This window comes from Arcobacter sp. ISO1, from assembly GCF_058105185.1.
The window spans coordinates 2,595,088-2,710,430 of record NZ_CM176573.1 but is presented as its reverse complement, the minus strand read 5'-3'; the positions used below and the strand labels follow the sequence as shown (position 1 = coordinate 2,710,430).

The 115,343-nt window shown below is 28.8% G+C and carries 119 protein-coding genes and 1 tRNA gene (2 of these 120 only partly in view); 92 read left to right on the top strand and 28 right to left on the bottom strand.

Going from position 1 to position 115,343, the window contains the following annotated elements; genetic code table 11:
* On the bottom strand, positions 1-696 hold the 5' portion of the coding sequence (locus tag AC2TY9_RS13415; protein ID WP_489778027.1) for an RluA family pseudouridine synthase. Its footprint begins 291 nt before the window's first position; 696 of the gene's 987 nt are visible here — the first part of the coding sequence; the start codon lies at positions 694-696; its stop codon lies off the left edge, out of view.
* A 19-nt stretch (positions 697-715) separates the two neighbouring features.
* On the opposite strand from AC2TY9_RS13415, the gene AC2TY9_RS13410 reads away from it, so the two are divergent.
* Positions 716-1,825: an FtsW/RodA/SpoVE family cell cycle protein gene (locus tag AC2TY9_RS13410; protein WP_489778026.1), complete on the top strand. Its 1,110-nt coding sequence runs from the start codon at positions 716-718 to the stop codon at positions 1,823-1,825.
* 47 nt (positions 1,826-1,872) lie between these two features.
* Here the strand turns inward: AC2TY9_RS13410 and AC2TY9_RS13405 are convergent, their stop codons facing one another.
* Positions 1,873-3,144: a coproporphyrinogen III oxidase family protein gene (locus AC2TY9_RS13405; protein WP_489778025.1), complete on the bottom strand. Its 1,272-nt coding sequence runs from the start codon at positions 3,142-3,144 to the stop codon at positions 1,873-1,875.
* 199 nt (positions 3,145-3,343) lie between these two features.
* On the opposite strand from AC2TY9_RS13405, the gene phsA reads away from it, so the two are divergent.
* Genes phsA through AC2TY9_RS13375 form a run of 6 tightly spaced genes read left to right on the top strand, consistent with a single transcriptional unit; the run spans position 3,344 to position 9,884 of the window.
* Entirely contained in the window at positions 3,344-5,638 is a 2,295-nt protein-coding gene (phsA, locus tag AC2TY9_RS13400; RefSeq protein ID WP_489778024.1) for a thiosulfate reductase PhsA, read from the top strand.
* 10 nt (positions 5,639-5,648) lie between these two features.
* A complete protein-coding gene (locus tag AC2TY9_RS13395) occupies positions 5,649-6,218 on the top strand; it encodes a 4Fe-4S dicluster domain-containing protein (protein WP_489778023.1) in 570 nt (189 codons plus the stop codon).
* A complete protein-coding gene (nrfD, locus tag AC2TY9_RS13390; protein WP_489778022.1) occupies positions 6,211-7,200 on the top strand; it encodes an NrfD/PsrC family molybdoenzyme membrane anchor subunit in 990 nt (329 codons plus the stop codon). The genes AC2TY9_RS13395 and nrfD overlap by 8 nt, the downstream gene beginning before the upstream one ends.
* Positions 7,201-7,260: 60 nt before the next feature.
* The gene (locus AC2TY9_RS13385; protein ID WP_489778021.1) at positions 7,261-7,926 is read left to right on the top strand and encodes a response regulator transcription factor; all 666 of its coding nucleotides are present in this window, start codon (positions 7,261-7,263) and stop codon (positions 7,924-7,926) included.
* Positions 7,910-9,076 carry a sensor histidine kinase gene (locus AC2TY9_RS13380; protein WP_489778020.1) on the top strand — a complete coding sequence of 389 codons (1,167 nt, stop codon included), beginning with the start codon at positions 7,910-7,912 and terminating at the stop codon, positions 9,074-9,076. Before AC2TY9_RS13385 ends, AC2TY9_RS13380 begins: the two co-directional genes overlap by 17 nt.
* Positions 9,066-9,884 (top strand): cache domain-containing protein, encoded by an 819-nt coding sequence (locus tag AC2TY9_RS13375; protein WP_489778019.1) that lies wholly within the window; start codon positions 9,066-9,068, stop codon positions 9,882-9,884. The genes AC2TY9_RS13380 and AC2TY9_RS13375 overlap by 11 nt, the downstream gene beginning before the upstream one ends.
* Here AC2TY9_RS13375 and AC2TY9_RS13370 read toward each other — a convergent pair.
* A complete protein-coding gene (locus AC2TY9_RS13370; RefSeq protein ID WP_489778018.1) occupies positions 9,875-10,798 on the bottom strand; it encodes a methylenetetrahydrofolate reductase in 924 nt (307 codons plus the stop codon). The two genes, AC2TY9_RS13375 and AC2TY9_RS13370, sit on opposite strands and share 10 nt — an antisense overlap.
* Before the next feature lie 40 nt (positions 10,799-10,838).
* Positions 10,839-11,651, bottom strand: coding sequence for an energy transducer TonB (locus tag AC2TY9_RS13365; RefSeq protein WP_489778017.1), 813 nt, complete (start codon positions 11,649-11,651; stop codon positions 10,839-10,841).
* A gap of 53 nt (positions 11,652-11,704) precedes the next feature.
* On the opposite strand from AC2TY9_RS13365, the gene hemL reads away from it, so the two are divergent.
* From hemL to AC2TY9_RS13345, 4 genes are all read left to right on the top strand, one after another.
* Positions 11,705-12,988 carry a glutamate-1-semialdehyde 2,1-aminomutase gene (gene hemL / locus AC2TY9_RS13360; protein ID WP_489778016.1) on the top strand — a complete coding sequence of 428 codons (1,284 nt, stop codon included), beginning with the start codon at positions 11,705-11,707 and terminating at the stop codon, positions 12,986-12,988.
* Positions 12,989-13,163: 175 nt separating this feature from the next.
* Positions 13,164-13,484: a pyrimidine/purine nucleoside phosphorylase gene (ppnP, locus tag AC2TY9_RS13355; RefSeq protein WP_489778015.1), complete on the top strand. Its 321-nt coding sequence runs from the start codon at positions 13,164-13,166 to the stop codon at positions 13,482-13,484.
* A gap of 11 nt (positions 13,485-13,495) precedes the next feature.
* Complete coding sequence (locus AC2TY9_RS13350; RefSeq protein ID WP_489778014.1) at positions 13,496-13,804, top strand: AtpZ/AtpI family protein; 309 nt, start codon at positions 13,496-13,498, stop codon at positions 13,802-13,804.
* Positions 13,743-14,360: a hypothetical protein gene (locus tag AC2TY9_RS13345; RefSeq protein WP_489778013.1), complete on the top strand. Its 618-nt coding sequence runs from the start codon at positions 13,743-13,745 to the stop codon at positions 14,358-14,360. The genes AC2TY9_RS13350 and AC2TY9_RS13345 overlap by 62 nt, the downstream gene beginning before the upstream one ends.
* On the opposite strand, the gene AC2TY9_RS13340 is transcribed toward AC2TY9_RS13345, so the two are convergent.
* Positions 14,332-15,018 carry a hypothetical protein gene (locus AC2TY9_RS13340; RefSeq protein ID WP_489778012.1) on the bottom strand — a complete coding sequence of 229 codons (687 nt, stop codon included), beginning with the start codon at positions 15,016-15,018 and terminating at the stop codon, positions 14,332-14,334. The genes AC2TY9_RS13345 and AC2TY9_RS13340 overlap by 29 nt on opposite strands.
* Before the next feature lie 3 nt (positions 15,019-15,021).
* On the bottom strand, positions 15,022-16,875 hold the full coding sequence (rpoD, locus tag AC2TY9_RS13335) for an RNA polymerase sigma factor RpoD (RefSeq protein ID WP_489778011.1): 1,854 nt from the start codon (positions 16,873-16,875) through the stop codon (positions 15,022-15,024).
* Between the two features lie 217 nt (positions 16,876-17,092).
* Here rpoD and AC2TY9_RS13330 point away from each other — a divergent pair, with 217 nt between their 5' ends.
* The 3 genes from AC2TY9_RS13330 to AC2TY9_RS13320 all read left to right on the top strand — a co-directional run bounded on the left by AC2TY9_RS13330 (position 17,093) and on the right by AC2TY9_RS13320 (position 21,379).
* Positions 17,093-17,593 (top strand): 3-isopropylmalate dehydratase small subunit, encoded by a 501-nt coding sequence (locus AC2TY9_RS13330; RefSeq protein WP_489778010.1) that lies wholly within the window; start codon positions 17,093-17,095, stop codon positions 17,591-17,593.
* Positions 17,593-18,660, top strand: a complete 1,068-nt coding sequence (gene leuB / locus AC2TY9_RS13325; RefSeq protein WP_489778009.1) for a 3-isopropylmalate dehydrogenase — start codon at positions 17,593-17,595, stop codon at positions 18,658-18,660. Before AC2TY9_RS13330 ends, leuB begins: the two co-directional genes overlap by 1 nt.
* 109 nt (positions 18,661-18,769) lie before the next feature.
* Positions 18,770-21,379 carry an ATP-binding protein gene (locus AC2TY9_RS13320; protein ID WP_489778008.1) on the top strand — a complete coding sequence of 870 codons (2,610 nt, stop codon included), beginning with the start codon at positions 18,770-18,772 and terminating at the stop codon, positions 21,377-21,379.
* Between the two features lie 12 nt (positions 21,380-21,391).
* Here AC2TY9_RS13320 and AC2TY9_RS13315 read toward each other — a convergent pair whose 3' ends face one another.
* Positions 21,392-21,757 carry an HIT family protein gene (locus AC2TY9_RS13315; RefSeq protein WP_489778007.1) on the bottom strand — a complete coding sequence of 122 codons (366 nt, stop codon included), beginning with the start codon at positions 21,755-21,757 and terminating at the stop codon, positions 21,392-21,394.
* Positions 21,741-22,778 carry an HD-GYP domain-containing protein gene (locus AC2TY9_RS13310; protein ID WP_489778006.1) on the bottom strand — a complete coding sequence of 346 codons (1,038 nt, stop codon included), beginning with the start codon at positions 22,776-22,778 and terminating at the stop codon, positions 21,741-21,743. The genes AC2TY9_RS13315 and AC2TY9_RS13310 overlap by 17 nt, the downstream gene beginning before the upstream one ends.
* 391 nt (positions 22,779-23,169) lie before the next feature.
* On the opposite strand from AC2TY9_RS13310, the gene rpmJ reads away from it, so the two are divergent.
* The 8 genes from rpmJ to guaB all read left to right on the top strand — a co-directional run bounded on the left by rpmJ (position 23,170) and on the right by guaB (position 29,063).
* The gene (gene rpmJ, locus AC2TY9_RS13305; protein ID WP_114838802.1) at positions 23,170-23,283 is read left to right on the top strand and encodes a 50S ribosomal protein L36; all 114 of its coding nucleotides are present in this window, start codon (positions 23,170-23,172) and stop codon (positions 23,281-23,283) included.
* 2 nt (positions 23,284-23,285) lie between these two features.
* Complete coding sequence (rpsM, locus tag AC2TY9_RS13300; RefSeq protein WP_489778005.1) at positions 23,286-23,648, top strand: 30S ribosomal protein S13; 363 nt, start codon at positions 23,286-23,288, stop codon at positions 23,646-23,648.
* Between the two features lie 13 nt (positions 23,649-23,661).
* The gene (rpsK, locus tag AC2TY9_RS13295; RefSeq protein WP_489778004.1) at positions 23,662-24,054 is read left to right on the top strand and encodes a 30S ribosomal protein S11; all 393 of its coding nucleotides are present in this window, start codon (positions 23,662-23,664) and stop codon (positions 24,052-24,054) included.
* A gap of 10 nt (positions 24,055-24,064) precedes the next feature.
* Entirely contained in the window at positions 24,065-24,691 is a 627-nt protein-coding gene (gene rpsD, locus AC2TY9_RS13290; RefSeq protein ID WP_489778003.1) for a 30S ribosomal protein S4, read from the top strand.
* Between the two features lie 19 nt (positions 24,692-24,710).
* Positions 24,711-25,709: a DNA-directed RNA polymerase subunit alpha gene (locus AC2TY9_RS13285; protein ID WP_489778002.1), complete on the top strand. Its 999-nt coding sequence runs from the start codon at positions 24,711-24,713 to the stop codon at positions 25,707-25,709.
* 13 nt (positions 25,710-25,722) lie between these two features.
* Positions 25,723-26,073 carry a 50S ribosomal protein L17 gene (rplQ, locus tag AC2TY9_RS13280; protein WP_489778001.1) on the top strand — a complete coding sequence of 117 codons (351 nt, stop codon included), beginning with the start codon at positions 25,723-25,725 and terminating at the stop codon, positions 26,071-26,073.
* 161 nt (positions 26,074-26,234) lie between these two features.
* The gene (gene gatA / locus AC2TY9_RS13275; protein ID WP_489778000.1) at positions 26,235-27,593 is read left to right on the top strand and encodes an Asp-tRNA(Asn)/Glu-tRNA(Gln) amidotransferase subunit GatA; all 1,359 of its coding nucleotides are present in this window, start codon (positions 26,235-26,237) and stop codon (positions 27,591-27,593) included.
* A 24-nt stretch (positions 27,594-27,617) separates the two neighbouring features.
* Positions 27,618-29,063, top strand: a complete 1,446-nt coding sequence (gene guaB, locus AC2TY9_RS13270) for an IMP dehydrogenase (RefSeq protein WP_489777999.1) — start codon at positions 27,618-27,620, stop codon at positions 29,061-29,063.
* Between the two features lie 177 nt (positions 29,064-29,240).
* On the opposite strand, the gene AC2TY9_RS13265 is transcribed toward guaB, so the two are convergent.
* Positions 29,241-30,203, bottom strand: a complete 963-nt coding sequence (locus tag AC2TY9_RS13265) for an integron integrase (RefSeq protein ID WP_489777998.1) — start codon at positions 30,201-30,203, stop codon at positions 29,241-29,243.
* A 460-nt stretch (positions 30,204-30,663) separates the two neighbouring features.
* Between AC2TY9_RS13265 and AC2TY9_RS13260 the strand changes: the two genes are divergently transcribed.
* The 6 genes from AC2TY9_RS13260 to AC2TY9_RS13235 all read left to right on the top strand — a co-directional run bounded on the left by AC2TY9_RS13260 (position 30,664) and on the right by AC2TY9_RS13235 (position 38,401).
* Positions 30,664-31,284 carry a hypothetical protein gene (locus AC2TY9_RS13260; RefSeq protein WP_489777997.1) on the top strand — a complete coding sequence of 207 codons (621 nt, stop codon included), beginning with the start codon at positions 30,664-30,666 and terminating at the stop codon, positions 31,282-31,284.
* A gap of 286 nt (positions 31,285-31,570) precedes the next feature.
* Positions 31,571-34,267 (top strand): AAA family ATPase, encoded by a 2,697-nt coding sequence (locus tag AC2TY9_RS13255; RefSeq protein ID WP_489777996.1) that lies wholly within the window; start codon positions 31,571-31,573, stop codon positions 34,265-34,267.
* Positions 34,268-34,547: 280 nt separating this feature from the next.
* Positions 34,548-35,990, top strand: coding sequence for a serine hydrolase domain-containing protein (locus AC2TY9_RS13250; RefSeq protein WP_489777995.1), 1,443 nt, complete (start codon positions 34,548-34,550; stop codon positions 35,988-35,990).
* Between the two features lie 115 nt (positions 35,991-36,105).
* A complete protein-coding gene (locus tag AC2TY9_RS13245) occupies positions 36,106-37,893 on the top strand; it encodes an ATP-binding protein (protein ID WP_489777994.1) in 1,788 nt (595 codons plus the stop codon).
* A gap of 92 nt (positions 37,894-37,985) precedes the next feature.
* Positions 37,986-38,186 (top strand): hypothetical protein, encoded by a 201-nt coding sequence (locus AC2TY9_RS13240; protein ID WP_489777993.1) that lies wholly within the window; start codon positions 37,986-37,988, stop codon positions 38,184-38,186.
* A gap of 89 nt (positions 38,187-38,275) precedes the next feature.
* Positions 38,276-38,401 (top strand): hypothetical protein, encoded by a 126-nt coding sequence (locus AC2TY9_RS13235; protein ID WP_489777992.1) that lies wholly within the window; start codon positions 38,276-38,278, stop codon positions 38,399-38,401.
* Positions 38,402-38,487: 86 nt separating this feature from the next.
* Here the strand turns inward: AC2TY9_RS13235 and AC2TY9_RS13230 are convergent, their stop codons facing one another.
* Both AC2TY9_RS13230 and AC2TY9_RS13225 read right to left on the bottom strand, forming a co-directional pair.
* Entirely contained in the window at positions 38,488-38,655 is a 168-nt protein-coding gene (locus AC2TY9_RS13230) for a hypothetical protein (RefSeq protein ID WP_489777991.1), read from the bottom strand.
* A 143-nt stretch (positions 38,656-38,798) separates the two neighbouring features.
* Entirely contained in the window at positions 38,799-39,221 is a 423-nt protein-coding gene (locus AC2TY9_RS13225; protein WP_489777990.1) for a DUF2214 family protein, read from the bottom strand.
* 258 nt (positions 39,222-39,479) lie between these two features.
* Here AC2TY9_RS13225 and AC2TY9_RS13220 point away from each other — a divergent pair, with 258 nt between their 5' ends.
* Positions 39,480-39,908: a heme-binding domain-containing protein gene (locus AC2TY9_RS13220; RefSeq protein WP_489777989.1), complete on the top strand. Its 429-nt coding sequence runs from the start codon at positions 39,480-39,482 to the stop codon at positions 39,906-39,908.
* 163 nt (positions 39,909-40,071) lie between these two features.
* On the top strand, positions 40,072-40,692 hold the full coding sequence (locus AC2TY9_RS13215) for a DsbA family protein (RefSeq protein WP_489777988.1): 621 nt from the start codon (positions 40,072-40,074) through the stop codon (positions 40,690-40,692).
* A gap of 100 nt (positions 40,693-40,792) precedes the next feature.
* On the opposite strand, the gene yddG is transcribed toward AC2TY9_RS13215, so the two are convergent.
* A complete protein-coding gene (gene yddG / locus AC2TY9_RS13210; protein ID WP_489777987.1) occupies positions 40,793-41,683 on the bottom strand; it encodes an aromatic amino acid exporter YddG in 891 nt (296 codons plus the stop codon).
* Positions 41,684-41,811: 128 nt separating this feature from the next.
* Here yddG and AC2TY9_RS13205 point away from each other — a divergent pair, with 128 nt between their 5' ends.
* The 18 genes from AC2TY9_RS13205 to AC2TY9_RS13120 all read left to right on the top strand — a co-directional run bounded on the left by AC2TY9_RS13205 (position 41,812) and on the right by AC2TY9_RS13120 (position 53,243).
* Positions 41,812-42,174 carry an MmcQ/YjbR family DNA-binding protein gene (locus AC2TY9_RS13205; protein ID WP_489777986.1) on the top strand — a complete coding sequence of 121 codons (363 nt, stop codon included), beginning with the start codon at positions 41,812-41,814 and terminating at the stop codon, positions 42,172-42,174.
* Between the two features lie 110 nt (positions 42,175-42,284).
* A complete protein-coding gene (locus tag AC2TY9_RS13200; RefSeq protein ID WP_489777985.1) occupies positions 42,285-42,635 on the top strand; it encodes a rhodanese-like domain-containing protein in 351 nt (116 codons plus the stop codon).
* A 106-nt stretch (positions 42,636-42,741) separates the two neighbouring features.
* Positions 42,742-43,320 carry a pseudouridine synthase gene (locus AC2TY9_RS13195; protein ID WP_489777984.1) on the top strand — a complete coding sequence of 193 codons (579 nt, stop codon included), beginning with the start codon at positions 42,742-42,744 and terminating at the stop codon, positions 43,318-43,320.
* Between the two features lie 42 nt (positions 43,321-43,362).
* On the top strand, positions 43,363-43,791 hold the full coding sequence (locus AC2TY9_RS13190) for a hypothetical protein (protein ID WP_489777983.1): 429 nt from the start codon (positions 43,363-43,365) through the stop codon (positions 43,789-43,791).
* Positions 43,792-43,947: 156 nt separating this feature from the next.
* Positions 43,948-44,157, top strand: coding sequence for a hypothetical protein (locus AC2TY9_RS13185; protein WP_489777982.1), 210 nt, complete (start codon positions 43,948-43,950; stop codon positions 44,155-44,157).
* Between the two features lie 47 nt (positions 44,158-44,204).
* Positions 44,205-44,618 (top strand): hypothetical protein, encoded by a 414-nt coding sequence (locus AC2TY9_RS13180; RefSeq protein ID WP_489777981.1) that lies wholly within the window; start codon positions 44,205-44,207, stop codon positions 44,616-44,618.
* Between the two features lie 26 nt (positions 44,619-44,644).
* Entirely contained in the window at positions 44,645-44,986 is a 342-nt protein-coding gene (locus AC2TY9_RS13175) for a DUF2834 domain-containing protein (RefSeq protein ID WP_489777980.1), read from the top strand.
* A 12-nt stretch (positions 44,987-44,998) separates the two neighbouring features.
* Positions 44,999-45,655: a hypothetical protein gene (locus AC2TY9_RS13170; protein ID WP_489777979.1), complete on the top strand. Its 657-nt coding sequence runs from the start codon at positions 44,999-45,001 to the stop codon at positions 45,653-45,655.
* A 36-nt stretch (positions 45,656-45,691) separates the two neighbouring features.
* Positions 45,692-46,114, top strand: coding sequence for a DUF3995 domain-containing protein (locus tag AC2TY9_RS13165; RefSeq protein WP_489777978.1), 423 nt, complete (start codon positions 45,692-45,694; stop codon positions 46,112-46,114).
* Between the two features lie 157 nt (positions 46,115-46,271).
* Positions 46,272-47,759, top strand: a complete 1,488-nt coding sequence (locus AC2TY9_RS13160; protein ID WP_489777977.1) for an ATP-binding cassette domain-containing protein — start codon at positions 46,272-46,274, stop codon at positions 47,757-47,759.
* A 68-nt stretch (positions 47,760-47,827) separates the two neighbouring features.
* Complete coding sequence (locus AC2TY9_RS13155) at positions 47,828-48,445, top strand: LysE family translocator (RefSeq protein ID WP_489777976.1); 618 nt, start codon at positions 47,828-47,830, stop codon at positions 48,443-48,445.
* Between the two features lie 18 nt (positions 48,446-48,463).
* Complete coding sequence (locus AC2TY9_RS13150) at positions 48,464-48,946, top strand: GNAT family N-acetyltransferase (protein ID WP_489777975.1); 483 nt, start codon at positions 48,464-48,466, stop codon at positions 48,944-48,946.
* 80 nt (positions 48,947-49,026) lie between these two features.
* A complete protein-coding gene (locus AC2TY9_RS13145) occupies positions 49,027-49,740 on the top strand; it encodes an AraC family transcriptional regulator (protein WP_489777974.1) in 714 nt (237 codons plus the stop codon).
* A gap of 84 nt (positions 49,741-49,824) precedes the next feature.
* Positions 49,825-50,367 (top strand): cysteine hydrolase family protein, encoded by a 543-nt coding sequence (locus AC2TY9_RS13140; RefSeq protein WP_489777973.1) that lies wholly within the window; start codon positions 49,825-49,827, stop codon positions 50,365-50,367.
* A gap of 87 nt (positions 50,368-50,454) precedes the next feature.
* Positions 50,455-51,051: a flavin reductase family protein gene (locus AC2TY9_RS13135; protein WP_489777972.1), complete on the top strand. Its 597-nt coding sequence runs from the start codon at positions 50,455-50,457 to the stop codon at positions 51,049-51,051.
* 48 nt (positions 51,052-51,099) lie between these two features.
* The gene (locus AC2TY9_RS13130) at positions 51,100-51,948 is read left to right on the top strand and encodes an SDR family oxidoreductase (RefSeq protein WP_489777971.1); all 849 of its coding nucleotides are present in this window, start codon (positions 51,100-51,102) and stop codon (positions 51,946-51,948) included.
* Between the two features lie 174 nt (positions 51,949-52,122).
* On the top strand, positions 52,123-52,809 hold the full coding sequence (locus tag AC2TY9_RS13125) for a DUF4198 domain-containing protein (RefSeq protein WP_489777969.1): 687 nt from the start codon (positions 52,123-52,125) through the stop codon (positions 52,807-52,809).
* Entirely contained in the window at positions 52,809-53,243 is a 435-nt protein-coding gene (locus AC2TY9_RS13120) for a peptidase associated/transthyretin-like domain-containing protein (protein WP_489777968.1), read from the top strand. Before AC2TY9_RS13125 ends, AC2TY9_RS13120 begins: the two co-directional genes overlap by 1 nt.
* A gap of 75 nt (positions 53,244-53,318) precedes the next feature.
* On the opposite strand, the gene AC2TY9_RS13115 is transcribed toward AC2TY9_RS13120, so the two are convergent.
* Positions 53,319-53,942 carry a LysE family translocator gene (locus tag AC2TY9_RS13115; protein ID WP_489777967.1) on the bottom strand — a complete coding sequence of 208 codons (624 nt, stop codon included), beginning with the start codon at positions 53,940-53,942 and terminating at the stop codon, positions 53,319-53,321.
* Positions 53,943-54,097: 155 nt separating this feature from the next.
* Between AC2TY9_RS13115 and AC2TY9_RS13110 the strand changes: the two genes are divergently transcribed.
* Entirely contained in the window at positions 54,098-54,550 is a 453-nt protein-coding gene (locus AC2TY9_RS13110) for a cupin domain-containing protein (RefSeq protein ID WP_489777966.1), read from the top strand.
* A 34-nt stretch (positions 54,551-54,584) separates the two neighbouring features.
* Here the strand turns inward: AC2TY9_RS13110 and AC2TY9_RS13105 are convergent, their stop codons facing one another.
* The 3 genes from AC2TY9_RS13105 to AC2TY9_RS13095 form a co-directional block, all read right to left on the bottom strand.
* Positions 54,585-55,133, bottom strand: coding sequence for a YceI family protein (locus AC2TY9_RS13105; protein WP_489777965.1), 549 nt, complete (start codon positions 55,131-55,133; stop codon positions 54,585-54,587).
* Positions 55,134-55,239: 106 nt separating this feature from the next.
* Positions 55,240-55,530, bottom strand: coding sequence for a DUF3144 domain-containing protein (locus AC2TY9_RS13100; RefSeq protein ID WP_489777964.1), 291 nt, complete (start codon positions 55,528-55,530; stop codon positions 55,240-55,242).
* Between the two features lie 51 nt (positions 55,531-55,581).
* A complete protein-coding gene (locus AC2TY9_RS13095; RefSeq protein WP_489777963.1) occupies positions 55,582-56,001 on the bottom strand; it encodes an FKBP-type peptidyl-prolyl cis-trans isomerase in 420 nt (139 codons plus the stop codon).
* 183 nt (positions 56,002-56,184) lie between these two features.
* Here AC2TY9_RS13095 and AC2TY9_RS13090 point away from each other — a divergent pair, with 183 nt between their 5' ends.
* The 10 genes from AC2TY9_RS13090 to AC2TY9_RS13045 all read left to right on the top strand — a co-directional run bounded on the left by AC2TY9_RS13090 (position 56,185) and on the right by AC2TY9_RS13045 (position 63,387).
* Positions 56,185-56,949: a hypothetical protein gene (locus AC2TY9_RS13090; RefSeq protein ID WP_489777962.1), complete on the top strand. Its 765-nt coding sequence runs from the start codon at positions 56,185-56,187 to the stop codon at positions 56,947-56,949.
* A 184-nt stretch (positions 56,950-57,133) separates the two neighbouring features.
* Positions 57,134-58,078 carry a D-2-hydroxyacid dehydrogenase family protein gene (locus AC2TY9_RS13085; protein ID WP_489777961.1) on the top strand — a complete coding sequence of 315 codons (945 nt, stop codon included), beginning with the start codon at positions 57,134-57,136 and terminating at the stop codon, positions 58,076-58,078.
* Positions 58,075-58,422, top strand: coding sequence for a DCC1-like thiol-disulfide oxidoreductase family protein (locus tag AC2TY9_RS13080; protein WP_489777960.1), 348 nt, complete (start codon positions 58,075-58,077; stop codon positions 58,420-58,422). Before AC2TY9_RS13085 ends, AC2TY9_RS13080 begins: the two co-directional genes overlap by 4 nt.
* A 170-nt stretch (positions 58,423-58,592) precedes the next feature.
* Positions 58,593-58,721: a hypothetical protein gene (locus tag AC2TY9_RS13075; protein WP_489777959.1), complete on the top strand. Its 129-nt coding sequence runs from the start codon at positions 58,593-58,595 to the stop codon at positions 58,719-58,721.
* Positions 58,715-60,643 (top strand): methyl-accepting chemotaxis protein, encoded by a 1,929-nt coding sequence (locus AC2TY9_RS13070; protein WP_489777958.1) that lies wholly within the window; start codon positions 58,715-58,717, stop codon positions 60,641-60,643. The genes AC2TY9_RS13075 and AC2TY9_RS13070 overlap by 7 nt, the downstream gene beginning before the upstream one ends.
* A 229-nt stretch (positions 60,644-60,872) precedes the next feature.
* The gene (locus tag AC2TY9_RS13065) at positions 60,873-61,214 is read left to right on the top strand and encodes a metal-sulfur cluster assembly factor (RefSeq protein WP_489777957.1); all 342 of its coding nucleotides are present in this window, start codon (positions 60,873-60,875) and stop codon (positions 61,212-61,214) included.
* A 17-nt stretch (positions 61,215-61,231) separates the two neighbouring features.
* Positions 61,232-62,260, top strand: a complete 1,029-nt coding sequence (locus AC2TY9_RS13060) for a HupE/UreJ family protein (protein WP_489777956.1) — start codon at positions 61,232-61,234, stop codon at positions 62,258-62,260.
* Between the two features lie 43 nt (positions 62,261-62,303).
* On the top strand, positions 62,304-62,639 hold the full coding sequence (locus tag AC2TY9_RS13055; RefSeq protein WP_489777954.1) for a metal-sulfur cluster assembly factor: 336 nt from the start codon (positions 62,304-62,306) through the stop codon (positions 62,637-62,639).
* Positions 62,640-62,668: 29 nt separating this feature from the next.
* Positions 62,669-63,070 (top strand): DUF2391 family protein, encoded by a 402-nt coding sequence (locus tag AC2TY9_RS13050; protein WP_489777952.1) that lies wholly within the window; start codon positions 62,669-62,671, stop codon positions 63,068-63,070.
* A 2-nt stretch (positions 63,071-63,072) separates the two neighbouring features.
* The gene (locus tag AC2TY9_RS13045) at positions 63,073-63,387 is read left to right on the top strand and encodes a cupin domain-containing protein (protein WP_489777951.1); all 315 of its coding nucleotides are present in this window, start codon (positions 63,073-63,075) and stop codon (positions 63,385-63,387) included.
* 37 nt (positions 63,388-63,424) lie between these two features.
* On the opposite strand, the gene AC2TY9_RS13040 is transcribed toward AC2TY9_RS13045, so the two are convergent.
* Entirely contained in the window at positions 63,425-63,844 is a 420-nt protein-coding gene (locus tag AC2TY9_RS13040; RefSeq protein WP_489777950.1) for an FKBP-type peptidyl-prolyl cis-trans isomerase, read from the bottom strand.
* A gap of 196 nt (positions 63,845-64,040) precedes the next feature.
* Here AC2TY9_RS13040 and AC2TY9_RS13035 point away from each other — a divergent pair, with 196 nt between their 5' ends.
* Both AC2TY9_RS13035 and AC2TY9_RS13030 read left to right on the top strand, forming a co-directional pair.
* Positions 64,041-65,240 (top strand): NAD(P)/FAD-dependent oxidoreductase, encoded by a 1,200-nt coding sequence (locus tag AC2TY9_RS13035; protein WP_489777949.1) that lies wholly within the window; start codon positions 64,041-64,043, stop codon positions 65,238-65,240.
* Between the two features lie 119 nt (positions 65,241-65,359).
* Positions 65,360-66,226, top strand: a complete 867-nt coding sequence (locus AC2TY9_RS13030; RefSeq protein ID WP_489777948.1) for a coiled-coil domain-containing protein — start codon at positions 65,360-65,362, stop codon at positions 66,224-66,226.
* An 8-nt stretch (positions 66,227-66,234) separates the two neighbouring features.
* On the opposite strand, the gene AC2TY9_RS13025 is transcribed toward AC2TY9_RS13030, so the two are convergent.
* The 4 genes from AC2TY9_RS13025 to AC2TY9_RS13010 all read right to left on the bottom strand — a co-directional run bounded on the left by AC2TY9_RS13025 (position 66,235) and on the right by AC2TY9_RS13010 (position 70,128).
* The gene (locus AC2TY9_RS13025; RefSeq protein ID WP_489777947.1) at positions 66,235-67,308 is read right to left on the bottom strand and encodes a D-alanine--D-alanine ligase family protein; all 1,074 of its coding nucleotides are present in this window, start codon (positions 67,306-67,308) and stop codon (positions 66,235-66,237) included.
* Between the two features lie 543 nt (positions 67,309-67,851).
* Positions 67,852-68,931: a YeeE/YedE family protein gene (locus AC2TY9_RS13020; protein WP_489777946.1), complete on the bottom strand. Its 1,080-nt coding sequence runs from the start codon at positions 68,929-68,931 to the stop codon at positions 67,852-67,854.
* 133 nt (positions 68,932-69,064) lie between these two features.
* Positions 69,065-69,325: a hypothetical protein gene (locus AC2TY9_RS13015; protein WP_489777945.1), complete on the bottom strand. Its 261-nt coding sequence runs from the start codon at positions 69,323-69,325 to the stop codon at positions 69,065-69,067.
* 68 nt (positions 69,326-69,393) lie between these two features.
* Positions 69,394-70,128: a dienelactone hydrolase family protein gene (locus tag AC2TY9_RS13010; RefSeq protein ID WP_489777944.1), complete on the bottom strand. Its 735-nt coding sequence runs from the start codon at positions 70,126-70,128 to the stop codon at positions 69,394-69,396.
* 130 nt (positions 70,129-70,258) lie between these two features.
* On the opposite strand from AC2TY9_RS13010, the gene AC2TY9_RS13005 reads away from it, so the two are divergent.
* The 17 genes from AC2TY9_RS13005 (at position 70,259) to AC2TY9_RS12925 (ending at position 87,311) form a co-directional block, all read left to right on the top strand.
* A complete protein-coding gene (locus tag AC2TY9_RS13005; protein ID WP_489777943.1) occupies positions 70,259-71,281 on the top strand; it encodes an adenosine deaminase in 1,023 nt (340 codons plus the stop codon).
* The gene (locus tag AC2TY9_RS13000) at positions 71,247-71,699 is read left to right on the top strand and encodes a protein tyrosine phosphatase family protein (RefSeq protein ID WP_489777942.1); all 453 of its coding nucleotides are present in this window, start codon (positions 71,247-71,249) and stop codon (positions 71,697-71,699) included. Before AC2TY9_RS13005 ends, AC2TY9_RS13000 begins: the two co-directional genes overlap by 35 nt.
* A 76-nt stretch (positions 71,700-71,775) precedes the next feature.
* Positions 71,776-72,882, top strand: coding sequence for a homoserine O-acetyltransferase MetX (gene metX, locus AC2TY9_RS12995; RefSeq protein WP_489777941.1), 1,107 nt, complete (start codon positions 71,776-71,778; stop codon positions 72,880-72,882).
* The gene (gene xseB, locus AC2TY9_RS12990) at positions 72,882-73,097 is read left to right on the top strand and encodes an exodeoxyribonuclease VII small subunit (protein WP_489777940.1); all 216 of its coding nucleotides are present in this window, start codon (positions 72,882-72,884) and stop codon (positions 73,095-73,097) included. The genes metX and xseB overlap by 1 nt, the downstream gene beginning before the upstream one ends.
* A gap of 80 nt (positions 73,098-73,177) precedes the next feature.
* On the top strand, positions 73,178-73,840 hold the full coding sequence (gene radC / locus AC2TY9_RS12985) for a RadC family protein (protein WP_489777939.1): 663 nt from the start codon (positions 73,178-73,180) through the stop codon (positions 73,838-73,840).
* A complete protein-coding gene (locus AC2TY9_RS12980) occupies positions 73,837-74,229 on the top strand; it encodes a type II toxin-antitoxin system PemK/MazF family toxin (protein ID WP_489777937.1) in 393 nt (130 codons plus the stop codon). Before radC ends, AC2TY9_RS12980 begins: the two co-directional genes overlap by 4 nt.
* A 215-nt stretch (positions 74,230-74,444) precedes the next feature.
* Positions 74,445-75,899 (top strand): class I SAM-dependent DNA methyltransferase, encoded by a 1,455-nt coding sequence (locus tag AC2TY9_RS12975; RefSeq protein ID WP_489777936.1) that lies wholly within the window; start codon positions 74,445-74,447, stop codon positions 75,897-75,899.
* Positions 75,896-76,999, top strand: a complete 1,104-nt coding sequence (locus AC2TY9_RS12970) for a restriction endonuclease subunit S (RefSeq protein ID WP_489777935.1) — start codon at positions 75,896-75,898, stop codon at positions 76,997-76,999. Before AC2TY9_RS12975 ends, AC2TY9_RS12970 begins: the two co-directional genes overlap by 4 nt.
* A gap of 12 nt (positions 77,000-77,011) precedes the next feature.
* On the top strand, positions 77,012-77,329 hold the full coding sequence (locus tag AC2TY9_RS12965; RefSeq protein ID WP_489777934.1) for a hypothetical protein: 318 nt from the start codon (positions 77,012-77,014) through the stop codon (positions 77,327-77,329).
* Position 77,330: 1 nt separating this feature from the next.
* Positions 77,331-79,745: an EcoAI/FtnUII family type I restriction enzme subunit R gene (hsdR, locus tag AC2TY9_RS12960; protein ID WP_489777933.1), complete on the top strand. Its 2,415-nt coding sequence runs from the start codon at positions 77,331-77,333 to the stop codon at positions 79,743-79,745.
* Positions 79,746-79,906: 161 nt separating this feature from the next.
* Positions 79,907-80,059 (top strand): hypothetical protein, encoded by a 153-nt coding sequence (locus AC2TY9_RS12955; RefSeq protein ID WP_489777932.1) that lies wholly within the window; start codon positions 79,907-79,909, stop codon positions 80,057-80,059.
* Positions 80,044-80,202, top strand: a complete 159-nt coding sequence (locus tag AC2TY9_RS12950) for a hypothetical protein (RefSeq protein WP_489777931.1) — start codon at positions 80,044-80,046, stop codon at positions 80,200-80,202. Before AC2TY9_RS12955 ends, AC2TY9_RS12950 begins: the two co-directional genes overlap by 16 nt.
* Positions 80,199-81,197, top strand: a complete 999-nt coding sequence (locus tag AC2TY9_RS12945; protein WP_489777930.1) for a DUF3800 domain-containing protein — start codon at positions 80,199-80,201, stop codon at positions 81,195-81,197. The genes AC2TY9_RS12950 and AC2TY9_RS12945 overlap by 4 nt, the downstream gene beginning before the upstream one ends.
* A 417-nt stretch (positions 81,198-81,614) precedes the next feature.
* Positions 81,615-82,691: a Fic family protein gene (locus tag AC2TY9_RS12940; RefSeq protein WP_489777929.1), complete on the top strand. Its 1,077-nt coding sequence runs from the start codon at positions 81,615-81,617 to the stop codon at positions 82,689-82,691.
* 126 nt (positions 82,692-82,817) lie between these two features.
* Positions 82,818-83,498, top strand: coding sequence for a HesA/MoeB/ThiF family protein (locus AC2TY9_RS12935; RefSeq protein ID WP_489777928.1), 681 nt, complete (start codon positions 82,818-82,820; stop codon positions 83,496-83,498).
* Positions 83,499-83,629: 131 nt separating this feature from the next.
* Positions 83,630-86,869, top strand: coding sequence for a carbamoyl-phosphate synthase large subunit (carB, locus tag AC2TY9_RS12930; RefSeq protein ID WP_489777927.1), 3,240 nt, complete (start codon positions 83,630-83,632; stop codon positions 86,867-86,869).
* The gene (locus tag AC2TY9_RS12925; RefSeq protein ID WP_489777926.1) at positions 86,862-87,311 is read left to right on the top strand and encodes a Sua5 YciO YrdC YwlC family protein; all 450 of its coding nucleotides are present in this window, start codon (positions 86,862-86,864) and stop codon (positions 87,309-87,311) included. The genes carB and AC2TY9_RS12925 overlap by 8 nt, the downstream gene beginning before the upstream one ends.
* A gap of 1 nt (position 87,312) precedes the next feature.
* Here the strand turns inward: AC2TY9_RS12925 and AC2TY9_RS12920 are convergent, their stop codons facing one another.
* Together AC2TY9_RS12920 and AC2TY9_RS12915 are read right to left on the bottom strand one after the other, a co-directional pair.
* The gene (locus AC2TY9_RS12920) at positions 87,313-87,921 is read right to left on the bottom strand and encodes a response regulator transcription factor (protein ID WP_489777925.1); all 609 of its coding nucleotides are present in this window, start codon (positions 87,919-87,921) and stop codon (positions 87,313-87,315) included.
* Positions 87,918-89,654 (bottom strand): HlyD family type I secretion periplasmic adaptor subunit, encoded by a 1,737-nt coding sequence (locus AC2TY9_RS12915; RefSeq protein WP_489777924.1) that lies wholly within the window; start codon positions 89,652-89,654, stop codon positions 87,918-87,920. The genes AC2TY9_RS12920 and AC2TY9_RS12915 overlap by 4 nt, the downstream gene beginning before the upstream one ends.
* Before the next feature lie 120 nt (positions 89,655-89,774).
* On the opposite strand from AC2TY9_RS12915, the gene AC2TY9_RS12910 reads away from it, so the two are divergent.
* The 4 genes from AC2TY9_RS12910 to AC2TY9_RS12895 all read left to right on the top strand — a co-directional run bounded on the left by AC2TY9_RS12910 (position 89,775) and on the right by AC2TY9_RS12895 (position 103,877).
* Positions 89,775-92,051 carry a TolC family protein gene (locus AC2TY9_RS12910; protein ID WP_489777923.1) on the top strand — a complete coding sequence of 759 codons (2,277 nt, stop codon included), beginning with the start codon at positions 89,775-89,777 and terminating at the stop codon, positions 92,049-92,051.
* A gap of 5 nt (positions 92,052-92,056) precedes the next feature.
* Entirely contained in the window at positions 92,057-94,246 is a 2,190-nt protein-coding gene (locus AC2TY9_RS12905) for a type I secretion system permease/ATPase (RefSeq protein ID WP_489777922.1), read from the top strand.
* A gap of 143 nt (positions 94,247-94,389) precedes the next feature.
* Positions 94,390-103,728, top strand: a complete 9,339-nt coding sequence (locus tag AC2TY9_RS12900) for an Ig-like domain-containing protein (protein ID WP_489777921.1) — start codon at positions 94,390-94,392, stop codon at positions 103,726-103,728.
* A gap of 73 nt (positions 103,729-103,801) precedes the next feature.
* Positions 103,802-103,877 (top strand) — tRNA-Glu (locus tag AC2TY9_RS12895).
* 20 nt (positions 103,878-103,897) lie between these two features.
* Here AC2TY9_RS12895 and AC2TY9_RS12890 read toward each other — a convergent pair.
* The 4 genes from AC2TY9_RS12890 to AC2TY9_RS12875 form a co-directional block, all read right to left on the bottom strand.
* Positions 103,898-104,719, bottom strand: coding sequence for a DUF4198 domain-containing protein (locus tag AC2TY9_RS12890; RefSeq protein WP_489777920.1), 822 nt, complete (start codon positions 104,717-104,719; stop codon positions 103,898-103,900).
* Between the two features lie 164 nt (positions 104,720-104,883).
* The gene (locus AC2TY9_RS12885; RefSeq protein ID WP_489777919.1) at positions 104,884-105,183 is read right to left on the bottom strand and encodes a hypothetical protein; all 300 of its coding nucleotides are present in this window, start codon (positions 105,181-105,183) and stop codon (positions 104,884-104,886) included.
* A 15-nt stretch (positions 105,184-105,198) separates the two neighbouring features.
* A complete protein-coding gene (feoB, locus tag AC2TY9_RS12880; protein WP_489777918.1) occupies positions 105,199-107,700 on the bottom strand; it encodes a ferrous iron transport protein B in 2,502 nt (833 codons plus the stop codon).
* Positions 107,693-107,941 (bottom strand): FeoA family protein, encoded by a 249-nt coding sequence (locus tag AC2TY9_RS12875; RefSeq protein ID WP_489777917.1) that lies wholly within the window; start codon positions 107,939-107,941, stop codon positions 107,693-107,695. The genes feoB and AC2TY9_RS12875 overlap by 8 nt, the downstream gene beginning before the upstream one ends.
* A 442-nt stretch (positions 107,942-108,383) precedes the next feature.
* Here AC2TY9_RS12875 and AC2TY9_RS12870 point away from each other — a divergent pair, with 442 nt between their 5' ends.
* The 9 genes from AC2TY9_RS12870 (at position 108,384) to AC2TY9_RS12830 (ending at position 113,400) form a co-directional block, all read left to right on the top strand.
* On the top strand, positions 108,384-108,518 hold the full coding sequence (locus AC2TY9_RS12870) for a hypothetical protein (RefSeq protein ID WP_489777916.1): 135 nt from the start codon (positions 108,384-108,386) through the stop codon (positions 108,516-108,518).
* The gene (locus AC2TY9_RS12865) at positions 108,518-108,967 is read left to right on the top strand and encodes a Fur family transcriptional regulator (protein WP_489777915.1); all 450 of its coding nucleotides are present in this window, start codon (positions 108,518-108,520) and stop codon (positions 108,965-108,967) included. Before AC2TY9_RS12870 ends, AC2TY9_RS12865 begins: the two co-directional genes overlap by 1 nt.
* A 93-nt stretch (positions 108,968-109,060) precedes the next feature.
* Positions 109,061-109,375 carry a hypothetical protein gene (locus tag AC2TY9_RS12860; protein ID WP_489777914.1) on the top strand — a complete coding sequence of 105 codons (315 nt, stop codon included), beginning with the start codon at positions 109,061-109,063 and terminating at the stop codon, positions 109,373-109,375.
* Position 109,376: 1 nt separating this feature from the next.
* The gene (locus tag AC2TY9_RS12855; protein ID WP_489777913.1) at positions 109,377-110,063 is read left to right on the top strand and encodes a ferritin-like domain-containing protein; all 687 of its coding nucleotides are present in this window, start codon (positions 109,377-109,379) and stop codon (positions 110,061-110,063) included.
* 3 nt (positions 110,064-110,066) lie between these two features.
* Entirely contained in the window at positions 110,067-110,312 is a 246-nt protein-coding gene (locus tag AC2TY9_RS12850; RefSeq protein WP_489777912.1) for a hypothetical protein, read from the top strand.
* A 2-nt stretch (positions 110,313-110,314) separates the two neighbouring features.
* Positions 110,315-110,689: a magnetosome protein MamC family protein gene (locus AC2TY9_RS12845; protein ID WP_489777911.1), complete on the top strand. Its 375-nt coding sequence runs from the start codon at positions 110,315-110,317 to the stop codon at positions 110,687-110,689.
* Positions 110,682-111,050 (top strand): YtxH domain-containing protein, encoded by a 369-nt coding sequence (locus tag AC2TY9_RS12840; protein WP_489777909.1) that lies wholly within the window; start codon positions 110,682-110,684, stop codon positions 111,048-111,050. The genes AC2TY9_RS12845 and AC2TY9_RS12840 overlap by 8 nt, the downstream gene beginning before the upstream one ends.
* Positions 111,051-111,070: 20 nt before the next feature.
* Positions 111,071-113,182 carry a heavy metal translocating P-type ATPase gene (locus AC2TY9_RS12835; protein WP_489777907.1) on the top strand — a complete coding sequence of 704 codons (2,112 nt, stop codon included), beginning with the start codon at positions 111,071-111,073 and terminating at the stop codon, positions 113,180-113,182.
* Positions 113,182-113,400, top strand: coding sequence for a hypothetical protein (locus tag AC2TY9_RS12830; protein WP_489777906.1), 219 nt, complete (start codon positions 113,182-113,184; stop codon positions 113,398-113,400). Before AC2TY9_RS12835 ends, AC2TY9_RS12830 begins: the two co-directional genes overlap by 1 nt.
* Positions 113,401-113,684: 284 nt before the next feature.
* Here AC2TY9_RS12830 and AC2TY9_RS12825 read toward each other — a convergent pair whose 3' ends face one another.
* On the bottom strand, positions 113,685-114,077 hold the full coding sequence (locus AC2TY9_RS12825; protein WP_489777905.1) for a hypothetical protein: 393 nt from the start codon (positions 114,075-114,077) through the stop codon (positions 113,685-113,687).
* Positions 114,078-114,269: 192 nt separating this feature from the next.
* On the opposite strand from AC2TY9_RS12825, the gene AC2TY9_RS12820 reads away from it, so the two are divergent.
* Positions 114,270-115,343, top strand: the 5' portion of a protein-coding gene (locus AC2TY9_RS12820) for an exonuclease SbcCD subunit D C-terminal domain-containing protein (RefSeq protein ID WP_489777904.1). It continues 126 nt past the right edge of the window; the window shows 1,074 of its 1,200 coding nt (coding positions 1-1,074); its start codon is at positions 114,270-114,272; its stop codon lies beyond the right edge, outside the window.

The following is a 115,343-nucleotide window of genomic DNA, read 5'->3' as shown; positions in this document are numbered from 1 at the left end:
TTTAGCAGCTATTAAATCATTTTTTTCATTATTTGATGTAACAAGCTTACTAAAAGCAGATTTTGCATTTTTACCATTTTCTAAAATTGTCATTTTGAGTCTATTTGTTGGATTTCTTCCAATTGGTTTTTCAATAATCACATCTTCTTTTAGGGGTAAATCTATAATTGCAAGATAATATCTTCCCATGGTTTTATCTTCCAATTGCTTCGCAAGTCCCACATGGGCTTCATTGCTTTTTGCAACAACCATAACACCACTAGTTCCTTTATCTAGTCTGTGAACAATTCCATGCCTTTCTTCACCTGAAATTGTTGAGAGAGAGATATTTTTTAGTTTAAGCCAATCAACTAAAGTTGCATCTTTAACACTTGGTGCATCATGTATAGTAAGATTATAAGGTTTATTTAAAACCAATATATGTTCATCTTCATATATGATTCCAACCTCTTTATCTTTTAAAGATTCTTGTATAAATTTTTCATCTTTTATTGGGTTTATTTGTGCTTCAGGGAAAAATACTTCAATTTCTTGATTCTCTTTTAATTTTATTCCTGGTTTACTAACGGTTTTCCCATCTACTTTTACATACTCTTTTTTTATTAGTTGTTCAAGTTGGTTTCTTGAGGCCTCAATATTAAGACTTAGAAACTTATCTAACCTATTTGGCTCTTGGACAATAAAATTTTTATTCATATTTGGATACTCTTTCATTATGCGTTTATTTGACAAAAGAATTATATCTCATTTTGACTATTTATTAATAATATTCATTTTACCTTTGGTTTTGCTTTCTTATAACTTGATTAGCGAAACAAACACAGCCTTAGCCAATAAGCAATTGGTGTATTTTTCTATCTCTTTAATTGCTTTTTTTTTAGTTTTTATTTTACCTATTAGACGGCATATTAGATTAATTCCTCTTTTATATTGGCTAGGAATAATCCTTTTATTAGCTGTGGAGTTTTTCGGTGAAACAAGGCTTGGAGCAAAAAGGTGGCTTTCTTTACCAATTACAGGGATGACAATACAACCAAGTGAGCTTTTTAAACCTGTATTTATTTTAATGATGGGATACCTAATTCAAAATAGAGAACCTGAAAAAAGTGGTTACACCTTAAAAGATTTTGTTTACTTCTCTTTTTATATCCTTTTACCCTTTGTTTTAATAGCAAAAGAACCAGACTTAGGAACAGCCTTAGTTTTACTTTTAGTTGGTTATGGGATATTGTTTATTATTGGTGTAAACTGGAGGATATGGGCAGGTATTATTGTTACAATAGCTTTAGCTTCCCCTTTGATATACTCAAATTTAATAAAAGATTATCAGAAAAAAAGGATAAAGGACTTCTTATCTGAAAAGCCAAGTTATCAAGTTCAACAATCGATTATTGCAATTGGTAATGGTGGAGTTGTAGGGAAAGATACTGAAGAGGCAACACAAACACAATTGAAGTTTTTGCCAATTGCCACAAGTGATTTTATTTTTGCTTACTTTGTTGAAAGGTATGGCTTTTTAGGGGCTTTTGGACTAATCTTTGTTTATGGATTATTGATATTTCACCTATTGTCCTTAAATTACTATTTCCATGATGATTATATTATTCGAGCCTTTGCCTCCGGATTGGGGTTTTTAATATTTTTTAATATGAGTGTAAATATTTTAATGGTTATAGGCTATGCCCCTGTTGTAGGTTTACCTTTACCAATGTTTTCATATGGTGGAAGTTCCTTTATTAACTTTATTGTTTTATTTGCAATATTAGAAAATCTATTAGCCTTTAGGTTTATGGATTCCTATCATTTTGAAAGAAGATTAAAATAGTTGAATTAAGGTTTTAATAATCTTAATTCAATTATTAATACAACTGTTTAGTCAAATAAATAGCTTTTGTTTCTAAATAAAGCTCTAACCTTATCCATTTGTGAGTAAAAGTTTGACATCATTACAGTAAGAATATATCTTCCTTTTTTTGTTAAATTAATAACATCATTTTCAATATAAATAATTCCAAAGTTTTTAAGTATAAATAATTCTTTTCCTAAAATCTTTTCTAAACTTATATTGAATTTTTTATTATAAGCTTTTATATCAAAAGTTCCAGAAAATAAAGTACATAAAATATAGTATTGAATTACATTTTTTTCACTAAATTCACTTTTTGCTAAAATTGTGTCTTTTTTTGCTTTTAATAACTCTTCATATTTTTCTAAATCAAAGGCATTAATAAATAGTATTCCTTCTAAATAAGAAAAAGCACCACTTCCTAGACCTATATATTCGTTGTGAGTTGAAATGTATTCATCATTCATATTAACTTTATTTCTTGAAAATGACCACATATTATTAGCTTGGTAATCTTTTAATTCTTCATTTATAATATTATAAAAATGCTCTTTATTATTGTTGGGTTTAAATTTATTTGTAAATTTTGAATTAAGTGTTGAGCTCATAAGTGGATAGGTAACTACTTGTTCAACGCCCAGTGATTTAGCAATTTCTAAATCATCTCTTAACATCTGTTCTGTTTGATTTGGAAGGTTAAATATTAAGTCAATATTTGTCATAGGTAAGATATCTTGAATATCTTTAATTTTTTTTATTAGTGATTTAGAATCACCAAATTTATCAAGTCTGCCTAATTGTCTTAATAAAGTATCATTAAAACTTTGAACTCCAATTGATAATCTTTTCACATAACCTTTTAATTTTTTTATAGTTTCAACTTCAATATGATTTGGATCAGTCTCAATGGAAACATCTTCAACATCAAAACATTTTTTTAAAAGTTTTAATGTTTTTAACAACTCTACATCATTTATAAGAGGACTTCCTCCCCCTATGTAAATGGAGTCAATTTTTACATCATGTGATTTAAGTATTTTTATTTCTTCCCTTAAGTTTTGAAAATATTTTATTGAAGCTTTGTCTTCATATTTATATTTGTGAAAAGTGCAAAATGGACATAAATTGTCGCAAAATGGAATGTGTAAATATAAAAGGTATGAAATATCTTTCTTAGTATGATTGAATTTAGAATCATTTTTTTCTGTTTTTACAATCTTAACTGATGACTCAAAAGTTTTATTAACTATATTATTTACTATGTTATTAAAAAGTATGTTTTTCATATTATTAATCATTTTTTATCCTTTGTGAAATCTTATATCTACATAGTAAATTTAATGTAAATATATACCTATGATGAATTATACTCAACATAAGGGTGAAAATAAGGTTATATAATATTATATAACCTTAAAGTGAGATTTAATATGTGATTTACATTAAATTTACATACAAGTATTAAGATTCGGTTAACAATATTTAAAAGGATCAAAAATGAGTAGTACATTTAATAGAAGAGATTTTCTAAAAGCTACTTCTGCAACTGCTGCTATAGCGGGTACATCTTGTATGGCAGGTAAGTTAGGTTCTCTTGATAATCCAGTATTCTCAGGGGGAAACAAAACTGTTAACTCTTACTGCGAGATGTGCAGTAGTAGATGTCAGATTCAAGCTAAAGTTGAAAATGGAAAAGTGAAATTCATCCAAGGTAATAAACACTCAAAAGGAATGAAAACTTCTGTTTGTGCTAGAGGAGCTTCTGGTCACTCTCAACTTTATGATAATGAAAGATTAGTAAAACCTTTAATTAGAGTAGGGCAAAGAGGTGAAAACAAATGGATGGAAGTTTCAAACGAAGAAGCTTTAGACTTTATTGCAAAAAAATTAGCAAAAATTAAAGAAGAGCATGGAGCAAGATCTGTTGTATTCTCTGCAAAAACAGGTGATCATCACCACAATATGGCTACATTTGCAAGTGCATATGGAAGTCCAAATATTTTTTCACACTATAGTTCATGTCCAATCACTTATAAAGTTGCCTTCCCTCATACATATGGGACAAGTTTAGCTAGAGATTTTGGAAATGCTAAGTATATTCTTAACTTTGGACATAATTTATTTGAGGGTATTGCAGTTAGTAAAACTAAAAAACTAGCCCATGTGGCAAATTCTGATAAAACAAAACTTGTTGTATTAGACCCAAGATTTTCAATAGTGGCATCAAAAGCAGATGAGTGGCATACTGTGAAACCAGGTACAGATTTAGCTTTTGTTTTAGCTTTAACTCATGTTTGGTTAAGGGATGGAACTTATGATAAAGAGTTTGTTGATAAATATACTATTGGTATAGAAAAACTTGTTGAAAGTACAAAAGATACAACACCACAATGGCAAGAAAAAATTACAGGCATTAAAGCAGAAGTTGTTGAAAGAATTGCAAAAGAGATTTATAAAGCTGCTCCTAGCGTTATCATTGATTGGGGTCACAAAACAACAACCGGTCCATCTGAATACCAAAGAACAAGAGCAATTTTAGTGGCAAATGCGCTTATGGGTAATCTTGAAAAAGAGGGTGGTGTTTACATGAAGAAAAAAGCTAAAACTGTAAACAAACTTGCAAAAATGGATATTGCACCAACTATTGGAAAACCTGATAAAGGTATAAAAATCTTAAAAGAATTAAGAATCGACAAAGCTGGTGAAAAAGGTGAAGAGAATGTTTTTATTTCAAGAAAACATGGTGTTTTACAAGATATCCCTAAAGCTATATTAACAGGTATTCCTTATGGAATAAAAGGGTGGTTTTTAACAAGACATAATCCATTAATTACTGTTGCTGATTCTACTAAAATTAAACAAGCAATGAATAAACTTGATTTAATAGTTGTAAATGATATTTATATGTCTGAAACTGCATTGATGGCTGATGTGATTATACCTGAAGCTACATATTTAGAAAGGGATGAAGGTATAGTTGATAAAGCTTCTAAAGCTCCTGCATATATGATGAGAAATAAAGTTATTGATCCAATTAATAATACTTTATCAACAGCTCAAATATTTAGAAGTTTAGCAAATAAATTAAATATAGATGCTTTATATAAATGGGATAATATGACTCAATATAGAGTTCAACAAGCAAAAGGAAATACTGATCTTTTAGAAAAACTAGCAAAAGAGGGTTATGTATCATTTGGTATTCCTCCTTTATTAATGAGAGAAAAAACTTATGTTGATAATTTTGTAGCGAAATATCCAAGTGCAGTGGAGAATTTGGATGAAGATGGTTTATTTGCAGGGAAAATGAAATTTAAGACACCAAGTGGAAAAATTGAAATTTTCTCTGAAAAAGTCGAGTCAGAATTCCCTGGTTATGGAGTTCCCGGAGTTGATGATATGGATTTACAAAAAGGCTTTCCTTATATTATTACATCAGGTAAAACAGCAATCCATACAAATGGACATACACAAAATGTCCCTTATCTAAATAGTTTAATGAGTGATAATCCTGTTTGGATTAATACAGTTACTGCTAAAAAAGAGGGGATTAAAACTGGAGATAAAATATTTATTGAAAGTTATGTTGGAAAAGAAAAAGCAACAGCTTTTGTAACAGAAGGTATTAGACCTGATACTTTATTTGTTTATATGGGATTTGGTAGAGAATCTGAGAAATTAACAAGAACAAATGGAGTTGGAACTAGTCAATCAAAATTATTGTCTTTAAATAAAGGGACAGTTTGTTCAACAATGATTACAAATATTGGTGCAAGAATAATTAAGGCGTAAGGGGTAAGTTATGAAAAAGAATTATAGAATGATACATGATGAAAATCTATGTATTGGATGTCAAGCATGTAGTGTAGCTTGTAGAAGTGAAAATAATGTTCATGATGATGTATTTAGACTACAAGTTAGAATAAATACAGAAGGAACTTTCCCTAATCTTAAAATGGATATGAAAAGACAATCTTGTGCAATGTGTGAAGATGCACCTTGTGTTGATGTTTGTCCAACAGGTGCATCTTTCCAAACAAAAGATGGACTTGTTCAATTAGATCATCAACTTTGTGTTTCTTGTAAATATTGTGTAGTTGCTTGTCCTTATGATGCAAGATATACAGATCCAGTTACAAAAAATATTGATAAATGTACTTTTTGTTACTCAAATAGAGTTTCAAAAGGGCAAGATCCAGCATGTGTTACTGTGTGTCCAACTGATGCACTAGTATTTGGTGATATGAATGATAAAGAATCTGAAGTTTATAAAAAAGCTAATGAAAATATTTTAACATATCCAAAAGCACACTTAGGTACTAAAACTAAATTAGCATTTGTTCCAAATAAAAAAGGAGTAAGTTATGAATAATATGTGGGGAAGTATGGCTCAATATGAAGTCATTAATTGGCCTTGGCCAATTGCAGTATATCTGTTTTTAGCGGGTATAAGTGCAGGTTCGATAATAGTTGCATTATTAGTAAAATGGAATAGACATAATCATGAATCTGAAACCCCTTCTATTTGGGATGCAATGGTAAAAGCAGGAGCAATTATTTCTCCTGTGGCAATTATAATTGGTTTAGGATTATTGATATTAGATTTAGGTAAACCTTTATCATTTTATTGGTTGTTAATTAGTTATAATTTTACTTCTGTAATGACTCTTGGTGTTATAGCATTGTTTTTATATACTCCATTTGCAATTATATTTACAGGTATAATTTTTGAAGATACAATTAAAAAAATACCTGTTATAAAAATGTTTGCTCCTATCATAGCTTATATAAAAAAATATACAGAATATGCGAAAAAAGCAGAATATTTCTTATTCTTTTTAGCTTTAATTGTTGGGGCTTATACAGGTTTCCTTTTATCTGCAAATATGAGTATTCCTATGTGGAATTCTCCAATATTACCTGTACTGTTCCTAGCATCAGGAATCTCAGCTGGAATTGCAGGAAATATTTTAGTTGGAATGTTATTTTTCAAAAGTAGTGTTAATAAAGAGAGTATTAAATATCTTTTAATGCTAGATTTAAGAGTTATAATGGTTGAAATCCCACTTCTAATTTTGTTATTTGTTGGAATGTTATATTCAGGTGGGGAAGCAAAAGTTGCTGCTATTGACGCTTTAAGTACAGGTAGTTGGGCAGCAGTATTCTGGGTAGGTGTAATCTTATTAGGATTAATTTTACCTGTAATAATTGCTTTTACAGCTTTAAAAAATCATGCTTATAAAGTAAAATTTATTATGATTAACTCTATTGTGGTTTTAGTTGGTGTAGCACTACTAAGATTCTATGTTGTTTATGCAGGTCAGTTATTTACTGGTTCTTCTGCTATAGCTTAAATAAATAAAAGAATAAATATAATTAGAAAGATTTAATCTTTCTAATTATATACTTAAATTATGAAAATTTTACTTTTAGAAGACGATTACATTTACAATGAGAGTGTTACAGAATATTTAGAAGATATTGGATATGAAGTTGATAGTTTCTATGATGGAGAATCAGCTTTAGATGCCTTAGTTGAAAATAAATATTACTTAGCAATATTAGATATAAAAGTGCCTAAATTAAATGGTCACGAGGTTATTAGATATCTTAAAGATATAGGTAATGATACTCCTATTATTATAACAACATCACTGGTTGATATTGATAATATTACAATTGGTTATCAACTAGGTTGTAAAGATTATCTTAAAAAACCCTATGAATTAAAAGAGTTAGAACTAAGAATAAATAGTTTAATTACTACTAAATATAATACTTCAGAGAATTCTTTGTGTAATTTAATGAATGAATATACATTTAGTTTACAAAATAGAATATTGAAATTAAAAGATAAAGAGATAGATTTAACTTTAAAAGAAAAAGAGTTAGTTGAATTTTTAGTTAGTAATGCAAACTGTTTTTGTGATATGGAAACAATTAGAGAAAACGTATGGGAAGGAAAAGATATTCATTACGCTGATATTAGAATGTATATTAGAAAAATTAGAATTAAAACCCATAAAGATTTTATTATATCCTCAAGGGGATTAGGATACAAAATTGAAGCAACAAAATGATGAGAAAAAATATGCTTATATTTATACCTTGTTATTGATGGTATTGTTTACAATACCAGTTTATTTTGCTTTAACTTATGCCTATGAAAATGAATTGATTTTAAAAGAGATGTCATTGGAAAAATATTCCAATGAGTTAGAGAATAAAATCTACTCTGAACAGATTAATTTAACTAGAAGTGTCAAAATAAAATATGCATTTTTAAATAAAATGGGTGAGAAACAACTGTATGATTTATCAAAGGATTTAGAAAATTATGATTTTAAAACTTTTGTTGATTACCCATACTTTTATTATAAAAAACATGTTAATAATAATATTTATGGCATATCAACTATAATTTGTGAAACAAAAATTGATTATTCAAAGGTTATTTTGCTAGCAACAATTTTATTTTTCTCTGTTCTTATTAATATTATATTATTAAATAGAAGTATTATTAGAAATATATCAAAACCCTATGAGTTAGTTCAAAAATATACAAATATACTATTTAACGACACAATGCATGAACTAAAAACTCCCCTTGGAATAATAAATTTAAATTTAGACTTACTAGTTAGGAAAAATGGAGAGAATAAACATATAAATAGAATGAAAATTGCATTGAAGCAAATACAAATTAATTATGAATCCATTGAATATTATATTAAAAATCAAAAGGTTAAGTATTCAAAGGACAAAATAAATCTTTCTGAATATCTCTTAACAAGAGTTGATTTTTTTGAAGATATTGGAAAATCAAAATTTATGACAATAGAAACTAATATAGAAAATGAAGTATTTATCTATATGAATCTTTTAGAACTTCAAAGAATTATAGATAACACAATTATAAATGCAATTAAATATTCAAAACCACAAAGTAAGATTGAAGTTTCTCTTAAATCGGAGCTTGATACATGTTTTCTTACAATTAAAGATTATGGTTACGGAATAAAAGATACAAAAAGTGTTTTTCAAAGATTTACAAGAGAGGATCAAACTCAAGGCGGCTTTGGATTAGGTTTAAATATTATAAAAACTATTTGTGATAAAAATGGTATTGAAGTTAAGTTAGAATCACAAGAGGATGTTGGCTCAAGTTTCATCTATGAAATTGAAATATATAAAAGAAAATTTTTGGATAAATTAGAAAATGAACAATAAGAATTTTTTAAAAATCACACTATTTGTTGTATTTAGTTGTGTTACTTTAATTTGGGTTTTTGATAATTATTTAACAACTCAAAAACAAGAAAAAATTGAGATAAAAATAGACTCATATCTAAAGGAGTTAACAGATTTAGTAGATAAGAATAAAAATCTTGTAATGACAGCTTCTGTTTTACTTGCAAAAGATGAAAGTATAAAAAGATGTTTAAGAACAAAGGAACAATGTAATTGTTTGAAATATCTGAGTCGGTCAAAGGAATCATTACTAAATACATATCTTTTTGATGATTTTAAAATACATGTTCATGATAAAGATTTAAATAGTTTTTATAGACTTTGGGACCCAAATAGGGAAAATGATTCTTTAGACTCTTTTAGACACTCTTTAAAAATTGTAAAAAACCACAAAAGTCCTATCTCTTGTATTGAGATTGGAAGATTTTCAATGCTTATTAGAGGAATTTCACCAGTTATTGATGACGGCAAGTATTTAGGTTCAATTGAAGCAATAACTAATTTTAATTCTTTAATAGAGGAGTTTGAACAAAAAGGGGTTAAACTATATATTCTTATGAACAGGGAGTATCAATCTGTTGCCTCAAAAGTTGAGTTTTCAAAGGAACAAGAACTTAGAAACTTTGTACTTTTAAATAAAACAAATGAAGATATAAGTTTTTTAAATGATATTGATTTTAATGGAACACAATATCATAAAATGGGATATTATTATATAGTTAACACACCAATTTATGATATATCTAGACAGGTGATAGGTTATTATGTCCTAAAGGTTTATTTATGATTTTTGATAATCTTTTTAACTTCATTTAGAAGTTCAACTGAAGCATCAATTTCAGCTTTTCTAATTGCAACACTTTCAATATTACAACCAATAGGAATACCTCTTTTTAAACCAAACTTATATAACTCTTCAAATATTCTTTTTGATAGTTCTACTGAATCTTTTAAAATATTACCTGATTCTTTTAATTCTTCTTCTAAATAGTTGGGTACATTTATACCTAGCCATTTCATAAAATCTAAAGTTTTTGCACTTCCACAAGGTGTGAGTGTAAAAATTATAGGCACAAGTTCAAGTGAATTTTCTTTTGCATATTTTACATAGTCAGTTAAAAAAGTTTTTGCTGCGTGAACATCATAAACACATTGTGTAATAAAATATTCACAACCAGATTTTTGTTTAGATACAACTCTAGTGTGTTCATTATGTTTTGACATGTGTCTTTCTGGGATTGCAATTCCCCCAAGACAAAGATTATTATTAACTTCCCTTTTTAAAGAATATGCTTCTTTTAAAGTTAAAGGGTTTTTTTGCTCATGGGATGCAGCTCCTACAAACACAGAGTGAACTTGATTTTGTTTTGTAAACTCTAGCCATTTTGAAAATGTTTCAGTTGTGTAGTTACCCACAGCTCTATAAACAATTCTTGGTGTTTTTAGTTCTTGTAGATAATTATGTGAATATTCACAGGGGTCTAAGGTTTTAATAAAAGGGAAAGGTCTTTCTTCATCTGTTCTATCTGATTCATCTTGAATATCATATAATACCAATCCATCTACATCTAATTTAGAAATTCTATCAACATGCCTTGAAGCAATCTCTTTTATCTCTTCTTGAGTATGTTTTACCTTTGGAGGTGTGATTCCATAAAGAACTATACCACTTTGTTTATTTCTAATTTTTTCTGTTAACATTAAAAACCTTGAGCTATTTAATAATTTTTTTGTATTTTACTTAATACAACTTGTAATAAACATAAATTTTTACTTTTGTTTTTGTTTTAGGTCTAGGATAATCTTTATATGCAATCTCAATTGTTTCAATTGTATTTTTATCTAAACTGGTATAACCAGATGAGTTTGAAAGTTTCAAATCACTAATATCTCCATTTGGATGTAAGAAAAACTCAACTATATTCATCCCTTGTTGACCTGTTCTAATTGCAATTCTTGGATATTTTAAATATTTTTGAGTAATTCGACCAATGTTTTTTAAGTTTTTTTGTAAATAAACTTTTTGAACCTTGGTAAAAGAATTGTATTCTTTTCCATAAAGTCTTAAATAGCTTTTTGTTATATCATCCAACATATTTTTATCAAGGGGTACTGGTTCTGCTAATAAAAAGTTTTCTAGAGATTTTTTAGGAATAGTTTTTCTCTTTTCTTGGGGTTTTATTTCAACTTTTTTAGGAATCTGTTTTGTAGGTGTTGGTTTTACTTCAACTTTTTCAACTGGTTTTGGAATAATTTTTTTCGCTTTTTTTGTAATTGGTTTTTTCTTTTGAGGAACAATTTTTTTCTTATCAACTACTTTAAAATTTTTAGTTTTAGTTTTTTTAATTTCTGATTTTTTTATCTCTTCTTTGATTTGTTTTTTTGCTGGTTTTTGAACTTTTTTTGGCATTAATTTTACATAATTTATTGATGATTTATTTATTTTTTTTGATGTAGATGCACTTTGTTTAATATCTTCTTTTTTTTCTATTGAAGAAAAGAATAAAAAATGTAAAGAAAGTGATAAAATAAAGGCAAGTATAATAAGTTTCATACTCCTATTATAGTAGAATGTAGCTTTTAAAATATATAGATATAGGACCAATAATGTTTGAAAAATCAATCAATGCGTATGAAGAAGCAAAACAAGTTATACCTGGGGGCGTTGACTCTCCAGTAAGAGCATTTACAAGTGTAGGTGGAACACCTCCATTTATTGATAGAGGTGAGGGTGCATATTTAATTGATATAGATGGAAATAAATATTTAGATTTTGTACAAAGTTGGGGTCCATTAATTTTTGGACATTGTAATGAAGAGATTGAAGAAGCTGTAATTAAAACAGTAAAAAAAGGTTTATCTTTTGGTGCACCAAGTGTTTTAGAAACTGAACTTGCATCAGAAATTGTTGAAATGTATGATCATATTGATAAAGTTAGATTTGTAAGTTCTGGTACTGAAGCAACTATGTCAGCTATTAGATTAGCAAGGGGTGTAACTGGAAGAAATGACATTATAAAGTTTGTTGGAAATTATCATGGACATTCAGATTCTTTATTAGTTCAAGCTGGATCTGGACTAGCAACTTTTGGAACACCAAGTTCTCCAGGAGTTCCTGCAGATTTAACAAAACACACAATTGTATGTGAATATAACAATCTTGAAGACTTAAGAAAATGTTTTAAGCAATCATCTGATATTGCTTGTATTATAATGGAACCAATTGCTGGAAATATGGGATTAGTTCCTGCTTCATCAGAATTTTTAAAAGAGTGTAGGGAACTTTGTGATAAAAATGGTGCCTTATTGATTTTAGATGAAGTTATGACAGGATTTAGAACTTCTTTAACTGGTGCCCATGGATTAATTGATGTTAAAGGTGACATTATTACTTTTGGTAAAGTAATTGGTGCAGGTATGCCTGTTGGTGCTTTTGCCGCTTCAAAAGAGATTATGGGACATTTAAGTCCAGATGGAGCAGTTTATCAAGCAGGTACATTAAGTGGAAACCCAGTTGCTATGGCTGCAGGTTTAACAAGTCTTAGAAAGCTTAAAGCTAATCCTGAAATTTATGAAGAGTTAAATAAAAAAGCTGTTAGATTAACAAATGGACTTAAAAAAGTAGCAAGTGATAATGGTATTGGTTTACAAGTTGATACTAGAGGTTCTATGTTTGGTTTCTTTTTTGCAGACAAAATGCCTACAAACTTTAAAGAAGTAAGCGAATATTGCGATTTTGATAGATTCTGTAAATTCCACCATGAGATGATTAAAAAAGGTTTTTACTTTGCTTGTTCACAATATGAAGCAGGTTTTATGTGTACTGTTATTACTGATGAAATGATTGATGAGTGTATTGCAGCTGCAAATGAAGTAATGAAAGATTTATAAAAATCAGATAAGAAAAGAAACAACTCGTTGTTTCCTTTAGGATTTGCTTCTTTAAATATGGCTTTGCCATATTGTTAAAAGAAGTTAAATAATGATAAGGTCCCTTTCTTCATAGCGTAGTCTTGTGGCGAACAAAGTGAAGACAAAAAATGGGACATTTTTTAAGGATTATTTTATGGAACATTTAATTGAAAAAAACGTTGATTTACTAAAAAAAGCAAACATCTACTTTGATGGAAGAGTTACAAGTAGAAATTATACTGATAATGAAGGTGTAATTAAATCTTTAGGTGTAATGTTACCAGGTGAATATACCTTTGGAACAAAAGCAGCAGAAAAGATGGAAATTATTTCAGGCAAAGTAGAAGTTTTATTTGCAGGTATAGAAAGTAATTGGGAAAGATTCCAAGAGGGTGATACTTTTGAAGTTCCTGCTAATTCTTCTTTTGAAATAAAAGTTAATGAGATTACAGATTATTTATGTACTTACATGTAAGATAGGTAAAAATGGAAAATAAACAAGAAAAAAAAATACCAAAACATAGAGATAAGCTTGAAGCCTTAGATAACCTTTCTTTAGGGATTTCTATTGTCGCAGCAATAGCTATTGGTTTTGGAGTTGGATATGGTCTAAAAACATGGACAGGTTATACATGGACTTTATGGTTAGGAATATTTTGGGGTATTGCTGCAGCGGGTTTAAATATCTATAAGGCATATAAAAGAGCTCAAAAACAATTTGAGGGAATGGAAAATGACCCAAGATATGCCCATAGAGCAAAATATGGGGACAAGTCTTACGACGAAGATGAATAAAAAAGAGATTTTAAATTTTGCAAAGGTTTTCATTATTATTGACCTTTGCATTATTATATATGTATTACTAGCTTATGATAAGATTTGGGTTTTAAATACTCAAGTTGCTTTCTTAGGTTCTTTATTTGTAACTTTAGCTTCATATTTTTCATATCAAAGAAATATTAAAAATAGATTATCTAATTTTGATTCTTCAGATGAGAAAAAAATATTAGATGATAGGGACAAAGTCGATGAGATAGATGATCCTTTTGATTTATATTCTGAAGATGTAGAACCTATTGCTGAAGAAGATTTAACCCCAGAAAAGATTAAAGAGATTATAAAAGAAGAGAAATCAAAAGTAAAAAAGAATTCACTAAAAAATACATTGTTTTCTGCTGGTGGATTTATTTCTATTTATAGAATATTTGGTTATGGGTTTTTAATATTTGGATTTTTTGCTTTAAATAACAATAAAATATTTTTACCAATCCCATTTTTACTGGGATTAGCAATTGTTCCAATATCAGTTTTATTAGCTAAGTTTACTCTGAAATTAATGGAAGATCAATAGTTATTTTATCTTCATCTTTTGTAACTATAAATGATGCATTTTCATCTTTATAGTTAAAGTTTTCAGTAGAACATTTAGTGCTTGAAAATACTTCTACACTAATTATAGAGTGTTTTTTACCCTCTAGTCTAATATATTCCCCAATTTTAAGAATTACAGATGTTGTTAACATCTCTGATTCTTGAAAATTATCGTAAATGAGATTTAATGCTTTAATAAACTCACTAGCATTAATTTTAAATTCTGGAATTGAAGGGTCATAGTTTTTAATAAACTTTGCAGTAGATTTGATTTTTTTAGTTGAAATAGCTAAATCAACTAGAGTAAAAATATTTGTAATATTTGTGTTTTTTGTACTTAATTCTGAGTCTTTTTTAACCATTGCACTTTTGTAAAGCTTCATATGAATTTCATCTTCATTTTCATACTTTACTGTAATTGCATAAAAAGAATAGTTTTTTAAACTTAAATCAAAATATGTTGTTTCTATTCCAAAAGTTTTTGGAGCATGCTTTAGCGTTAAATCAAAAAGCTCTTTTTGCTTAATACGACTAAGCAAAAATTGAGCTTCTTGATTTGAATAAGTGATTTTACCATTTGATGAAAATGATATTATAGGATTTAAATCTATTTCGACCCAATCTTCATAAAAATTCATCTATTAACTTTCTACATAATTTTTTAAGTTTTTTCCAACTTTTGGATGCTTTAATTTTTTAATAGCACTTGATTCAATTTGTCTTACTCTTTCTCTTGTTACAGAAAGTTCTTTCCCAATCTCTTCTAGTGTTCTATCAGATGCATCATCCATAAGTCCAAATCTCATTCTAACAACAGCTTGTTCTCTTTCATTTAATTGTGCAAGAATTTGATCAATTTGTCCTTGTAAATCCTCTTTCATAATATTATCAACTGGTGTTGGAGCTTTTTCATCGGGAACAAAATCTCCAAATTTACCATCATCATCAGAACCAATTGGTGCTTCAAGTGATACAGGCTCTTTTGTGATTTTGATTACTTGTTTAACTTTATCAACAGGTAAAGCTACTTCTTTTGCAATCTCATCTACATCTGGCTCTTTACCATTTTCTTGAATACCTTTTCTAATGATTTTATTAATTCTATTAATAGTTTCAATCATGTGAATTGGAATTCTAATAGTTCTAGCTTGGTCTGCAATTGCTCTTGAAATTGCTTGTCTAATCCACCATGTTGCATAAGTAGAGAATTTATAACCTTTTTTATACTCAAATTTATCAACAGCTTTCATAAGACCAATGTTACCCTCTTGAATTAAATCTAGGAATGGTAAACCTCTGTTTGTATATCTTTTTGCAATAGATACAACAAGTCTAAGGTTTGATTTAGCCATTCTAGTTTTAGCTTCATCAGTAATTTTTTTACCTCTTTTAATTTGTTCTAAAACATCTTTTAATTCTTCTGGTTCTAAATCAAAGCCACCTTTAGATGCTTCTGCTGTTTGGAAAAGTTTTTTAATCTCCATATAAGTAGAAACCATAGTTGCCTCTGGAACCATTGAAGTAATTTGTACTTTAGATAAATTGATGATATTATCTAAAATCTTTTGGTGATTTTTTAATAAAATATCATTAAATAAAGGCAATTTATACTCTAGTTTTTTTAATTCAGTTTCAAAACCAGTATCTGATTTAAGTGCAGTTTCCATAGCTTTTACAATTTCTGTAATAAGTTTTGAAGTTGGACCTAAGTCTAATAATGCTTCTTTTAAAACTTTTTTCTTAAATGCAACTGCTAAATTAAATTGCATTACATCTACTTCATCATCAGAAGCAGCTGATTCTTTAGATTGGAATTTTAACCAATCTTTTTTTGCTTTTTCTAAAACTTTAAAAGCAGCAATAATAGTTTCTGCTCTTTTATCAAGTTTTTTTGCTTTAGGTGTATCATCATCAGAATCTAATTCTTCCTCTTCTTCAACTTCATCAACAGAATCAACACTATCTGAATCTTCATCATCAAAGTTTCTAAAAAGTTCTTTTACTTTTCTTTCTCTATTTACTAATGGTTCTCTATACTCTAGAATAAAATCTATTAAGTAAGGAACATAGCAAATAGCATCAAGAATTACATCTTCACCCATTTCTATTTTTTTAGAGATTTCTATTTCTTCCTCTTTTGTTAGTAAAGGAATCTGTCCCATTTCTCTAAGGTACATTCTAACCGGAGAATCAGATCTTGACCATTCTAAAAGTTCTTTACTTTTTAATAGGTCAAATACATCTTCATCATTGTCTTTTAACTTGTTTCTTAAATCTTCTTTTTTCTTAGCCTCTTCAGCATTCATTCTTTTTGCTTGTTCTTGGCCAGTAATAAGTGTTACGTTATATAATTGAACAAGTGCAATAAGTTTTTTGATATTTGCTGATGTAGGAGCTTTTGGAAAGATTTTAATAAGTTTTTCATAAGTAAGTATTGATTCTTTGTATTCTTTTACAATGGTTTCAATATCTTTATTTAAATCTTTTACGCTCATATACGGAAGTTCCTCGTTTGTTTTGAAAGATAAGGCACGTATTATACCGAAATTATTTAAAAAGTCCATTAATTTACTTTATTTAATCTATTATTTTTATACTTTTAGATAAAATGCAAAACTTTAGAAACTTTCTAAATTAGAAAAAAAGTAAAAAATTTAGAGTAATACTAGAATTTTAAAGTCTATTTAATAGACTATTTTAAGGAAAATTAATATGAACGAAATTACTGGAAAAGTATGGAACTTTGGAGCAAATATTGATACTGATGTTATTATTGCTGCTAGATATTTAAATAGTTCTGACCCTGAACACTTAGCAAAATATGTTATGGAAGATGCAGATCCTGATTTCCCAAATAAGTTACAAAAGGGCGACATTATAGTTGCTGGAGAGAACTTTGGATGTGGATCAAGTAGAGAACATGCCCCAATCGCACTTAAAGCTGCTGGAGTAGCTGCAGTTGTAGCACCATCTTTTGCTAGAATTTTTTATAGAAATGCATTTAATATGGGATTACCAATTTTTGAATTACCTGAATCAACTGAGATTGAAGAAGGACAAGAGATTTCAATTAATCTTGATAAGGGAATTATTACAAATAACGCAACTAATAAATCATATAAATTTATTCCAATTCCACCATTTATGCAAGAATTAATTGCAACTGGCGGATTAATCAATTACGCAAAAGAAGAGATGGGAGTAAATAAATAATGAAAAAATATGATATTTCAATTATCAAAGGTGATGGGATTGGTCCAGAAATTGTAGATGAAGCAATTAAGGTTTTAGATGCAGTTTCTTATTCTTGTGGTTTCGCTTTAGAATATAAAGAATATCTAATGGGTGGTATTGCTATTGATGAAACAGGAACTCCTCTTCCTCAAGAAACTATTGACGGAGTATTAAATTCTGATGCTTGTTTATTTGGAGCAATTGGTGGAGAAAAATGGGATACATTACCAAGGGAATTAAGACCTGAAACAGGACTTTTAAAGTTTAGAGAAGAAATGGAAGTTTATGCAAACTTAAGACCTGCAATTATTTATGATGAGTTAGTAAACGCTTCAACACTTAAACCTGAGGTTATCGAAGGTGTTGATATTATGATTGTAAGAGAATTAATTGGTGGAATTTATTTTGGAAAGCCAAGGGAAAATGATGGTTTCAAAGCATTTAATACTATGGTTTATACAAAACCTGAGATTGAAAGAATTGGTAAACAAGCATTTGAATTAGCAATGAAAAGAGATAAAAGAGTTTGTTCTGTAGATAAAGCAAATGTTCTTGAAGTTTCTCAATTATGGAGAGATACAATGGAAGAGATTGCTAAGGATTATCCAGAGATTGAATTAACTCATATGTATGTTGATAATGCAGCTATGCAATTAGTTAGAAATCCAAAACAGTTTGATGTAATCGTAACTGGAAATATTTTTGGAGATATTTTATCTGATACAGCTTCTATGGTTGTTGGTTCTATTGGATTATTACCAAGTGCTTCAACAGGTGATAAAACAGCAATTTATGAGCCAATCCATGGATCTGCACCTGATATTGCAGGACAAGGTATTGCAAATCCAATTGCAACTATTGAATCTGCTGCAATGATGTTAAGATATTCTTTAGGTGAGATGGAAGCTGCTGATAAAATAGATGTAGCAATCAAAAAAGCACTTAAAGATGGATATAGAACAAAAGATTTAGCAGCCTTTGATGCTAAAGAGGTTGTTACTACTTCTGAAATGGGTGATATTATTTCTAATAATATTAGTCAATAATTAAAAAGGCTCTTTTGAGCCTTTTATTTTTCCTCTCACACACAACTTACTAAAAAATAATCCACTTTATGATAAACTCCTTATTATTTTAATTTAGGATGTTTTATAAATGAAGGGTTTAGATACTTTAGAAAAAATTTTAATACCAGTTATATTAACAGGTTTTATTTTTATTATTAGTTTATATATTGGTATTGATTATGCTTTAGGTTCATATTTAGATATGCAAACAAAAAACTTTTTGGCATTTTACATGACCCTTTTATTAATAACTCTTGTAATAATTGCAGTTTTTGTTTCAAATCGATTTGTTAAAAAACCAATGATTGAGTTAACAGATTTTCTTGATAAAATAGAAAATGACCAGTACCAAACTTTTGAAAAAAGTTTTGCTAATACTGACATAGATAACTTTGTTATTCAAGTTAATAAATTGATTAACTATTTAGAAAACAAAGATAAAAAAACCAATTCTTTAATTGAAAACTTATCAGAATCAAATAAATTCTTAGAAGAGTATCAAAAAGCAGTAGATGCCTCTGCTATGATTTCAAAATTTGATAAATTTGGGAAAATCACCCATGTAAATGACAAATATTTAGAAAAATCTTTATATAAAGAAGATGAACTTTTGGGTGAAGAATACAATATATTAAGTTATGAAAATTTCAATGAAGACTTTTTTAATGCTTTATTTACAAAGATTTCAAAAAACAATATTTGGACTGGAGAAATAAAAAATTTAGATAAAAATGGAGAAGCTTTTTATACTTCAACTATTATTGTTCCTATTTTAGATTCAAGAAACAATATTTTAGAATTTTTATCATTTTCAATTGATATTTCAGATCATATTATATCTTTAAAAAAAGCAAAAGAAGCAGAAGCCTCTAAATCAGTCTTTCTTGCTACAATGTCCCACGAAATAAGAACACCTCTAAATGGTATATTAGGTTTTGCAAAACTTTTGGAAAATTCTGATGTTCCCAAAAAAGAAAAAGGTTATATCGATATTATCAATAGTAGTGCAAAATCTCTTCTTGGAATTATAAATGACATCTTAGACATCTCAAAAATAGAAAGTGGAAAATTTGAATTAGAAAAAAGAGCATTTAATCCCTTTAAAGAATTTGAACCGGCAATTGAGCTTTTTGTTGCAAAAGCAAGCGAAAAAAATATTGATATTTTGTTTTTTATTGATCCTAAACTTCCAAGTACTTTAATTGGGGATTCATTAAAAATAAAACAAGTTTTAACAAATCTAATGGGTAATGCTATAAAGTTTACTCCAAACGAGGGGAATATCTCAATTAGAATTGAACAAGTTCAAAGAAGCGAAAAGAAAGCAAATATTTTATTTAGTATAAAAGATTCTGGTATAGGAATATCAGAAGAATATCAAAAAGTTATATTTAATCCTTTTTCTCAAGCTGACTCTAGTGTAACAAGAAAATTCGGTGGTACGGGACTTGGTTTATCTATAAGTTCAAATATTATTAATATCATGGGCTCAAAAATCCAGTTACATAGTGAAGAGAATAAAGGAAGTGAATTTTATTTTGAATTAGAGATGGATTATGAGAAAAGTAAAAATTTATACCCACAAATTGATACAAGTTCTAAAATCGCAATTTTTTGCCATGAATATGATTGTACTTCTCAACTAGGAATGGTTAAAAAGTATTTAACAAACTATAGTGAACCAGAAATAACTTATGATTCTGAAACTTTAAATGAATTTAGTTTAATAATTGGAAAATATAATGATTTACTTAAATTGGATTTAACAAGAATCAATGTGCCACTAATATTTATTGCAGATTATAATGACAAAGAGATATCTATTAAAAACGAACATAGATTAATAAAATCTCCTATAAATCAATCAAAACTTTATGACACAATAGTTGACATATTAAATCCAAATTTAGAAGATGAAATAAAAATTGATAGGGAGTTAATCAAACATTCAAATATTTGTTGTTTAATTGTTGAAGATAATCCTGTTAATCAATACTTAATGGAAGCAATGCTTACCCAAAAACAAATTCGTTGTAAACTTATTGAGAATGGACAATTAGCGGTTGATGAAATAAAAACTGGAAATAAATATGAACTTATTTTTATGGATATTAATATGCCCGTTATGAATGGTATAGATGCAACAAAAGAGATTTTAAAATTTGAAAAAGAAAATGACTTAAAACATACTCCTATTGTAGCTTTAACTGCAAATGCAGTTGCTGGAGATAAGGAAAAATTTTTAAGTGAAGGGATGGATGATTATATCCCAAAACCATTTGAAGAATATATGTTAGATGAGATTTTAACAAAATATATAAAAGCAAGTAAAGAAACTAAATTAGATGATACTAATAACAGTGAAAAAACTATAATAGAAGATAAATATTCTTTAGAAGAAGTGGCAAAATCTTTAGGTTTAAAATTAGCAATATTTAAAAATATTTTTAAAACATTTATCTCTACAATTGATAAAGATTTAGAAAAATTAAAAACATCAATTGAAAATGAAGATTTTGAAGCTATTATCCAAGATGCTCATAAAATCAAAGGTGCTTCTGCAAACCTTAAGATAAATAATGTATTTGAAATATCTAAAAAAATTGAGCTAAGTGCAAAAGAAAATTCACAAATTGATTATAAAAGTGAATTTAATAAACTTAATGCATGTGTAGAAGATTTAAAAAAGGTAGACTAAAGTTTAAAACTTTTAATCTTTAAATACCTCTTTTACTTTTTCACAAAATTCATCAAAGGGTGGTAAGTCTAGTTTTCCATCTCTTTGTCTCTTACCCCACATTGGTTCTGGGAAATATGAATCCTCTTTAAATCTTGCCATTATATGAAAATGAACATGTGGTACATAATTTCCAAATGATGCAACATTTATCTTTTCAGGGCTATAATAATCAATCATAAGCTTTTCTATCTTATTTAAAGCTTCAAAGATTTCAAGCCTAATCTCATCTGAACAATTAGATAATTCTTTATAATTTTCATTTGTGAATATCTTTAACCAAGGAATTTCGCTCTGCTCAACTTGGATATTAATATTTTTTTTAGTGATAAGTGTCATGTATTTGTTTTACCTCGTCTATAGATTCAACAAAAAGGTCAACCAATTTTGGATCAAAATGTCCACCTTTTTCTTTTAATAATAATAATACTGCATCTTGTATAGACCAAGATTTTTTGTATGGTCTAACTGAAGTTAATGCATCAAAAACATCAGCAATTGTTACAATTCTAGCACTTATTGGAATATCTTCACCTTTTATTCCAAGGGGATAACCTGAACCATCATATTTTTCATGATGATTTTGTGCGATTATTTGACCTTCAATTAAATATGCACTATTGGTCTCTTTTAATATCTCACTACCAATATATACATGGCTTTTCATTATATCAAATTCATCATCACTTAGTTTCCCTTCTTTTAAAAGAATAGAATCAGCAATACCAACTTTTCCTATATCATGAAATGGAGCAGAGTAGTAGATTATATTCTGTTTCTCTTCACTTAGACCAATCTTTTTTGCAAGAAGCTTTGAATAATAAGCAACTCTTACTGTATGATTGGCAGTTTCGGCATCTTTATACTCAGCTGTTCTTGCAAGTACCATAAGTGTTTCATGCTCTCTATTTTGTATCTCTTGTGTTGCTTTTTTTACTTCATCTTCTAATAATAAAGCTTTATCTTTTAGTTTTAGTTGGGCTAATCTAAGATTGAGCAGATTAATTGTTCTTGCTTTGAATTCTGATATATCAATAGGTTTAGTTAAAAAATCTGTTGCCCCAGCTTCTAAAGCATTAATCTTTAGCTCTTGATCATCACCAGCAGCAGTTATAACAACAACTGGAATTTCATCATATGTTTCTCTAAATTTTTTAATTAATTCAATACCGTCAATATTTGGCATCATATAATCTGTAAATAAAATATCAATATCATTATTTAAAATGTAGTCTAAGCCCTCTTGTGAATCATCAAAACACTTAATATTTAAACCAAACTCTTCACCATAGGCTTCTACAAGCATTAAGTTAATTGCTTCATCGTCAATATAAACTGCATTTAAATTATTAAGTTCCATGTAATAATCACCTCTTTAATTAGTTAGAAAAAAAATTATTATAGCTGAAAAATTTTAAATTACCATATACTAATTTTAAGAAATGAAGTTAAAATAGATAAGTTCTTCCATATAATGGCTAGTTAAAGTATCTTTAAGCTAAAATTAATTATAATCCGTTTCCATTTTTCCAAGCAAGAAGGAATTTTTTATAAAATTTTTGTGTTTTATAAAGAGTTGGGAAGAACCTGAAAAAGCAATTATAAACTAAGCAGATGTCTGGTTTGTCTTTGTTTGGTTCCAAAGGTTTTCATTTGAAAATCTTAGTTACGGCAAAAAAACAAAGAATTTTGTTTTCTTATGCAGTTCTCCCCTGTTGGATTGTGGGTAAAAACACAAAAAGGACAGACTGATGAAAGTTAGAGCTTCAGTAAAGAAAATGTGTGATAAATGTAAAGTTATCAAAAGAAAAGGTATCGTAAGAGTAATCTGCGAAAACAAAAAACATAAACAGAGACAAGGATAATCATGGCAAGAATTGCAGGTGTTGATTTACCAAACAAAAAAAGAATGGAATATGCGTTAACGTATATCTACGGAATTGGTTTACATAACTCTAGATTAATCTTAGATGCTGTTGGAATTGATTACAACAAAAGAGCACACGAATTAACAGAAGATGAAGCAGCAGCTATCAGAAAAGAACTTCAAGAAAACTACATGGTAGAAGGGGATCTTAGAAAAAAAGTTGCTATGGATATTAAATCATTAATGGACTTAGGTTCATACAGAGGTTTAAGACACAGAAAAGGTTTACCTTGTAGAGGGCAAAAGACTAAAACTAATGCCAGAACTAGAAAAGGTAAAAAAAGAACTGTTGGTGCAGCATAATTAAGGATAACGTATGGCAAAAAGAAAAGTAACTAGAAAAAAAGTAGTAAAAAAGAATATTGCTGACGGTATCGTACATATTGCGGCAACGTTCAATAACACAATGGTAACAGTAACTGACAATGCAGGTAATGCAATTGCATGGTCAAGTGCAGGAAACTTAGGATTCAAAGGTTCTAAAAAATCTACTCCATTCGCAGCTCAAGCAGCAGTTGAAGATGCAGTAACTAAAGCAAAAGAACATGGAATTAAAAATGTTGGTATTAAAATCCAAGGTCCAGGTTCAGGTAGAGATACAGCAGTTAAATCTGTTGGAGCTATAGAAGGTATTTCTGTTAGATGGTTTAAGGATGTAACACCTTTACCACATAACGGTTGTAGACCTCCTAAAAGAAGAAGAGTGTAAGGAGTAGTTAATGGCAAGATATAGAGGACCAAGAGAAAAAATTGAAAGAAGATTGGACGCAGACCTTGGATTAAAAGGTGAGAGAAGACTTAACGGAAAATCTGCACTAGAAAAAAGACCATTTGCTCCAGGACAACATGGACAAAGAAGAACTAAGATTTCTGAATATGGTTTACAATTAAGAGAAAAGCAAAAAGCTAAGTATATGTATGGTGTTTCTGAGAAACAATTTAGAAAATACTTTAAAGAAGCTGTAAGAAGAGATGGTAATACAGGGGCAAACCTTATTACTTTTATCGAACAAAGATTAGATAATGTTGTTTATAGAATGGGATTTGCTACAACTAGAGCAAACGCTAGACAATTTACAACACACGGACACGTTTTAGTAGATGGTAAGAAAGTTGATATTCCTTCTTATGTTGTTAAACCAGGTCAAAAAATTGAAATTAAAGAAAAATCTAAATCTAACCCACAAGTTGCAAGATCACTTGAGTTAACTAACCAAACTGGTATGGTTGAATGGGTTGATGTAGATAAAGATAAAGTATTCGGAATTTTTACAAGAATCCCAACTAGAGAAGAAGTTGTTATTCCTGTTGAAGAAAGATTAATCGTAGAGTTATATTCTAAATAATAAATAAAGGTAGCAGCGTATGAAAAAATTTGCAGACACTCCATTTTTACCAACAGAAGTTGAAATCGAAGCAATCAGTGATAACGAAGCTAAGATTTCTGCATATCCATTTGAAAGTGGTTTTGCAATTACATTAGCGCATCCTTTAAGAAGATTACTACTATCTAGCTCGGTTGGATATGCTCCAATCGCAGTTAAGATTGAAGGTGCTTCTCACGAATTTGATTCGTTAAGAGGGATGCTAGAAGATATTGCTATTTTTATTATTAATCTTAAGAACATAAAATTTAAAATTAATGGTGATGAAGATCAAGTTGTTGTTGAATACTCTTTTGATGGACCAAAAGAGATTAAAGGTGAAGACTTAGTTAACTCTGATGTAGAAGTAGTTTCTCCAGATGTTCACTTAGCTACAATTAACAGTGACTGTAACTTAACATTTTCTGTAATTATTCAAAGAGGTATTGGTTATATGCCATCTGAAGATATCAGAGAAATGATTAGTTCAGATTTTATTCCACTAGATGCTTTCTTTACACCAGTAAAAAAAGTAGTTTACGATATCGAAAAAATGTTAGTAGAAGATAACCCTAACTTTGAAAAAGCTGTATTTAACGTACAAACAAATGGACAAATTACTCCAATTGCTGCATTTAAAGAAGCAGTATCTGTTATGTACTCACAAATGTCAGTATTTAACAAAGTATTTGATTTATCTGAAGTAACAGTTAGTGATACGGGAGAAGAGCCAGTAGAACTAAAAGATTTAATTGTAAAAATTGATGATTTAAATCTAAGTGCTAGAAGTTTCAACTCTTTAGATAGAGCTGGACTTAAATTCCTAGGTGAATTAGTACTTATGAGTGAAGTAGAAGTTAAAAACATTAAAAATTTAGGAAAGAAATCATTTGATGAAATTCAAGAGAAATTAGAATCTTTAGGTTTCCCAATTGAGAATACTCTTCCTGAAAATGTTGCATCAGCTTTAAGAAGAAAATTAGAGCAACTAAAAGCATAATTAAGGGTTAAATATGAGACATAAGCACGGATATAGAAGATTAAACAGAACTTCTTCTCATAGAAAAGCATTGTTAAAAAACATGGCAATCGCTATTATTGAGAGAGAAAAAATCGAAACAACTGTTCCAAAAGCAAAAGAATTAAAAAGATATATTGAGAGATTAGTAACAACTGCAAGAAATGCAGACTTTAATACACATAGAGCAGTATTCGCTTTATTACAAGATAAAGAAGCTACTAAAAAACTAATCAATGAAATTGCACCAAAGTATGAAGACAGAAATGGTGGATATACTTCAATTGTAAAAACTAGAATTAGAAGAGGGGATGCTACTACAATGGCATTCATTTCTTTCGTATAATCTTTAGATTTTACATCTTTCAAGAGGGAGTAAGTTTTCTTACTCCCTTTTTTTATTACTAAAAATTACAAATTTATTTCTTAAAAATCATTTACCAGAATTTAATCATTTTTTATATATAATAGCGCGCAATTATTATACATAATTCCTAGGAGAATATATTGATAACTCTAAAAGAAGCACTAAAACTAAATAGTGAAGAAATCAAGAAAATACAAGAAGATATTGCTTTAAAAGTTAAGCAAAGCAATATTGGTGCTTATGTAGAGCAGCTTAAAAATGAAGAGCTTTCAACTTCTGGTGAAGGTATTCCTATTGCAATCAAAGATATTATAAATGTAAAAAATTGGAATATTACATGTTGTAGTAAGATCTTACAAGGTTATGTAAGTGCTTATGATGCAACAGTAATTGAAAATTTAAGAACTGCAGGATTAAGTCCATTTGGTAGAGCAAATATGGATGAGTTTGCCATGGGAAGTAGTACAGATACTTCATGTTATGGAAAAACTTTAAACCCTCACAATGAAAATAAAACTGCTGGTGGAAGTAGTGGTGGAAGTGCAGCAGCAGTAGCAGCAGGACTTGCAGTAGCAGCTTTAGGAACTGACACAGGTGGTTCCGTTCGACAACCAGCAGCTTATTGTGGTGTTGTTGGGATGAAACCAACTTATGGTAGAGTTTCAAGATATGGTGTTACGGCTTATTCATCTTCTTTGGATCAAGTTGGACCTATTACTCAAAATGTAGAAGATGCAGCAATTTTATATGATATTATTTCTGGACATGATGAAAAAGATTCAACTTCTGCAAACGTAGACTACACTCCCGTTGCTCCAAATTTAGATAGTGATAAAAAACTTAAAATAGCTGTTATAGATAACTTTGTTGATCAAGCTAGTGAACCAATCAAAAAAGGTTTTGAAAAAGCTATTAAAGCTTTAGAAGAAGCTGGTCATGAAATAGTTCACAAGCAGATGCTTGATACTGAAAAAATCGTTTCAACATATTATATTGTTGCAACAGCAGAAGCATCTGCAAACCTTGCCAGATTTGATGGTGTTAGATTTGGTAATAGAAAAGGTGATGGTGGACTAAAAGATATGTATGTTCAAACTAAATCTCAAGGATTTGGCGATGAAGTACAAAAAAGAATTATGCTAGGTTCTTTTGTTTTAAGTTCAGGTTATTATGATGCATACTATATTAAAGCACAAAAGGTGAGACATCTTATAAAAGATATGTATGAAGATATTTTTAAAGATGCAGATTTAATCCTTTCTCCTGTTGCTCCAACAACTGCACCAGAGTTTGGAAGTTTCAAAACTTCATTAGAGATGTATCTAAGTGATATATATACAATTTCAGTAAACTTAGCAGGATTACCTGCAATATCTCTTCCTGTTGATAAAGATGAAGATGGTATGCCAATAGGTTTACAACTAATAGGACAAGCGTATGATGAACAAACTATGTTCAATGGTGCTTTAGCATTAGAAAAAGCTGTTGATTACAAATAATAAAAATTACAAAAGGCAAAAAATATGAGAATTAGAAAAAGAGCATTGACATTTGAAGACGTTTTATTAGTACCTGCTAAGTCAGAGGTATTACCAAAAGAAGTTTGTTTAGAAACAAAACTTACAAAAAATATTAGCCTTAATATTCCATTTGTATCTGCAGCTATGGATACTGTTACAGAATATAGAGCTGCAATTGCTATGGCAAGACTTGGTGGTATTGGTATAGTTCATAAAAATATGGATGTACAAACACAAGCACTTCAATGTAAAAAAGTTAAAAAAAGTGAATCTGGAATGATTATTGATCCAGTTACTATTAAAAAACATCAAACATTACAAGATGCAGAAGATATTATGGCATCTTATAAAATCTCTGGAGTTCCTGTTGTTGATGACAATAATAAACTACTAGGTATCTTAACAAACAGAGATATGAGATTTACTAAAGATTATACTCAAATAGTTCAAGACAAAATGACTTACATGCCATTAATAACTGGTAAAGAGGGAACTACTTTAGATGAAGCTGCAGATATCATGCACCAAAGTAAAAAAGAAAAACTACCAATTATTGATGATGAGGGAACATTAAAAGGTCTTATTACAATTAAAGATATTAATAAAAGAAGAGAATATCCAAATGCAAATAAAGATGAGTTTGGAAGACTTAGAGTAGGTGCTGCTATTGGTGTTGGTCAATTAGATAGAGCAAAAGCACTTGTTGAAGTTGGTGTTGATGTTTTAGTACTTGATTCTGCTCATGGTCATTCAAAAGGTATTTTAGATACTGTAAAAGCTATTAAAGCTGAAATGGATGTTGAAGTTATTGCAGGTAATGTTGCAACTGCTGAAGCAACTGCTGATTTAATTGCAGCTGGTGCAGATGCTGTTAAAGTTGGAATTGGACCTGGTTCTATTTGTACAACTAGAATTGTTGCTGGTGTTGGAGTTCCTCAAATCTCAGCAATTGATGAGTGTGCTGCAGAAGGTGCTAAAACTGGTACTCCAATTATCGCTGATGGTGGTATCAAGTTCTCTGGTGATGTTTCAAAGGCATTAGCAGTTGGTGCAAGTGCAGTTATGATGGGAAGTGCATTAGCTGGTACTGAAGAATCTCCAGGTGAAGTTATCCTTTCTCAAGGTAGAAAATTTAAATCATACAGAGGTATGGGTTCAATTGGAGCAATGGCTAAAGGAAGTACTGATAGATATTTCCAAGAAGGTACTGCTGCTGATAAATTAGTTCCAGAAGGGATTGAAGGTATGGTTCCATATAGAGGTTCTATTGGAGATATTATCCACCAAATGGTTGGAGGATTAAGAAGTTCAATGGGCTACTTAGGAAGTAAAGATATTCCTACTTTCCAAGAAAGAGCAGAGTTTGTAGAGATTACAAGTGCGGGGCTAAAAGAGAGTCATGTGCATGATGTGACGATTACTAATGAGGCACCTAACTATCACATATAATATGCTTTTATAGCATCATCTTTTAAATTCACTCTGCGTTAAAGAGTGAATTTAAATGCTCACGTACTTACATGTACGCTCCGCTTTAAATTAACTCTTTGCCTTGATTGACTTCAAAATCTAATACTCTAAAAGCATATTAATAGATTTAATTATTTTTTTTAATATTTATAAAATTTAAAAATCCAATGGACTCCTTATTTCATTTTTGTTTAATTCTTTTACCACATGAGTATATATCATAGTTGTTTCTATTGATTTATGTCCTAATAGTTCTTGAATACTTCGTATATCTGTACCATTTTGAAGTAAATGAGTTGCATATGAATGTCTAAAAATATGAGAGGTTACTCTTTTATCTATATTGGATTTTTCAACCGCATTTTTTATATTTCTACTTAAAGTTACATCTAAAATATGATGTCGTCTATGTTCACCGCTTCTTGGATCTTTTGATATCTTATTCATAGGAAAAACATATTGCCATTTGGTTTCAAATTTTGCTTTAGGAAATTTTCGTTCTAGTGCATAAGGGATAAATACACTTCCATATCCATTTTCTAAATCTTTTTGGTGTATTTCTTTTACTTTTTCTACTTGAATTTTAAGTTCATCCTTTATTTTTAATGGAAGTGGCAAGGTTCTATCTTTTAAGGATTTACTATCCCAAATATAAATTTTATCAAATCCAAAATCTATATCTTTAATTCTTATGTTTTGGACTTCTTTCATTCTAAGTCCACACCCATACATAAGTTTGACTATAAGCTGATAAATACCCATCATATTGGAAATTATACTTTTAACTTCATTTATAGTAAGCACTACGGGAATATGCTTTCTCTCTTGAGCTCTTAAAGCTTGAATATTTTGTTCTTTTAAAGAAATACTTAATACTTGTTCATAAAGAAAAACAATTGAATAAAAAGCTTGGTTTTGAGTAGTAGGAGATACATTTAGATTTTTGGCTAGATAAGTTAAATACTCTTCAATTTCTTTTTTACCCATAGTATTAGGATGTCTTTTATTATGAAATAGAATATATTTTTTTGCCCAATAAATGTACACATTTTCAGTTTTTAAACTATAGTGCTTTACTCTAATTTTATCCCTCATTATATCAAGTAGTTTTTTACCCATAATATCTCCTAAACTATAAAATGTTATTTAAAGTTAAATTTTTCACTTTTAACATACATTATGTATATTAAAGTTCCAAATATCGACATAAAATATACATAAAAATTATAACTTATAATAAAAATATATAGAAAAAATATTGCATTATGTAATATTTATCTATAAAGATGCATGAAATAAGCTTTTCTACTAAATATATAATAAATTAGTGGATTTAAGTACTTTATTTATATAATGTATATTCAATAAATAGTTATCGGCTCGCCTAGGGCGAACCGATAACGGCAGTACTGAGCGAGTTCTTGTCATCCTTCGCCTACGGCCTTCGGATAACAAGTCGCAGGAGCGAACACTCTTTTCCACTCATTCAGTTGGATTTCGAAAACTCCGTTTTCAATCCTCCTTTCTGAGTGTCGCTCAGCACTGCCGTTATATTTTTAAAGTTTTCAAGGAGTAAAATGTGTCAGAAGGAAGTAAAGCATTAACAAAAGCTCTTGAGTGGGTAGTTGAAATCGACCCACCCGCAATTATTGCATCTATAAAAGCTGAAAGAGAAAAAAATCCAAAAGCCAGTAATAAAAAGTTAGCAGAAAAAGCTTTTTCTGTTGCTAGATGGAAGGCAACATCAACGGGAGTAGTTACTGGATTACCTGCAAATCCTTGGACAGCGGTACCTGCAGCTACTGCAGATGTTGCTGTTACTCTTCGTACTGAAGTATTAGCAGTTGCAAGAGCAGCTATTATCTATGATGAGAACTTTTTCGATGATGAAGATGCCAAGTGGGAACTCTTGATACCTGTTTTTGGACTAAATGTTGGAAGCCAATTTGCTAGAGAATTTGGTATCCGAGGTGGTATGGGGGTTACAAGAGTTGCTATAAAAAAATATTTATCAAAAGAAACTCTGAAAGCATTCAAAAAGATTATGCTCAAATATTTTGGTATTAAGGTCACCCAAAAAGGTGTTATTACAAAAACTCTTCCGATAGTGGGAGGGCTTATTGGTGGAGGTTGGAATTATATTGAAGTAGGTAGGGTTCGTAAAAGAACAATATCCTACTTTGAAGATAAAAAAATATAACAAATCAGAGGAGCCAATAAATTACCCTGCGGGCAATTTATTGGCTCACTTTAATCGTTATCGGCTCGCCTAGGGCGAACCGATAACGGCAGTACTGAGCGAGTTCTTGTCATCCTTCGCCTACGGCGTTCGGATAACAAGTCGCAGGAGCGAACACTCTTTTCCACTCATTCAGTTGGATTTCGAAAACTCCGTTTTCAATCCTCCTTTCTGAGTGTCGCTCAGCACTGCCGTTATAGCTACAAGAGATTAAAATTGAATAGACATATCAAAGGTAAGGGTTGTGATGGATAATGTTGATAAAAAAATAAATGACACAAATCAAGTTATTGAAAAAAATATAAGTAAGTTTGACGATAGTGAGAGAGGCTTACTTTCTCAAAATATTCTAGCACAACTTAGAAATTTAGTCGAATACATTTTTTTGAAAATATACAATCAAAGAAATAACCAATCTCTTGAACCTAAATACGAAAATTTTAGGATTGCTGAAAAGTATGTGAAATCAATTGGAATGCTTAGGTTTTTAGGCAAATTTCATGATTTATTACAAATCTCTGCTTCTCATTATACGCTTGATGAAAATGCATCAGAAAGGTTAATGCTTAAATATTATGAATATCTTTTGAAAATAAAATCATTTCTAATAAAAGAACACAATTTAGAAGTTTTTGCTAATATCAATGAATTTCCTATTAAACTTGATAAAACCACACAAGAATATTATGAAAAAATTGCAGAAAGAATAGACATACCCTTAACAGGTTCAACTAAAAAAGATAGATACTATATCCAAAAAATTAAACCTTTTTTTGTAAAAAATGAAGTTTACTATGAGGTAACTTTTACAAAATCTCATGACAAAGTAACCAAGTTTGATAGAATAATCGCTTTTACAAAATTAGACATTACTCCCAATTATGCGATAGATCTTTTTCTTGGAAAAGAATTTATCGAACTTTTAGGTAAAAAAATGCCTATAAATATTATTCAAAACTGGGAAGTTTCAATAAGACCTTGTGAACTTAATAACTTTGCAAGAATATTTGGTATGTATATAAATATTCAATCTGGTCACAAAGAATACAAAGAATTAATGCATTTCTTAACACAAACAAGTTTCTGTCTTAATGAATATGTCATTCAAGAGCAAGAATATTATGATTTTGTAAAAAACAAAGTAACAGATGGCAGTAAAATACAATTTTTTGATGTATTAGATAAGTGTAGAGAATTGTTATTGCGTAACGGAGCAAGTTCAAATATTATTCGATATCTTCTATATATTATGAATAATAAAATTATTAAGACTCAAACCTATAATGAATCAAATCCTATGCTGTCCAATCTTTTACTTAAATGGGAATGTATAGCTTTTGATAACATGCCTTTTACAACTTCTTTAAAAAATCATAATCCAAGAATATATGATTTGTTTGAGTGCATAAGTCATGAAAATAGAGAACATGAATTTTTGGCAAGATTGATTCAAAACAATACAGAAATGAAAGCAGAACTATTTACCCCACTAAATGAAGTGGAGAAATTTGATAATCTTAATGCTCTTATCAAAAGATATAACGCTCTAATTTATAGAAAAACACAGTCAAATCGCTTGATCGAGAGTTATAAAGATAATTTTCTTTATATGAAAGGTTACAAAGAAAACACAATAGAAATAATAAAAAAATTAGAAAAATTATCTAATGAAGGCATTGAAAATTATTCGAACTCTGTAAAAGCTTGGATTGAAGAAACAGATCATGAGATAGATTGTGAAGATAAAATGAAATTTTTAATTAAAATGTTTGAAAATTCAAAAATAGCTATGATTTATGGAGCAGCTGGAACTGGTAAATCTACAATGATAAATCATATTGCTAACTTTTTTAAGGATTATAAAAAAATCTTTTTAGCTCAAACAAATCCAGCAACTGATAATTTAGATAGAAAAGTTGATGCTCCTCATTGTGAATTTATGACAATTACAAAATTTTTATCTAAAAAAAATACTAATACAGAATGCACTATATTGTTCATAGATGAAAGTAGTACTGTAAACAATAAAGATATGCTAGATATTTTAAATAGAGCTTCTTTTACTCTTATAGTATTAGTTGGTGATATTTTTCAGATTGAATCCATCAGGTTTGGCAACTGGTTTGAAATATCAAAAGAGTTTTTACCTAAAAACTCTATATTTGAACTAACTCATCCTTGGCGAAGCAAAAATAAAAATTTACTAGATTTGTGGGATAAAGTAAGAAATATAAAAGATGATATTTCAGAGCATATTCAAAGGCATGGATATTCTGTCAAGTTGGATGCATCGATTTTTGAAAATCATAAAGATGATGAAATCATACTTTGTTTTCATTATGATGGGGTTTACGGCATAAATAATATAAACAGGTTTTTACAAACAAATAATTCACATAAACCTATTGAGTGGGGAAGTTTAACGTATAAAATCAATGACCCAATTTTGTTTAATGATACAAAAAGATTCGGAGAAGCCATATACAATAATCTAAAAGGTAAGATTGTTGGTATAAAAGTTTTAGATAAACAGATTGAATTTGATATAGAAATAGATAAAGTGATAAATGAGTTAGATACACAATGGTATGATTTTGAATTAGTAAGTAGTGATAGCAGAAAATCAGTTATTAGCTTTAAAGTTAATGAGTTTCCAACAACAGATGAGGATGATGAGTCATCGGAAGCTATAGTTCCCTTTCAGGTGGCATATGCCGTTTCTATTCATAAAGCTCAAGGCTTAGAGTATAGTTCTGTCAAGATTGTTATTACCGATGAGGCAGAGGAACAGATTACTCATAATATTTTTTATACTGCAATAACAAGAGCAAAAGAAGACTTAAAGATATACTGGTCACCTGAAACAGAAGACAAAATATTACACGGATTAAAACAAAGAAACAATAAAAAAGATGTTGGACTACTTAGAGGAATGATGAAATAAGAAACTTGAAAGACGTTTCATATAAAGCTATAACAAAACCTAGCAGTGAACGCATAGCGTCACTGAAGTCAAACGTTATCGGCTCGCCTAGGGCGAACCGATAACGGCAGTACTGAGCGAGTTCTTGTCATCCTTCGCCTACGGCGTTCGGATAACAAGTCGCAGGAGCGAACACTCTTTTCCACTCATTCAGTTAGATTTCGAAAACTCCGTTTTCAATCCTCCTTTCTGAGTGTCGCTCAGCACTGCCGTTATATCTAAAATAAATCAAAGGTCTCGAATGATAAAAAAAGTTTTCCTGATTATAAGTCTATTTTTTTATTTTGAAATAAATGCTAAAAATATAGATATTCAAACTTTAAATAAAATTGATAAATATGTTGAAAATGTACAAAACAAAGCAAATATCCCAGCTATTTCAATAGGTGTAATCAAAGATGATAGTTTAGTCTACAAAAAAAGTTATTCAAAAGATACAACTATTACATCAGATTCATTGTTTTATATTGGTTCTTTAACCAAGTCATTTACAGCCTTAGCAATTATGCAATTAGTAGAAGATGGAAAAATTAATTTGGATGATTCAATAAATAAGTATCTTTCTTGGTTTAAAATAAAAGATGAAAAAGATGTCAACAATATAACTATTAGAACACTGTTAAACCAAACCAGCGGATTTTCTACTTATGATGGATTGAAAAATTTTGATGATTGGGATAGTAGTAATTTTGCTTTAGAAAAAACTATTCGGGCGTTAAAAGATGTCTCACTTATTTCAAAGCCATCAACCACTTTTTATTATTCAAATATAAATTATCAAATTTTAGGTTTAGTTATAGAAAAAGTAACTGGGCTTTCTTATAATCAATATATAAAAGAAAATATATTTAATAAACTTGATATGAAAAATAGTTATGCCACTTTAGAAAATATTGACAAAAAAAATATAGCACAAGGACATAGACTTTGGTTTGGTCAAGCTATAAAAAGTGATTTTCCATTTAGTAAAGTTTTACTTCCTGCTGGATATATTATTTCAAATGTTGAAGATATGAGCAACTATTTAATTGCACAGTTAAATAAAGGAAACTATAAAAAAGAACAGGTATTTTCACCCTCTATTATCAAACAAATACAAAAACCAAGTGCTACGATAGTCAAGGATAAAATCCATTATGGCTTTGGATGGTTTGTGGATACTAGTGAAAAACTTTATTTAAATCATTTAGGAACAGCCCCTGGATATACAGCTTCAATGATTATATTTCCAGAAGAAAAACTAGGTCTTATTATGCTTACAAATACTACTTCATATACATTAGGCAGTAATGAGTTAAACACTCTAGCAGGTGGTATTATTGATATAATTAGAAATAAAGAACTAAAAGATACCACTATAGATATTATCTCTATATCTGCATATATATTTTTTATTGGTTTATTGATAGTTCAATTATTTTTAATGAAACGATTTATTCAAAAGCATAAAGATGTCAAAAAGTATAGAACAATAGTATCATTTATATTTGATATTTCAATTATCATCTCACTATTTTTTATTATACCCAAGTTGTATAATTTAACATTTAGCGGATTTTTAATGTTTGTACCAGATATCGGCTATTTAATGCTAAGTTCAATTGTTATATCATTATTAGGACTGATAGGAAAAAGTATCATAATGGTTAAAATATATAACAAAACCTTGGAGAGAAATATTTGACCCTGCGGCTCAAATATTTCTCAACTCAACCGTTATACATAAAAAGAAGAATATAAAACTACATAATGATGCAAGTGTAATAAACGAACGCATACTCTGGAGGTAATTAGAAAAAATGAAAATAGTACTTAAAGCAGACCATAAATCCATAAAGGAACGTATCGATTTTGAGCTACCTGATTTTTCAGTACTTACAGGAAAAAATGGAAGTGGTAAAACTCATTTGTTACAAGCTCTTGCGAATAAAGATTTAACAGATGTCTTGGTAAATGGCTCTAAAATTCAAAATGCAAGATATATCCCATTTAATGGTTTAAATCCAAATATTCAGGAAAATTGTGATCCGAACACAATTACAAATCATATAAAAAATGTTTTCAAAACATTTCAACAAGCCATACAACAAGCGAAGTCGCAAGCAACTAGGACCCATCGAGAAGTAACTAATCAGGAAGTTTTAAATCGAATTAGTCAAGAACACATGAAAAAGCATTGTTTAAAAGCCTTAGAAGCAACCGCTAAAAACTATGATACACTTACGGAAGATGACCTACATGACTTCTTTGATATTTCCTTTATGGGACAAAATGATTTTTTCACGGCTCAGTTCGCTTTAATTTTTAAAAACTATGCCAATAAATTAGATGAGAATCTTTACAATAGATATTTAGAATCAAATGGTAAAAAAATCACATCAAAAGTTTTAACTGATGAAGAGTTTATTGCTATAAATGGTATTGCACCTTGGGATTTTGTCAACCAAATTTTTGTAGAAACAAATATACCGTATAAAGTAAATAGTCCATTAGGAGATAGAAGAGAATCAAATTTTATATTTAAACTTATAGATGCAAATGATGATTTTGAAATTAGCTCCGCAAATCTATCAACAGGTGAAAAAGTTCTTATGTCATTGGCTTTGGCAATATATAATACTGGAGGAGAACAAGGGAAACCTGAGTTATTGTTGATTGATGAACCAGATGCTGCTTTGCATCCATCCATGACCAAAAAAATGGTTAATGTTTTAAAAAAGAATATTGTAGAAGACAACAATATTCCAACGATAATCACTACTCATTCTCCGACTACCGTGGTGGCGGCAGAAGGGATTTCTATATATCAATTGGAAAGAGGAAATAATAATCCAAAAAAAATTCCAACACAAAAAGCAGTGGAAATACTTTCTGGAGATATTCCATTTCTAAAAATATCCACAGAAAGAAGACGACAAGTTTTTGTCGAAAGTAAATATGATGTGACTTATTATGAACTTTTAACAAATATCTATGGTCGCATTGAAACATTTCCATCAGAACCAATCTACATTCCTGCAAGAACTTCTAACGGTTCTAACTGCACTGATGTTATTAATATTGTAGAAAATCTATTTAGCAATGGAAATGAACAAGTTTATGGGATAATTGACTGGGATTTAGCAAATGTGTCCAAGGATAGAATCATTGTTCTTGGTGAAGGTGATAGATATGCAATCGAGAATTATCTGCTAGATCCTTTGTTAATGGGATTACTAATGATACGCGAAAACAAAATTCCAATAACTGACTTTGGATCGCTAAGCGTTTCAACATATCCACAACTAAATAATTTAACCAAAGAAGACGCTCAGAAAATTATCAATAAAATATTATCTGATTTAGAATTGGAGTCAGAAAACAAGGTAACTTATAAGACATTTAACGGGTGGGAATTACAGATATCTTCTGAGTACAGTCAATATCAAGGGCATGACTTGGAAACTCTTTTTAAATCCAAGTTTCCTTTTTTGAACTCTTATCGAAGAGAAGATGCTTTGAAAAAAGATGTCATTGAAAAAGTGATTAATGATTATCCAGAATTTGCACCATTGGTCATAAATGAGACGATAATGAAGATAATATAACATATCGCCAAAAATGTATAACAAAACTTTGCACCGAACTACAAGTAGTCGGTGAACTCAGTCGTTAGTCTATAAAATACGAAGGATTGTAAATGAAAATGTTAAATGGTGAGATACTGCAAGATAAAGAAACAAAAAAATGGGGATATAGTATATGGATAGGGAAAACAGAGGGAAAAATACTTAAAGAACCAATATATGAATTTGAAACTGAAAAAGATGCAAAAGAAAAATTTGACTTAGAATTTAGCAAATATCAAAAACAGTTAATTTATAATCCAGATGAAATATAAAGACTAACAAAGCTTTGGAGAGAAATAAATTACCCTGCGGCTAATTTATTTCTCAACTCAAACGTTATCATAAATCAAGGAGTAAGCCTTTGGAAGAAATAGATATTGAAAAAGCAAAGCAATATAGTGGTTTTTTAGAATCAATTCCAAAAGAACAAGAAATTGAATTAATAAAACAAACAAATGAACAGCATGATAAAATAGGGGTCAGGTGATAACGATAACTAAAAAATCATACTTTTAAAATCACACCCCAGAGCTTGAATCTCCACTTTTAATTTAACAACTTTATAAAAGCTTGTTAGGCTTTACTTTCATTTTTAGCTTTTTTCTTTGCTTTTTTTATATCTTTCTGACGTTTTGGTGTAAATTGATTTTCAGTTCTTTTATTCTCAGCTCTTTTTTTTTGAATAAAATAAATAATGATTCCAGAACAAGCAAAAGAGAGTAAAGCTATTAATTCAAACATTGATTTCCTTTTTAGTTTATGACATCATAGTAAAAATATATGTAAATCATGTGTTATATATTTATAAGCCTATGTTTTAAGTAAGTGAAAGCGTTCACTCTTTTTATAGATTCAGTTAAATCAAATTAGAAGATAGGGAAAACCTATCCTCTTGCAATTAATACACCTAATAATGGCATAATAAATAAAATAGCCAATTGTGTTCTAACTAGCATGATTATCACTTTTGGCATTTTTATTACTGCTACATTTTTGTTTTTATTCTTTAGATAAAACATTGTAGGGTAAATAGACAATAAAGCAATCACAATAAAAAGTGTTAATTTTGCATGAAAAACTCCATTTTGTAAATAAAAGCTTGAATCTTTTCCTACAAATAGCCATAAAGCTAGACCTGTAACTAAAGTAATAAGAGCACTAATACCATAAATGATATCGATAAAAGCAATTTTCTTTAACTCTTCTATTTTATTCTCACTAGTAATCAGTAAATGCTGCATTACTAAACATCCAGCTAAACCCATTATTCCAACAAAGTGTAGATACCTAAAAATTATTTCGCTCATATATTTTCCTAACGTTTTGATAATGGCAATTCTATTGAAATAACATTCATTAAATTTGTAGAGTAAAACCTATAATTATCTTTTTAGTATAATTTAATAAAAAATTTCCCAATTTGGATATTTAATTAGCTAAATAATTAATTTTTTGTCTCCTCAAAGTTTTTAATAGTATATTCATGTTCTATTCATATTTGATTCATGTTGAATTCATAATAATAGTTTAAAATCGGTCTAAATTATTAATTTAGGAGAAGAATAATGAGTAAAGGTAAGATTATTTTAGGCGCAGCTATTGTAGCTGTCTTAATTCAGTTTATTCCTTATGGAAAGGATTATACAAATCCTCCAGTAGTAAGTGAGCCTAAATGGGATTCAATGCAGACAAAAGTGTTATTTGATAAAGCTTGTGCTAATTGCCATTCAAATAAGACAACTTATCCATGGTATAGCAAAGTTGCACCTATTTCTTGGTTGGTTGCATTTGACGTTGAAGAGGGTAGAGAACATTTTAATGTTTCTATGTGGGGTGCACAAAAAAAGAATAAAGGTGATGAGGCAGCAGAAGAAGTAGAAGAGGGTGAAATGCCTCCTTTTTATTATCTTCCAACACATCCTGAGGCTAAACTTACTCAAAATGAGACGGAACAGCTTATTTTAGGTTTAGAAAAAACTTTTGGTAGAGAATAAAAGAACAGGAAAAAAGAGGAGACAAATGATAAGGTCAACATTAGTTACCGAATAGGGCTTCTTCTTTCCTTGTCCTTATTAAGTATATGTATACTTAAAGAATAGGCAAGAATTAAACAGAGATAGATATAATCCTCTTTTCAAAAGTTTTAAAAACGAGGAAATGATGAGATTAATATATGTAATGGATCCAATGTGTGCTTGGTGTTATGCTTTCCAACCAGAGTTAGAAGAATTTTTAGAAAAAAATCCTTCTCTTGAAATAGATTATATTATGGGTGGTTTAGCTGCTGACAATGACACTCCAATGGGTGAGAATATGAAAAAAGCTATCTCTTCTTATTGGGTAGAAATTGAAAAGAAGACGAAAGTAACTTTTAATCATGATTATTGGAAATTAAATACTCCCTATCGTTCAACTTATCCTGCTTGTCGAGCTGTAATTACAGCAGAAACTTTAAAAAATAAAAGCTCTAATGAAATGGCTAAAGCAATTCAATCTGCTTATTATAAAGAAGCAAAAAATCCTTCTTTAGAAGAAACGTTGATTTCTTGTGCTAGTTCTATTGGTTTAGATGAAAAGTTTTTTTTAGAGGTTTTTAAATCAAAAGTAACTGAAGAACGTTTACAAGAACATTTAAGTATAACTGCTCAATTACAAGTAAGTGGTTTTCCAGCACTTTTTTATATTGATGATATGAATCAAGCTCATCATCTATCTCAGGGATTTACAAACGCTAGCAATCTTGAAAATCATTTTCTAAGGCTTACTTTAGATAATTAATAAGCCTACTGCTGTCATCATTATTCATATAATCATCTAAAGCAGATAAAAAATCTTTTTCAAATTCTTTGTCACTTTTTAATTTATCAGTTAAATATTATTAAGACTTAAAAATCAAATTTATAATTGTTTTTAAATACTGTTTTGAACTAATAATTGAACCTAAAACTATAAATAAACAAGCTAAGGCAATTGAAGTTGTCATTTTTGATACGCCAACAAATACCAAAATCAATGTTGATAAAAGTGGAGCTAAATATGCAAGTGATCCTAGTATCTTAATATCTCCATTTTTAAGTGCAAAATCCCATAAATAAAAGGCTCCACCAACTGGCCCCAATCCCAGCATAATAGCTGCTAATAACTCCGTAAATGTAGGAATCATAGTTTGTTCAAAAATAATATGTGCAATAAATGAAAGTACTGCCGTTATGATACAAAATCCAGTTACAGCATATGTTGGCACATGAGTTAATGTTTTAGATATAACAGAATAACTTGACCAAATAAGAGCGGCAGCAAGTGCAAAGATATATCCTAAAGTATATTTTGAATCAAATTCTAAACTACCGTCTTTTAGTACAAGTAAAAAAGCTCCTATCAAAGCTAAAATTGTACCTACTATATGAAACCATTTTAACTTTTCATTTGGTAACAAAGCTGAAAAAACAACAATAAGTAAAGGCCATAAATAATTTAATAAGTTTGCCTCAACAGCAGGTGCATTTTTTATTGCTAAAAAATAAAAAAAGTGATAGCCAAATAATCCACTAACACCTAATATGTAAGCTTTAAGAGGTATGTTTCTCAAACTTGAAAAACTTCTTCTTTGTTTTTTTAACATCAAAATACCAATAAGTGAAGCAATAAAAAAAGAAATAGATAAAAGTTCAAAAGGTGGAATGTCTCCAGAATATACTGTAAAAAGGGCTAGTGTTGACCATGATAATATCGTCAATAACCCTAAAATATTGCCTTTAGTATGTTGCATATATAATCCCATCTAAAATAAAAAAAAGAAGTATAGTATAAAATAACATAAAATTATATATGATATAATAATCAAGTGGTATCGTACCCTTCTTTTCAAGTCTAAGGTTAAGTATAAGAGAGTCTAATATGAATAAAGAAAAATTAGAAAAAATGATTTTATCAAAGCCCTGCTCAAATAAAGAGTTTCCTTTTGGGGATGATATAGCAGTATTTAAAGTCAAAAATAAAATGTTTGCATTATATGGATTTGAGAATGGTAATATTCGGTTAAATTTAAAATGTGATCCAAATGATGCAATAGCCTATAGAGAAATTTATAAATGTGTAATTGCGGGGTATCATATGAATAAAAAACATTGGAATACAATTATTTTAGATGGTACTATGGAAGAGGATATTTTAAAAGAGATGATTAGTGAGTCTTATGATTTAGTTGTAAGTAAACTTACAAAAAAGGAAAAAGAAGAACTATCGTTAAGTAAAGCCTAAAACAATAAAGTAATTAAATAAAATTGTTGTCTCAAATTAAGAAATATAATATATAATCTTTATTTATTAAAATAGTAAGAATATTAAAAAAGTTTAAACAAGGAAAATTTATGAATGAAACTATACTTTATGTTTTTATTCCAATAATAGCTTTCATAATATATAAAAAGTATAATCAATACAAAGTATTAAAACTTGTTCCATCTCTTATTGAAGAAGGTGGACAGATTATTGATGTTAGAACTAAAGATGAGTTTGTTTTAGCTAGTTATGATAAAAGTATAAATATCCCATTAGAATCACTTAAAAATAAAATGAAAGATTTAGATAATACTAAGCCTATAATTCTTTGTTGCGCTAGTGGTAGTAGAAGTGGATTAGCAAGACGTCTTTTAATCTCAAAAGGTTTTGAAAATGTATATAATGCAGGGGCATGGCGTTCTTTAGTGAAATTTCAATAAAATCTTTTCACTCTTTTTTCTGGTAGTATAATTTTTCAATTAATATTTACATATGTTTTTACACTCGCAACTATATTTTCACATTAGTATTTAAGGGATAAAATTTATGAGCAATACACAAAATAGTTCAAAAAAACTATTAGTACTTAATAAACCTAAAGGTTATGTTGTAACTAGGTCAGATGAACTTGGTCGTAAAACAGTTTATGAGCTTTTACCCACTTGGGTTTTTGATGATGAGTGGATGCCAATAGGGCGTTTAGATTTAGAATCAAAAGGGCTTCTTTTATTTACACAAGATGGAAAAGTTGGAAACTTATTAACTAAACCTGGTTCTTGCATTAAGGTGTACGAAATTTGGGTTAGGGGACATGTAAATGATGAGCACATCTCTTTAGCTATGAAAGGAGTTCCTAGTAAGTATGGATTACTAAAAGCTCTTGAGGTTGAAAAGATTGGTATGGGTGGAGCAAAAACAAAACTTAGAGTTAAAATAGATGAAGGTAAAAATAGACATATTAGAAGACTTTTTGGGGCATTAAAAGATTCAAAATTTAATACCCCTTTAAAAGTTTTAAACTTAACAAGAATAAGTATAGGAAATTTTGATTTAAACATAGAAAGTGGGAAGTGGCGTTATTTAACACAAGAGGAAGAAATAAATTTACTTAAAAATCTTAGATGATTAAAATATCAGCTATAATTACATAAAAATACAAGGAGATATATGCCTAAAGGTAAAAAAACTATTATCAAAGAGATTAAACTATTAGAAAACAATGAAATACTAATAAATGGCAAAGAGTATGTAATACTTGAATCAACAGAAGATATTCAAACAGCAAAAACAATGAAAATCTCTTCTAATGGAAATAGAATATTAAAATTTGATGATGAAAAGAAAAAAGCTAGAATTGATGTTAAAAGAGCTATTAATATTGTGAAGGTTACATTTTCTGATAAAGAAAGAGCACAACAATTTAGTAAAAGCAATGATAAAAAATTGATTTTAAAAGATGATAAAGAAGAGATTATTGATACTTCAAACTCAATTATCAATGTAAGAGAAAAACTTGCTAGTTTACAAGATAAAAAAAGCGAAAACTATGATAAGCGAGTAGGGAAAACAATTTTCTATTTATTAGAAGACCAATAGAGGGGAAAGGGTATACACCTTTTTTAGTTGAGAAAGCAAGTTTTCATAACTTACTCTCAATGTTCATATTTATAATGCATATTAAAAGTATGTTGAATATAAGTATTTATTTCAAAGCTAGTGCTTTGTAACTAGGAAAAAATATCAGGATGAAAAATGGCGAAAAGTCTAAACAATAATAGTGTAAAAAATTCAAAAGTTGACCTTATCAAACTTGGAAGTAATTCTACTCAAAAAACATTTTCAAAAGATACAACAATAGAAAAGCAAGTTGTAAATGCAAGAAAAAGTGAAAGTTTAAATAAAGAAAAAGCAAAGAAAAAAGCAAAGATGGCAAAAGCTTCAAGAAAGAAAAATAAGAAATAAAATTTAATGAAAATTGTTTATATAAAGTATAAAGTTAAAGGACAACTATGTGTATAAAAAAATTAATTCTTATAGCATTTATATCATTACAATGTTTTGGAAATAACATTTTATCTATGAATATGGATGAGTTTTATAAAGTTGAAGCAAATCAAAAAATGTATGATGAAATGTTAAAAAATGGACAAATTGAAAAATCAAAGAAGATGTTTAAAACCACATGTCAAAAACAAGCTAAAAATCAAAAAGAGTTAGAATACTGTAAATGTGCTGCATCAGAGATAGATAAAATTGATGGAAAAATATTTATGTATGATTCATTATATTCGTATCAATCATTTATGGCAAAAGTTGAAGCTAAAAAGAATAATAATGAAGTAGAATACCAAAGGTTGATGAAAGCAGAACAAGAAAGAGATAGTTTATCTAAATTACTTGATAGTAAATGTAGTATTAAATAATATTGATAATTTATGGAGATAAATATATGAAAAAAATTTATTTTTTGTTAATGATTTTAGGACTATTTTTACCTCTATCACAGTTTTTATTGTGGCTAAATGAGATTGGTTTTGATATTTCATTATTTATCAATACAATTATTGAAGATAAATTAAGCTTATTTGCATGGCTTGACGTTATTATTTCTGCAATAGTGTTAATTATATTTATTATCTATGAGGGTAAAAAGTTATCTATGCCTAAGATTTGGTTACCAATTGTAGGGACATTGAGTATTGGAGTATCCTTTGGTTTACCATTATTTTTGTTATTAAGGGAAATTCATATTGAAAATATACATAATAACACAAATAAGTCCATAAAATAAAAAGGAATTTTTATGAATACAAGTACAAGTTATACTGAACATATAAATATAGTAAAAGATTTAAAAATGGCAGATAGTTTTTATGAAGTTAGAAAACCGTTTAAAGAAGGATTTGAAGATATATACAATAAAGCAAATGCAAATAATGTAGATATGTCAAATGCAAAAGATTTTTTGAATTCTCTAACAAAAGAGGAATTATCCACTTTACAAAACTACACAAGACTTGCTGATGAGGTAAATGTAGATAATTTAAGTGATGAGGGTGCATATAATTTACTTCTTCACCATTATGAAAAATATGATTTTAATAATGATGGAATAATAGAAGATGGTATGGCAAAAACATTAGGAGTGATTCCTCAGTCTTTAGGGAATGACGAAAAAAAAGCTTTAGTAGAAACCTTTAATTCTATGGATTTTAAAGATGTAATGACAGCCTCAATATTATTTATAAAATCACCCATTTTAGTAGATGGAAAATTACAAGCAAGTAATCAAGATATCAGTTTAGAAGATATAAGAGATAGAATCATGGATATATTGGATCCTAAAAATAAAAATAATTCAACACAAGAATTTAAAAATACAATTAAAAATTTTTCTGATATGTTTGAACAAAATTATAAAAAAATTTTAGAAGAAAAAGCATATTATAATATTAAGTAAAATGATTGTGTTAAATTCTATCTACAAAGTAATATTATGGATTTTATAGCAATACTCGCAATTTTTGTATTAAGCATAATGGGAATATTTCATTTTTATTGGGTTTTGGGTGGAAAAATAGGATTAGATAAAGCATTACCAGCAAAAGATGGAAAACTATTATTGAAACCTGGTAAACCATTGACTTTTCTTGTTGGAGTTGTCTTAATTTTTTTTGCATATATTGCATATGCTTTACAATTTTATGATTTTACACTAAATGAAAATCGGAACTTTTATCTATATAGTGGAATATTTTTATCTATAATTTTTATATTAAGGGCAATTGGTGAGTTCAATGTTCTTGGATTTTCTAAAAAAATAAAAGATACTGAATTTGCAAAGTATGATACAAAATACTTTTCACCATTGTGTTTATTATTAGGTATTATTTTTGCAGTATTAACATATAATGTATAACTAATCATTTAGATTATAAATTTAATCCTAAATAAGTTAAAATTATGTACGAATTAAAAAGGCACTGACATGAAAACAATATTCTAAAATACAAGGAAATCCAAACAATCTACATCCTTGTCATTTTAATCTACACTAGTAGTCAAGGAATATACTCATGCAACAATTAATAATAAAAAATTTACATTATAAATACAAAAATTCAAGCTTAGCTATTTTTGAAAATTTGAATTTAGATTTTCAAGAAGGATGGAGTTGTGTTGTTGGTTCAAATGGTTCAGGGAAAAGTACACTTCTAAAATTGATTTCAAAAGAGATTAAATATGAAAATGGAACAATTAAAGGAAATGACCTAACACATTATTGTCCTCAAAATACAGAATACCAACCAAAAAATCTTGAAGATTTTATGCTAACATTCAATAGTAAATCTTTTAAAATAAGAGAGATGTTAGATATTAAAGATTATTGGCTTTATCAATGGAATAATCTATCTCATGGAGAAAGAAAAAGATTACAACTTGCCCTTGCTCTTTTTGAAGAGCCTGATATTTTACTTGTAGATGAGCCTACAAATCATTTAGATGGAAAAAGTAAAAAAATTCTATTGAACGCACTTAAAAGTTTTAAAGGTATTGGAATATTAGTAAGTCACGATAGAGAACTATTAGATAATTTATCTCAAGCTTCGATTATATTAAAAAATAAAAATGTCATTGCATTTAAAAGCTCATTTTCAAAAGCTATGATTGAATATAACAAAAATATAGAGTTTCTAGAAAAAACTCAAATAAAACAAAATACTGAATTAAAGAAACTTAAAAAAGCAATACAGTTACAAAGGGAAAAAGTTAGTCAATCAAAAAAGAGGTTTTCAAAAAAAAGTATTGATAAAAATGATAGTGATAGTAGAAATAAAGTTAATTTAGCTAAATTAACAGGAAAAGATAAAAATGATGGACAAATTATTACAAAGTTACAATCAAAACAAAAGCAACTGTTATCAAATGCAATAATGACAGATAAAACATATAAATTAGGAATAGAGTTTAACTCTATTAAATCTAAAAATATTTTTCCAATCCTTATAAAAAACAATATATTAATGTTATCAGAAACTAAAAAACTAACATATCCAAATCTTTCAATAAATGAATATGATAAAATTGGAATTATTGGAGAAAATGGTTCTGGGAAAAGTAGTTTTTTCAATAATATCTTGAATACAATAGATTTAAAAGATGAATATTTGTATATTCCACAAGAGATTACAAATGAAGAGAGTAAAAAATTTTTTGATGAAATAAATGGTTTGTCTAATGATATAAAAGGAGAAATATATACAATTATAAGAAAGCTATCATCCGACCCAATCAAATTACAAGATAGTTTTTTACCAAGTCCTGGAGAGATTAGAAAATTGATGATAGCAAAAGGACTTTTAGAAAATCCATCATTGATAATTCTTGATGAACCAACTAATCATATGGATTTAGATTCTATAATATCACTAGAATTAGCTTTAAAAGAATATGATGGAACAATGATTATAATTAGTCATGATAAAGCTTTCCTAGATACTATTGTAAATGATATTTGGGAGCTAAGAAAAGAGAGTGAGTATTTGTTTATGATTGTAGATTAAGATAAATCAATTATAAGTGTAAGTTTCAAAGTGCCAATTAGATAAACTTTTAAAAAAGGAGACATTCCATGATATCTTACGAGTTTTTATTAACTTCATTAGTTGTTGTTTTGATTCCTGGCACAGGAGTTTTATATACTATTGCTACAGGATTATTCTCTGGTAAACGTGCTAGCTTTTTTGCAGCATTGGGATGCACTTTTGGTATTGTTCCTGCTTTATTAGCAAGTAGTTTAGGACTTGCTGCTATTTTTCATACTAGTGCAGTTGCTTTTCAAGTTGTTAAGTATCTTGGGGTGGCTTATTTACTATATTTAGCATGGCAAATGTGGAATTCATCATCTGCATTAAGTCTTTCTGAAAAAAATTCAAAAACTAACTATTTGAACATTGTTATCAAAGGTTTTATGCTAAATATTTTAAATCCTAAATTGTCTATTTTCTTTTTAGCTTTTCTTCCTCAATTTATTCCTAGTAGTGCTCCAAGTGCGTTAAATAGTATGTTTTTACTTGGGGCTGTATTTATGCTTATGACATTTGTTGTATTTGTTATATATGGCTTTTTGTCAGGCTTATTTAGTGCATATATTCTAAAGTCTGAGAAACTTAGTGTTTTTATTCAAAAGTTTTTTGCTACAAGTTTCGCTGCACTTGGCTTAAAATTGGCATTTAGTGAACGAGTATAAATTGAACTTGGATTATACATGAATATTGAAGAATATAAAAGTCAATATGTAGAAGAGTTAGCACAATTATTTACAAATACTATTCACAAAGTAAACAAGAAAGACTATACAAAAGAACAGATTGAAAGTTGGGCACCAAGTAAAATTGATTACAAAAAATGGAAAAATAGATTTGAAAAAACAAAACCATATATTGTCAAAAATAATAATACTATTGCAGGGTTTTTTGAGTTTGAAAACAATGGCCATATTGATTGTTTTTATGTACATCAGAATTATCAAAGACAAGGTGTAGGTAAATTAATGATGTCAAAGATTATCCAAATAGCAGAAGAAAAGAAATTAGGTGAAGTTTTTGCAGAAGTAAGTATAACAGCCAAACCATTTTTTGAAAAAAACTCTTTTATTGTAGAAAGAAAAAATATAGCTAAAAGAGATAACATAGAACTAGTAAACTATATAATGAGAAGAAAAATCTCTACTATTAAGGCTTATAAATAAATACCACGTACAAAAACATAGAACTACCTTTTTTAGAATTAACTTTTAATACAGATATAAATGGTTGTCCAAAAAGTCATATGCATGATAAGCTTACTATCGTAGCACTAAAAAATGGTAATATCAAATTACATTTAAAAGAAAATGAGCTAATTTTACTAAAAAATAGTATTGCCATAATAAATCCATACCAAATTCACTCAGCTTCTAAAATGGATGAAAATAGTGATGGGCTTTATGCTTTATATTTAGATAAAAGTTGGATTGAAAAACTTCAGTATGATTTATTTAAACTTAATAGCTATGTCCCTTTTTCTTCAAATATAATAGATGATGAAAAAACTTATGATGAGTTTATTCTCTTATGTGAAAATCTTTTTTTAGATGACTTTTGTATAAAAAAAGAGGAACAAATCATACAATTTATTTCAAAACAAATAATTAAAAACTGTAATCAATCATTAATTCAAACAAAAAATATATTAGCATGTGATATTAAAAGTTATATCGAGCAAAATATACATCTAAATCAAAGTTTAGAAGAGATTTCAAAGCAGTTTTTGATAAGCCCTTTTCATCTAATAAGAATATTTAAACAAGAGTTAGATTTAACTCCTTATCAATATATTTTAAATCATAAAGTAAATTTAGCAAAAGAGTTATTATCAAAAAATATGAGTATATCAGAAGTGGCACTAAGTGTCGGTTTTAATGATCAAAGCCATTTATACAAATACTTTAAACAAACATTTTCTATTACACCTAAAGAGTATCAAGATAGTTTAATAAAATAACATATCATAAAAAGTCAATTTTTTACAATACTCTTTTTTTTATTTTAAATACAATTATCTTTATAAAAAGAAAGGAATTAAAATATGGTAAAAGCACTAATTGTAATAGACTTGCAAAATGACTATTTTTGCGGTGGAAAAATGGAACTTCAAAATATAGATGAAGCTTTAATACAAACTAACAAACTAATAAAATATGCAAGAGAAGAAAACTATAAAATCTATTTTGTACAACACTTTGCTTTAAAAGATGATGCAACATTTTTTGTACCAGATACCCATGGAGTTGAGTTAAATAAAAATTTAGATATTCAAGATGATATGATTATCGAAAAAAACTACCCCAATAGTTTTAGAGATACTAAGCTCAAAGAAGAATTAGACAAAGAAAATATAAACGAATTAATCATTTGTGGAGCTATGACTCATATGTGTATCGATACAACTGTACGAGCAGGCTTTGATTTGGGATACAAAATCACTGTAGCTAATGATGCTTGTGCTACAAGAGATTTACTGTTTAAAGAAAAAACTATTAAAGCCGAAGAGGTGCATTATAGTTTTATGAGTGCATTAGCAAGTGTTTTCTGTGAAGTTAAAGAGACTGAACAAATAATAAATATATAACAATTTAAGACTCAAAAAGCTACTATCTAATTTAAAAAGAGAGTATATTATCTCTCAAATTTGTAGTTAGATTTTATAGGAAGAGAAATGATAATTGATACAAAAGATGTGGAAAATGATGAACTTTATAAACTTCTTATTGGTTCTGTTCTTCCAAGACCAATAGCATGGGTTGGAACAATAGATAAAAAGAAAGTACCCAATCTTGCGCCATTTTCTTTTTTCAATATTGCAAGCGTTAATCCTCCTGTAGTTTCTATATCTATCTTGAATAAAAGGGATGGATTAAAAAAAGACAGCCTTTTAAATATTCAAAATACAGAGGTTTTTTCTATTTCCATAGTTAGCCATGATTTAGTTGAAAAAATGGCAGCAACAGGAATTGATTATGAATTAGATGTTGATGAGTTTGAAGTTGCAGGAGTCTCTTGTAGTAAATGTGAAAAAATTGACTCTGTTTATGTAGGAGAAGCAAAGGTTGCTTTTGAATGCAAATTACGTTCAATTGTAGATTTTGGAGATAATGAAAAAGCAGGTAATCTTGTCTTAGCTGATGTTGTTGCAATTCATGTGGATGACAATATTGTGCAATGGCCAAATATTGATATGTTAAAGTTAGATGCTGTTGGAAGAGCTTCTGGTCCTTATTATTCAACAATACGAGATAAGTTTTCTCTTAAATAATATTAATTAGTTTATTTTTAATTTTATAAATGATTTGATGAGGTGAATATGAAAAAAGTTTTATTAGCAGGATCAACTGGTTACTTAGGAAGTTACATAGCAAAGGAACTTCAAAATAGAGCTTATTTTTTTAGAACAATTGCTAGAAGCCCAGAAAAACTTCAAGAAAATGGAATTAAAGCAAATGAAGTATTAAAAGCAGAACTTACAGACCCTAAGTCTATTAAAGATTGTTGTAAAGATATTGATATTGTTATCTCAACTGTTGGTATCACAAAACAAAAAGATGGTCTTACTTATCTTGATGTTGATTATCAAGCCAATATGAATTTGCTAAAAGAAGCTAAAAAACATGCAGTTAAGAAATTTATCTATGTGTCAGTTTTAAATGGTGAAAACCTGAGAAATTTAGAAATATGCAATGCAAAAGAGATGTTTGTTGAGCAGTTAAAACAATCAGGAATAGATTATTGCATTGTTCGTCCAAATGGATTTTTTTCAGATATGTCAGAGTTTTTTAATATGGCAAAAAAAGGGAGAATGTATCTTTTTGGAGATGGAGAGTTAAGAGCGAATCCAATTCATGGGGAAGATTTAGCACTTGTTTGTGTGGATGCTATACAAGGAGATGAAAAAGAGATTGAAGTTGGAGGTCCTGAAATCCTAAGCCAAAATGAAATTGCATCAATAGCTTTTGATGTTTTAGGTAGTAAACCAAAAATAACCTATATCCCAGATTGGATAAGAGTTACAATTCTTAAAATTGTAAAATTATTCACTGGAAGTAAGTTTTATGGACCAATTGAATTTTTTATGACAGTTTTAGCAACTGATATGATTGCTCCTAAAAAGGGTAAACACACATTAAAAGAATATTTCAAAGAATTGAATAATTAAATTAAATCATCAAAGTACGTAAATTTCTTTATTTGATAAAAGTATTTAGTAATTTAATTTTATTGTTAATTTTTATTTTCAAAGTTAGTTCTAAAAATACATAAGTATAAAATAATTTTATTAATTGTTTATAACTTACTTGATAAATTACTCTCAAAATTAACAGGAGAAATTATGAAGAAAATAATCTTATCAGCAATACTTGCTACTAGCGTTGTTTTTGCACACCAAATAACAGCAAAAGTAGATAAAAACGTTTATAGTGCGGAGTTTTGGGCTCATGGTAAATATAGTAGTTTTGATGTAAAACAGCTAAAAGGTGCAACGGCTTATGATGAAAATAATCAAGAGATAAAAACAGGAATTGATTATTCAAAGGGTTCAGAGTTATTAATGGCAAAAAAACCTTCTATGATAGCCTTATCATTTGATGCAGGATATTGGACTAAAACAGATGAAGGGTATAAAAATATTGAGCCAAGTAAATATAAGGGTATAGTTTTTAATACTTTAAAAAGTTTTAAATATGGAAAAAGATATTTCACTTGGAGTGATAAATTTATAAATCCAATAGGTTTAAGTATGGAAGTTGTTCCTTTAATCAATCCATTAAAAATAAAAAAGGGTGAAAAGTTACCAGTACTAGTTTTAAAAGATGGAGAAGCTTTAGCAAATGCTGGTTTTGAAACATCTGACTATGAAGACTTAGATATAAAAACAAATAAATTTGGTATTGCATATATTCCAGTTAAATCAAGTGGATTACAAATAATAGCAGCAAAATACTATACAAATGAAATAAATGATCCAAATGTTAATAATATCACTATTCAAAGTAGTATTTCTTTTGAGGTAAAATAGTGTTTAAGAAGTACTTTTTCGCATTTTTGATTTCAAGTATGTCACTATTTGCACATGGTATTTTTTATAATGTAGTAGAGGGGGCGATAAGTGTACATATCTCCTCTGCTAATAATATCAGTATAAGTGATGCAAAAGTAAAAGTTTTTGCCCCAGGTGGAAATTTACCATATGCAAAAGGTTATACTGATATAAATGGAAACTTCGCTTTTATGCCTGATAGTGCAGGTATATGGCATGTAAAAGTTTCAATGTCAAGTGACCATGGAAATCATGATAAAGAGTTTAATATTGAATTATCAGATGATTACAAAGTAAAAGATTTTGATAAACTTCCTATTGAAAGATATCTAGGTATCTTAAGTATTTTAGGGATAATCTTTGGTATTTTTGGTGCATTTAGTTTTTTTCAAAGAAAGAAAACTATTAGATAAATACTCAGGCTTTAGAAGTTTTCACCTTTTAAAGCTTTTGAGTAGTTTTCTAAATAGATTAAAAACTTAGATTTTTTATCTTCTTGAAAAGGCTAATCCTATTCCAAAACTTACAAACAAGCTTCCAATTATTTTCCCAAAATAGTTACTTAAAGATGTTTTATTAAACAGAATTTTTATACCATTTGCACTAATAGAGTATATCATCATACAAGAAAAAGCTATAATTCCAAGAATTAAAACTAATAAAAAATAGTGTAAAAAACTATTTTGATTTTCATTTATAAATTGAGGGAATAAAGCTGTAAAAAAGACTAATGCTTTAGGATTAGAACTTGCAACTATAAAAGCTTCTTTGAAAAGTTTTGCCTTTTTTACTTTCTTATTCTTTTCTTTATTTTCTTCAATATGAAAAGGGGTTTTAAATAGTTTTATTCCAAGATAGATTAAATATAAAGCACCAATATATTTTATTATCATAAATAGTGTTGTTGAAGTTGTAAGAATAATACCTAAACCTGTTATAGCAACACTTGCTTGTATCATTGATGCAATACTATTTCCAAAAGCTGTATACAAAGATAATTTACTTCCATGTTTTATTCCATGAGTTAATGCTAATATCATACTAGGTCCAGGGATAATTGAAGCAACGAAAACTGTGAAAACGTAGATAATCCAAAAGTTTAAATCTTCCATATATATTCTTTATATTAATTTTAAAGATTATAACCAAAATTAATTATTTATAACTAAATTTGTGTAAGAAAAAATCTTAATCAAAATCTTAGTTTTATAATACTATTCTTTTAAATATTTGACTGATTAGTCAACTAAATTTAAAAGGATATGATATGAAAACTATTGAGAAGATAAAAGAAGATAAAAACTACACAGCAGTTGATCTAGGTAGTTTAGATGAGTTAATGGAATATTCACTTATTCATAAAGTTAATAAAAACAAAATAGAGGGTAAAGTTTTTTTAAAAGAGGCTACAAAATCAACTGGTACTGAAATATCTTTTAACTCTTTGGCTGCTAAAACTGAACAGCCTTATTTTCATATACATTATAAAAATGAAGAATCATATATTATTTTAAAAGGTCACGGTTTTTTTCAAGTTGACGGGGAGTGTTTTGAGATAAAAGAGGGTTCTGTAGTTCGTGTTGCACCTAGTGGTATTAGAGGGATTAGAAATGACTCTGATGAAACTATGATTTATATGGTAGTTCAATCAAAAGAAAACTCATTGGAAGAACATACAACCGATGATGGAGAAAGAGTAGCCTTTGAACCGAAATGGTAAGAACTGTTTAATAAGATAAGCTGTTAGGCTTATCTTATTTATAGGGAATTGTAAATTCTATATCTACGTCTGAAAATGATTTATTTTCATGAAAAGTTGCACATTTTTTGGCAAAAGCCATAAATGAATTTTCCATATTATAATCTAAAATATCGATTGTCCCTTTTGCAATAATTTTCCCAGTAGTTACTTCGTACATCATAGGAACTTCTTTTGTTACTTGATTCATTGTGATATCAAGTACCAATTTTTTTTCTTTTTCATCTACTTTTACTATCGAGCCTTCAATTGTTTTTGAGCTAGCTAATGAAAATAGTGTTGAAGTAATATTAAGGTTTCTTTCTTTGTTATTAGACTCAAATGAAGCGGTCTTTATCTTAACATTAGAACTTTTTAAAAATTCAGATAAATTGTCTGACGATTCAACCTTTAATTTTACATCATTAAATGAACCAGAAACAGGAACTTTTTTTTCTGTTTTAAATCCTGTCCATTTTACACCCAAATCACCATTTAATTCATAGGCACTTAAACTTGATAGTAAACAAAACGATAATATTGAGGATATAAGTAAACTTTTCATAAAAACTCCTTTTATTTTATTTACAAATTTACAAAAAGAGTGATTAAGAAGAAGTAATAATAAAAATCTATATTATTAATATCAGTTAAAATAGATAATTGTTTATTTAGTCAATTTGATTTTGTGTAAAATCATATGTAACAGCATGATTATTAAGATGTTCTTCTAAGGCTAATTTATACTCTTTCATAAAGTAATCTATGATTTCGTCTTTTGCTTCAATCATATCTTCAGCACTCTTAAAAGAAGTAGCTGCCATATATGTTGTAAATCTTGCAGAGCCATACATAAATGAAGCACTAACTTCGCCTATAGTTAAGCCTTGTTCTAACTGTTGATTTGCAAGCATAATTTGAGCATCTGCTCTTTCTAAAAATTCTTTTGTTTTATTACTCATAAGTTTTCCTGTTTTATTCTCATCCTCCAAGAATTTTCTTGGAGGTAAAATCTATTTAATAGTTTGAACTGTAATTGAAAAGTCTAGGTCTTTTCCTGCTAGAGGGTGGTTAAAATCTACTTGTACTTCATTATCATTAATAGCTACTACTGTAACTTGAATAGGATTACCATCCTGACCTTGTGCTTGTAGAGGCATACCAACTTGTAGTTCTAAATCTCCAAATTGTTCTTTTGGTACCATTTGTTGTGCTTCTTCGTTATATTCTCCATATGCTTCTTGACAAGGTACAGAGATCTCTCTTGAGTCACCTTCATTCATATCTTGCATTCTAGATTCTAATCCAGGGATTAATTGTCCAGCACCAAAAGCAAACTCTAAAGCATCTTTATCTATATTGCTATCAATAACTTCACCATCAATTTTTAATTCATAATTTATTGCAACCATTTGATTATTTTCTATTGCCACTATATCTCCTTTTTTTTCATAGTGATTATACTCTAACAAAAAAAATCTTTTTTTAGCTAAATAGTATCTGATATTTATTAGAAATATTTAAAAAAAAGAGCCTAACATTTTAAATATAATTATTAAGAATTATAAGATAAAATTGTATTATAATTAACTATATTATTAGTATAGGAGTTAATTATGGCTATTCATAAAAAAGAAGTTGAATTAATTCAATCAAATCTTCACTGTCTATGTTATTCCCCTGGACCTATAGATGGTCTTTTAGGTAGAAGAACCGAAGGTGCATACTCTTTATGGCAAATCGATTCAGGTTTTGAAGATATTATTACTTTAAAAGATGAACTCGAAAAAAGTGAGTATACACTATCAAGAATAGAAAATCTAAATTCTAATGCAGAAGAAAACAAAGACATTATAAATATGTCCTTTTCTAGTAAAGAAGCATTAATTGAAGCTGTTTGTACTTATGCTCCAAAATTTTCTTTAGATTTAAAGGCACATTGGGCATATGTACTAGCTACAATTGAATGGGAAACAAATAGATCTTTTCTTCCCATAGAAGAAGCTTATTATATATATGGTGGAACACCTTCACAAGATGATGACAAATGGCAAGATCGTGAAAATTGGAGAAAAAGGAATTTTCATTATTATCCATACTATGGAAGGGGATATGTTCAATTGACATGGGAAAGAAACTATAGGTTTTATGCTAAGCTTTTTGGGATATCTTTAGAGCAAATGGTAGATAAAGCTTTAGAATCAGGAGCTTCACTTTTTGTAATATTGCATGGAATGAGTGTAGGGTATTTTGGTCAATCTATCCATCAGCATATTACTAAGCATAGATATGATTTTGAAAATGCACGAAGATGTGTAAATGGTTTAGATCATGCAAAGGATATAGCAAAATTAGCTAAATCATGGATGAAAAAAATCTAATTAAATATTAAAAAAAATACAGTATCATAATAAATCTTTTACAAAGGGGTTTTATGAAAAACTATTTAATCGTAGCTATAATTATTGTTGCCATTGGATATATGTTTGTTATTATGAAAGATAAATATGACAATATGAAAGAAACAAATCAAAAAATATCTCAACAAAAATAGATAGGAAGATTATGAAAATTGCAATTTTAGATGATTACCAAGATGTTGTTAAAGGTTTAAAGGCTTTTACTCTTTTAAATAATTTTGATGTGATAGTTTTAAATGAAACTATAAAAGATGAAAGTCAATTAGCTGTTAAGTTGATTGATATTGATATCTTAGTTCTTATTAGAGAACGAACATTGATAACAAAAACACTTTTGGAAAAACTTCCAAATTTAAAACTTATATCTCAAACTGGAAGATTAAGTTCTAATATTGATTTAAAAGCTTGTGATGATTTTGGTATAAAAGTTGTTGATGGTATTGGTTCTCCTATAGCTCCTGCTGAACTTTGTTGGTCTTTAATTATGATGGCATCAAGGCATTTATATGATTATATTTCTAACTTTCAAAACAATAGCTGGCAAAATAGTTCATATAAAGGTTTAGGAAAATCATTACATGGACAAACTTTAGGAATCTGGGGATATGGCAAAATAGGACAAAGAATAGCTTCCTATGCAAATGTATTTGGAATGAAAATAAAAATTTGGGGAAGTGAAGAGTCTAGAAATAAAGCTGTAGAAGATGGTTTTGAAGCAAGCTCATCAAAACAGGAGTTCTTTTCAAGTTGTGATATTGTTTCAATACATTTAAAACTTAGTGAAAAATCTAGATATTGTGTTAAACAAAATGATTTAGAACTTTTAAAAGATGGTTCTATTTTTGTAAATATTAGTAGGGAACAATTAGTTGAAAAAAATGCCTTGTATGAAGTTTATAGTAAAAATAAAAATAAGTTTTTAGCTATAGATGTTTTTGAATTTGAACCTTGCTTGCCTAAAAATTTACCATTACTAGGTTTACCAAATGTATTAGCAACTCCACATTTAGGTTATGTAGAAAAGCAAAATTATGAGATATATTTTAAAGCTGCCTTTGAAAATGTAGTTGATTACATAAAGACTATATGAATATAAAACTTTTTTATGACAAAGAATGCCTTTTTTGTAACTCCTATGCAAACTATGTAGAACTAAAAGAAAACCATGATTTAGAGATTTTGAATGCAAGAACTGAAACAAAATCAATAAATGAATTAAAAGTTAAAGGTTTTGACATAAATGATGGTTTTATTATTGTTGTAGATGATAAAGATATCTATCAAGGTTCTGATGCAATAATATTTTTAAATAAAATCTCTGAGAAGAAGATTTGTTTTTTTGATAATCTCTTTTTTAAAAATATAATTTATCCTATTTTAAAAGTTATTAGAAAACTTACACTAAAACTATTAAATAAAAAACAACATTTATAACTATTTATAGCAAAAAATGAGAAATTAAAAAACACTAAATATTATTTTTAATTCTTCTAGCAAGCAATTCATTGGAAAATCTTTAAAAAAAATCATTTAAATAATTATGAAAAATCATTATTTTCAGGCTACATACCTTTGATATAATCTTTTATAATAAAGGAGTACGAATGAGAAGGAAAGTATTAAAATTATTACAAAATGATACGTTTATAGTATTATCTCTTGATATGATTCTTATAGTGAGTGAAAGTTCATTAACATACAAGAAATCAGTACTTAAGGAAACATCATGTTAAGTCGTATAACTATACAACTAAAAGTTTTACTTTTAGGAGGAATAACATTACTATTTTTAGTAATATTATCAATAAGTTCATATATTGGTATAAGTTCAATTGGAAATGAAATAGAAGAATTAGCAGAATATCAAATAAAGTTAAATTCAAATATATCAAAAATTGAAGCTGAACTTTTAAAAGAAGAGAGTCTTACTTATAAATTGATGTTAGAAAGCTCTAATACAAAAAGCAAAGAGTTTATATCTTTAAAAAATGAGTTAAACGTGATATATGGTAGTATTATCAAAAATGTTAAAGATTGTGAAGATATCTCAGTTAAGGCTATAAATCATAACAGTGATGTAAAAGTAAAGTCTACATATGAAAAATTTTTAAAAGGATGCAAAAATTTAGAAGAAGAACAATCTATATTTCACAAAAATCTTCTAAGATTTGAACATGATTTAACAAATGGTATAAATACAAACTTAAAAGAAGAAAAAACAAAGTTAATTTCAGAATTAAAAGAGATGGATGTTTTTATAATTTCTTTAGCAGACTTTATTCATAAACTTGTAGAAAAATCATCAATAAAGGCTGAAAATGATGAACATACAATTTTAAATATCATAATTGTAATTTCAATAATCTCAATAATATTTTCAAGTTTATTTGCATTTTTTGTGATTAAAAATATAAGAGGTTCTTTAATATTATTTCAAGATGGTTTATTAAACTTTTTTGCATATATAAATAGAGAAAAAGATCATATAGAAGAGATAAATCTAGACTCTAAAGATGAAATTGGGATTATGACAAATGTTGTAAATAAAAACATTATTAAATCAAAAACTATGATTGAAGACGATAGAGATTTAATAAATGATGTTAAAAGAGTAGTTAATGAAGTAAATAAAGGTTTTCTTGATCAAAAAGTTGATAAAACAACTCAAAACGAGGGCTTAGAAGAGTTAAAAACTGAGTTTAATAAAATGCTTGAAAATACAAGTAACAATGTATGTAGTGATGTAAATAAAATCAATAATATTTTAGATAAATTCTCAAGTTTAGACTTTACAAACAGAGTTGAAAATGATGAAGGGAATGTATCAAAAGGCTTAAATAATCTAGCAAATATTATAAACGGTATGTTAGTTGAAAATAAATCAAATGGTTTAACATTGTCTTATAGCTCTTCTATATTACTTGATAATGTTGATTTATTGAATAGAAACTCAACAGAGTCTGCATCATCTTTAGAAGAAACAGCAGCAGCATTAGAAGAGATTACAAGTACAATAATTAATAATACACAAAACATTGTTGAAATGTCTACAAATGCTAATAACTTAAAAAAATCTTCTTTAGAAGGAGAATCTTTGGCAGAACAGACTAATTTGTCTATGGATGAGATTAATGAACAAGTTAATTCAATCAATACTGCAATTACAGTTATTGACCAAATAGCATTCCAAACAAATATTCTTTCACTAAATGCAGCTGTAGAAGCAGCAACAGCAGGAGAAGCTGGAAAAGGTTTTGCCGTTGTAGCACAAGAGGTTAGAAACCTAGCAACTAGAAGTGCTCAAGCAGCAAAAGAGATTAAGGAAATAGTTGAAAATGCAACCCAAAAAGCAGATAATGGAAAAGAAATAGCTAATAAAATGATAAAAGGTTATACAAATTTAAACTCTAGTGTTTTAAAAACTATAGAATTAATTTCAGATATTGAAGCTGCAAGTAAAGAGCAACAATATGGAATAGAGCAAATAAATGACGCAGTTTCACAATTAGACCAACAAACTCAACACAATGCATCAATAGCAAGTAAAACCCAAGAAGTTGCTACACAAACAGATCAGATTGCAAAACTTATAGTAAGTAATGCAGATGAAAAAGAATTTATTGGTAAGCAAACAGTTCAAAGAAAAGAGTTTTAACTCTTCTTTGAATTATAAATTTCTTATTCTTTTTAAACAAAATCTTAGTTTATAGCCATTTATAGCGAAAATATAATAAGTAAAAAGAATATCAATTATTATCTATAACTCTTGTAAACCCCAATATATGGTAAAACTTTAAAATATAAATTATTTAATTTTTTTTAAAAAACTATTATATTCAGGCTATATATCTTTGCTAGTATTTTTTATAATAAAAGGAGTAGCAATGAAAAAAATAGATTTAGAATTAATACAAAATGATGTGCTTCAAAAATTAAAGTCAATAAGTGACATTGAATTACCTTTAAATATATATGACTTAGGATTGATTCAAGGTACAAAAGTTGAGATTTCAAAGGAAAGTAAAGTGAATGTAGAAATAACTATAACACAAATTGATTCAAGGCAAAATAATCAATTTTATTTTATTGATGAGATAAAAAAACAACTTCAAGGAATTGAAAGTTTAGGTGAGTCAAATGTTAATTTTGTGATTGGACCAAAGTGGGATTCATCAATGATGACACCAAGAGGCCTAGAAAAGTTAATCAATATCAATAGTTTATAAAGTAAATAAGGTTTAATTTGAGAATTAATATTTTTCCAATAGTTGTTTTATTTTTAATCTACTTCTCTTCTAGTCCTATATTTGGTCATGGAGTAAGCCAAGAGGAAAAAAATATGATACTAGAAGGTGAAAACTTAAAATATATCTATATTGGAATAATCCATATGTTAAAAGGTTATGACCACCTTTTATTTTTATTAGGAATAGTCTTCTTAATACAAAGTAGTTCTCAAATTATAAAATTTATAAGTGCTTTCACATTAGGACACAGTATAACTTTAATATTTGCAACTATTAATAGTATCCAGGTAAATAGTTATGTTATAGAATCAATAATAGCATTTAGTGTTTGTTATATCGCTTTTGTAAATCTAAATGGATTTGAGAAGATTTTTAATATAAAACCATTAAATACTCTAATGATGGTATTTGTATTTGGATTAATTCATGGGCTTGGTCTATCTTCAATATTACAACAATTTCCTTTGAAGAGTGAAAGTTTGTTATCAAATATTATTAGTTTTAATATTGGTATTGAGATTGGACAACTTATTGCTATTTTTATAATCTATATGATTTTATCAATGATTAAAAAATATAGTATCTATAATATTTTTAAAATCTTTGTTAATATATTAATATATCTATCTGGTTTGTTTCTTTGTTATGTACAAATCCAGAACTATTTATCAAGCCCTTCTAATAATAAAGTAATTAATGAAGAAAGATATAAAGAGATTATCACTATAAATCTACCAGCTCACTCTGAGATTGAATATAAAGTTTGGATGGATATTGGAAAAGAACTTAAATACTCTTGGTATTCAGATAATACGAAATTATATTATGACTTCCATGGTGAACCTGCAAGTAGTGTAAATGGCTATTTTGAAAGTTTTAAAGAAGGTACAGCAAGTAAGGATGTTGGAAAAATCATATCAAGTTTTGTTGGAAAACATGGTTGGTATTGGAAAAATGATTCTAACTATCTTACAACTATAGTATTAAAACTAAATGGAGATTACAAACTTGAGCGTAGAAAATAGCAAAGACTACTTTCTTGCTATATTTTTTAGTTAAGGTATTATTATGGAAAAAGAACAAAAAGAAATATTAAAACAAAAAGTTATCGAACAGTTAAATACTATTGAGGATTTAGAAGTTCCTATTAGTATTTATGAACTAGGATTAATTTACGATATTTTTATTGAATCTCTTGAAGAAAAAATAGAGATTACAATTCATATGACTCAAATTAATTTAAGGTGCAATAGTAATAAATCCTTGTTAGATTTAATATCTTCAAAGGTTGAATCTATAGAAGAAATAGATAAATGTAAAGTAAAACTTGTTTTTACTCCTAAATGGGATTTTACTATGATATCTGCTGAAGGACTTAAAAAACTAAGAAAAAATGCTAATTAAGATATAATACTAAAAACAAAAGAGTATATATGAAACAAGATTTAAGGTTTAATCTAGAAGATATTAGCCAGATTATAATTGGTGCTTTTGCCTTAGCTATTCCAGTATCCTTTTCTCAAGAAGCTTGGGAATTAGGAGAGACACTCCCTATTGCAAATCTACTTTTATTACTTTTCTTATCCTTTTTCTTTTTGGGATTTTATACCTATCAATCTATTTTTCAAGGTAATGTAAAATATAGAATGTTTGCCTTTATTTTTAGAGTAGTGATTGCTTATTTAATAGCCTTTGTTGTTGTATCATTAATCTTATTCGCCATTGGAAAACTTCCTTTAATTGATGAGACCTTTATTACTATAAAAAGAATCATAGTTATATCAATGCCCGCTTCCATGGGTGCAATTATCGTTGATGGTTTTGATAAAGAGTAAAAATGATTGAAAACATTTTTAAAGATATAAATATTGATAAAGAGAATGAACAGTTTTTTGAATTGATAAAAAAAGATGATATCAGAATAGAAAAAATTGTTTCAAATGGGCAAGTTTCTCCAAAAGATTTTTGGTATTCACAAGATGAAAATGAATTTGTTATTGTTCTAAAAGGTGAATCTATTTTAGAGTTTGAGGATAAAGAGTTTACTTTAAAAGAGGGTGATTATATTAATATAAAAAAGAAAGAAAAACATAGAGTTAAATATACTTGTAAAACCAATCCCACAATTTGGTTAGCAATTTTTTATAAGTAATTTTTAAATCCCAAGTTTTATACTTGGGATTTATATATTAAACTATTTTATTTACTACAACTTTAAAGTGTAAATCAGCACCTGCCATTGGGTGATTATAATCAACTGTTACATTCTCTTTATCAACTTCTATAACTGTAGCTTTAAAAGTGTTTCCATTCTCATCATCTGCTTCTAAAACTAAACCGATCTCTAAATCAATACCTTCAAATTCATTTGCAGGTATAACTTCAGTTAAAGTTTTATCATATTCACCATAAGCTTCAATCGCAGGAACAATAAGCTCTTTTGTTTCACCTGTATTCATAGATGCAATTCTTTCTTCAAGACCTTCTAAAAGTTCACCCTTACCAAAAACAAACTCAATTGGGTCAGCATCTAAATTACTTTCTATTAAATTATCATTTACTTTTAACTCATATTGTAGTTTTACAACTTGATTTTTTTCTATTGCCATATCAATCCTTCAAAAAAATATCTCGTACTATATCAAAATTTATTGTTGTGAAAAATTAATATTAAAATTTAGGAATAGAAATTGCAAAATTATAAATAAATTTTATTTTTTTTATAACTTTTTGTGCTATATAGAGGCTATAAAAATTGGATAAACTCCATTTTTAATATAATAATACACATTTCGAGGAATATTGATGGACAAAGTAGTAATTATTGGTGGTGGATATGCTGGAATATATGCGCTTAGAGAACTTGTAAAAAACAAGAATATAAAAATAACACTTATAGATAAAAATACATTTCATAATTTACAACCAGAAGTTTATGATTTAATAGCAAATAAATCAAGTATTGCTGATGTAACGATAGATTTAACAACCTTGTGCATGGGTTTTAATCACCCTTATTTAGAATATAAAAATTTAAATGTAAAAAAAATTGACCAAGTAGAGAAAAAGATTTTCACACAAGAGCAAGAGATAGTTGAATTTGATTATTTAGTTATGGCTGCAGGTACAAGAACATTTTTCCCACCTGCAATTTCTGGATTAAATAGTGCCCATGATATTAAAAAATTAAATTGGGCAATGTTCTTTAAGCAAAGCTATGAAAACCAGTTATTTAAAAAGATACAAGATGAAGCAAAAAAGTGTGATGACACTCATATTGTAGTAGTTGGAGCTGGACTTTCAGGGGTTGAAATTGCTGCGGAGATGGCATATAATTCAAAAATGTTTTTTTCAAGGGGAAATTTCTCTTGTGACAATTTAAAAGTTTCACTTATTAGTAGTTCAGATACTATTTTACCTGGACTAACACAAGAATTAATATCAATTTCACATAAAAGACTAAAATCACTTGGAATTAATGTAATTACAAATACAAAATTACAAAAGTGTGAAGATGGATATGCCTACCTTTCAAATGGAACAAAAATAGAGCACTCTTTTTTAATCTTTACTGGGGGAGTTGAAGCTTCGAAAGTTACAGAAGAGCTTGATGTCAAAAAAAATGGAAGAGGTCAGATTGTTGTAAATGAGTATATGCAAACTGATAAGTATGAAAATATTTTTGCAATTGGAGATTCTGCTGAGATTAGAAACGCTAAAGATGAGCTAATGCCTCCAAATGTAACCATTGCAAGAATTAGTGGGACAAATGCAGGTAAAAATATTTTAAATATGATAAAAAACAAAAAACTTGAAAAATGTAATCCAAAACTGGATGGTATTTTAATTGCCCTTGGTGGTAAATATGCTGCTGGTAATATTATGGGATTATTCCATGTGAGTGGAAGATTAGCTTATGAGATTAAACACTATGTATTTACTTCATATAGAAAGCCTTTATTAAAAACAATCAAAGCTGGGTATAAAAAGCTTAAAAAACTTTAATCTTAAATAATAAGGAATCATAAAAGATATTTTAATTAAAATCTTTTATGGTTTCTAAATTTTTACTACTAATTTTTATTTTCACAAATATATTGTTTGCCTCTTTTGAATACGTAAAAGTGGGTAATATAGATAGATATTACAATTCAAAAATCTCAAATGAACAATTAAAATCTTTACTTCTTGAAATAAAAGAGGACTTAGAATCACAACTTCAAACTAATATCTTTGATTTATCTAGTACTGGAAAACCAATAAACCTAGTTTATATGGAACCCTCTTTACTTGAAAAAAGAATAGAAAGAAAAATTAATAGACTAAAATCAAAGCAAAAAAAAATAGATCAATTACAAGTATATTTCCCAAAAAATCAAATAATAATAAATAAAGAAAAAACACTATTTAAAAAACAGAATGCACTTTTAAATAGTAGAATAAAAAATTTTAACTCCTATGTAAGAGAAATAAATAAAAATAGAAATATCTCAGGTGAAAAGTTCAAGAGAGTAAAAGCAGATATCACTTCAAAAAAGAAAAAGCTTGATATAGAAATAAAAAAGATGAACAGATATAGAGATGATATAAAAAGAAAGGTAAATAGATTTAATACTAAAGTTAATAGTTTTAACGGCCAAATTAGAGAATATAAAAGACTAAGTAAAGAGCTTGAAACCTTAACAAGAGGTTTTAAAAAAGTTAAAGGTATGACCTTTGGAGTAAAAGAGATAAACACAAAAACCTATCATAAAGATGGTAAAAGAGTTCAAGAAAAAACCCAAAAACAAAGAATGAATAAAATAGAGATTTATGGATTTAGTTCTATGGGTGAGCTAAAAGCAATATTAGCCCATGAAATATTGCATTTAGTTGGAATCCCCCATATAAATAACAAGTATTCTTTAATGAATAGTGTAATACAAGAAAATCAAATTAAAAATCTAAAATTAACAAAAGAAGACATTAAAAACTTCAAAGAAAACTTTTAATTCATATTTTATAGCATTTTATTTGTATAAGTTCTACTACTTGTGCTAGAGAGTGAATATAGCATACTTTCATCTAAAGATAATAAAGGGAAATCAAGTACATTTTTACTTAAAGATCTTATTTTATCAATTCTGCCTATTGCCTTTTCAAACATCAGCTCAACTACATTTGTATAACTTAGATTTTCTGATAATTCACAAGCTTTGGGAAAATAGCTTGAACCTTCAGTCATTCCAGGGACTAAATTAGCTTCAAGAAAAAAACATTTACCGTCTTTATTTGCTTTTATATCAATTCTTCCAAAATCTCTTACTCCTAGATTTATAAAAGAATCATAAGCAAGCTCTTCAACTCTTTGTTTTAAATCATAATCAGTAATAGGTCTTAATATTTCATTATTTTCTTTTTTTGCTTTTTCACCAAGAGTTCTTAAGCCATTTTTTGATTGTGCTGCAATAATCTCAATTGCATAAACACTAATGTCATCGTTTCTGTTTTTTATTATTGAAACGGTAAATTCTCTTCCATCTAAATATTCCTCAACTAAAACTGGCTCTTTAAACTGTGTATAAAGAGATAGAAGTTTATTCTCATATTCTTTAAATGTCCTCACAAAAGATTTATCATCAATGCCGTTTCCATTTGCTGCATCCCTTGGTTTTAAAAAAAGAGGAAACTTCAAAGGAAGTTCATTTTCTTTATACTCTTTTGGAATTGCAGTAAAAAAATCTGCTGTAGGTATACCTTTTCTTCTTAAATATGATTTTGCAAGAATTTTATTTGAATCAAATTTTAATATATCTTTAGTTGATCCTGTGTAATTAATATTATGTTTTTTAAAATAATCACTTAACCAAATATTTGGTTCATTTACTAATGATATATATTTTACAGCTAAAACTACTAAGTCAGGCTTTCTTTCCAGTACTTTTTCTAAATCAGACTTATCTTTACAGATACTTAATTTTACTTCATATTTTAAAGATCTTAAAGATTTTAAAATACTTTTACACGCAATTTCTGCACCAAATCCAGTCTCTATTAAGTATTTATTTGGTGTTGTTATTATTTCTATTTTCATAGGTTTTCCTTTAAACTACAAGGGTTATAATGTGAGCAATATCTAGTGCTATTACATTATTATCTAGTAATGATATTAGTTAATATATATTTACAGTTTTAATGGAATTTAGCTATTACTTAGTCACACAATGGTGAATATTATTGCTATTAGAAATACACTGTAAATAAAAGTGCATAATCAGTATGAGTGTTTGAACAAATAATTGAGATATTTGTTATTGTAGATTAAATTATGGGTCTAAACTTAAGTAAAAGTTCTTATTTTGAGTCTTTTTTTGCTTTTTTCTCAGCTTTTTTTTCTTTTATTGATTTTGCAGGTGCCGTTTTTACTGCTTTTTGGGTATTTTTACCTTTAGCCATTTTGTCTCCTTTATAAGGTTAGTATTACAGTATATCTGAAAAAAAGGAATATAGCTCAATAAATAAAAATTAATTAAAAATGTTTAATAATATAATAATTAGTAGACTATCTGTCATATTAATACTAACTAATAAGAGAGAAAGTCTATAATTTTATAAAACTAACAATAAATTTACATAATTATATTTGATAATCTTGTCTATTGTCTCCCCATTCAAATATAAAACACATAGGTAATTGATCTTTTTTGTTTAAATATCTTGCTGTAAAATACCCTGAAACAAATATTGATACAATTGCTACAACTGAAGCAAATGCTAAAGTTGAAAGTCCTGTTAGACCTTGTCCTACTGTACAACCAATAGAAAGGATACCACCTGTTCCCATCATTGCACCACCAATCATATTATTTCTTACTCTATTTTCACCTTTTGCTGAGGTACATCCAAAACTATATTTTCTATTAAATTTTGACATTAAAAAAGCACCAAATACAATACCAACTATTAAACTTATTGAAAAGCTAAGTTCATTTACTTGGTATAACATAAATAGTTCAAGTGTTTTAGCTGTTGGATAAACAAATGTTATTCCAGCTGGGTCAATCATTCTTTCAATACTTTCCTCACCTAATACTGATGTTATAAACCAAGCTGCTGCAACAAGTAGTCCAATTAAAACACCATCCCAAAGGTTTGGTAATCTAACTGCATGTCTCACTAAAACTTTTAAAAGTATTAATAAAACAGCAATAACAAAATAAATATTCATTGTAAAATTTTCTAATTTGCTTGACCATTCTATTAAAGTAGGGTTATTTATAAATGGGTCTAAGAAACCATTTAAAAATCCTCTTGTTGTTGCAAAGGCAAAAATACCTATAAAGACTATACTTATTAAAGAATTTTTATCACCTTGAGCAAATTTAATTAAATGTCTATTACTACAACCATCTGCTAACATCATACCTACACCAAATAATGCACCACCAAATATAATTGCAAAATAGTTTAAATTATCTTTGTAATAAACTGTATCAGTTAAGTCAAGTTCAAAATATGAAGAAACTAAAAATGTAGAGATTATAGCTACAATCATAGCCATAATAACAGAAGCACCTCTCATTGTAGATTTTGTAAGAATATAGTCTTTTATAGAACCACTAAAGCAAAATTGTCTTTTTTGTGCAATCATACCAAAGGCAGATCCTATAATAAATCCTAATAAATTTACAATTTGATATATTTCCAAGTCTAACATTCTATTCCTTATTAAATTAATACAGTATATTTATGTAGGGAATTATATATGTTTACAATTTAAATATGTTGGATTTATAAAAGTTAGTTGTTTTAATTAAGTTTAAATAAAACAAAGTAAATAAGTTGAGATTCTAAAGATCTTGATTCTCAACTTTCATATCTTCAAGTCCTTCTAAAATATCTAAGGCTTGTTCTTGTGTTAGTAGATTTTTATCTATGTCAATTAAAACTTCATCAAAATAAAGTTTAATTTGTTTCATATATTCTAATTCCTCGTTTAAGGATTTATTTTTCTTTTTTGATAATTGAGTTTCTATCTCTTTTAAGCTGTCATTTACTTCGGGTAAGATGTCAGTTTGAATAAGTCTTGTAAGTTCTTTGATATAATCCATCAAATCTCCTGTTTAATTTTTTGATTTTCCGGAATTATATCAAAAGATAAAGGATTTTTTCCTTTATCTTAATTTTTCAATGTTTCGTCTAATATTTCTGAAAATCTTTTCCATGAAGCTTTATCTGCTCTTTCATGATATCTATCAGAACCAAATTTTGTAAATGCATGGGGTGCACCACTGTAAGTTAACATTTCATGAGTTACTTTTTGTGCTTCCATTTTTTTAGCTATATCAGCAAAATCATCCATACTAACTGCTTTATCAGCTGTTCCATGAAATACAACAATCTCACCTTTTACCTTTGAATAATCTTGACCTTTAGGAGTTGTTAATCCTCCATGAAAAGGGACAAACTTTTTAAGTTCTGCTCCACTTCTTGCCATTTCTAAAATTACAGTACCACCGAAACAATAACCTAATCCAACTGCATTATTTGTATTTGCTCCTAGTTTTTTTGCTTCATCAAAACCACCTTTTATTAAGGCTCTCATCTTTTCTCTATCTTTATATAAAGCTCCGGTTAAAGCTTTTCTTTTTTTTATTGTATCAGCTACTACACCTTTACCAAACATATCTGCAGCAAAAACTGCATAACCTATTTTATTTAACATTTCTGTTCTTTTTATCTCATATTTATCTATTCCATCCCAATCATGTATCATGAATACTAAAGGGGCATCTTTTGTAGGGCTTGAATAATACCCTTGATAATCTTTCCCATTTACATTATAAGTGACATATTCGCCATTCGCTAATAAAAAACTTGAAGTTAATAGCAAAGCAGAAATTATTTTTTTCATCAAAACTCCTTTATAATATTTTTAAATATCTTACCCTTCAAAAAAAAAATTAAACTTAATATTTTGAGTTAAAGTGAACACTTTTTTCACACATAAAAATTGTATAATTAGAAAAATGTTTAGGATTACTATGATTGATCTAATAAAAAAACTTCCAAAAGCTGAACTTCACCTACATATAGAAGGTTCTTTAGAACCAGAACTTATGTTTAAATTAGCTAGAAAAAACAAAATAAAGATTCCATATAATAGTATTGAAGAGATAAAAAAAGCATATAACTTTTCAAATCTTCAAAGTTTTTTAGATATCTATTATGCAGGGGCAGCTGTATTGATTACAAAAGAAGATTTCTATGATATGACTTGGGCTTATATAGAAAAATGTGTTGAAAATAATATTATTCATACAGAGATATTTTTTGATCCACAAACCCATACTCAAAGGGGCATAAGCTTTGAAACTGTAATCCTTGGAATAAAACAAGCCTTAGATGATGCAAAAGAAAAATATGGAATCACTTCTCATATAATCATGTGTTTCTTAAGACACCTTTCACAAGATGAGGCCTTTAAAACATTTGAAGATGCACTATTGTTTAAAAATATTATAAAAGGAGTTGGTTTAGATTCATCAGAAATAGGGCATCCTCCATCAAAATTTAAAGATGTTTTTAAAAAAGTAAAAGAAGAAGGTTTTGAAATTGTTGCACATGCAGGTGAAGAAGCAGATGTTTCTTATATTTATGAAGCTTTAGATTTATTAGAGGTGAAAAGGATTGATCATGGGGTACAATCAATAAATTCAAAAGAATTAATGAAAAGATTAAAAGATGAGCAAATACCTTTAACTGTATGTCCAAATTCAAATATTGAATTAAAAGTTTTTAACTCGTATAAAGAACACAATATAAAAAAACTACTAGAGAACAAACTTCTAGTTACGGTTAATTCAGATGACCCTGCATATTTCAAAGGTTATTTAAATCAAAACTATATTAACCTTGTTGAAAATATAAAATTAACAAAAGAAGATATAATTCAACTTGTTAAAAACTCTTTTAAAGCTTCATTTATAAGTGATGAATTAAAAGAAAAATATCTAAAAAAGGTAGATGAAATTGGAAGAGATTATAAACTACATCAGAATAAATGAAAACCTCTCAACATCAGGTCAACCTACAGTTGAACAATTTGAAGATATAAAAAATGAAGGCTTTGAAGTAGTTATTAACTTAGCTTTACATAATGCTTCAAATGCCATAGAAAATGAAGATAAAACTGTTACTGATCTAGAAATGGCATATTTTCATATTCCAGTTGATTTTGAAAATCCAAAAAAAGAGCAAGCTTCATTTTTTTTAAACCTTTTAAACTCTTTAAAAAACAAAAAGGTTTGGGTACATTGTGCACTCAATTATAGAGTTACTGTATTTTGTTATCTTTATCATAAACATATTTTACACACACCTTTTGAAGAGATAAATTTTAAAGTCTTTGATGAATGGACACCAAATGAAAAATGGCAAGATATAATGAAAACTCCATATGAGCAATTATCTTTAGTAAAATAAAACTAACAACTTATTTATTAAATTTTAGATACCATATCCTCACTATAAAAAGAGATTATTATATTTTGGAATCAAATTGAGAGTAGAAACAAAACTAGAAAAATTTAATGAACCTTTATATCTAGAAAGTGGTAGGATTCTAGAAAAGTTTGAGATTGTTTATGAAACATATGGTGAGTTAAACGAAGATAAATCAAATGTTATTGTAATCTGTCATGCCTTAGCTGGAAGTCATCATGCCGCTGGAAGATATGCTGATGAAGCAAAACCAGGATGGTGGGACAAGTTAATTGGAAATGGCAAAGCAATTGATACAAAAAAATATTTTGTAATATGTTCAAACAACATTGGCAGTACTTTTGGTTCAACAAATGCTTTAAGTATCGACCCCACTACAAAAAAAGAGTATAGATTAAAATTCCCTGTATTAGCAATTTCTGATATTGTAAAAGCTCAAATGAGACTTTACAAGAGACTTGGAATTGAAAAGGCTAAAGCTGTTGTAGGTGGAAGTATGGGAGGAATGCAAGCACTGTGTTATTCAATTGAGTTCCCAGATTTTGCAGAGCATGTATTTGCCCTAGCAACAACAGCTTATACAAGACCTTGGGCAATTGCTATTAATAAAATTGCCATTGAATCAATAAGACATGATCCAGCTTTTAAAGATGGACATTATGAAAAAGATGATTTAGAAGCTTCTGGATTACCAGGCCTTGCAATTGGAAGAATGGCAGGTTTAATAGCATATTTAAGTCCAAATCTTTTTAATAAAAAATTTGGAAGAGATTATGCTAGAACTGACGGTTTATATGAGTTAATGGGTAGATTTGAAGTTGAAAGATATCTAGAATACAATGCTTACTCTTTCCCAAAAATCTTTGATCCTTTGTCATATTTGTATATTTGTAAAACAATGAACATATTTGATGCAGGAAGAAATAAAGATAAACTTGAAGATTCATTTGAGAAAGTTAACTCTAAACTACACCTTATATCTTTTTCTGATGATATGTTGTTTTTCCCTGAAGAGATGGAAGAGATTAGAGATATTATGATTAAAATTGGAAAAGGTGATCAAATAACATATAAAATGATTGAAAGTAAATCTGGGCACGATTCATTTTTAGTTGAAGTTGAAAAATTTGATCAATATTTAGTTGATTTATTGGAAGGAAAATAATGAGCGAAGAGCAAAAAGAAGAACAAACATTTGAAGTAAAAATCGAAAAAGCAAAAGAGCTTTTAGAAAAACTATCAAATCCACAAATCACATTAAGTGATTCTTTAGACCTTTATAAAAATGGGATAAAAGAACTAGAAGAAGCACAAAAACTTCTAGATGAAGCAAAACTTATTTTTGAAGTTAATAAAAAAGAAGAATCTGAACCTTTTTAAAAAAATATTGCAAAATGTTATATTTTTAGCTACTACTTTTAAAACTAGATAAACTTTCTTTTATACTTAGGAGAAAGTTTATGAAAACTATAACACAACTTCATGAAATTGATAAACCAAGGGAAAGATTACATAAATATGGCTTATCAGCATTAAAAAACTATGAACTTATTGCCATACTTTTAGGTAGTGGGGTAAAGGGTAAAGATGTTATGCATCTCTCCCGTGAAATAGAGAAGTTTTTTAACTCAAATTTTGAAACTATGAGTTTAGAAACCCTCCTTAATATACATGGTTTAGGAAAAGCAAAAGCCAGTCAAATAATATCAGCAATAGAACTCTCACGTAGATATTTAATAGATACCCAACACTACAAAATATCATCAGCAAAAGATGTATATGATGAACTAAGTGCATACAAAAATAAACAACAAGAATACTTCCTAAGCCTATATTTAGACGGAGCAAATAATTTAATAGAAACAAAAGTAATCACAATAGGAACCCTAAACCAAAGCCTAGTTCACCCAAGAGAAGTATACTCATATGCCATAGAAAAAAGATGCGCTAGCATAATAGTAGCTCACAATCACCCAAGTGGAATATTAAAACCAAGTAACGAAGATATAAATGTAACACAAAGACTAAAAGAATCAGGACAAATCTTAGGCATAGAACTACTTGACCATATAATCTTTACAAAAGATGATTTTGTAAGCTTGAAAGAAGAGGGTGTTTTATGATAGAAAACGATTTTGATAAATGGAATAAAGTTAAAAAAGAAACAAATACAGAAAAGGGTTTAGTAGGGTTTAAAACTAGAGATATTTTTAATATAAAAATGGGACACAACATTGGGGTTGAACAAAATGGTAAAGGAGAAGAATTTGTACGACCTGTAATTATATATAAAAAGCTAACAAAAGATATGTTTATTGGAATACCTTTAACTACAACTCAAAGAGAAGGAAGTTTCTTTTTTAAATTTAAATTTATACCTCATAAGATAAGTACTGCTATATTGATTCAAACGCGACTTTTTAGTACTAAAAGATTACTTAATAAAATTGGAGTAATAAATAAAAATGACTATGAAATATTGAAAAAGAAGTATTTAAAACTCTTAGAATAGTTTTACCCCGTCATAAGACGGGTCGTCCCGAAGGATAATTGTGAAAATATTATATCTAAGAATATTTCTTTTGTCAATTTTTGTTTTTTTGCCCAAACTTCTAATTTAATCGCTACTCCTTAAATCTCTTCTATTTTATCCAATATAGGGCAAACTTTTTGTAAAATAATAAGCTTAGATATAAATACAAATAAATTTTAGGATAAAAATAATATATGTTTGAACAAACTTTTAAAAATATAGACGATATTTTGTGGAAAGACTCAGGGGCTGACAGTGAACTTGACTACATAGGACAAACCTCTTGGATAATGTTTTTGCGTTATCTTGATGACTTAGAAAAAGAGAAAAAAGATATAAAAGAGCTTTCTGGTGAAGAGTATACTTTTATACTAGATGAGCAGTTTAGATGGAACTCATGGGCTATGCCAAAAGATGAAAAAGGAAACTTAGACCACAAAAAAGCCCTTACTGGAAAAGACTTAGTAGAGTTTGTAGATTTAAAGCTTTTTCCATACCTTGCAAAGTTTAAACAAAACACAGACAATCCTCTAACAATAGAGTATAAAATAGGTGAGATATTCAGTGAATTAAAAAACAAAATCCAAAGTGGATATAACTTACGAGAGATAGTAGAGTATGCAGATGCCTTACCTTTTAAATCGAGCAAAGACAAACACGAACTAAGCCACCTATATGAAACCAAAATCAAAAACATGGGAAATGCAGGAAGAAATGGTGGGCAGTACTACACACCAAGACCTCTTATTCGAGCGATGGTAAATGTGATAGACCCACAAATAGGTGAAAAGGTCTATGACGGTGCAGTAGGAAGTGCAGGGTTTTTATGTGAAGCCTACGATTATATGAAAAGTAATATGAATATGAGTGTAGACAACCTAAAGGTTTTACAAGAGAAAACCTTTTTTGGAAAAGAGAAGAAAAACTTAGCTTATGTGATAGGTATCATGAATATGATACTTCACGGTATAGAAGCACCAAATATCAAACATACCAATACTCTTGCAGAACCCATACGAGATATACAAGAAAAAGACAGATACCATGTAATCTTAGCAAACCCTCCATTTGGAGGAAAAGAGCGTAAAGAGGTACAACAAAACTTCGATATAAAAACAGGTGAAACCGCCTTTTTATTTATGCAACACTTTATCAAGTCACTCAAAGCTGGTGGACGAGCAGCAGTGGTAATAAAAAACACGATTCTTAGCAACTCAGACAATGCCTCAGTAGCTTTGCGTAAGCATCTTCTTGAAAGCTGTAATCTTCACACTATTTTAGATATGCCAAGTGGTACTTTTACAGGGGCTGGTGTAAAAACAGTGGTGCTGTTTTTCACAAAAGGTGAAGCCACTAAAAATATCTGGTACTACCAACTAAACCCTGGGCGAAATATGGGGAAAACAAACCCTCTAAATGACAAAGATATGAGTGAGTTTATAGAGCTTCAAAAAACTAAAGCAGATAGTGGGAACTCTTGGAGTGTAAATATACACGATATAGATGAAACTACTTTTGATTTATCAGTTAAAAACCCAAATATAGCTGATGAAGTAGAACTTCGAACTCCAAAAAAGATACTTGAAGAGATGGAAAGTTTAGATAAAGAGACTAATGAACTTTTAGCTTCTATTAAAGAGATGGTATGAGTAAAGATTGGAAATCAGTAGGTTTTTTAAATAGTATTCAAAAAATTTCTAATTCACAAAAAATTCCTAAAAAAGATTTTTTAGATAATGGTACTTATCCAATAATTTCACAAGAAGATAATTTTATCAATGGCTATTGGAATAAAAAAGAGGATATTTTTAGGGTTAAAAAGCCAGTAACTATATTTGGCGATCATACTAAAAAGTTAAAATTTGTTGATTTTAATTTTGTTTTAGGAGCTGATGGAGTTAAGATATTATTACCTATTGAAGATATTGATTCAAAATTCTTTTATTATCAATTAATGTCATTTGATATTGAAGATTTAGGTTATGCTAGGCATTACAGACTATTAAAAGAATTTAATATAATGTATCCTGAAGTTAATGAACAAAAACAAATTGTAGAAATTATAGATAAAGCTTTTGAAGCAATAGACAAAGCAAAAGAGAATCTTGAAAAAAATATCCAAAATACAAAAGAGCTTTTTCAAAGTAGATTAAATGAGATATTTTCACAAAAAGGTGAAGATTGGGAAGAAAAAACACTAGGTGAAGTTTGTATTATTTCAATGGGACAAAGCCCAAAAGGAACATCATATAACTTTGATGGAATTGGTACTCCTTTGATTAATGGTCCAGTTGAATTTGGTAAAAAACCTTTTGATAAAACTATTAAGTCAAAACATACAACTGAACCTACAAAACTGTGTAAAGAAGGTGATTTAATCTTGTGTGTTAGAGGTTCCACAACTGGCAGAATAAACATTGCAGGTTTTGAAGCCTGCATTGGTAGGGGTGTTGCTTCTATTCGGTATGAACAAAATCAAGAATGGTTAAATTATTTTATTTTATCAAAACAAAAAGATATATATAGTTTAGGAAGTGGAGCAACATTCCCTAATGTTTCAGGTAGTATATTATCTAAAGTTCTTTTTCCAATACCGAAAAAAGAAGAACAAAATGTACTAATTAATATTATGCAAAGATTATCAAATGGTACAGAACAATTATTTAATCACTACCAACAAAAACTTCAAAACCTAGAAGAGCTTAAAAAGTCTATACTTCAAAAAGCTTTTAGTGGTGAACTGGTCTAAAAGGTGTAAATAATGGCAGATAATTTACAAAGCATTGAAGATATTGCAGATAAAATTATTAACTTATCAAGATTAGCAGTAAAAGAGTATGAACCTTTAGTAAACAAGATTATCATAAGTAAAATTAAAGATGAAAGCTATATTGAAAAAATACTTGATGGTCTATTAGATTATTGTTTTGATGAAGAGATAGTATATTTGTATAAAAAACTTTGTAAGTATTATTATGAAATAAATCCCCATGTAACAGTTGATTATATAAACTACTATAAAGAACAGTATGAAACAAAGATTGAAGATATTCAGAATTTAAAGTATTGTAAGGGTTAATATGAATGAAGCACAAACAAGACTAGAACTTATAGACCCAAAGCTTCGTGATGCTGGCTGGGGAGTAGTAGAAGATAGTCGTATTCAAGTGGAGTATCCAATTTCTCAGGGAAGACTTATAGGAAATGGAAGACGAGCTAAGCCACTCAGTGCAGACTATGTTCTTATTTATAAAAACAGACGCTTAGCAGTAATAGAAGCAAAAAAAAGAGACCTACACTACAGTGAGGGGGTAGCTCAAGCAAAAGAGTACGCCCAGAGATTACAAATAAGATATGCCTACTCTACAAATGGTTTAGAAATCTATGGTATAGATATGCAAGAGGTAAAAGAGGGCGATGTAAAAGCTTTCCCCACTCCAGATGAACTATGGCAAATGACCTATCCTAAAGAGGACACGGTTTTAGATAGATTATTTGCGATACCTTTTGAAACCAGTGGTGGGAAATGGCAACTAAGGTATTACCAAACAAACGCAGTGAATAAAACCCTTGAAGCAGTTGCCAATGGAAAAGATAAAATCCTTTTAACCCTGGCAACAGGTACAGGAAAAACTGCTATAGCTTTTCAAATAGTTTGGAAACTATTTCACTCAAGATGGAATCTTCAAAAAGATTTTAAAAGAACCCCAAGAATTTTATTTTTAGCCGATAGAAATATATTAGCAGATCAAGCTTTTAACTCCTTTGGAGCTTTTGAAGAAGATGCATTGGTACGAATAGACCCTGGGGAGATAAGAAAAAAACAAAGAGTGCCTAAAAATGGCTCTATCTTTTTTACTATTTTTCAAACTTTTATGACTGGGCTAAATGGCACACCAAATTTTGGAGAGTATCCAAAAGATTATTTTGATTTTATTATTATAGATGAGTGTCATAGAGGTGGAGCAAATGATGAGAGTGAATGGAGAGCAATATTAGAGTATTTTTCTCCAGCTTTCCAGCTAGGACTTACAGCCACTCCAAAAAGAGATGTAAATGGTAATACTTATAACTATTTTGGAAAACCAGTATATGAATACTCACTAAAAGAGGGGATAAACGACGGGTACCTAACCCCTTTTAAAGTAAAAGATATCTCAACTACTGGAGATACTTATATTTATACCCAAGAAGATGAGATAATAGAGGGTGAGATAGAAGAGGGCAAAGAGTACACCAAAGAGGAACAAAATAAAATTATTGAGATAATGGATATAGAAAAATATCGTGTAAATCTTTTTATGGATATGATAAACCAATCTCAAAAGACTTTAGTGTTTTGTGGGACCCAAGCTCACGCAGCAGCTATTAGAAACCTTATAAACCAAAGTGTAAAAGTAAAACATCTTGATTATTGTCATAGGGTGGGTGCAGATGATGGAGCTAGAGGAGAGAAGTTTTTAAGAGATTTTCAAGATAATGAAAAAAGATACCCCACCATACTCACAACCTCAAGAAAACTTAGCACTGGTGTAGATGCCCCTGAGATTAAAAATATAGTACTTTTACGTACAGTTAAATCTATGGTGGAATTTAAACAAATTATTGGGCGTGGAACACGGCTATTTGATGGAAAAGACTACTTTACTATATTTGATTTTTATGACGCTTACAAACACTTTCACGATGAAGCTTGGGATGGAGAACCTATTGAGCCAGAAACACCTACTCCAAAACCACCAAAAGAGCCATGCGAAGTATGTGGAGAGTTGCCTTGTATTTGTCCACCTATCATTGTAGACCCTGAGCCTTGTGAAGAGTGTGGCAATATCCCTTGTGTATGTGAAAAGCCATCAAAACAGATGATAAAAATAAAGCTATCAGACGGAAACTTTAGAAGTTTAGACTCTATGGTAAAAACCATGTTTTATTCTCCTGAAGGCAAGCCAATATCTGCAGGAGAATTTGTAAAAAAACTTTTTGATGAGATGCCAAACTTCTTTGAGAGTGAAGAGGAGTTAAGGCGTATTTGGAGTATACCTGATACTAGAAAAAGATTACTTGAAGAGTTAAGTGAAGCTGGCTATTCTTTAGAGCAACTTGAAGATTTGAAATCTATAGTTCATGGGGAAGATAGTGACCTTTACGATGTACTAGCTTATATAGCTTATCATAAAAACTTAGTACCAAGACTAGATAGAGCAACAAAAGCAAAGATAAAAATAACCCACTATGATAATGCAAAACAAGATTTTTTAGACTTTGTACTTAAACAGTATGTAGACCACGGAGTAAAAGAGTTAGACGACAAACGCCTAGCTACATTACTTGTAACAAAATACCATGCAATAGATGATGCAAAACAAGAATTAGGTGAGATATCAGAGATACGAGATACTTTTATAGGATTTCAAAAGTATTTATATGAAGATATAGTAAATAATACTTATGCAAACAACTTATTAGTAGCCCAACCAAAACCAGAGTATAATTAAATTTTTTGATATAATATAGTTTTGAAGGAGTATTGATGACTAAAAGAACTTTAGATAAAGAAAAAATTTAAAAAAAGTTATAAAAACAACTCAAAATATTGAGGGATATTCTGAAGCCTCAAAAAAAGTAAAAGATGAAGCTAAAATTGTAAGAGAAAAATATGGTATCAAAGTATCAGCTAAAAGATAACTCTTTTTACTATGAAGGTACTGATATACCTAAAAATAAGTTTGATATAAAAGATAGTGAACTTATTCATGAAATAGAAAAAGAGCTTATAATGGAAGAATCACAAAGATGTTTTTTGATATGATAGTTTCATACAATGGATATAGATTTATAGATTATTCTTCAGTTACTCCAAAGCAATATATAGATTCTGCTATTGAGTGTGTTCAATATGCAGATGAATCAGGATTTGAAAAAATTATTTTAAATGGATTAAATAAAGTATGAGTAAAAAAAATATAAAGATTATTCAAAATATTCTAAAAAAGCAAGATAAATATGATTTAGCTATAAAACTTGAAAGTGCTTATTATGAAGATTATCAAATAGATAATTTCAATGGTGGTATTGGTCAGGTTGAGGTATTTATTCATCCTAATTATTTTTTTGAATTTGATAGTTTAGATGAAGAAACTACAACTATTTTGATAAAAATATTTGATGCTTTACCCCATGAATACTTTGAAATTAACTCCATAAAATTTTCTATAAATACTGATGTAAATATTGAAAATATAAGTGATACATTATACATATTTGTTGATGAGGCTGGAGATTTTGATTTCTCTTCAAAAGGCTCAAAACATTATATGTTTACTTTTTTGGCAAAAAGAAGACCTTTTAATCTACATGAATATATTTCAAATTATAGATACTCATTATTAGAGAGAAATTTAGACCCATTTATTGATAAAAGATTAGATATAGAATCATTTCATGCTTGTGAAGATAATAGTCATGTAAAAAATGAATTATTCAATATCATCTCTACTTTTGATGAAAATAGTGTAAAAGCATACTCTTATGTACTAGATAAACCAAAAGTTCTACCTGATAAAAGAGCTCAAAAAGATAAGTTTTATATTGATAATCTTAGTTTTGCTATCCAAAAGCTTTTGGATGAATTGCAAATTGATAAAAACTTTGTAATTATCACAGATAGACTGCCAGTACAAAAAAATAAAAACAAACAAGTTGGTGCTTTGAAAAAAGGGATTAAAGAGTATCTAAAAAATAAAAAACTTGATAAAGAAATAAGATATGACATCTTTCATCATTGTAGTGCATCAAGTGCAAATCTTCAAATTGTTGATTATATTTGTTGGGCAATATTTAGAAAGTTTGAAAGAAATGATGATACATATTATAAAAGAGTTGAAAAGTATTTGATAAAAATTGATGAAATGACTAAGGATAGAAAAAAAGTTCATTATGAAAAATGACCCATTCTACCTATCTTGCGAAGCCTCCCTTGGAGTCTTATCAGTAGATGGGAACTTTTACAAAATTATATCAAAAAACTTGTAAATATGCAAGTAATATTACGGGCAGATTAATTAAGGAATAAATGTTGAGTACCCAAAGTGAAGCAATATTAGAAGAAAACCTTATCAAACAACTAGAATCTTTAAAATACCAAAGAGTATCTATAAAAGATGATGAACAGCTAGAACAAATCTAAAAGAACAGTTAGAAAAACATAACAAAACAACATTTTCAAATAATGAATTTATGATCTGAATTGGGGATATATTTTAATAAAAAAATACCTGTGTAAAAAGTATGAAAAATTACACATATTAGAATTATTTGGGTAAAATATTTTAAAAATTACCCATATTAAAAAAATAGGTGTAAAAATGACTAAAGAATATCTACCTTCAAATTTACCATTAAAAAAAGAGTTAGAGAGTAAAAAAGTTTTAAAAAAGATTGTAAGTGCAAACCGTGCTTTAGCTGAGTTAAAAGGGGTTGCACAAACTATTCCAAATCAAGCTATTTTGATTAATGCTTTAGCTCTTCAAGAAGCAAAAGATTCTTCCGAAATAGAAAATATAGTCACAACACATGATGAACTTTATAGAGCTGAGGTAAGTGGCTCAAATATTACAAATCAAGCAAAAGAGGTAAAAAGATATAAAGATGCACTTTATAGCGGATTTACACTAATCAAAGAGCAAAAACTTTTGCTAAAAAAACATATAGTTCAAATCCAAAAAGTTTTAGAAAATAATGATGCTGGTATAAGAACTCAAAGCGGTACCTCTTTAAAAAATGATAAAACAGGTGAGATAATATATATGCCACCACAAAACTATGAAGATATACAAAATTTGATGGATAACCTAGAAGAGTATATAAATACACCGACTCTTGATGATTTTGATATATTGGTAAAGATGGCAATTATTCATTACCAATTTGAATCAATTCATCCCTTTTATGATGGAAATGGTAGAACAGGAAGAATAATCAATATACTTTTTTTGATATTAAATAATTTATTAGAACTTCCTATTTTGTATTTAAGTTCTTATATCATAGAAAATAAAAATGATTACTATAGACTATTAAATCAAGTAAGAACAAAAGATAACTGGGAAGAGTGGATATTATATATTTTAGATGGTGTAGAAGCAACAGCAAAAAATACAATCAATATTATAAAAGAGATAAATACACTTATGGAAACAACAAAAGAACAACTTATTGAAAAACTTCCAAAAGTTTATTCAAAAGACTTATTGGAGCTTCTTTTTAAACATCCTTATACAAAAATAAATTTCTTGGTAGACGAACTTGATATTACAAGAAAAACAGCAGGTGTCCATTTGAGAGCTATTGAGGAGATTGGAGTTTTACAAAGTGTCAAGTTTGGTAGAGATATTTATTTTATCAATCAAGAGTTATTCAAAATACTAAAAACTAAATATTAAAAGGGATAATATACAACTAATTTACTTAACTTTATTTTTGACACAAATCAACATTTTTTAACCTAAATCTGCTATTATTATAACTATAGATATAAAAATATACAACTAATTTACTAAGGATTATGAATGAGTGAGATTCACGAGTTTTTCAACAGACAAATAAAACTTTGGGGAGAAGAAACACAAGATTCCCTTCAAAATAAAAAAGTAGCTATTATTGGAAGTGGTGGACTAGGGTGTAGTTTAGGTATTGCATTAGGTGCTTCTGGTATAGGTGAGTTTGCTTTTGTTGATTTTGATGAGGTTGGAGTTCACAATATTCATAGGCAAATTGGTTTTAAAGTTGGTGATGACGGAAAACCAAAATGTGAAGTTTTAAAAGAGCTTGTTGAATCAAGATGTCCATATACAAAAGTTACTGCATATAATGAAGGTTTTGAAGAGTTTGCTGCAAGAGATTTAGAATTTGATTTAATTATTGATGCAACTGATAATCTTCCAACAAGAGCTGCTATTAATGAATATTGCATAAATAAAAAACAACCATGGATATATGGAAGTGTTGAGGAGTTTCATGGTCAAGTTTGCTTCTTTGAAGAAGCATCTTATGAAGCTGTATTTCAAATAAATGATAGAAAACCAAACGGTATTGCTTGTCCTATTGTTATGCATATTGCATCATTGCAAGCAAATTTAGCGATTAGACATCTTGCTGGACTTCCTGTAAAAAAAGATATTTTATACTACCTTTCATTTGATGCTGAGGGTGTATTACAAAACCAAAAATTTAATCTTCCAAAAAATTAAATACAAGTGTCACTAGACACTTGTATAAGCTTTAAACAAAACTACTAATCTCTAACTAATTTTTAAGTACTTTTTTACTATAATATCCAGATTTTTAACTACATAATTGAAACTATTACGGGGAACTATAAATGCCAAAACGAGAAGACATAAAATCTATTTTACTTATCGGTTCAGGACCAATTGTTATTGGACAAGCTTGTGAGTTTGATTACTCTGGTACTCAAGCAACAAAAACGCTAAAAGAGTTAGGATATAGAGTTGTTTTAATCAATTCAAATCCAGCTACTATTATGACTGACCCTGAATTTGCAGATAAGACTTATATTGAGCCAATTACAGAAGAGGTTGTTGCAAAAATAATTGAAAAAGAAAATATTGATGCTATTTTACCAACTATGGGTGGTCAAACAGCACTTAACGTTGCAACTTCAATGTACGATAAAGGTATGCTTGATGGGATTCATTTCCTTGGAGCAAATCCAGAAGCAATCAAAAAAGGTGAAGATAGACATCTGTTTAATGAAGCTATGATTAAAATTGGTATGGATTTACCAAAAAGTGCAAATGCATATACTTTAGAAGAAGCAGTTAAAGTTGCTAAAGAAATAGGTTTCCCAGTAATCTCAAGGGCATCATTTACACTTGCAGGTGGTGGTTCTGGTGTTGCATACAATATGGATGAGTTTAAAGTATTAGCAGAAGCTGGTCTTGAAGCATCTCCAATTAATGAAATTGAGATTATGGAATCTATGCTTGGTTGGAAAGAATATGAAATGGAAGTTATTAGAGATAGAAAAGATAACTGTATTATTATATGTTCAATTGAAAACCTTGATCCAATGGGTGTACATACAGGAGACTCTGTAACAATTGCACCAGCACTTACTCTTACAGATAAAGAGTATCAAAATATGAGAAATGCATCATTTGCTATTTTAAGAGAGATCGGTGTTGATACTGGTGGTTCTAATGTTCAGTTCTCAATTTGCCCAAAAACAGGAAGAATGATTGTAATTGAAATGAATCCAAGAGTTTCAAGATCTTCTGCCCTTGCATCTAAAGCTACTGGTTATCCTATTGCAAAAGTTGCTACACTACTTGCAGTTGGATTTACACTAGATGAGATTGAGAATGACATTACAGGAACAGCTGCATCTTTTGAGCCAGTAATTGATTATATTGTAACTAAGATTCCAAGATTTACTTTTGAAAAATTCCCTAAGGCAAATTCAACATTAACAACAGGAATGAAATCAGTTGGTGAAGTTATGGCTATTGGTAGAACATTTAATGAATCTATTCAAAAAGCACTTTGTTCAATGGAAACTGGAATAGTTGGATTTGACCCAATTTGTGATGATTTAGAAAAAATCAAAGCAGAAATAAGAAGACCAAATGCAGATAGATTAAGATATTTAATGGAAGCATATAGAAAAGGTCTTACAAATGAAGAGATTTTTGAATTATGTGCTATTGATCCATGGTTCTTAGCAAAATTTAGAGAGATTTTTAATATTGAAAAATCAATTGACGAAACAATTTTAGATGATGAAATAAAAATGAGAAATGTTAAAACAAATGGTTTCTCTGATTCTATGATTGCAATGTTAATTAACAAAACAGAAGAGGATATTTATAGTGCTAGAAAAGCATTAGGTGTAGACTTCGAATACAATGAAGTTGATACTTGTGCCGCAGAGTTTAAAGCATTAACTCCTTATTTATATTCAACAACAAACATTACAAAGCTACCAAAAATTGAGAAAAAAGATGATGATAAAAAAGTTCTAATCATTGGTGGTGGTCCAAACAGAATTGGACAAGGTATTGAGTTTGATTATTGTTGTGTACACGCCTCATTTGCATTAAATGAGATTGGTGTTAAAACAATCATGTACAACTGCAACCCTGAAACAGTTTCAACTGATTATGATACATCAGATATTTTATACTTTGAACCAATCGATTTTGAACACGTTAGATCTGTAATAGAAACTGAGCAACCAGATGGAATAATTGTTCATTTTGGTGGACAAACTCCATTAAAACTTGCTAATGCTATTACTGATGCTGGTGGAAAAATCATTGGAACAACTGCTGAAGTTATTGATTTAGCTGAAGATAGAGAAAAATTCTCTACTTTTGTTGAAAAAGCTGGATTATTACAACCTGAAAATGGAACTGCAGTTGAAGTAACTGAGGCTATTGAAATTGCTGAAAGAATTGGATATCCAGTATTAGTAAGACCATCATTTGTTCTTGGTGGTAGAGGTATGAAAATTGTTTACTCAACTGATGAGTTAAAACAATATATGGATGAAGCAGTATCTGTATCAAATGATGCTCCAGTTTTAATTGATAAATTTTTAGATAGAGCAATTGAGCTTGATGTTGATTGTATTTGTGATGGAAAAGAAGTATACATTGGTGGAATTATGCAACATATTGAAGAAGCTGGGGTTCACTCAGGGGATTCAGCTTGTTCTTTACCTCCAATCTCAATTGACCAAGAGTTAATTAAAGAATTAGAAGCTAAAACAAAAGCAATGGCACTAGGACTTGGTGTTGTTGGACTTATGAATACTCAATATGCTATTCATAAAGGTCAAATCTATTTAATTGAAGTAAATCCTAGAGCATCTAGAACAGTTCCTTTTGTAAGTAAAGCAACAGGTATGCCACTTGCAAAAGTTGCTACTAGAGTTATGTGGGGTGAGAGCTTAAGATCTGCACTTGATTATTACTACTCTGATTTAGTATGGGAAGATAATGGTGTATTAAAACCAATATTAAAAGACCATGTTGCAGTTAAAGAAGCTGTATTCCCATTTAATAAACTTAGTGGTTCAGATCCAATTTTAACTCCAGAGATGAAATCAACTGGAGAAGTTATGGGTATTTCTGATAACTTCGGAGAGTCTTATGCCAAATCTCAAAGTGCAGCAAAAAATCATTTGCCAACTGAAGGTAAAGTATTTATCTCTTTATGTGATTTAGATAAAGAGTTTGCTCCAAAATTAGCATCTGATTTAGTCAAAGAAGGTTTTACTGTAGTTGCTACAGGTGGAACACATAAAGTGATTTCAGAAGCTGGAATTGAGTGTGAAAAAGTACTTAAAATCTCTGAGGGTAGACCAAATATTACAGATAGTATTACTAATGGTGAAATTGCATTAGCATTTAATACTTCTGATGGTAAAGGTTCATCAAAATCTGATGGACAAGATATCAGAAGAGTAGTATTAAAAGAGAATATTCCTTATGTTACAACAGCAGCTGCAGCTTTAGCTTGTGTTGAAGCAATGAAAGTGTTAAAACATAAAGATGGTTTAGGTGTTAAATCTATCCAAGAATTTTTAAATGACTAACTCTTTAGAAAAAGTATATTTAGTTCAAACTGACACAACTGTAGGTTTCTCATCATCTAGTGATGAGAAACTTTCACACATAAAACAAAGACCAAGTTCTCAAAAAATACTTGAAACAGTAGATTCTTTTAAAACTTTAAATAGTTTTACTAGAGTTCCTAAAGAGCACAGAAAAAGAGTTAGACACTCTAAAAAAACAACTTTTATTTATCCAAATGGTAATTCATATAGAGTGATTTTTCAAGATAGTAGTTTTTATGATTTTATTAAGAAATATAAATCTTTGTATTCAACTTCTGCAAATCAAACAGGTAAAAATTTTGATGAGATTTTTGCAAAAGAAAAAAGTGATGTTATTGTTTATACAAAAGATAATTTTAATGAAACAACAGCTTCAACAATTTATAAACTAAGTAAAATAAAGAAAAAAAAGATTAGATAAACTAGCTTATATGGTTTTTATAAACTAGTGCTAAAGCCAACCTATCCTTCACCTTTAATTTTTTAAACAATGAACTGATATATTTTTTTACTGTAACTTCAGCTATATCAAGTGTATTTGCTATTTTACTATTCGTTAAACCTTGTGCTACTAATTCTAAAACTTCTAACTCTTTGATTTTTAAATCTTCAAATATCTTATTGCCTTTGTTTTCGTTTAAAGGTATTGAGTTTATTAAAAACTGCATTAACTCAGGATAAACCCATGTATTACCATTGTTTACAGTTTCTAGTACACTTTCTATAATTGAGATATCACATAAAGAATGAATATATGATTTAAACCCTTTTTTTAGTAAGGCACAACCTTCAATATTGTTTGTAGCGTTTCTTATAGCTATAAATTTACAATTGTAATTATCCAATAACTCTTGATATATTTTATCTGAATCATCAGTATCTAAATGTTGTAAAAATAAGATACTCTCATCTTCTAAAAAATTTAGGTTATAAAAATCTTCATATTTTCCAATTTGAATAATTTCAAATTTAGATGATTTATTTAATTCTTTTATTAAAAAATCTTGTTTTGTAAGTGCTATTATTTTCATATATCAAGTGACCTTACAATTGGTTTTAAAATATAGCTTAAGATTGTTTTCTTGCCGATTAATATATCCGCATCCACAGTCATACCTGGTTTAATTTCAAGCTTTTTGTTATTGTCTAGAAATTTTGTATTGGCTTTTATATGAACAATATAACTCTCTTTTTCTGGGTCTTTTTCATCAATTAAAGTATCTGCAGAGATATAAGATATTTCACCTTCAACTGCACCATATAAAGAGAAGTCATATGGTCTTAGTTTTATTCTAACTTTTTGCCCTTCGTATAAAAAACCTATATCAGCTGGATCAACTTTAATCTCTGCTAACATATATTTTGTATCAGGAACAATTTGGGCCATTACAACTCCTGGTGAAACAGCTTCACCTCTCGTTTTTACATTAATTTTTTTTATAATTCCATTATCTGGAGATTTTATAATTGTTTCTGTTAATTTTTCTTCTAAATATTTCAAATCTTCTTTTACAGTTTTCAAATCATTATATACAACTAAAAGTTCATCTTTAGATTTTGATCTGTAGTCCTCTGTTGTTTCATCTATACTTCTTTCAATCTCTTTAATAGATGACTTTAAAGTTGGTATTGAACCTTTTAAAGTTTTTAAATCAGATTCTACATCATTTTTCTTTCTTTGTAAGTCAAGCAATTCAACTTTTGAAATGATTCTTTCTTCAACTAAAGGTAGTTTTATTTTCATCTCTTTTTGGATTAAATTATAATTATCTTTTGTGATTTTTAAATTTTTATATGCATCACTTAAATCATTTTTTCTTTGTGATAATTGCTCTTTTAATACGCTTATTGAGGATTGAAATTTTTTCTCATTTATTCTAAATAGCTGTACCTCATTTTCCATTATTTTTGGATCATATTTTATAACTTCATTATCTTTTTTAATTTCAGTATTTTCAGCTTGTGCTTTTAATCTTTGAGCTTTTGCAATGAATGTATACATATTATATTTGTTTTTTTCAATTTCACTTTTATAGTTTACATCTGAAAGTTTGAAAAGGATTTCATCTTTTTTTACTTTATTCCCTTCTTTCACAAAGCTTTCTTTTAATATTCCACCGTCAAGTGAAGAGATTGTCTGAATATTTGTACTTGTAATAACTTTTCCATTTGTTTTTACAATATCATCAATTTCAGAAAAATATGACCAAGTCAATAAAAATATGATTGTAAAAGTTATAAGCCATAAAACCTTATGTAAACCACTTGAGGTTTTAAGTAGTATTGCTGAAGAAAATGATGGCATAAATTCTAAGGTTGATTTATCATGTTTCTTTTTTAAAAGGTTTTCTTCATTTACCTTTTTAAGAGTTTTTTCTTTACTTATATCATTACTTGTAATAATAAAACCAATATGTTCCTTGTCATCGTTAAATAGGGGTGTTATGATTGTATCTGTCCAAATTAATGAATCATTGTGAGAACTGTGTTTAATCTCACCTTTCCAAGTAGTCTTTAAACTTTTAGCTTCATTGAATTGGTTATTGAAATTTATAATTGAATCTTTTCTTATTAATAATGTGTAAGGTTTATCAATTAATTCTGATGGTTTATATTTAAATACATTACAAAGACTTGTGCTTACATGTTTAATTGTTCCATCAATATCTGTAAGGGCCAAAATTACATAGTTATCTAACAATTCTCTATTCTGAAAAGTAAAACTTCTTTTCAACTGGTCGTCAAAATCTTTTTTTTCTTCCACTGTGAACCTTAATATTAGATAAAATCTAAGAAATGATTTAAATTAGTTATTATTTTATAAAAATTTATATAAAACTTTGGTAATATATACACCTAATCTTTAGAGTGTAGGGAGAATACAATGAATATTAGAATAAAAAAATTTATTATTTTTCAAATTTTAATGGTTTCTTCTCTTTTTGGATTTTCTATAAAAGATGGTTTTCCATTGGCATTAGAAAATGACATGGATTTTAAAATTAATAAAAACAATTTAAATAATATAAATATTGATAAAAAAATTGCTGATGCATTATTATATCCATCAGTAGATTTCTCTGCAAACGTTGAAGCTAGCAGATTAACACAAGGCAAATTAACTCCCGATAATGAACCTTTAACAAAATCTGACAATTACGAATTGAAATTTACTCAACCTATATTCGATGGTTTTGAATCATCATTTGAAAAAAAACTTCAAGAACAAAAATTTAAATCGGCAGTTTATTACTTAAAAGAGACTCAAGATAGTATTGCACTTAATTATGCAATTGCCTATGTAAATACTTTGAGGGAAAAAGACTTACTAAATCTTAGTAAAGAAAGTTTACAAATTAGTAAAGATATATTTAATAAAGTTTATAAAAAAGTTAATGTTGGATATGGGACAAAATTAGAGTTTGAAGAGGTTAAGGCAAATATGGCTGAAACTCAAGTTAACTTAGATATTCAAAAAATAAATTTAAAAGAAGCAATCGAAAATCTAAAATTGTATGTTCAAAGTGACTTTGATAGTAGTGAACTTGAAAAACCAAATTTAAATATAGAGCTACCAAAAAATGTAAAAGAAGCTTTAGAAATAGCTTATAATAGAAATCCATCGATTAATGTTTCAAAAACAAATGTTTTTGTTGCAAAATTTGAACAACAAAGAGATAAAAAAGATTTTTACCCAAACTTAGATTTAGTTGGTTCATATAACATTAATAATGCTTTATTTAAAGAAAATGATGAAGAATACAATGAATATAAAGTTGGATTTGAAGTTTCATATAATCTATTCAATGGTGGTAAAGATACTCTTAAAAATAAAAAATCTTTACAAAATATAAAAGATAAAGAGCTATTAGTTAAAAAAAGTGAATATCAAGTAAAAACAGACTTAAGACTTGCATGGAATACTTATAAACTAAATAATGAAAAACAAGATAGTTTAAAACAATATTTAATAGTAAAAAAAGATGTATTAGATGCTACAAATAAAGAGTTTGATTTAGGACTTAAAGATTTAAATACTCTTTTAGAAACTCATATAGAATATGTTGATATTAAAAAAGATTTAATTAGAAACACATATGATTTAATCATTGCAAAATATGAGATATTTAATGCAATGGGCAAATTAAGTGATGTGTTAGAAGATAAATTACCAACTTTAGATAAGATTGATGCTACTGATTTAGTTCAAAACATGCAAAAAGAATTAGATTTTTCATATGATAAAGATGTAAAACACAAACAAAAAAAATTAGCTGTAATAAATAAAAACAAAAAAGTAATTTCAAAAGTTAAATATGAAAAACCAATAAAAAAGGTTTCTTTTCAAAATGTTAATTATGAAAAAGTAAATACAAATTTTGAAAAAAATATTACACACACAATAGAAAATCAGTTTAAAGAAAAGTTTTTAAATGCTTCAAAAAATAAATATACAATCAATCTTGCCTTATCTGATTCTAAAATAAAAGCTCAAAGATTGTTAGATAGATATGATTTAAATGACAATGCCTTTTTCTTTAGTTTTAGAAAAGTAAACCCATTACAAAAAATTATGATGGGAATTTATGATACTAAACAAGAAGCTAAGAAAGCCTTATCTAAACTTCACAAAAATTTAAAAAGAAACAGACCTATTATAGAAAAAATTGCTATTAAACAAAAACTTTATGATAAATATCATAGTAAAAATGAGCTAATTAAACAAAATATAAAAATAGTAAAACCTACTCCTGTAATGAATAAACCTATAATAAGAAAAGTTGTTTTTTCTACTATTGAACCAGCTAAAAATAAAGTTAAAAAATTTCAATATAACAGTTTTAAAGATAAGTTTTTAAATGCTTCAAAAAATAAATATACTATTAATTTAGCATATTCAGATTCTGAAAAAAAAGCTCAAGCTTTATTAGACAGATATGGTTTATCAAATAATGGTTTCTTTTTCAAATTTAGATATGAAAATCCTTTACAAAAAATAATGCTTGGAGTATTTGACTCTAAAGCTGAGGCTTTAAAAGCTATGGCTTCTTTACCTAAAGGTTTAAAATCAAATAGACCAAGAGTGGAAAAAGTTTCAATTAAGCAGGCTTTATTTCATAAATATAATAAAAATTATTCTACTAATCTTGGGAGTATATAATTTAAATGCCACAAAATGATAATATTGATTTTAACTCTATAAAAGAGTACAACCGAGAAAATTCAATTCTTGATACCCTTACAATATATTGTAAAATGAATGGGAGACCTTATTCAAAGGAATCTTTAATTGCAGGTTTACCTATTGAAACAGGAAGAAATACTCCTATTTTATTTTCTAAATCTAACTCTAAATCACTTTTTTCAAGGGCTGCTTTAAAAGCAGGCTTTAAAACTAAGGTTTTAAGAGCTAAATTATATGATATCAATCCTCTAACTTTGCCTTGTATATTATTACTAGATAATAAAAAAGACAAAGATGAACTTGAATCATGTATTCTTTTAGGTTTTGATGAAGAGTACAAAAATGCTAAAGTGATTTTCCCTGAAGCTCCTGAAGTAGAAAGTTTAGTTCCAATTGAAGAATTAGAAAAAAGATATTTTGGGTTTAGTATACTTCTTAAAAAAGAGCTTGATTTTAAAGAAGATAAGACATCTCTATCAATAAAAGAAAGCCACTGGTTATGGGGAAGTATAAAGATTGTAAGAAATGTTTATAGAGATGTAATTATCGCTTCTTTACTAATCAATCTTTTTGTTCTTTCTACGCCACTTTTTACAATGAATGTTTATGATAGAGTTATTCCTAATAATGCAGTTGATACCCTTTGGATTTTTGCAATTGGGGTTGTCTTTATTTATGGTATTGATATAGCCTTAAAATTTTTGCGTTCTTATTTTCTGGAAACTGCAGCTAAAAAAACTGATATTATCGCTTCTTCAATTATTTTTGAAAAAGTTTTAGATTTAAAAATGTCATCGGTTCCAAATTCTGTTGGTTCTTTAGCAAATATTTTAAAAGAGTTTGAGAGTATTAGGGGATTTTTAACATCTTCAACAATTGCTTTATTGATTGATGTTCCATTTATTTTTATCTTCTTACTTGCAATTTATTTTATTGGTGGAGCCTTAGTAATAGTACCTATTGCAATTATTATCATTATTTTAATCTATACATATTATTCAAAAATAAAATTAGCAAATAGTATCAAAGAATCATATGATGCAGGTTCAAATAAAAATGGTGTATTAATTGAAAGTTTATCTTCTATAGAAACTATTAAATCTTTAGGGGCAACTGGATATTCACAATGGAGATGGGAAGAAGCTACATCAAAAATTGCAGACAAAAGTATTAATACAAAAATGATATCTTCTTCAATTACAACAGTAACTTCATTTTTAGTTCAGTTAAATACTGTTGCACTTGTAATAATGGGAACATATTTAATTATTGATAATAACCTTACAATGGGGGGATTAATTGCTACAATTATAATCTCTTCAAGAGCTATCTCACCAATGGGACAAGTCTCATCACTGTTATCAACATTTCAACATACAAAAACTACATATGAAGCCTTAAATGATATTATGAATTTACCTGTAGAACACCCTCAAGGTAAGAAATTTGTAACAAGGCCTGAATATAAAGGTAAAATTGATTTTAGAAATGTAAACTTTACGTACCCAAATGCTGATAAAGAGACTTTAAGTAATATCTCTTTTAGTGTAGAATCAGGAGAAAAAGTTGCAATTATTGGTAAAATTGGTTCAGGAAAAACAACTATTCAAAAACTACTAGTTTCTTTATATCATCCAAATGAAGGTTCTATTTTAATTGACAATATAGATATTAAACAGTTAGACCCCTCTGAGCTTAGAAAAAATATTGCATATGTATCTCAAGATGTTTTACTTTTTGATGGTACAGTAAAAGAGAATATTGTTTATAGAACACCAAATATTGATGATGAAAAAATACTTGAAGCTGCTAAAATCAGTGGTGTATTAGATTTTGTTAATAAGCATCCAAAAGGTTTTGATATGCCTGTTGGCGAAAGGGGTTCTTTCCTTTCTGGTGGACAAAAACAAGCAATAGCTATTGCTAGATCTATTTTACTACCTTATCCAATTGTACTATTTGATGAACCAACAAGTTCTATGGATACATCTTCTGAAAATAGATTTATAAATAGTATTAGAAACTACCAACAAAATAAAACTGTTATTTTGGTTACCCATAAAACATCACTTCTAAGACTTGTTGATAGAATTATTGTGGTTGAAGATGGACAAATCATCTTAGATGGTAAAAAAGATATTATTATCAATAAGCTAAATAATAAAAAATAAGACTTTAAATCTCTTCTCTATAATTAGAAGGTTGACTGTATTAGTTGACCTTCCTTAAAAAAATAATTTATACCAAAGTATACTTTACAAGATAAAATAATTTTTATAATATAGTCATAATAATTTGTGTAAAAGGATTTATTATGGCAATTGCAAGAATTACAGATATTAGAGGTCTTGTTTCCTTGGAAAATGGTACTTCAGAAGAAATATTAAAAAACAAAGATGTAATATCAGAACATGGTGGTTTATTAACAATTAGTGAGTTTGCAAATATTGTTTTTGATGATGGAAGAGAAATTGAAGTAACTGGGCCTGTAACTTTCAATTTAGATTCAAGCTTTTTTAATGAAATCACATTTGAAGATTCAATAACCCAGATAAGTGATTTTGCAAGTTTAGATTATATAAATAATGAATTAGAAGAAAATATAATTGAACCTCAAACAGAAGATTCTACATTAGAACAAAATAATGCAGCTATTAATATTCAAACAGAACAAATAGATACACAATTAAATAATCAAAACACTGAATTAGTAGAAGAAAATGATTCAGAATTTACACAAACACAAAGTACTATTGAATTTGAAGATGATAATGAAGAGGAACCTGTATTAGAAAATGAGACTAATGAAGTTCCAATTGCCAATTCAGAAGTTAACGAATTAAATGAAGACACAATTATAAATGGGCAGATTGATTTTTTTGACCCTGATGGAACAGCAACAGTATCAGTAGATGGAGATAGTCCAACAGGATTAACATTAAATCCAGATGGAACATATGAGTTTGATTCAAGTAGCTATGATAGTTTAGCAGAGGGTGAAAGACAAGTAATAGAAGTACCATTAACAGTTACTGATAATAATGGTGCAACAACAACTACAACATTAACAATCACTGTAACTGGTACAAATGATGCAGCAACAGTAAGTAGCGCAACAGCAAACTTAATAGAAACAGATACAGCACTAACTACAAGTGGAACACTGATAAGTACAGATGTAGATAACGCAGATAATACCTTTATAGCAAATACAATAGTAGGTTCAAATGGAACATTTACAATAGATGAAAATGGAAACTGGGATTTTACAGCAAACTCAGCATTTAATGAGTTAAACACTGGAAGTACTTTAAGTGAAACATTTACAGTATCAAGTATAGATGGTACAGAATCAACAATAACAGTAAATATAACTGGAACAGCAGATGATACAGTGACAGTAGCAGATACAGCAAGAGTAGATGAAGATTCATCAGTAAATATAGATGTATTAGCAAATGATACAGATGTAGATGGAGTAGTATCACCAGTATCAAGTGTAACAGATGGAGCACATGGAACAGTTTCAATTAATGATGATGGAACAGTAAAATATACACCAGATGCAGATTATAATGGAACAGATACCTTTACATATACAAATGAAGATGGAACACAAACAAGTGTAACTGTAACAGTAGATCCAACAGCAGATGATACAGTGACAGTAGCAGATACAGCAAGAGTAGATGAAGATTCATCAGTAAATATAGATGTATTAGCAAATGATACAGATGTAGATGGAGTAGTATCACCAGTATCAAGTGTAACAGATGGAGCACATGGAACAGTTTCAATTAATGATGATGGAACAGTAAAATATACACCAGATGCAGATTATAATGGAACAGATACCTTTACATATACAAATGAAGATGGAACACAAACAAGTGTAACTGTAACAGTAGATCCAACAGCAGATGATACAGTGACAGTAGCAGATACAGCAAGAGTAGATGAAGATTCATCAGTAAATATAGATGTATTAGCAAATGATACAGATGTAGATGGAGTAGTATCACCAGTATCAAGTGTAACAGATGGAGCACATGGAACAGTTTCAATTAATGATGATGGAACAGTAAAATATACACCAGATGCAGATTATAATGGAACAGATACCTTTACATATACAAATGAAGATGGAACACAAACAAGTGTAACTGTAACAGTAGATCCAACAGCAGATGATACAGTGACAGTAGCAGATACAGCAAGAGTAGATGAAGATTCATCAGTAAATATAGATGTATTAGCAAATGATACAGATGTAGATGGAGTAGTATCACCAGTATCAAGTGTAACAGATGGAGCACATGGAACAGTTTCAATTAATGATGATGGAACAGTAAAATATACACCAGATGCAGATTATAATGGAACAGATACCTTTACATATACAAATGAAGATGGAACACAAACAAGTGTAACTGTAACAGTAGATCCAACAGCAGATGATACAGTGACAGTAGCAGATACAGCAAGAGTAGATGAAGATTCATCAGTAAATATAGATGTATTAGCAAATGATACAGATGTAGATGGAGTAGTATCACCAGTATCAAGTGTAACAGATGGAGCACATGGAACAGTTTCAATTAATGATGATGGAACAGTAAAATATACACCAGATGCAGATTATAATGGAACAGATACCTTTACATATACAAATGAAGATGGAACACAAACAAGTGTAACTGTAACAGTAGATCCAACAGCAGATGATACAGTGACAGTAGCAGATACAGCAAGAGTAGATGAAGATTCATCAGTAAATATAGATGTATTAGCAAATGATACAGATGTAGATGGAGTAGTATCACCAGTATCAAGTGTAACAGATGGAGCACATGGAACAGTTTCAATTAATGATGATGGAACAGTAAAATATACACCAGATGCAGATTATAATGGAACAGATACCTTTACATATACAAATGAAGATGGAACACAAACAAGTGTAACTGTAACAGTAGATCCAACAGCAGATGATACAGTGACAGTAGCAGATACAGCAAGAGTAGATGAAGATTCATCAGTAAATATAGATGTATTAGCAAATGATACAGATGTAGATGGAGTAGTATCACCAGTATCAAGTGTAACAGATGGAGCACATGGAACAGTTTCAATTAATGATGATGGAACAGTAAAATATACACCAGATGCAGATTATAATGGAACAGATACCTTTACATATACAAATGAAGATGGAACACAAACAAGTGTAACTGTAACAGTAGATCCAACAGCAGATGATACAGTGACAGTAGCAGATACAGCAAGAGTAGATGAAGATTCATCAGTAAATATAGATGTATTAGCAAATGATACAGATGTAGATGGAGTAGTATCACCAGTATCAAGTGTAACAGATGGAGCACATGGAACAGTTTCAATTAATGATGATGGAACAGTAAAATATACACCAGATGCAGATTATAATGGAACAGATACCTTTACATATACAAATGAAGATGGAACACAAACAAGTGTAACTGTAACAGTAGATCCAACAGCAGATGATACAGTGACAGTAGCAGATACAGCAAGAGTAGATGAAGATTCATCAGTAAATATAGATGTATTAGCAAATGATACAGATGTAGATGGAGTAGTATCACCAGTATCAAGTGTAACAGATGGAGCACATGGAACAGTTTCAATTAATGATGATGGAACAGTAAAATATACACCAGATGCAGATTATAATGGAACAGATACCTTTACATATACAAATGAAGATGGAACACAAACAAGTGTAACTGTAACAGTAGATCCAACAGCAGATGATACAGTGACAGTAGCAGATACAGCAAGAGTAGATGAAGATTCATCAGTAAATATAGATGTATTAGCAAATGATACAGATGTAGATGGAGTAGTATCACCAGTATCAAGTGTAACAGATGGAGCACATGGAACAGTTTCAATTAATGATGATGGAACAGTAAAATATACACCAGATGCAGATTATAATGGAACAGATACCTTTACATATACAAATGAAGATGGAACACAAACAAGTGTAACTGTAACAGTAGATCCAACAGCAGATGATACAGTGACAGTAGCAGATACAGCAAGAGTAGATGAAGATTCATCAGTAAATATAGATGTATTAGCAAATGATACAGATGTAGATGGAGTAGTATCACCAGTATCAAGTGTAACAGATGGAGCACATGGAACAGTTTCAATTAATGATGATGGAACAGTAAAATATACACCAGATGCAGATTATAATGGAACAGATACCTTTACATATACAAATGAAGATGGAACACAAACAAGTGTAACTGTAACAGTAGATCCAACAGCAGATGATACAGTGACAGTAGCAGATACAGCAAGAGTAGATGAAGATTCATCAGTAAATATAGATGTATTAGCAAATGATACAGATGTAGATGGAGTAGTATCACCAGTATCAAGTGTAACAGATGGAGCACATGGAACAGTTTCAATTAATGATGATGGAACAGTAAAATATACACCAGATGCAGATTATAATGGAACAGATACCTTTACATATACAAATGAAGATGGAACACAAACAAGTGTAACTGTAACAGTAGATCCAACAGCAGATGATACAGTGACAGTAGCAGATACAGCAAGAGTAGATGAAGATTCATCAGTAAATATAGATGTATTAGCAAATGATACAGATGTAGATGGAGTAGTATCACCAGTATCAAGTGTAACAGATGGAGCACATGGAACAGTTTCAATTAATGATGATGGAACAGTAAAATATACACCAGATGCAGATTATAATGGAACAGATACCTTTACATATACAAATGAAGATGGAACACAAACAAGTGTAACTGTAACAGTAGATCCAACAGCAGATGATACAGTGACAGTAGCAGATACAGCAAGAGTAGATGAAGATTCATCAGTAAATATAGATGTATTAGCAAATGATACAGATGTAGATGGAGTAGTATCACCAGTATCAAGTGTAACAGATGGAGCACATGGAACAGTTTCAATTAATGATGATGGAACAGTAAAATATACACCAGATGCAGATTATAATGGAACAGATACCTTTACATATACAAATGAAGATGGAACACAAACAAGTGTAACTGTAACAGTAGATCCAACAGCAGATGATACAGTGACAGTAGCAGATACAGCAAGAGTAGATGAAGATTCATCAGTAAATATAGATGTATTAGCAAATGATACAGATGTAGATGGAGTAGTATCACCAGTATCAAGTGTAACAGATGGAGCACATGGAACAGTTTCAATTAATGATGATGGAACAGTAAAATATACACCAGATGCAGATTATAATGGAACAGATACCTTTACATATACAAATGAAGATGGAACACAAACAAGTGTAACTGTAACAGTAGATCCAACAGCAGATGATACAGTGACAGTAGCAGATACAGCAAGAGTAGATGAAGATTCATCAGTAAATATAGATGTATTAGCAAATGATACAGATGTAGATGGAGTAGTATCACCAGTATCAAGTGTAACAGATGGAGCACATGGAACAGTTTCAATTAATGATGATGGAACAGTAAAATATACACCAGATGCAGATTATAATGGAACAGATACCTTTACATATACAAATGAAGATGGAACACAAACAAGTGTAACTGTAACAGTAGATCCAACAGCAGATGATACAGTGACAGTAGCAGATACAGCAAGAGTAGATGAAGATTCATCAGTAAATATAGATGTATTAGCAAATGATACAGATGTAGATGGAGTAGTATCACCAGTATCAAGTGTAACAGATGGAGCACATGGAACAGTTTCAATTAATGATGATGGAACAGTAAAATATACACCAGATGCAGATTATAATGGAACAGATACCTTTACATATACAAATGAAGATGGAACACAAACAAGTGTAACTGTAACAGTAGATCCAACAGCAGATGATACAGTGACAGTAGCAGATACAGCAAGAGTAGATGAAGATTCATCAGTAAATATAGATGTATTAGCAAATGATACAGATGTAGATGGAGTAGTATCACCAGTATCAAGTGTAACAGATGGAGCACATGGAACAGTTTCAATTAATGATGATGGAACAGTAAAATATACACCAGATGCAGATTATAATGGAACAGATACCTTTACATATACAAATGAAGATGGAACACAAACAAGTGTAACTGTAACAGTAGATCCAACAGCAGATGATACAGTGACAGTAGCAGATACAGCAAGAGTAGATGAAGATTCATCAGTAAATATAGATGTATTAGCAAATGATACAGATGTAGATGGAGTAGTATCACCAGTATCAAGTGTAACAGATGGAGCACATGGAACAGTTTCAATTAATGATGATGGAACAGTAAAATATACACCAGATGCAGATTATAATGGAACAGATACCTTTACATATACAAATGAAGATGGAACACAAACAAGTGTAACTGTAACAGTAGATCCAACAGCAGATGATACAGTGACAGTAGCAGATACAGCAAGAGTAGATGAAGATTCATCAGTAAATATAGATGTATTAGCAAATGATACAGATGTAGATGGAGTAGTATCACCAGTATCAAGTGTAACAGATGGAGCACATGGAACAGTTTCAATTAATGATGATGGAACAGTAAAATATACACCAGATGCAGATTATAATGGAACAGATACCTTTACATATACAAATGAAGATGGAACACAAACAAGTGTAACTGTAAATGTTAATGCAGTAAATGATGATATGACTGGCTTTGAGATGAATACAGTTAATAACTTCATTGAAGATTCAACATCTGCAGGAGATACAGTAACAACAGTAAAAACTGCACCAAATGATGTAGATGGTGGAGATATTACATACTCAATTTCAGATACAACAAACTATGCAATTAATGAAACAACAGGTGAAGTAACATTAACAGAAACTGGTGCTAATTTAGTAAATGCAGGTAATCAACTTCCAGTATTTAATGTAACAGCAACAAGTGCAGGAGTAGATGGTTCAAGCCAAACTGTTCAAAACTTAGATCCAGCAGTTACAACAGTAAATGATGTTGCTGTTGTTGAAAATGTTGATCTTGGTTCAACAAATGAAGACACATCGATTATATTTACACAGGAGCAATTGCTACAAAATGCAAGTGATGAAGATGGAGATACTTTAACAGTGACTTCTGTTGGGATTGATGCATCATATGGAAATATTACAGATAACGGTGATGGAACATATACATTCAACCCAACTGTTGATTTTAGTGGAGATAACTTACCAATCAACTTTACAGTTAGTGATGGTACTGTAACTACTAATGCAACTGCAACAATCGATGTTGCAGCAGTTGCAGATGCTCCAACTATCAATTTAGAAATAACCCAAGATACTCAAATCAATATTACTAATGTTCATGATGATTTTCTAGGAACAACAATTAGTGCATATGATCCTGAGGGAAATAGTGCTGAACTTGCAGTTATTCAAGGAACTGATCATGATGGTATTGGTGTTGCAGGAGATACAAGTGGTGATGCACATAATACTGAATTAGGATACGATGATACTTATGGATCTGAAACAATTGTACTTGATCTTGATAACTATGCAACTAATGTTGATGTTGCATTTGCTTGGCAAAATTCAGGTGAAACTGTTGTTGTAGAGTTTAAGAAAGATGGTCAAACTGTAGGGACAAGAGTAATTGAAGGTGGTTCAGATGGTGTTGATGCAATCACTTCTCTTACAGCAGACAATGGAGAAATATTTGACCAAGTTGTTTTCTCTGCACAAGGTTCTAATGATGATTATTTAATTCACTCAATAAAAATTGACCAAGTAGCAACAGATGACGATGGAAATATTATTGGAAATGTAGATTATATAAATATATCTTCAGCCTTAGCTGATACGGATGGAAGTGAATCTTTACAAGTAGTACTTGATGGAATTCCAAATGGTGTTATTATAGGTGGTGTTGAAGTTACTGATGGAACATATAGCTTCGATGTAGATGGAACAAGTTTTGATGGATCAATTTCTATGATAGTTCCTAATTCTGTAACAGAAGATTTTACAATCAATGCCACTGCAATAGCAACAGATGGAACAAATACAAATAGTTCAAGTACAACAGTTGATGTAGAAGTAGCAAGTGTTGATGATGGGGATATTTTATTTACTGATGATTTCACAGATAGTGGAGAAGGATGGACTTATTCAGGTGATGCAGAAAGAATTAATGGTGAAGTAAAACTTGAAAATGATACTACAATAAGTAAGACTTTTGATTTTGGTGCAGAAAATGCAGGTAAAACTGTAACTATCTCTTTTGATGCAGATGCAGGCGCTGGATGGGATGAATCACCTAGTTTACTTAATCTTCTTGACAAAGATTATTTTACAGTGAAAGCTAATGGATCAACATATATAGATAGAGATTCAACGATTGATTCATCATATAATTTTACAACAACAGTTGGAACTGATGGTACTATCAAATTAGAAATGATTACTGATGCTGGATTATGGGAATCTATGACAATTGATAATATTGTAATTAAAGCTTCAGGAGATGATTGGGTTCAAAGTAATGATTTACTATCTGCTCAATTAGTTGATGGTATCGTAGAAGGTGCTTATTATGAAACTTCTTCAGGCGTAACAGGATACACAGATGAAAATGGTAACTTTAACTTTAGAGAAGGGGATTCTGTAACATTTAGTGTTGGGGGAGTAGTTTTAGGTACTGCAACAGCAGAAGATATCGCTTCAGGTCAAACTTTCTTACAAGATATAGCTGATGTAGATAGAACAGATTTAAATGATGAGTACCTAGAAAACATGGCAGTATTCTTACAATCTATTGACACAGCAGATAGTGGTGATGATATTGTTATTACACAAGCTATGAGAGATGCCCTTGCTGACGTGACAATAGACCTTACAACTGCAACAGAAGAGGAAATTAAATCTTTAATTGAATCAATCGGTGGAAATTATGTAGGTGAAGATGCAGCTATGGTTCATGTTCAAGAAATGCTTCAAGAGTATGCAGGTATAGATGAATCTGAATTTGATGAAAGAATAGATGATGATACATTAAGTGCAACATTAGGAAAAGAACCACAAGCAGGAATTGAGTTTACAACTTCTTCAGGAGTTTCTGGAACTACAAATGATGATGGAAGTTTCTTCTACAATGAAGGGGATGAAATCACATTTACAAAAGATGGGGAAGTATTATCAACAATAGATTCAAATGCTATTGGTGATGATTCATTAATTACATTTAATGAAATAGAAAGTTTAAATCAAACAGAAATAGACTTTGATAATCTTGAACTTGATTTTGATAATTTAAATGAGATTACAGATAGTGAAGATGCTACAGTTTACGAAAAAGATGAGTCTTTAGAAGATAAAGAAATCGCTATGGAAGATATGCTTACAAGTGAAGATTCAGATTCTTCTTTATCAACTTTACTAGGTGAGACTGAAGAAGATAGAAATATCACTTCTCTTGATGAACTTAAAACAGAAGAAACAACTACTCAAGATGATGGGAATGATGAGTATTGTCCATTTAAAGCTTTAGAAGAGAGTTCTGGAAATCTTATTTCAAATATTGAAGCAGATGATACAACAGATATAGATGATCATAATTCATAAAAAGAAACCCTATGAAAATAGGGTTTCTTAAGAAAAAATGAATAAATATTTATATATACTTTCATTTCTTTATGACCCTGTCGTCTAGTGGCCAAGGACATTTGGATTTCCTCCAAAGAACGCAAGTTCAAATCTTGCTGGGGTCGCCAACTATAGATATTAGTAAAATCTATTTCATAGATTTTGCTTCAACCCAAATAACTGCATCTTGACTAAGTTCTTTACCTTTATACTCTTTATCAACACCAGCACCTAAAGCACAAAAGCCCCAAAATCCAGCTCTTGGTATTGCAAATGTAAATTCACCATCTTTATTTGCTTTGATTGTCATTGTTACAAAAGCATCTTGTGGAGCTTCTACATAAGCTTTACCCATAGCATTTGCTTTTAAATCAACATCTCTATTTAAGTACTCAACTTCAATCTCTGCATATGGCACAATTTTACCTTTTGCTTTTACGATACCTGTAAAACTTCCACCTTCCCAAATAGCATATGGTTTAGTTAAGGGAACAATCTCAGCTTTTAATCCTAATTCTACATCCCAATCAGTTGGTGCACCAGCAACATTTACTATAGTTTTAGTGATTTGTTGAATATATGCATCTTCATTAGCTTCATAATAAGGTGCTGGTTTCATTACTAAAATATGATCCCCCATTTTCCTTGCTTTATATTTTGAAGCAAAAGCTGCACCACTGTTATGATGACCTTTAAACGTAATTGTATTAAGAGTTTTCAAAAGATCTGTCTTTTTACCCTTATTGATTACATAAAACTCTTCAATAGGTGCTAACTCTTTAGAATCATGCTGTTTACCCATATCCATTGTATGTTCATCAGCAAATGGATGAGTAAAAACATGTCTTAATTCAATTGTTTTACCTTTTTCTAAAGCCATATTTGGTGTATAAACCATTTGAAAATGTGCTAATGCACTTGTAGCCATAATTGTAGCTGCTGCTACTGTACTTAAAATTATTTTTTTCATTTTTTGTCCTTCAATAGTATTAACTTTAATAATCACTATTATTAAAATAGTAAAAAATTAGCTAAATGCTAAATTTAAAATACCTAATACTTTAAATTTAACATTTAGCAACTAATGATTTAAAAGTGGGCAAAGCCACTTTCCCCACTTTCCCACTTTCAAAACTATTCAGTAATATCTGAACCTTTTATAAATACCTTATGTCCTTCTCCTGCATCAAATACAGCAGTATAACTTCCTGATGGCTTTTTGAATGTTACTTCACTGTCTTCACTCATTTTTGCTTCATAAATTCTTTTTTCACCTTGCAATACATGAAACTTCACACCACTTGCACTACTTCCATCTGAAAATCCACCTTCACAAGTGATTGTGTTATCTCCATTATCAAAACAACTCATAATTGCAGTATGTGCAAACATAGAACTAGCAATAAATGCTAAACCAAATAAAATTTTTTTCATATTTTCATCCTTTTTTTAATTAATTTTTAATACTTTTGATTGAGGATTTGCTTTTAGTTTCATCCCACCTTTCCAATTTATATTTTTCTTTGGGGCTAGCCCAATAATTAAAGCTATGGCTACTATTAGAATGTAAAAATAAGTCATTGCTTCCACTCCACTCCAAGCGTAATTTGAACCTAGTGTAAAGATGATTGAAGCAATAGTGATTCCTAAAAAGACAGGGAAAAAAATAGCAAATATCATCCATTTATAACTATTTGTTTGAATTTTTACAACAATCATTGTAGCAATACAAGGTGGAGTTAAAATCATAAAAATGATAATTGCAACAGCATGAAGTGGAGTATATCCACTATTTAGTGCCATTGCTTCTTCAGCTCTCATATCATCAGCTTTATTATTTTCATATAAAGACCCTAGAGTTGCAACTGCACTTTCTCTTGCTGCAAATGAGCTTAAAAAGGCAACATTAATTTTCCAATCAAATCCTGCATATTGAGAAAAGGGTTCAATAGCTCGACCAGTCATACCAAGTAAAGAGTTTTCTACTTTTTCATTTTTTATATTTCTTAAAATTCTTTTTCTTTGTGTAGATAGTTTTCTCAATACTTTATTGATTTTTCTAGCTTCTTTATCTTTTCTAGGTTTAATAAATTTAAAGTGTGATTTATTTAAAAGAATATACTCTTCATCTATTGATTTAGCACCTTCTTTTGAAGTTGTTGTCATTCTTTTTGCTTTATAACTATCATAATAATTTAGAAGATTAGATACTTCTTCTTTAGTATCTACTTCCTCATAATATTTAGATTTTTTTGCTTTATTATAAAATGTACTTAAAGCTTTTTGGGATTGTAAATCATATTTTCCTTGTGATTCTTCACTTAAACCTGGAAATTGAAGCATTGCAAAAAGTATAATTGCAACTGCTAATACAATTGTTACAACTTTTTTAATATAAATCCAAACTCTTTGAGAAGCTCTTATAATAACACCTTTAAATGTTGGTAAATGATAAGGAGGTAATTCCATCAAAAAAGGAGCTGTTTCTCTTGTTGTTAAAATTGTTGAAGTTAATAACTTTGAAACAATCATTGCGATAAATATAGTTATTGTTGATATAAAAAACATCATAAGAGCCATATCAGGCTTAAAAAATGCACCAAGAAGTAGAGTGTAAAAAGGAACTTTTGCTAGACAGTTCATGTATGGAACTGCTAGTATAGTTGCCATTCTTGCTCTATCATCAGCAATTCCTTTTGTTGACATTACTCCTGGAACTGCGCAACCTCCAACCATTGCTCCACCTAAAACTAAAGGAAGTGTTGATTGTCCATGTAGTCCAAATCTTTTGAAAACTCTATCTAAGATAAAAGCCATTCTAGGCATATATCCAACATCTTCCATAATTGCAATCAAAGCAAATAATATAAAGAATATTGGAATATAGTTCATTAATGCATTTGCACTATTTACTAGCCAAATTGCTAGGTCTGTTATCATTGGAACATCGGTAAAATTTGCAGCAGGTAAAAAATCAATTACAAAGTTTTTAAAAGCAGCAAGTATAGGCCAGGTATAATCTGTTAGTTTGTATCCCCAAACAATAGATATTTGATAAACCAAAAACATAATACCTACTAAAATAGGTAGTGCAAAGTATCTATTTAAAATGATTTTATCAGTCTTATCAGTAAAATTTTCTTTTCCTATATTTTTTTCATTAACTGTATTGTGATAAATAATATCTGCTGAGTCGTATCTAAAAGATGCTAAAAATGAAACTGTATCTTTATCATATTTTTCATGAAAAGAATTTTCTTGAACTCTTACAAACTCTTCGATATCAAGAACTTCTTTTTCAAGTCTTTCGAGAATTGTTTTATCACCTTCTAAAGCTTTAATAGCAAGCCATCTTTTTTTTTGAGGTAATTTTGTATCAATTATTTTTTCTTCCACTTTTTTAATATGTAATTCTAATTCTTCATAATTAATTTTAAATTCATTATAGTTATGTTTATTGTGAGAAGTTTTAACTATACTTCTCATAATATCTTCACCTCCAATACCTTTTGCACCACTTGCTTCTACAACTGGACAATTTAACATTTCAGATATTTTTTTAGAATCAATTTCTATATCTCTTCTTTTAGCTACATCCATCATATTTAATACAACTACAACAGGAATTCCAATTTCTAAAAGTTGAAAAGTCAAATAAAGATTTCTTTTAATATTAGAAGCATCAACAACATTTACAATTAAATCAGGAGCTTCATCGATTATAAAATCTTTTGCAACTCTTTCTTCTAATGAATATGAAGAAAAAGAGTAAGTTCCTGGAAGGTCAACCATTTCAATTTTATGATTATCGTATTTAAAGAAACCAGTTTTTTTATCAACTGTAACCCCTGGATAATTAGCAATATGTTGTTCAATACCACTTACTAGGTTAAAAACTGTAGATTTACCACAATTAGGTTGTCCAGCAAGTGCAACTTTTATTTTAGTCATCACCATGTTCCTTCACTTCTATAAGCTCAGCTTCACTTTTTCTAATGCTTAAATTATAATTGTGTAATTTTAATTCCATTGGATCAAAAAGTGGTGCTTCTCTGATAACTTCAATTTCTACATTATTTACAAAGCCCATATCAAGGAGCTTATTTAAAAGCTTTCCTCTAGCATTTAGTTTCATGATTTTTGCTTTTCGTCCATTTTCTATAAGATCTAAAGTTTTTACTTTAGCATTCATAATCTTTTCCTTACTCAATGATATTATTCATTTATTTCTGTATCTTTTTAGTGGGACATTCTTTAGTCCCACAATTACAGCCACTATTTTTAAATGTTGTTTTATATACATAATATAGAGCAGAAAGTGTAATTATTATTAAGAAAGCATTTTCCATATTTTACCTTCGTTTATTTATATTTTTATTCCTTAATGATAATTGATATCATTAATTATATAGAATGATAATCATTATTAACTTTAATATTACTTAAAATATATTTAAAAATGCTTCAAATTAAATTTTTTTATATAATTTTAAGAATTAGACCCAAAAGGTAAAAAGTCTTAGCTTTTAATTTTTAAAAAAAACTATTATATTTAAAATCAATAATTATTATCATTAATATTTAATTAAGTTAATAATGAGTATCATAATGATAGTTATTATCAAGGTTATTAAATGAAAAGTAAAAATAGTATAGAAAACTCAATGTTTTTTAAGCAGAATATGAAAATAAAAAAGAATTTGTGGAAGCCATATACTTTAGTTTTACTTGTAAGTTTTATGCTAGTTTTAATTAAAGGTATAAACTAATGAAAAATAAATATGGTATAGATTTTGATACATATTTAAAGAACTTTAAACTTCACGCTACAAAATTAGGATTAAAAAACTCAATTCAAAAAGATTATATTTTAAAAATACTCTTTTTTTCCGATGAACATCTATCCGTTGAACAGATAACAATGAGAATAAAAAGTAAATATAATGTAAATGTAGGGATAGCAACAGTTTATAGAACTATAAATTTTTTTGAAGAACTAAATATTGTAGAGAGTTTAGATGTAGGAGATGGTATAAAAAGATATGAAATTAATTTATCTGCACACCATGATCATTTAGTCTGTATTTCTTGTCATAAAATAGTTGAGTTTTATGATGATGTGATAGAACTCAAACAGATTAGAATTGCTGAAAATAATGGATATACGCTAAAAAATCACGTCATGATTATATATGGACTTTGTGAAAATTGTCAATAAATTTTTTATTGACTTTTTTGATAATGAGTACGATTTTATAATAAGTCGTACTTAAGTTTTACTAAGTGAGAATACAAATGAAAAGGATCAGTTTTGATTAAAACAGATGACATTATAAATATTGCAAAATATTTTACAATTATCGCTCATACCCCAGGTAGATTGAGAGTAAGAGTTAACCCAAAAATAAAAAACGAGGGTGGAAATATTACAATAGAAGATATAGAGACTTTACCTAAAAAAATAAATGGTATTAAAAATATCACTATAAAAAAAATTATAGGTTCTGTTACTATTATGTATGATCCTGATATTTTTGATCCAAAGCTTTGGGAAGAATTGATTAAAAATGAAAACCTTGATGAAATTACAGTTCTTATAAATGAACTAGCAAAGGAGGTTGCGTAAATTGGAATCAAATATTGATGAACAACTTTTAGTTTCACAAAGAGTTGATCCAAATAATAATATACAAATAAGAGACCAAATTCTAAGAATTGCGGTTTATGATGAATTTAAAGCTTATGAAGCATATACAGCTATTATAAATAAGTTTGGATATATGCAACCCTTTACAAATATTAGAGAAGCAGAAGCTAGACACTATAGTGAGCTTATACCTCTTTTAGAAAAATATGGGGTTGAAGTCCCAACAAATGATTGGGCTGATAAGATTGAAGTCCCAAATTCTTATGTGGAAGCTTGTGAGTTAGGTGTTGCAAGTGAGATTAAAAATATTGCAATGTATGACAATCTACTTCAATATGTACAAGAAAATGATATAAAAAATGTATTATTTAAACTTCAAGCAGCTTCTTATAATAATCATTTGCCAGCTTTTAGAAATTGCGTAATAACTTATTATACATCACATCAAAATAGTACAGGAGGATTTAACCAAGAAGAGCTTATGCAAAAACTTGGTGAATATCAAGGGATGTTTGAAGATATTATGTCAGGAAATGTTGATCAAAGTAAAATAACTGAACTTTTCTCAAAATTAAATATATCGATGATAAGCGGAGCAGCCTTTGGAACGGCAACAGTAGCTTTTTTAAATAGCTATATGGAAAAACAAAAAGAAGATAAGGAGTAAATCATGGCATTACCATTTGTAGCAGGATTAGCAGTAGGAGTAGGAGCAGTTTTAGCATTTAATAAATCAGATAAGATTAAAGATGCGGCAAATAATTTATTTAAGAAATCAAAAGATGTAGCATCTGATTCTCTAGAAAAAGGGAAAGAAGCTGTAGAAGATGCAAAACAAACAATTAATGCAACAGCTGAATGTATTAAAGAAAAAAAAGAAAAAGCAGCTTTAGAAAATAAAGAGCTTAAGGAATAATAATGTATCAACCAACTGTTAATACAGGTGAACCAAGAAATGTACTAGGACATATTGTAAGTGGAGCAGTGGCTTCTGCAATTGTCTCTGGTACAATTAATTATAAAAAATTAAAAGAAGAAAAAATTGAAGCAAAAGATGCTTTAAAAGATACTGTTAAAAAAACATCACAAGGAGCAGTAGCTACAGGTGCAGCAATTGCAACTGCTAACTATTTAGGTCAAAAGGGTGGTTTTTTAAAGGCTATGACAGCTGTAAGCATTGGGATGGCAGGAATTTATGCAATAGAAATAATTGATGAAAAATTACAAGAAAAAGAATCTATTGCTATTGAAAATGAAGAAACAGAATTAATTGAAAAGGAAACTAATGAATAATAATAATATGTATAATACAAATATAGATGCAACAAGAAATCTTGATAATATGCAAAATGCTACAGGATTAAATCAAAATCCTTATATTAACCATCAAGTTAATATGAATCCAAATACAATGAACCCTATAGCTACTGACTTAGTAAATACTCCACAACAACCAAGCTCTATATTTACAAATGGAGATTTTGTAAAGGGTGCATTAATAGGTGCTGCTGTTACTTATCTTTTAACAAATAAAGGTGCTCAAGAAAATATCATGAAAGCCGTATCAAAAGGGAATGAACTTTTTCAAGCTGGTATGGAAGAGATGAAAGAGAGATATGAAGACGCGAGAGCGAAAATGGAAGCAAATAAATAATTTAATATTAAGAATTTTTAATGAAAAATGAACTTAAAAAAGTACACACTACATCCAAGAGAGCAAGATATAGATACTCTTTATTATCAGATAGAACATTAGATGAAAATATTTTAAAATCAAATTTAGAGAAAATCTCTGGAGTTGAAAGTGTACGAATAAATAAAAAAGCATACAGTATAATTTTTAATTTTGAAGATGAATCGGTATGTGAAAAAATTGAAGAAAAATTATCTTCTTTAACTATAGATGACTTATCAAATTCTAGTGATGAAATAGCTTCTATATGTGTCTCTTGTATAAGTGATGAAGAACCTAGTTTTAGAAGAACTGCATTAGCAACAGCTGCATTAGGTACTGAACAATTATTGAAAAATGATAAGGCAAAACTAGCTGTTACCTTAGGAACTTCATATCCTATTTTAATAGATGGCATAAAAGAGTTATTTGAAGAGGGATTTACATCAAGAGTTTTAGAAAGTGCTGCTGTTGGTATTTCTATTTATAGAAAAGATTATTTAGCTGCAAACTCTACAAATGCAATGCTAGAACTTGGTGAATATATAGAAGAGACTACAGTTCATAAAAGTGATGATTTATTAAAAGAACTTTCAAAACCAAATGTTGAAGAGGCATGGATAGAAAGAGAAGTTGATGGAAAAATAACTGAAATATTGATTAAAAGTAAAGATATTAAAATGGGAGATGTGGTAGTTGTAGGAATTGGAAATACAATTCCTGTCGATGGTCATGTGCTAGAAGGAAATGCAAGTATCAATCAAATTTCTATGACGGGAGAGGCTGAGCCTGTAATGAAAATTAGAGGTGATAGGGTTATTTCTGGGACTATTGTAGAAGATGGTAGACTTAGAATTTGGGCTGAACATGTTGGAGGTGATACAGCTACACAAAGAATAAAACACTATATAGAAAACTCATTAAATGAAAAATCATCTGTTCAGTTAAAAGCAACAAAACTTGCTGATAAACTTGTCCCTGTAACACTTGGACTTGCTGCAACTTCATATATAATAAGTCGTGATTTTGAAAGAGTAGCTTCTGTATTACAAGCAGATTATTCTTGTGCTTTAAAACTTGCAACTCCTGTTGCTTTTAAATCAACAATATCAAAAGCTGGCAAAAATGGTATTATGATAAAAGGTGCAAAATCTATAGAATCTTTACATAGTGCAGATACTTTTGTATTTGATAAAACTGGAACTTTAACAGAAGGGGAACTTGAAGTTGTTTCTGTAAACTCTTTTAGCTCACAATGGACTGAAGAAGATATTTTAAACCTTACTGCATCTGCTGAAGAACACTATTTTCATCCTGTTGCTGAAGCTGTTGTAAAAGCAGCAAGGGAAAAAGGTTTTGTTCATATGCACCATGAGGAAGTGGAATTTATTGTTGCCCACGGAGTTAAAACAGAAGTAAGAGGTAAACAAGTTGTTATTGGGAGTAGACACTTTTTAGAAGATGATGAAGGTATAAGTTTTAGAAGTCATAAACATAAAATAGAAGAGTGTTTACAAAATGGAAAAACACTTTTATATGTTGGTTATGATGGGAAACTACTAGGAACTATTGGTTTAATTGATAGTTTAAGATCAAATACTAAAGCCTCATTAAAAAAATTAAGAAAATTAGGTGTAAAAAATATTGTAATGCTAACTGGTGACACTCAGCAAAAAGCTGATTTAATTGCAAGAGAACTTGGAATCGATGAAGTTAGAGCGGAACTAATGCCAACAGATAAAGCAAAAATTGTAAAAGAGCTTATGGATGAGGGAAGAAAAGTTGCCTTTGTAGGTGATGGAATAAATGATGCACCAGCACTTATCTCTGCGCATGTGGGTATTTCTATGAGTAGGGGAGCAGATATTGCAAAAGCTACTGCCGATGTTAGTTTATTAAAAGATGATATCGCAGCAGTAGTAGAAGCAAAAGAATTAGCAAATGATACAATGAAACTTATAAATAATAATTTCAATACAACAGTAGGAATAAACTCTGTTATCTTAGGTGGAGCAACATTAGGGTTTTTCTCTCCTGTAGCAACAGCAGTTTTACATAATGGAACAACTATTGGACTATTATTAAACTCAATAAAAGGTGTAAAGGTAAAGTAATGGAATTTGATAAAGAGTTACAAAGAGAAAGCGCAAAAATTGGTATGACAGCAACACTTGGCGTTACAGTTGCAACTTCATTATTTATGAAAAATAAAGCTGCAAAAAAAGCACATATTGTTGCAGGAGTTGCATTTTGTGGCTTTACACTTTGGCATACATTACTTTATGATAAACCTAAAAATAAAGTAGAAAAGCTAGAAAAAAAAGAAGCTTAAATTTAAGTTTCTTTTTTTAAAGTTTCTTGATTATGATAATAGATATCAGTTTTATATAAGTTTTTTTTGATAAAATTATTGATAATTATTATTAATAAAGGAAGAGTATGGCTTTTTTATTACCTCTTGGTGCAGTACTAACTGCTGCTATTACAGTTAAAACATTCGATAAAACTTCTAAAAAGATGATTAAAAGAAAAAAAAGAAAATCAAAAACTATTGCTTAAAATGGATCGTTTATTAGGTTTTGTAGTAGTTTATTAAATGAAGAAGATGTAATTTAATTACATCTTCTTCATACTGTTTTTTAATGCATTAATTAGTTCATTATTTAAATGTTCTAAGTTTATATCATCATTATAGCACTCATATTCATTTAAAATAAAAGAGTAGTTTTCAAGGATTGTTTTTAATTTATTATCATCAGTTAAAAGATTGATTTTAGAAGTTAAATCTCTTACATTTTTTTGCTTTTCTTTTAAATTGTCACAGTTTATTGAAGATACTTCACTTGAAAGTTCTGAAAAAAGATGAAGTGTTTTTTCTCTTATCCATTTTTTCTTATCACTATTATTTTTAAATTTTGTTGTTACTATAGAATCAAATGTTTTAGTTGCAAGGGAACTTATAATTGCACTTCCTATTGCTGATTCTGCTAATGCAATTGCTGCTACCATAAATTATCCTTTCTGATATTAATTATCAAATTCTATATGAATAAAACTTACAATTGGATTAAATTGATAACAAGTATCAATTAATTTTTTCATAGAATTTAATAGTTGATATTAGAATAAAAGTAAATATACTCTATAATTATTAATAATATTAATTATATAATTAAAGCAAATCAAATATATAGGGCTGTTTTGAAATTATTACACACATCAGATTGGCACTTAGGTCAAAACTTTATGGGAAAAAGCAGACTAGAAGAGCATGAGGCTTTTTTATCTTGGCTTTTAAATACAATAAAAGAAAATAATATAGATGTATTACTTGTATCAGGAGATATCTTTGATACAGGAACACCACCAAACTATGCACTTGAACTTTACTACAACTTTTTAAAACAATTATCACAAGTAAATAGTTTAAACACCACAATTATAACAGCTGGAAATCACGATTCAGTTTCCACGCTAAAAGCACCAAAGCAACTTCTTGAAGCACTAAATGTACATGTAGTAGTAAATGGCGATGAAGAGGAAAACATAATCATCCCTATAAAAGAAGGTGCTGTAACTAAAGCAATAGTTTGTGCAGTGCCATTTTTAAGAGATAGTATCATAAGACAATCACTTGGTGGAGAAACTGTAAGCGACAAAGAAAAACTTGCAAACAATGGTATCAAAGCTTATTATGAAAAAGCCTACAACAAAGCAAAAGAAATAGACTCAAACATTCCAATCATAGCTATGGGACACTTGACAACTGTTGGCGGTCGTACAAGTGAAAGTGAAAGAGATATCTATATAGGCGGAACACTTGATATTGGTGGGGATTATTTGGCTAGTATGTTTGACTATGTAGCTTTAGGACACTTGCATATAAATCAAAGAGTTGGAAATGAACATGTAAGATACTCAGGTTCTCCTATACCTCTTAGTTTTTCAGAATCAAAAAATACGCAAAAAGTAAACTTAGTAACTATAGAAAAAGATGTAAAAGTAGAAGAGTTAGAAATCCCTTTAAAAAGAAAGCTTCAAGTTATCAAAGGTAATCTTGAAATTATCAAAAAAGAGCTAAAAGTTATCGAAGATAAAACAACATGGATAGAAGTTCATATAAAAGATGATAATCCAATGTTTGCAAACACTGAGATAAGAGAACTAGCTACAAAATTAGAGCTAATAATCTTAGCCGTTAAAATAGAAAAAAGCGAAAAGCAACTAAGAGCAAAAGAGTTAAAAGCTATAAGCCTAGATGAACTAAGTGTTCAA

Coding starts and splice junctions, on each gene's coding strand:
- AC2TY9_RS13410 (WP_489778026.1), top strand. CDS start 716: ATGCGTTTATTTGACAAAAGAATTATATCTCATTTTGACTATTTATTA.
- AC2TY9_RS13405 (WP_489778025.1), bottom strand. CDS start 3,144: ATGATTAATAATATGAAAAACATACTTTTTAATAACATAGTAAATAAT.
- phsA (WP_489778024.1), top strand. CDS start 3,344: ATGAGTAGTACATTTAATAGAAGAGATTTTCTAAAAGCTACTTCTGCA.
- AC2TY9_RS13395 (WP_489778023.1), top strand. CDS start 5,649: ATGAAAAAGAATTATAGAATGATACATGATGAAAATCTATGTATTGGA.
- nrfD (WP_489778022.1), top strand. CDS start 6,211: ATGAATAATATGTGGGGAAGTATGGCTCAATATGAAGTCATTAATTGG.
- AC2TY9_RS13385 (WP_489778021.1), top strand. CDS start 7,261: ATGAAAATTTTACTTTTAGAAGACGATTACATTTACAATGAGAGTGTT.
- AC2TY9_RS13375 (WP_489778019.1), top strand. CDS start 9,066: ATGAACAATAAGAATTTTTTAAAAATCACACTATTTGTTGTATTTAGT.
- AC2TY9_RS13370 (WP_489778018.1), bottom strand. CDS start 10,798: ATGTTAACAGAAAAAATTAGAAATAAACAAAGTGGTATAGTTCTTTAT.
- AC2TY9_RS13365 (WP_489778017.1), bottom strand. CDS start 11,651: ATGAAACTTATTATACTTGCCTTTATTTTATCACTTTCTTTACATTTT.
- hemL (WP_489778016.1), top strand. CDS start 11,705: ATGTTTGAAAAATCAATCAATGCGTATGAAGAAGCAAAACAAGTTATA.
- ppnP (WP_489778015.1), top strand. CDS start 13,164: ATGGAACATTTAATTGAAAAAAACGTTGATTTACTAAAAAAAGCAAAC.
- AC2TY9_RS13350 (WP_489778014.1), top strand. CDS start 13,496: ATGGAAAATAAACAAGAAAAAAAAATACCAAAACATAGAGATAAGCTT.
- AC2TY9_RS13345 (WP_489778013.1), top strand. CDS start 13,743: ATGACCCAAGATATGCCCATAGAGCAAAATATGGGGACAAGTCTTACG.
- AC2TY9_RS13340 (WP_489778012.1), bottom strand. CDS start 15,018: ATGAATTTTTATGAAGATTGGGTCGAAATAGATTTAAATCCTATAATA.
- rpoD (WP_489778011.1), bottom strand. CDS start 16,875: ATGAGCGTAAAAGATTTAAATAAAGATATTGAAACCATTGTAAAAGAA.
- AC2TY9_RS13330 (WP_489778010.1), top strand. CDS start 17,093: ATGAACGAAATTACTGGAAAAGTATGGAACTTTGGAGCAAATATTGAT.
- leuB (WP_489778009.1), top strand. CDS start 17,593: ATGAAAAAATATGATATTTCAATTATCAAAGGTGATGGGATTGGTCCA.
- AC2TY9_RS13320 (WP_489778008.1), top strand. CDS start 18,770: ATGAAGGGTTTAGATACTTTAGAAAAAATTTTAATACCAGTTATATTA.
- AC2TY9_RS13315 (WP_489778007.1), bottom strand. CDS start 21,757: ATGACACTTATCACTAAAAAAAATATTAATATCCAAGTTGAGCAGAGC.
- AC2TY9_RS13310 (WP_489778006.1), bottom strand. CDS start 22,778: ATGGAACTTAATAATTTAAATGCAGTTTATATTGACGATGAAGCAATT.
- rpmJ (WP_114838802.1), top strand. CDS start 23,170: ATGAAAGTTAGAGCTTCAGTAAAGAAAATGTGTGATAAATGTAAAGTT.
- rpsM (WP_489778005.1), top strand. CDS start 23,286: ATGGCAAGAATTGCAGGTGTTGATTTACCAAACAAAAAAAGAATGGAA.
- rpsK (WP_489778004.1), top strand. CDS start 23,662: ATGGCAAAAAGAAAAGTAACTAGAAAAAAAGTAGTAAAAAAGAATATT.
- rpsD (WP_489778003.1), top strand. CDS start 24,065: ATGGCAAGATATAGAGGACCAAGAGAAAAAATTGAAAGAAGATTGGAC.
- AC2TY9_RS13285 (WP_489778002.1), top strand. CDS start 24,711: ATGAAAAAATTTGCAGACACTCCATTTTTACCAACAGAAGTTGAAATC.
- rplQ (WP_489778001.1), top strand. CDS start 25,723: ATGAGACATAAGCACGGATATAGAAGATTAAACAGAACTTCTTCTCAT.
- guaB (WP_489777999.1), top strand. CDS start 27,618: ATGAGAATTAGAAAAAGAGCATTGACATTTGAAGACGTTTTATTAGTA.
- AC2TY9_RS13265 (WP_489777998.1), bottom strand. CDS start 30,203: ATGGGTAAAAAACTACTTGATATAATGAGGGATAAAATTAGAGTAAAG.
- AC2TY9_RS13255 (WP_489777996.1), top strand. CDS start 31,571: ATGGATAATGTTGATAAAAAAATAAATGACACAAATCAAGTTATTGAA.
- AC2TY9_RS13250 (WP_489777995.1), top strand. CDS start 34,548: ATGATAAAAAAAGTTTTCCTGATTATAAGTCTATTTTTTTATTTTGAA.
- AC2TY9_RS13245 (WP_489777994.1), top strand. CDS start 36,106: ATGAAAATAGTACTTAAAGCAGACCATAAATCCATAAAGGAACGTATC.
- AC2TY9_RS13240 (WP_489777993.1), top strand. CDS start 37,986: ATGAAAATGTTAAATGGTGAGATACTGCAAGATAAAGAAACAAAAAAA.
- AC2TY9_RS13230 (WP_489777991.1), bottom strand. CDS start 38,655: ATGTTTGAATTAATAGCTTTACTCTCTTTTGCTTGTTCTGGAATCATT.
- AC2TY9_RS13225 (WP_489777990.1), bottom strand. CDS start 39,221: ATGAGCGAAATAATTTTTAGGTATCTACACTTTGTTGGAATAATGGGT.
- AC2TY9_RS13220 (WP_489777989.1), top strand. CDS start 39,480: ATGAGTAAAGGTAAGATTATTTTAGGCGCAGCTATTGTAGCTGTCTTA.
- AC2TY9_RS13215 (WP_489777988.1), top strand. CDS start 40,072: ATGATGAGATTAATATATGTAATGGATCCAATGTGTGCTTGGTGTTAT.
- yddG (WP_489777987.1), bottom strand. CDS start 41,683: ATGCAACATACTAAAGGCAATATTTTAGGGTTATTGACGATATTATCA.
- AC2TY9_RS13205 (WP_489777986.1), top strand. CDS start 41,812: ATGAATAAAGAAAAATTAGAAAAAATGATTTTATCAAAGCCCTGCTCA.
- AC2TY9_RS13200 (WP_489777985.1), top strand. CDS start 42,285: ATGAATGAAACTATACTTTATGTTTTTATTCCAATAATAGCTTTCATA.
- AC2TY9_RS13195 (WP_489777984.1), top strand. CDS start 42,742: ATGAGCAATACACAAAATAGTTCAAAAAAACTATTAGTACTTAATAAA.
- AC2TY9_RS13190 (WP_489777983.1), top strand. CDS start 43,363: ATGCCTAAAGGTAAAAAAACTATTATCAAAGAGATTAAACTATTAGAA.
- AC2TY9_RS13185 (WP_489777982.1), top strand. CDS start 43,948: ATGGCGAAAAGTCTAAACAATAATAGTGTAAAAAATTCAAAAGTTGAC.
- AC2TY9_RS13180 (WP_489777981.1), top strand. CDS start 44,205: ATGTGTATAAAAAAATTAATTCTTATAGCATTTATATCATTACAATGT.
- AC2TY9_RS13175 (WP_489777980.1), top strand. CDS start 44,645: ATGAAAAAAATTTATTTTTTGTTAATGATTTTAGGACTATTTTTACCT.
- AC2TY9_RS13170 (WP_489777979.1), top strand. CDS start 44,999: ATGAATACAAGTACAAGTTATACTGAACATATAAATATAGTAAAAGAT.
- AC2TY9_RS13165 (WP_489777978.1), top strand. CDS start 45,692: ATGGATTTTATAGCAATACTCGCAATTTTTGTATTAAGCATAATGGGA.
- AC2TY9_RS13160 (WP_489777977.1), top strand. CDS start 46,272: ATGCAACAATTAATAATAAAAAATTTACATTATAAATACAAAAATTCA.
- AC2TY9_RS13155 (WP_489777976.1), top strand. CDS start 47,828: ATGATATCTTACGAGTTTTTATTAACTTCATTAGTTGTTGTTTTGATT.
- AC2TY9_RS13150 (WP_489777975.1), top strand. CDS start 48,464: ATGAATATTGAAGAATATAAAAGTCAATATGTAGAAGAGTTAGCACAA.
- AC2TY9_RS13145 (WP_489777974.1), top strand. CDS start 49,027: ATGCATGATAAGCTTACTATCGTAGCACTAAAAAATGGTAATATCAAA.
- AC2TY9_RS13140 (WP_489777973.1), top strand. CDS start 49,825: ATGGTAAAAGCACTAATTGTAATAGACTTGCAAAATGACTATTTTTGC.
- AC2TY9_RS13135 (WP_489777972.1), top strand. CDS start 50,455: ATGATAATTGATACAAAAGATGTGGAAAATGATGAACTTTATAAACTT.
- AC2TY9_RS13130 (WP_489777971.1), top strand. CDS start 51,100: ATGAAAAAAGTTTTATTAGCAGGATCAACTGGTTACTTAGGAAGTTAC.
- AC2TY9_RS13125 (WP_489777969.1), top strand. CDS start 52,123: ATGAAGAAAATAATCTTATCAGCAATACTTGCTACTAGCGTTGTTTTT.
- AC2TY9_RS13115 (WP_489777967.1), bottom strand. CDS start 53,942: ATGGAAGATTTAAACTTTTGGATTATCTACGTTTTCACAGTTTTCGTT.
- AC2TY9_RS13110 (WP_489777966.1), top strand. CDS start 54,098: ATGAAAACTATTGAGAAGATAAAAGAAGATAAAAACTACACAGCAGTT.
- AC2TY9_RS13105 (WP_489777965.1), bottom strand. CDS start 55,133: ATGAAAAGTTTACTTATATCCTCAATATTATCGTTTTGTTTACTATCA.
- AC2TY9_RS13100 (WP_489777964.1), bottom strand. CDS start 55,530: ATGAGTAATAAAACAAAAGAATTTTTAGAAAGAGCAGATGCTCAAATT.
- AC2TY9_RS13090 (WP_489777962.1), top strand. CDS start 56,185: ATGGCTATTCATAAAAAAGAAGTTGAATTAATTCAATCAAATCTTCAC.
- AC2TY9_RS13085 (WP_489777961.1), top strand. CDS start 57,134: ATGAAAATTGCAATTTTAGATGATTACCAAGATGTTGTTAAAGGTTTA.
- AC2TY9_RS13080 (WP_489777960.1), top strand. CDS start 58,075: ATGAATATAAAACTTTTTTATGACAAAGAATGCCTTTTTTGTAACTCC.
- AC2TY9_RS13075 (WP_489777959.1), top strand. CDS start 58,593: ATGAGAAGGAAAGTATTAAAATTATTACAAAATGATACGTTTATAGTA.
- AC2TY9_RS13070 (WP_489777958.1), top strand. CDS start 58,715: ATGTTAAGTCGTATAACTATACAACTAAAAGTTTTACTTTTAGGAGGA.
- AC2TY9_RS13065 (WP_489777957.1), top strand. CDS start 60,873: ATGAAAAAAATAGATTTAGAATTAATACAAAATGATGTGCTTCAAAAA.
- AC2TY9_RS13055 (WP_489777954.1), top strand. CDS start 62,304: ATGGAAAAAGAACAAAAAGAAATATTAAAACAAAAAGTTATCGAACAG.
- AC2TY9_RS13050 (WP_489777952.1), top strand. CDS start 62,669: ATGAAACAAGATTTAAGGTTTAATCTAGAAGATATTAGCCAGATTATA.
- AC2TY9_RS13045 (WP_489777951.1), top strand. CDS start 63,073: ATGATTGAAAACATTTTTAAAGATATAAATATTGATAAAGAGAATGAA.
- AC2TY9_RS13040 (WP_489777950.1), bottom strand. CDS start 63,844: ATGGCAATAGAAAAAAATCAAGTTGTAAAACTACAATATGAGTTAAAA.
- AC2TY9_RS13035 (WP_489777949.1), top strand. CDS start 64,041: ATGGACAAAGTAGTAATTATTGGTGGTGGATATGCTGGAATATATGCG.
- AC2TY9_RS13025 (WP_489777947.1), bottom strand. CDS start 67,308: ATGAAAATAGAAATAATAACAACACCAAATAAATACTTAATAGAGACT.
- AC2TY9_RS13020 (WP_489777946.1), bottom strand. CDS start 68,931: ATGTTAGACTTGGAAATATATCAAATTGTAAATTTATTAGGATTTATT.
- AC2TY9_RS13015 (WP_489777945.1), bottom strand. CDS start 69,325: ATGGATTATATCAAAGAACTTACAAGACTTATTCAAACTGACATCTTA.
- AC2TY9_RS13010 (WP_489777944.1), bottom strand. CDS start 70,128: ATGAAAAAAATAATTTCTGCTTTGCTATTAACTTCAAGTTTTTTATTA.
- AC2TY9_RS13005 (WP_489777943.1), top strand. CDS start 70,259: ATGATTGATCTAATAAAAAAACTTCCAAAAGCTGAACTTCACCTACAT.
- xseB (WP_489777940.1), top strand. CDS start 72,882: ATGAGCGAAGAGCAAAAAGAAGAACAAACATTTGAAGTAAAAATCGAA.
- radC (WP_489777939.1), top strand. CDS start 73,178: ATGAAAACTATAACACAACTTCATGAAATTGATAAACCAAGGGAAAGA.
- AC2TY9_RS12980 (WP_489777937.1), top strand. CDS start 73,837: ATGATAGAAAACGATTTTGATAAATGGAATAAAGTTAAAAAAGAAACA.
- AC2TY9_RS12975 (WP_489777936.1), top strand. CDS start 74,445: ATGTTTGAACAAACTTTTAAAAATATAGACGATATTTTGTGGAAAGAC.
- AC2TY9_RS12970 (WP_489777935.1), top strand. CDS start 75,896: ATGAGTAAAGATTGGAAATCAGTAGGTTTTTTAAATAGTATTCAAAAA.
- AC2TY9_RS12965 (WP_489777934.1), top strand. CDS start 77,012: ATGGCAGATAATTTACAAAGCATTGAAGATATTGCAGATAAAATTATT.
- hsdR (WP_489777933.1), top strand. CDS start 77,331: ATGAATGAAGCACAAACAAGACTAGAACTTATAGACCCAAAGCTTCGT.
- AC2TY9_RS12955 (WP_489777932.1), top strand. CDS start 79,907: ATGGTATCAAAGTATCAGCTAAAAGATAACTCTTTTTACTATGAAGGT.
- AC2TY9_RS12950 (WP_489777931.1), top strand. CDS start 80,044: ATGTTTTTTGATATGATAGTTTCATACAATGGATATAGATTTATAGAT.
- AC2TY9_RS12945 (WP_489777930.1), top strand. CDS start 80,199: ATGAGTAAAAAAAATATAAAGATTATTCAAAATATTCTAAAAAAGCAA.
- AC2TY9_RS12940 (WP_489777929.1), top strand. CDS start 81,615: ATGACTAAAGAATATCTACCTTCAAATTTACCATTAAAAAAAGAGTTA.
- AC2TY9_RS12935 (WP_489777928.1), top strand. CDS start 82,818: ATGAGTGAGATTCACGAGTTTTTCAACAGACAAATAAAACTTTGGGGA.
- carB (WP_489777927.1), top strand. CDS start 83,630: ATGCCAAAACGAGAAGACATAAAATCTATTTTACTTATCGGTTCAGGA.
- AC2TY9_RS12925 (WP_489777926.1), top strand. CDS start 86,862: ATGACTAACTCTTTAGAAAAAGTATATTTAGTTCAAACTGACACAACT.
- AC2TY9_RS12920 (WP_489777925.1), bottom strand. CDS start 87,921: ATGAAAATAATAGCACTTACAAAACAAGATTTTTTAATAAAAGAATTA.
- AC2TY9_RS12910 (WP_489777923.1), top strand. CDS start 89,775: ATGAATATTAGAATAAAAAAATTTATTATTTTTCAAATTTTAATGGTT.
- AC2TY9_RS12905 (WP_489777922.1), top strand. CDS start 92,057: ATGCCACAAAATGATAATATTGATTTTAACTCTATAAAAGAGTACAAC.
- AC2TY9_RS12900 (WP_489777921.1), top strand. CDS start 94,390: ATGGCAATTGCAAGAATTACAGATATTAGAGGTCTTGTTTCCTTGGAA.
- AC2TY9_RS12890 (WP_489777920.1), bottom strand. CDS start 104,719: ATGAAAAAAATAATTTTAAGTACAGTAGCAGCAGCTACAATTATGGCT.
- AC2TY9_RS12885 (WP_489777919.1), bottom strand. CDS start 105,183: ATGAAAAAAATTTTATTTGGTTTAGCATTTATTGCTAGTTCTATGTTT.
- feoB (WP_489777918.1), bottom strand. CDS start 107,700: ATGACTAAAATAAAAGTTGCACTTGCTGGACAACCTAATTGTGGTAAA.
- AC2TY9_RS12875 (WP_489777917.1), bottom strand. CDS start 107,941: ATGAATGCTAAAGTAAAAACTTTAGATCTTATAGAAAATGGACGAAAA.
- AC2TY9_RS12870 (WP_489777916.1), top strand. CDS start 108,384: ATGAAAAGTAAAAATAGTATAGAAAACTCAATGTTTTTTAAGCAGAAT.
- AC2TY9_RS12865 (WP_489777915.1), top strand. CDS start 108,518: ATGAAAAATAAATATGGTATAGATTTTGATACATATTTAAAGAACTTT.
- AC2TY9_RS12850 (WP_489777912.1), top strand. CDS start 110,067: ATGGCATTACCATTTGTAGCAGGATTAGCAGTAGGAGTAGGAGCAGTT.
- AC2TY9_RS12845 (WP_489777911.1), top strand. CDS start 110,315: ATGTATCAACCAACTGTTAATACAGGTGAACCAAGAAATGTACTAGGA.
- AC2TY9_RS12840 (WP_489777909.1), top strand. CDS start 110,682: ATGAATAATAATAATATGTATAATACAAATATAGATGCAACAAGAAAT.
- AC2TY9_RS12835 (WP_489777907.1), top strand. CDS start 111,071: ATGAAAAATGAACTTAAAAAAGTACACACTACATCCAAGAGAGCAAGA.
- AC2TY9_RS12830 (WP_489777906.1), top strand. CDS start 113,182: ATGGAATTTGATAAAGAGTTACAAAGAGAAAGCGCAAAAATTGGTATG.
- AC2TY9_RS12825 (WP_489777905.1), bottom strand. CDS start 114,077: ATGGTAGCAGCAATTGCATTAGCAGAATCAGCAATAGGAAGTGCAATT.